General features: G+C 74.4%; 101 protein-coding genes and 1 pseudogene (1 of these 102 only partly in view). 25 read left to right on the top strand and 77 right to left on the bottom strand.

Translation table 11 applies throughout. The features are described 5' to 3' along the window. From ACFVFS_RS14035 to ACFVFS_RS14025, 3 genes are all read right to left on the bottom strand, one after another. On the bottom strand, positions 1-40 hold the start of the coding sequence (locus ACFVFS_RS14035) for a DUF3710 domain-containing protein (protein WP_380623660.1). 764 nt of this gene lie to the left of the window's left edge; the window shows 40 of its 804 coding nt (coding positions 1-40); it begins with the start codon at positions 38-40; its stop codon lies beyond the left edge, outside the window. 69 nt (positions 41-109) lie between these two features. Continuing rightward, complete coding sequence (gene dut / locus ACFVFS_RS14030) at positions 110-577, bottom strand: dUTP diphosphatase (RefSeq protein ID WP_380623658.1); 468 nt, start codon at positions 575-577, stop codon at positions 110-112. After that, the gene (locus tag ACFVFS_RS14025) at positions 574-1185 is read right to left on the bottom strand and encodes a PaaI family thioesterase (protein WP_380623656.1); all 612 of its coding nucleotides are present in this window, start codon (positions 1183-1185) and stop codon (positions 574-576) included. Before ACFVFS_RS14025 ends, dut begins: the two co-directional genes overlap by 4 nt. Positions 1186-1270: 85 nt before the next feature. Between ACFVFS_RS14025 and ACFVFS_RS14020 the strand changes: the two genes are divergently transcribed. Beyond that, a complete protein-coding gene (locus ACFVFS_RS14020) occupies positions 1271-1720 on the top strand; it encodes a DUF3093 domain-containing protein (RefSeq protein ID WP_380623654.1) in 450 nt (149 codons plus the stop codon). 238 nt (positions 1721-1958) lie between these two features. Here ACFVFS_RS14020 and ACFVFS_RS14015 read toward each other — a convergent pair whose 3' ends face one another. From ACFVFS_RS14015 to ACFVFS_RS14000, 4 genes are all read right to left on the bottom strand, one after another. After that, positions 1959-2258 (bottom strand): DUF4193 domain-containing protein, encoded by a 300-nt coding sequence (locus tag ACFVFS_RS14015; protein WP_327681335.1) that lies wholly within the window; start codon positions 2256-2258, stop codon positions 1959-1961. A gap of 454 nt (positions 2259-2712) precedes the next feature. Further along, entirely contained in the window at positions 2713-3693 is a 981-nt protein-coding gene (locus ACFVFS_RS14010; protein ID WP_380623652.1) for an acyl-ACP desaturase, read from the bottom strand. A 321-nt stretch (positions 3694-4014) separates the two neighbouring features. Continuing rightward, positions 4015-5325, bottom strand: coding sequence for a sensor histidine kinase (locus ACFVFS_RS14005; RefSeq protein WP_380623650.1), 1311 nt, complete (start codon positions 5323-5325; stop codon positions 4015-4017). A 93-nt stretch (positions 5326-5418) separates the two neighbouring features. Beyond that, positions 5419-6072: a response regulator transcription factor gene (locus ACFVFS_RS14000; RefSeq protein ID WP_148642660.1), complete on the bottom strand. Its 654-nt coding sequence runs from the start codon at positions 6070-6072 to the stop codon at positions 5419-5421. 457 nt (positions 6073-6529) lie between these two features. On the opposite strand from ACFVFS_RS14000, the gene ACFVFS_RS13995 reads away from it, so the two are divergent. Beyond that, on the top strand, positions 6530-6715 hold the full coding sequence (locus tag ACFVFS_RS13995) for a hypothetical protein (RefSeq protein ID WP_030301315.1): 186 nt from the start codon (positions 6530-6532) through the stop codon (positions 6713-6715). 171 nt (positions 6716-6886) lie between these two features. On the opposite strand, the gene ACFVFS_RS13990 is transcribed toward ACFVFS_RS13995, so the two are convergent. Both ACFVFS_RS13990 and ACFVFS_RS13985 read right to left on the bottom strand, forming a co-directional pair. Then, positions 6887-7690 carry an inositol monophosphatase family protein gene (locus ACFVFS_RS13990; protein ID WP_380623670.1) on the bottom strand — a complete coding sequence of 268 codons (804 nt, stop codon included), beginning with the start codon at positions 7688-7690 and terminating at the stop codon, positions 6887-6889. Between the two features lie 42 nt (positions 7691-7732). After that, positions 7733-8875, bottom strand: a complete 1143-nt coding sequence (locus tag ACFVFS_RS13985) for a ferrochelatase (protein ID WP_380623648.1) — start codon at positions 8873-8875, stop codon at positions 7733-7735. Positions 8876-9005: 130 nt separating this feature from the next. On the opposite strand from ACFVFS_RS13985, the gene ACFVFS_RS13980 reads away from it, so the two are divergent. Both ACFVFS_RS13980 and ACFVFS_RS13975 read left to right on the top strand, forming a co-directional pair. Then, positions 9006-10262, top strand: a complete 1257-nt coding sequence (locus ACFVFS_RS13980) for an MFS transporter (RefSeq protein ID WP_380623646.1) — start codon at positions 9006-9008, stop codon at positions 10260-10262. A 92-nt stretch (positions 10263-10354) separates the two neighbouring features. After that, positions 10355-11677: a D-arabinono-1,4-lactone oxidase gene (locus ACFVFS_RS13975; protein WP_380623644.1), complete on the top strand. Its 1323-nt coding sequence runs from the start codon at positions 10355-10357 to the stop codon at positions 11675-11677. An 8-nt stretch (positions 11678-11685) separates the two neighbouring features. Here the strand turns inward: ACFVFS_RS13975 and ACFVFS_RS13970 are convergent, their stop codons facing one another. Further along, a complete protein-coding gene (locus tag ACFVFS_RS13970) occupies positions 11686-12522 on the bottom strand; it encodes a hypothetical protein (RefSeq protein WP_380623642.1) in 837 nt (278 codons plus the stop codon). A gap of 580 nt (positions 12523-13102) precedes the next feature. Here ACFVFS_RS13970 and sepH point away from each other — a divergent pair. Further along, positions 13103-14179 carry a septation protein SepH gene (gene sepH, locus ACFVFS_RS13965; RefSeq protein WP_380623640.1) on the top strand — a complete coding sequence of 359 codons (1077 nt, stop codon included), beginning with the start codon at positions 13103-13105 and terminating at the stop codon, positions 14177-14179. 71 nt (positions 14180-14250) lie between these two features. On the opposite strand, the gene ACFVFS_RS13960 is transcribed toward sepH, so the two are convergent. Next, on the bottom strand, positions 14251-15111 hold the full coding sequence (locus ACFVFS_RS13960; protein WP_380623638.1) for a sulfurtransferase: 861 nt from the start codon (positions 15109-15111) through the stop codon (positions 14251-14253). 154 nt (positions 15112-15265) lie between these two features. Between ACFVFS_RS13960 and ACFVFS_RS13955 the strand changes: the two genes are divergently transcribed. Further along, positions 15266-16015: a VOC family protein gene (locus tag ACFVFS_RS13955; RefSeq protein WP_380623636.1), complete on the top strand. Its 750-nt coding sequence runs from the start codon at positions 15266-15268 to the stop codon at positions 16013-16015. 12 nt (positions 16016-16027) lie between these two features. Here ACFVFS_RS13955 and ACFVFS_RS13950 read toward each other — a convergent pair whose 3' ends face one another. From ACFVFS_RS13950 to ACFVFS_RS13935, 4 genes are all read right to left on the bottom strand, one after another. Continuing rightward, positions 16028-16684 carry a thymidine kinase gene (locus ACFVFS_RS13950; RefSeq protein WP_380623634.1) on the bottom strand — a complete coding sequence of 219 codons (657 nt, stop codon included), beginning with the start codon at positions 16682-16684 and terminating at the stop codon, positions 16028-16030. Between the two features lie 33 nt (positions 16685-16717). Then, the gene (locus tag ACFVFS_RS13945; protein WP_380623632.1) at positions 16718-17902 is read right to left on the bottom strand and encodes an alkaline phosphatase family protein; all 1185 of its coding nucleotides are present in this window, start codon (positions 17900-17902) and stop codon (positions 16718-16720) included. A 195-nt stretch (positions 17903-18097) separates the two neighbouring features. After that, positions 18098-18697 carry a DUF5998 family protein gene (locus tag ACFVFS_RS13940; RefSeq protein ID WP_376094019.1) on the bottom strand — a complete coding sequence of 200 codons (600 nt, stop codon included), beginning with the start codon at positions 18695-18697 and terminating at the stop codon, positions 18098-18100. 93 nt (positions 18698-18790) lie between these two features. Then, a complete protein-coding gene (locus ACFVFS_RS13935) occupies positions 18791-21619 on the bottom strand; it encodes a GNAT family N-acetyltransferase (protein ID WP_380623630.1) in 2829 nt (942 codons plus the stop codon). A gap of 230 nt (positions 21620-21849) precedes the next feature. On the opposite strand from ACFVFS_RS13935, the gene ACFVFS_RS13930 reads away from it, so the two are divergent. Next, positions 21850-22131 carry an HPr family phosphocarrier protein gene (locus ACFVFS_RS13930; RefSeq protein WP_380623628.1) on the top strand — a complete coding sequence of 94 codons (282 nt, stop codon included), beginning with the start codon at positions 21850-21852 and terminating at the stop codon, positions 22129-22131. Between the two features lie 73 nt (positions 22132-22204). On the opposite strand, the gene ACFVFS_RS13925 is transcribed toward ACFVFS_RS13930, so the two are convergent. The 11 genes from ACFVFS_RS13925 to ACFVFS_RS13875 all read right to left on the bottom strand — a co-directional run bounded on the left by ACFVFS_RS13925 (position 22205) and on the right by ACFVFS_RS13875 (position 35097). Next, complete coding sequence (locus tag ACFVFS_RS13925; protein ID WP_380623626.1) at positions 22205-24778, bottom strand: ABC transporter permease; 2574 nt, start codon at positions 24776-24778, stop codon at positions 22205-22207. Further along, complete coding sequence (locus tag ACFVFS_RS13920; RefSeq protein ID WP_380623668.1) at positions 24775-25527, bottom strand: ABC transporter ATP-binding protein; 753 nt, start codon at positions 25525-25527, stop codon at positions 24775-24777. Before ACFVFS_RS13920 ends, ACFVFS_RS13925 begins: the two co-directional genes overlap by 4 nt. Before the next feature lie 38 nt (positions 25528-25565). After that, positions 25566-25958 carry an SHOCT domain-containing protein gene (locus ACFVFS_RS13915; protein ID WP_380623624.1) on the bottom strand — a complete coding sequence of 131 codons (393 nt, stop codon included), beginning with the start codon at positions 25956-25958 and terminating at the stop codon, positions 25566-25568. Between the two features lie 265 nt (positions 25959-26223). Next, entirely contained in the window at positions 26224-26889 is a 666-nt protein-coding gene (locus tag ACFVFS_RS13910; protein WP_380623622.1) for a response regulator, read from the bottom strand. Next, positions 26886-28094, bottom strand: coding sequence for a sensor histidine kinase (locus ACFVFS_RS13905; RefSeq protein ID WP_380623620.1), 1209 nt, complete (start codon positions 28092-28094; stop codon positions 26886-26888). Before ACFVFS_RS13905 ends, ACFVFS_RS13910 begins: the two co-directional genes overlap by 4 nt. Before the next feature lie 13 nt (positions 28095-28107). Further along, entirely contained in the window at positions 28108-28779 is a 672-nt protein-coding gene (locus ACFVFS_RS13900; protein ID WP_380623618.1) for a DUF2269 domain-containing protein, read from the bottom strand. Positions 28780-29040: 261 nt separating this feature from the next. Then, positions 29041-29679 carry an NAD(P)-dependent oxidoreductase gene (locus ACFVFS_RS13895; protein WP_380623616.1) on the bottom strand — a complete coding sequence of 213 codons (639 nt, stop codon included), beginning with the start codon at positions 29677-29679 and terminating at the stop codon, positions 29041-29043. 107 nt (positions 29680-29786) lie between these two features. Beyond that, entirely contained in the window at positions 29787-30416 is a 630-nt protein-coding gene (locus tag ACFVFS_RS13890) for an NAD(P)-dependent oxidoreductase (protein ID WP_380623614.1), read from the bottom strand. Positions 30417-30493: 77 nt separating this feature from the next. Beyond that, a complete protein-coding gene (locus tag ACFVFS_RS13885; protein WP_380623612.1) occupies positions 30494-32125 on the bottom strand; it encodes a PQQ-binding-like beta-propeller repeat protein in 1632 nt (543 codons plus the stop codon). Positions 32126-32156: 31 nt separating this feature from the next. Further along, positions 32157-33131, bottom strand: a complete 975-nt coding sequence (locus tag ACFVFS_RS13880) for an NAD(P)-dependent oxidoreductase (protein WP_380623610.1) — start codon at positions 33129-33131, stop codon at positions 32157-32159. A 307-nt stretch (positions 33132-33438) separates the two neighbouring features. Next, entirely contained in the window at positions 33439-35097 is a 1659-nt protein-coding gene (locus tag ACFVFS_RS13875; RefSeq protein WP_380623608.1) for an MDR family MFS transporter, read from the bottom strand. Positions 35098-35316: 219 nt separating this feature from the next. On the opposite strand from ACFVFS_RS13875, the gene ACFVFS_RS13870 reads away from it, so the two are divergent. Together ACFVFS_RS13870 and ACFVFS_RS13865 are read left to right on the top strand one after the other, a co-directional pair. Then, positions 35317-36192: an SDR family NAD(P)-dependent oxidoreductase gene (locus ACFVFS_RS13870; protein WP_380623606.1), complete on the top strand. Its 876-nt coding sequence runs from the start codon at positions 35317-35319 to the stop codon at positions 36190-36192. Between the two features lie 66 nt (positions 36193-36258). Next, the gene (locus tag ACFVFS_RS13865) at positions 36259-37113 is read left to right on the top strand and encodes a GNAT family N-acetyltransferase (protein ID WP_380623604.1); all 855 of its coding nucleotides are present in this window, start codon (positions 36259-36261) and stop codon (positions 37111-37113) included. A 168-nt stretch (positions 37114-37281) separates the two neighbouring features. On the opposite strand, the gene ACFVFS_RS13860 is transcribed toward ACFVFS_RS13865, so the two are convergent. From ACFVFS_RS13860 to ACFVFS_RS13800, 13 genes are all read right to left on the bottom strand, one after another. Beyond that, a complete protein-coding gene (locus tag ACFVFS_RS13860; protein WP_380623602.1) occupies positions 37282-38331 on the bottom strand; it encodes a methyltransferase in 1050 nt (349 codons plus the stop codon). Between the two features lie 151 nt (positions 38332-38482). Continuing rightward, positions 38483-39661 carry an RCC1 domain-containing protein gene (locus ACFVFS_RS13855; RefSeq protein WP_380623600.1) on the bottom strand — a complete coding sequence of 393 codons (1179 nt, stop codon included), beginning with the start codon at positions 39659-39661 and terminating at the stop codon, positions 38483-38485. Between the two features lie 32 nt (positions 39662-39693). After that, a complete protein-coding gene (locus tag ACFVFS_RS13850) occupies positions 39694-40092 on the bottom strand; it encodes a nuclear transport factor 2 family protein (protein ID WP_355364953.1) in 399 nt (132 codons plus the stop codon). 60 nt (positions 40093-40152) lie between these two features. Continuing rightward, positions 40153-41580 (bottom strand): FAD-dependent oxidoreductase, encoded by a 1428-nt coding sequence (locus ACFVFS_RS13845; RefSeq protein ID WP_380623598.1) that lies wholly within the window; start codon positions 41578-41580, stop codon positions 40153-40155. Positions 41581-41584: 4 nt separating this feature from the next. Next, positions 41585-41950 carry an antibiotic biosynthesis monooxygenase family protein gene (locus tag ACFVFS_RS13840; RefSeq protein ID WP_380623596.1) on the bottom strand — a complete coding sequence of 122 codons (366 nt, stop codon included), beginning with the start codon at positions 41948-41950 and terminating at the stop codon, positions 41585-41587. Between the two features lie 34 nt (positions 41951-41984). Then, positions 41985-43220 (bottom strand): beta-ketoacyl synthase N-terminal-like domain-containing protein, encoded by a 1236-nt coding sequence (locus ACFVFS_RS13835; RefSeq protein ID WP_380623594.1) that lies wholly within the window; start codon positions 43218-43220, stop codon positions 41985-41987. Beyond that, a complete protein-coding gene (locus tag ACFVFS_RS13830; protein ID WP_380623592.1) occupies positions 43217-44503 on the bottom strand; it encodes a beta-ketoacyl-[acyl-carrier-protein] synthase family protein in 1287 nt (428 codons plus the stop codon). The genes ACFVFS_RS13835 and ACFVFS_RS13830 overlap by 4 nt, the downstream gene beginning before the upstream one ends. Further along, positions 44500-44928, bottom strand: coding sequence for a cupin domain-containing protein (locus ACFVFS_RS13825; RefSeq protein ID WP_380623590.1), 429 nt, complete (start codon positions 44926-44928; stop codon positions 44500-44502). Before ACFVFS_RS13825 ends, ACFVFS_RS13830 begins: the two co-directional genes overlap by 4 nt. Before the next feature lie 5 nt (positions 44929-44933). Next, positions 44934-45440, bottom strand: a complete 507-nt coding sequence (locus ACFVFS_RS13820; RefSeq protein ID WP_380623588.1) for an SRPBCC family protein — start codon at positions 45438-45440, stop codon at positions 44934-44936. 3 nt (positions 45441-45443) lie between these two features. After that, complete coding sequence (locus ACFVFS_RS13815; RefSeq protein WP_380623586.1) at positions 45444-45713, bottom strand: acyl carrier protein; 270 nt, start codon at positions 45711-45713, stop codon at positions 45444-45446. A 107-nt stretch (positions 45714-45820) separates the two neighbouring features. Continuing rightward, on the bottom strand, positions 45821-46153 hold the full coding sequence (locus ACFVFS_RS13810; protein ID WP_380623584.1) for a TcmI family type II polyketide cyclase: 333 nt from the start codon (positions 46151-46153) through the stop codon (positions 45821-45823). Positions 46154-46308: 155 nt separating this feature from the next. After that, entirely contained in the window at positions 46309-46764 is a 456-nt protein-coding gene (locus tag ACFVFS_RS13805) for an ester cyclase (RefSeq protein ID WP_350564805.1), read from the bottom strand. 85 nt (positions 46765-46849) lie between these two features. After that, positions 46850-47314, bottom strand: a complete 465-nt coding sequence (locus ACFVFS_RS13800; RefSeq protein WP_380623582.1) for a hypothetical protein — start codon at positions 47312-47314, stop codon at positions 46850-46852. Positions 47315-47716: 402 nt separating this feature from the next. Between ACFVFS_RS13800 and ACFVFS_RS13795 the strand changes: the two genes are divergently transcribed. The 4 genes from ACFVFS_RS13795 (at position 47717) to ACFVFS_RS13780 (ending at position 51097) form a co-directional block, all read left to right on the top strand. Beyond that, on the top strand, positions 47717-48769 hold the full coding sequence (locus ACFVFS_RS13795) for an amidohydrolase family protein (RefSeq protein ID WP_380623580.1): 1053 nt from the start codon (positions 47717-47719) through the stop codon (positions 48767-48769). Positions 48770-48830: 61 nt separating this feature from the next. After that, complete coding sequence (locus ACFVFS_RS13790; RefSeq protein ID WP_380623578.1) at positions 48831-49772, top strand: SDR family NAD(P)-dependent oxidoreductase; 942 nt, start codon at positions 48831-48833, stop codon at positions 49770-49772. 70 nt (positions 49773-49842) lie between these two features. Beyond that, a complete protein-coding gene (locus tag ACFVFS_RS13785; RefSeq protein WP_380623576.1) occupies positions 49843-50223 on the top strand; it encodes a SchA/CurD-like domain-containing protein in 381 nt (126 codons plus the stop codon). A 1-nt stretch (position 50224) separates the two neighbouring features. Continuing rightward, the gene (locus ACFVFS_RS13780; protein WP_380623574.1) at positions 50225-51097 is read left to right on the top strand and encodes an LLM class flavin-dependent oxidoreductase; all 873 of its coding nucleotides are present in this window, start codon (positions 50225-50227) and stop codon (positions 51095-51097) included. A gap of 144 nt (positions 51098-51241) precedes the next feature. On the opposite strand, the gene ACFVFS_RS13775 is transcribed toward ACFVFS_RS13780, so the two are convergent. The 4 genes from ACFVFS_RS13775 to ACFVFS_RS13760 all read right to left on the bottom strand — a co-directional run bounded on the left by ACFVFS_RS13775 (position 51242) and on the right by ACFVFS_RS13760 (position 54623). Further along, positions 51242-51877, bottom strand: coding sequence for a TetR/AcrR family transcriptional regulator (locus ACFVFS_RS13775; protein WP_380623572.1), 636 nt, complete (start codon positions 51875-51877; stop codon positions 51242-51244). 169 nt (positions 51878-52046) lie between these two features. Further along, positions 52047-52553 (bottom strand): quercetin 2,3-dioxygenase, encoded by a 507-nt coding sequence (locus ACFVFS_RS13770; protein WP_380623570.1) that lies wholly within the window; start codon positions 52551-52553, stop codon positions 52047-52049. 82 nt (positions 52554-52635) lie between these two features. Next, complete coding sequence (locus ACFVFS_RS13765) at positions 52636-53613, bottom strand: alpha-ketoacid dehydrogenase subunit beta (RefSeq protein ID WP_380623568.1); 978 nt, start codon at positions 53611-53613, stop codon at positions 52636-52638. 23 nt (positions 53614-53636) lie between these two features. Next, a complete protein-coding gene (locus ACFVFS_RS13760; RefSeq protein WP_380623566.1) occupies positions 53637-54623 on the bottom strand; it encodes a thiamine pyrophosphate-dependent dehydrogenase E1 component subunit alpha in 987 nt (328 codons plus the stop codon). Between the two features lie 362 nt (positions 54624-54985). Between ACFVFS_RS13760 and ACFVFS_RS13755 the strand changes: the two genes are divergently transcribed. Together ACFVFS_RS13755 and ACFVFS_RS13750 are read left to right on the top strand one after the other, a co-directional pair. Then, complete coding sequence (locus tag ACFVFS_RS13755) at positions 54986-55891, top strand: sensor histidine kinase (RefSeq protein WP_380623564.1); 906 nt, start codon at positions 54986-54988, stop codon at positions 55889-55891. A gap of 122 nt (positions 55892-56013) precedes the next feature. Then, positions 56014-56670: a response regulator gene (locus ACFVFS_RS13750; protein WP_380623562.1), complete on the top strand. Its 657-nt coding sequence runs from the start codon at positions 56014-56016 to the stop codon at positions 56668-56670. A 21-nt stretch (positions 56671-56691) separates the two neighbouring features. Here ACFVFS_RS13750 and ACFVFS_RS13745 read toward each other — a convergent pair whose 3' ends face one another. Both ACFVFS_RS13745 and ACFVFS_RS13740 read right to left on the bottom strand, forming a co-directional pair. Beyond that, the gene (locus tag ACFVFS_RS13745) at positions 56692-56961 is read right to left on the bottom strand and encodes a hypothetical protein (RefSeq protein ID WP_380623560.1); all 270 of its coding nucleotides are present in this window, start codon (positions 56959-56961) and stop codon (positions 56692-56694) included. Between the two features lie 73 nt (positions 56962-57034). Further along, the gene (locus ACFVFS_RS13740) at positions 57035-58120 is read right to left on the bottom strand and encodes a medium chain dehydrogenase/reductase family protein (RefSeq protein WP_380623558.1); all 1086 of its coding nucleotides are present in this window, start codon (positions 58118-58120) and stop codon (positions 57035-57037) included. 178 nt (positions 58121-58298) lie between these two features. Between ACFVFS_RS13740 and ACFVFS_RS13735 the strand changes: the two genes are divergently transcribed. Next, the gene (locus ACFVFS_RS13735) at positions 58299-58928 is read left to right on the top strand and encodes a TetR/AcrR family transcriptional regulator (protein WP_380623556.1); all 630 of its coding nucleotides are present in this window, start codon (positions 58299-58301) and stop codon (positions 58926-58928) included. Positions 58929-59251: 323 nt separating this feature from the next. Here the strand turns inward: ACFVFS_RS13735 and ACFVFS_RS13730 are convergent, their stop codons facing one another. After that, positions 59252-59965 carry a DUF4386 domain-containing protein gene (locus ACFVFS_RS13730; protein WP_380623555.1) on the bottom strand — a complete coding sequence of 238 codons (714 nt, stop codon included), beginning with the start codon at positions 59963-59965 and terminating at the stop codon, positions 59252-59254. A 128-nt stretch (positions 59966-60093) separates the two neighbouring features. Between ACFVFS_RS13730 and ACFVFS_RS13725 the strand changes: the two genes are divergently transcribed. Beyond that, positions 60094-60609 carry a MarR family winged helix-turn-helix transcriptional regulator gene (locus ACFVFS_RS13725; RefSeq protein ID WP_380623553.1) on the top strand — a complete coding sequence of 172 codons (516 nt, stop codon included), beginning with the start codon at positions 60094-60096 and terminating at the stop codon, positions 60607-60609. A gap of 93 nt (positions 60610-60702) precedes the next feature. Here ACFVFS_RS13725 and ACFVFS_RS13720 read toward each other — a convergent pair whose 3' ends face one another. The 3 genes from ACFVFS_RS13720 to ACFVFS_RS13710 form a co-directional block, all read right to left on the bottom strand. Continuing rightward, entirely contained in the window at positions 60703-61896 is a 1194-nt protein-coding gene (locus tag ACFVFS_RS13720; RefSeq protein WP_380623551.1) for an RtcB family protein, read from the bottom strand. Between the two features lie 338 nt (positions 61897-62234). Further along, positions 62235-63602: a M16 family metallopeptidase gene (locus tag ACFVFS_RS13715; RefSeq protein WP_380623666.1), complete on the bottom strand. Its 1368-nt coding sequence runs from the start codon at positions 63600-63602 to the stop codon at positions 62235-62237. A gap of 20 nt (positions 63603-63622) precedes the next feature. Beyond that, positions 63623-64978, bottom strand: a complete 1356-nt coding sequence (locus ACFVFS_RS13710) for a M16 family metallopeptidase (protein ID WP_380623549.1) — start codon at positions 64976-64978, stop codon at positions 63623-63625. A 261-nt stretch (positions 64979-65239) separates the two neighbouring features. Here ACFVFS_RS13710 and ACFVFS_RS13705 point away from each other — a divergent pair, with 261 nt between their 5' ends. The 3 genes from ACFVFS_RS13705 (at position 65240) to ACFVFS_RS13695 (ending at position 69296) form a co-directional block, all read left to right on the top strand. Further along, positions 65240-67690, top strand: a complete 2451-nt coding sequence (locus ACFVFS_RS13705) for a DNA topoisomerase (ATP-hydrolyzing) subunit A (protein ID WP_380623547.1) — start codon at positions 65240-65242, stop codon at positions 67688-67690. 92 nt (positions 67691-67782) lie between these two features. Further along, positions 67783-68364: a hypothetical protein gene (locus ACFVFS_RS13700; protein ID WP_380623545.1), complete on the top strand. Its 582-nt coding sequence runs from the start codon at positions 67783-67785 to the stop codon at positions 68362-68364. A gap of 23 nt (positions 68365-68387) precedes the next feature. Continuing rightward, positions 68388-69296, top strand: a complete 909-nt coding sequence (locus ACFVFS_RS13695; RefSeq protein WP_380623543.1) for a sucrase ferredoxin — start codon at positions 68388-68390, stop codon at positions 69294-69296. Positions 69297-69359: 63 nt separating this feature from the next. Here ACFVFS_RS13695 and ACFVFS_RS13690 read toward each other — a convergent pair whose 3' ends face one another. The 6 genes from ACFVFS_RS13690 to ACFVFS_RS13665 all read right to left on the bottom strand — a co-directional run bounded on the left by ACFVFS_RS13690 (position 69360) and on the right by ACFVFS_RS13665 (position 76407). Next, positions 69360-71108 carry a cation acetate symporter gene (locus tag ACFVFS_RS13690; protein WP_380623541.1) on the bottom strand — a complete coding sequence of 583 codons (1749 nt, stop codon included), beginning with the start codon at positions 71106-71108 and terminating at the stop codon, positions 69360-69362. Further along, the gene (locus ACFVFS_RS13685) at positions 71105-71626 is read right to left on the bottom strand and encodes a DUF485 domain-containing protein (protein WP_380623539.1); all 522 of its coding nucleotides are present in this window, start codon (positions 71624-71626) and stop codon (positions 71105-71107) included. The genes ACFVFS_RS13690 and ACFVFS_RS13685 overlap by 4 nt, the downstream gene beginning before the upstream one ends. A 123-nt stretch (positions 71627-71749) precedes the next feature. After that, positions 71750-72466 carry a response regulator gene (locus tag ACFVFS_RS13680; RefSeq protein ID WP_380623537.1) on the bottom strand — a complete coding sequence of 239 codons (717 nt, stop codon included), beginning with the start codon at positions 72464-72466 and terminating at the stop codon, positions 71750-71752. Then, complete coding sequence (locus ACFVFS_RS13675; protein ID WP_380623535.1) at positions 72463-73620, bottom strand: sensor histidine kinase; 1158 nt, start codon at positions 73618-73620, stop codon at positions 72463-72465. Before ACFVFS_RS13675 ends, ACFVFS_RS13680 begins: the two co-directional genes overlap by 4 nt. 30 nt (positions 73621-73650) lie before the next feature. Then, the gene (locus ACFVFS_RS13670; protein WP_380623533.1) at positions 73651-74136 is read right to left on the bottom strand and encodes a DUF1453 domain-containing protein; all 486 of its coding nucleotides are present in this window, start codon (positions 74134-74136) and stop codon (positions 73651-73653) included. 159 nt (positions 74137-74295) lie between these two features. Further along, on the bottom strand, positions 74296-76407 hold the full coding sequence (locus tag ACFVFS_RS13665) for a type IIA DNA topoisomerase subunit B (protein WP_380623531.1): 2112 nt from the start codon (positions 76405-76407) through the stop codon (positions 74296-74298). Between the two features lie 539 nt (positions 76408-76946). Between ACFVFS_RS13665 and ACFVFS_RS13660 the strand changes: the two genes are divergently transcribed. Then, positions 76947-77177, top strand: a complete 231-nt coding sequence (locus tag ACFVFS_RS13660) for a hypothetical protein (RefSeq protein WP_380623529.1) — start codon at positions 76947-76949, stop codon at positions 77175-77177. 189 nt (positions 77178-77366) lie between these two features. On the opposite strand, the gene ACFVFS_RS13655 is transcribed toward ACFVFS_RS13660, so the two are convergent. The 7 genes from ACFVFS_RS13655 to ACFVFS_RS13625 all read right to left on the bottom strand — a co-directional run bounded on the left by ACFVFS_RS13655 (position 77367) and on the right by ACFVFS_RS13625 (position 87562). Continuing rightward, the gene (locus ACFVFS_RS13655; RefSeq protein ID WP_380623664.1) at positions 77367-78203 is read right to left on the bottom strand and encodes a S1 family peptidase; all 837 of its coding nucleotides are present in this window, start codon (positions 78201-78203) and stop codon (positions 77367-77369) included. 325 nt (positions 78204-78528) lie between these two features. Beyond that, positions 78529-80178 carry an RNA polymerase sigma factor gene (locus tag ACFVFS_RS13650; protein WP_380623527.1) on the bottom strand — a complete coding sequence of 550 codons (1650 nt, stop codon included), beginning with the start codon at positions 80176-80178 and terminating at the stop codon, positions 78529-78531. Between the two features lie 522 nt (positions 80179-80700). Next, complete coding sequence (locus tag ACFVFS_RS13645) at positions 80701-81579, bottom strand: FadR/GntR family transcriptional regulator (protein ID WP_380623525.1); 879 nt, start codon at positions 81577-81579, stop codon at positions 80701-80703. Positions 81580-81741: 162 nt separating this feature from the next. Next, positions 81742-82647, bottom strand: coding sequence for a hypothetical protein (locus tag ACFVFS_RS13640; RefSeq protein WP_380623523.1), 906 nt, complete (start codon positions 82645-82647; stop codon positions 81742-81744). A 3-nt stretch (positions 82648-82650) separates the two neighbouring features. Beyond that, a complete protein-coding gene (locus tag ACFVFS_RS13635; protein WP_380623521.1) occupies positions 82651-84333 on the bottom strand; it encodes an ATP-binding cassette domain-containing protein in 1683 nt (560 codons plus the stop codon). Positions 84334-84538: 205 nt separating this feature from the next. Next, the gene (locus ACFVFS_RS13630) at positions 84539-85297 is read right to left on the bottom strand and encodes an NUDIX domain-containing protein (RefSeq protein ID WP_380623519.1); all 759 of its coding nucleotides are present in this window, start codon (positions 85295-85297) and stop codon (positions 84539-84541) included. Positions 85298-85441: 144 nt separating this feature from the next. After that, positions 85442-87562 carry a glycogen debranching N-terminal domain-containing protein gene (locus ACFVFS_RS13625; protein ID WP_380623662.1) on the bottom strand — a complete coding sequence of 707 codons (2121 nt, stop codon included), beginning with the start codon at positions 87560-87562 and terminating at the stop codon, positions 85442-85444. A gap of 588 nt (positions 87563-88150) precedes the next feature. Between ACFVFS_RS13625 and ACFVFS_RS13620 the strand changes: the two genes are divergently transcribed. Beyond that, entirely contained in the window at positions 88151-89467 is a 1317-nt protein-coding gene (locus ACFVFS_RS13620; RefSeq protein ID WP_380623517.1) for an alpha/beta fold hydrolase, read from the top strand. Positions 89468-89549: 82 nt separating this feature from the next. Here the strand turns inward: ACFVFS_RS13620 and ACFVFS_RS13615 are convergent, their stop codons facing one another. Further along, positions 89550-91193 (bottom strand): DUF4192 domain-containing protein, encoded by a 1644-nt coding sequence (locus ACFVFS_RS13615; protein ID WP_380623515.1) that lies wholly within the window; start codon positions 91191-91193, stop codon positions 89550-89552. Positions 91194-91396: 203 nt separating this feature from the next. Here ACFVFS_RS13615 and ACFVFS_RS13610 point away from each other — a divergent pair, with 203 nt between their 5' ends. Beyond that, positions 91397-93604: a RecQ family ATP-dependent DNA helicase gene (locus ACFVFS_RS13610; RefSeq protein WP_380623513.1), complete on the top strand. Its 2208-nt coding sequence runs from the start codon at positions 91397-91399 to the stop codon at positions 93602-93604. A gap of 385 nt (positions 93605-93989) precedes the next feature. Continuing rightward, complete coding sequence (locus tag ACFVFS_RS13605) at positions 93990-94682, top strand: hypothetical protein (protein WP_380623511.1); 693 nt, start codon at positions 93990-93992, stop codon at positions 94680-94682. A 251-nt stretch (positions 94683-94933) separates the two neighbouring features. Here the strand turns inward: ACFVFS_RS13605 and ACFVFS_RS13600 are convergent, their stop codons facing one another. From ACFVFS_RS13600 to ACFVFS_RS13590, 3 genes are all read right to left on the bottom strand, one after another. Beyond that, on the bottom strand, positions 94934-95647 hold the full coding sequence (locus ACFVFS_RS13600; RefSeq protein WP_380623509.1) for a hypothetical protein: 714 nt from the start codon (positions 95645-95647) through the stop codon (positions 94934-94936). A gap of 99 nt (positions 95648-95746) precedes the next feature. Further along, a complete protein-coding gene (locus ACFVFS_RS13595) occupies positions 95747-96457 on the bottom strand; it encodes a ribonuclease HII (RefSeq protein WP_380623507.1) in 711 nt (236 codons plus the stop codon). Positions 96458-96515: 58 nt separating this feature from the next. Beyond that, positions 96516-97058, bottom strand: a complete 543-nt coding sequence (locus tag ACFVFS_RS13590) for a TetR-like C-terminal domain-containing protein (RefSeq protein WP_380623505.1) — start codon at positions 97056-97058, stop codon at positions 96516-96518. A 322-nt stretch (positions 97059-97380) separates the two neighbouring features. Here ACFVFS_RS13590 and ACFVFS_RS13585 point away from each other — a divergent pair, with 322 nt between their 5' ends. Beyond that, positions 97381-98928 (top strand): MFS transporter, encoded by a 1548-nt coding sequence (locus tag ACFVFS_RS13585; RefSeq protein WP_380623503.1) that lies wholly within the window; start codon positions 97381-97383, stop codon positions 98926-98928. Positions 98929-99041: 113 nt separating this feature from the next. Here the strand turns inward: ACFVFS_RS13585 and ACFVFS_RS13580 are convergent, their stop codons facing one another. The 11 genes and pseudogenes from ACFVFS_RS13580 to ACFVFS_RS13530 all read right to left on the bottom strand — a co-directional run. Then, positions 99042-100787: a DUF4153 domain-containing protein gene (locus ACFVFS_RS13580; protein WP_380623501.1), complete on the bottom strand. Its 1746-nt coding sequence runs from the start codon at positions 100785-100787 to the stop codon at positions 99042-99044. A 229-nt stretch (positions 100788-101016) separates the two neighbouring features. Then, positions 101017-104211 carry an Ig-like domain-containing protein gene (locus ACFVFS_RS13575; RefSeq protein ID WP_380623500.1) on the bottom strand — a complete coding sequence of 1065 codons (3195 nt, stop codon included), beginning with the start codon at positions 104209-104211 and terminating at the stop codon, positions 101017-101019. A gap of 153 nt (positions 104212-104364) precedes the next feature. Continuing rightward, entirely contained in the window at positions 104365-105282 is a 918-nt protein-coding gene (locus ACFVFS_RS13570; protein WP_380623498.1) for a carbohydrate ABC transporter permease, read from the bottom strand. Next, positions 105279-106271 (bottom strand): carbohydrate ABC transporter permease, encoded by a 993-nt coding sequence (locus ACFVFS_RS13565; protein ID WP_380623496.1) that lies wholly within the window; start codon positions 106269-106271, stop codon positions 105279-105281. The genes ACFVFS_RS13570 and ACFVFS_RS13565 overlap by 4 nt, the downstream gene beginning before the upstream one ends. Positions 106272-106427: 156 nt before the next feature. Beyond that, entirely contained in the window at positions 106428-107846 is a 1419-nt protein-coding gene (locus ACFVFS_RS13560) for an ABC transporter substrate-binding protein (protein WP_380623494.1), read from the bottom strand. A 290-nt stretch (positions 107847-108136) separates the two neighbouring features. Continuing rightward, positions 108137-109351, bottom strand: a complete 1215-nt coding sequence (locus ACFVFS_RS13555; RefSeq protein ID WP_380623492.1) for a cytochrome P450 — start codon at positions 109349-109351, stop codon at positions 108137-108139. A gap of 113 nt (positions 109352-109464) precedes the next feature. Beyond that, a complete protein-coding gene (locus ACFVFS_RS13550; protein WP_380623490.1) occupies positions 109465-110709 on the bottom strand; it encodes a cytochrome P450 in 1245 nt (414 codons plus the stop codon). Continuing rightward, entirely contained in the window at positions 110706-111383 is a 678-nt protein-coding gene (locus tag ACFVFS_RS13545) for an ATP/GTP-binding protein (RefSeq protein WP_380623488.1), read from the bottom strand. Before ACFVFS_RS13545 ends, ACFVFS_RS13550 begins: the two co-directional genes overlap by 4 nt. Next, a complete protein-coding gene (locus ACFVFS_RS13540; RefSeq protein WP_380623486.1) occupies positions 111364-111753 on the bottom strand; it encodes a DUF742 domain-containing protein in 390 nt (129 codons plus the stop codon). The genes ACFVFS_RS13545 and ACFVFS_RS13540 overlap by 20 nt, the downstream gene beginning before the upstream one ends. Then, positions 111750-112190 carry a roadblock/LC7 domain-containing protein gene (locus tag ACFVFS_RS13535; RefSeq protein ID WP_380623484.1) on the bottom strand — a complete coding sequence of 147 codons (441 nt, stop codon included), beginning with the start codon at positions 112188-112190 and terminating at the stop codon, positions 111750-111752. Before ACFVFS_RS13535 ends, ACFVFS_RS13540 begins: the two co-directional genes overlap by 4 nt. Then, positions 112187-112395: pseudogene (locus tag ACFVFS_RS13530) on the bottom strand (hypothetical protein); the annotation flags it as partial. The pseudogene ACFVFS_RS13530 and the gene ACFVFS_RS13535, both read right to left, overlap by 4 nt.

The following is a 112395-nucleotide window of genomic DNA, read 5'->3' as shown; positions in this document are numbered from 1 at the left end:
GCTCGACAGCGTCCTCGCTCTTCTGGCGACGACGGAACACGGTCACTGTCCTTCCCGGTCCAAGACCGATGCGAATACCTGCTCGGCTTCCTGCGAGGCCGCGGGCAGCCTAGACCGCGGCGTGGCCGCCGGTCGACCCGAACCCGCCCTCGGCGCGTGCCGACCCCGGCAGCTCCGCCACCTCGTGGAAACGGGCCTTCTCGACCTGCTGGATCACCAGCTGGGCGATCCGGTCCCCTCGGCGGAAGCTGACGCCCTCGCGCGGGTCCAGATTGACGACGATCACCTTGATCTCTCCACGGTACCCGGCATCGACCGTCCCTGGGGCGTTCACCAGAGCAACACCGCAACGAGCTGCGAGTCCCGAGCGGGGGTGGACGAACGCGGCGTGGCCGTCGGGCAACGCGATGGCGATGCCGGTGGGCAGGACGGCCCGCTCGCCGGGGGCCAGCTCGGCGTCGACGGTGGTGCGCAGGTCGGCACCCGCGTCGCCGGGCTGCGCGTACGCGGGCAGCGGCAGCTCGGGGTCGATCCGCCGGATCAGGACGTCGACGGGCTCGCGGGGGGTGGTGCTCAAGGGTTCACCTCAAAGGCTCGGGCGCGCTTCATCAGGTCGGGGTCGTCGAGGACCTTCTCGATGTCCTCGGGTCGACCGTGCTTGGTGAAGTGTTCCAGCTTCACCTGGACGAAGAGTGCCTGCGCGCGCACCGCGACCGGGCCGTCGGGTCCACCGATCCGGGCCTCGGCGGCGCTGTAGACCTTCCGGCCGTGCACGCCGGTGACCCGGGCGCGCAGGTGCAGGGTGGAGCCGACCGGCACCGGGGAGAGGAAGTCGGTCTCCAGCCGGCCGGTGACGGCGGGAACGTGCAGCAGCCAGTTGAGCGTGCCCAGGATCTCGTCCATGGCGGTGGTCAGCAGGCCGCCGTGGGCCAGGCCGGGGCCGCCCTGGTGCTCGGGGCCGACGGTGAACTCGGCGGTGACGTCGAGGCCCTCGCCGGCCACCGCGTCGATCCGCAGGCCGCCGGGGTGCTGCGGGCCGCAGCCGAAGCAGTGCTCGTAGTGGGAGCCGAGCCGGGTGCCGGGGGCGGGCGCCTCGGGGGCGCGCGGCGGGAGGACGGCCTCCGGCGGCGGCGTGGTCGGGGTCGTGGGGGCGGTGGGCGCGGTGGGGGCTGTCGAACCGGTCACGCCGCCCCACCCTACCGAGCGGTAGCCACGCCCCGGACGGGGGTTGGGTCCGGTCGCCGGCGTCACGGCGCCCACAATGGAGGGCATGTACGACGAACGCCTCACCGTGCCGCGCTCCTGGTGGCTGTTCCCGGTCGTGATCGGCCTCACCCTCGCACTGATCCTGCTGCGCCTCAGCGCGGTGGGCGCGCTGGTCGGGCTGGTGGTCGGCATCGCCGCCGGCGCCGCCGCGATCAGCAGTTACGGCTCGGCCCGGATCCGGGTGGTCCAGGGCTCGCTGGTGGCCGGCCCGGCCCGGATCCCGGTGGACGCCCTGGGCGCCGCGCAGGCGCTCGGCCCGAAGGACGCCGCCGCCTGGCGGGGGCCGAAGGCCGACCCGCGGGCCTTCATGCTGCTGCGCAGCTACGTGCCGACCGCGCTGCGGGTCGAGGTGAGCGACCCGGCGGACCCGACGCCGTATCTCTACCTCTCGACCCGCTCGCCGATGAAGCTGGCGGAGGCCCTGGACGAGGCCCGGCGCGGCGCCCGGACCTGAGGCCGGCCCGGGGCGGCCCCGGGCCGGCCGGAAGACCACCAAACGGAGAGGGACGGTACCGCCGAGGCGGTACCGTCCCTCCGCGCTTCCGGGAAGCGCATTCCATCCGACCGTATGACTGGTGCGTCCGTCACGACGGACGCCGGAGCTGCCGTCCGGCCCCGCTGCCCGGGGCCGGAAGGGGCGTCGCACCGGTCTCGCGGACACCGCGAGGCCCGAGTCATGACCGCCCTGGTCCTCAGGCGCCGCAGTCCCGGCAGATCGGGTTGCCGTTCTTCTCGCTGTACAGCTGGCTGCGGTGGTGGACCAGGAAGCAGCTCATGCAGGTGAACTCGTCGGCCTGCCGCGGAAGCACCCGGACGGAGAGCTCCTCGTTCGAGAGGTCGGCGCCGGGGAGCTCCATGCCCTCGGCGGCCTCGAACTCGTCGACGTCGACCGAGCTGCCGCCCTTGTCGTTCCTGCGGGCCTTGAGCTCCTCGATGCTGTCCTCGTTGAGCTCGTCATCGGTCTTGCGTGGGGTGTCGTAGTCGGTAGCCATTTTTCGCTCTCCCCCTCCGGGTTGTGCGGTGTGTGCGGTATCTCCAGCGCACGTAACGCATGGGGGGTCGGTCTTGTGCCCGACCCGAGGCGGAGATTTTGCCTTACTTCAAGCCCCGTTACTCAATCGACACTCAGCCAGGGGTCCGTTGGGGTGATCCACTCGGGCGTTCGGGGCCTCACGCAGGGCCATCGCCGCGGCGTGCGAACGACCGAATGCTGGACACGCTCCGTGAGCGAAGGTCCTCGATGCGCCCGCCAATTCCCTTGCCCACCAGGGCCGGGAGCCAATCCTCCGATCATCCTCCGATCGCCGTCTCACTTACGGACGGCGATCGGAGGTGGAAACCGAACGATCACCCTCCGGCATCATCCGGTCCCGCGGAGCGACACGGTGTGAGCTTGGTCACGTTCGTCGCCACCCCGGGCAAACCGTGGAAAATCCGCCCAAGCCGCTACGCCTGCCGACGGGCCGCCCGGCGGGCCAGCAGCGCCGCCTGGCGCTCGTCGAACTTGGTCGCCTGGGCGTCCAGCCCGTCGAGGAAGACCCCGAGCTCCTGCTGGGCCGCCACCCCCTCCGGGCCGAGCCCCTGGATCTCCATGATCTTGAGGTGGCGCAGCACCGGCTGCAGCACGTCGTCGTGGTGGATCCGCAGGTTGTAGACGCCGCCGATGGCGATCTGGGCGGCGGCCCGCTCGAAGCCGGGGATGCCGTGGCCGGGCATCCGGAAGTTGGTGACCACCTCGGCGACGGCCCGCATGGCCTGGTCCGGGGCGATCTCCAGGGCGGCCTTCAGCAGGTTGCGGTAGAAGACCATGTGCAGGTTCTCGTCGTTGGCGATCTTCGCGAGCAGCTGGTCGGCCAGCGGGCAGCCGGCGGAGTGGCCGGTGTTGCGGTGCGCGATGCGGGTGGCGAGCTCCTGGAAGGCCACGTAGGCGACCGAGTGCAGCATGCTGTGCGCGTTGTCGGAGGTGAATCCGTCCGACATGTGGGCCATCCGGGCCCGCTCCAGCTCGTTCGGGTCGACGGCCCGGGTGGTGAGCAGGTAGTCGCGAATGGCTATGCCGTGCCGCCCCTCCTCCGCCGTCCAGCGGTGCACCCACTCCCCCCAGGCGCCGTCGCGGCCGAACATGGTCGCGATCTCGTGGTGGTAGCTGGGGAGGTTGTCCTCGGTGAGCAGGTTGACCACGAGCGAGACCCGGCCGAGCGGGGTCACCTTGGACTGCCCGAGCTCCCACGCCTCGCCGCCGAGCACGCCGTCGAAGTCGCGGCCCTGGCTCCACGGGACGAACTCGTGCGGCATCCACTCCTTGGCGACGGCGAGGTGCCGGTTGAGCTCCTTCTCGACGACCTCCTCCAGGGCCAGGATCAGCCGCGTGTCGGTCCAGGCGCTCGAACCGAGCGAGGTGCTGCGCTGCACGGGGGCGATGGTCACGGGGCTGGCTCCTGGGGGACGGTACGCGCGGGACGGGCGCGTTGGACGGGTTACGCCGGAGTCCGTTCGGACGGCACTTACGGTCGCGTAGGTTACGACACCGTAAGTTGCCCGGGGCGGAAATGACAAGCCGCCCCCGCCTGGCCTTATGTCGTCTTGACGGGCTCGGCGGGGGCGGCTGGGAACGGTCGGCGCACGGACGTTGCTCACCCGGACGGCGCAACGGCCCCGCCACGGCCCCGAGAAGGGCTGTGACGGGGCCGTGGGGGCCCTGGAAGGGCCCGTCCGCAGGGGAGGCGGGGCCGCGGTCTCCGCGGGGCCTCACCCGCCCGGGATGCGCACCCGCATGGTGAGGCCGCCGCCGGCGCGGGGGGTGGCCTCGATGGTGCCGTTGTGGGCCCGGACCACCGAGCGGACGATCGAGAGGCCGAGGCCGACCCCCTTGTCGCTGCGGGTCCGGTCGGCGCCCTTGACCCGGCGGAACGGCTCGAAGATGTGTTCCAGCTCGTAGCCGGGCACCACCGGGCCGGTGTTGGAGACCACCAGCTCGCCGCCGCCGGGCACCGGTGCGGTGGTGATCTCCACCCAGCCGTCCGGGGTGTTGTAGCGGACCGCGTTCTGCAGCAGGTTGAGCGCGATCCGCTCCAGCAGGACGCCGTTGCCGGAGACCGTCGCCGGGTGCAGCGAGGCGCGCAGGTCGACCTCGCGCTTGGCCGCCTCCGCCCTGGTCTGCTCCAGGGCCCGGGTGGCCACCTCGGAGAGCTCCACCGGGCGGCGGTCGGTCAGCTCGTTGTCGCTGCGGGCGAGCAGCAACAGGCCCTCGACGAGCTGCTCGCTGCGCTCGTTGGTGGCCAGCAGGGTCTTGCCGAGCTGCTGGAGGTCGGGCGAGGCCTGCGGATCGGAGAGCTGGACCTCCAGCAGGGTCCGGTTGATCGCCAGCGGGGTGCGCAGCTCGTGCGAGGCGTTGGCGACGAACCGGCGCTGGGAGTCGAAGGAGCGGTCGAGGCGCTCCAGCATGTCGTCGAAGGTGTCGGCCAGTTCCTTGAGCTCGTCGTCCGGGCCGTCGAGCTCGATCCGCCGGTGCAGGTCCGAGGAGGCCACCTCGCGGGCGGTGCGGGTGATCCGGCCGAGCGGGCGCAGCACCCGGCCGGCCATCGCGTAGCCGGCCGCGAAGGCGATCACGGCGAGGCAGACCAGCATGGTGAGCGACTTGCGCAGCAGCGTGTTGAGCGCGGTGTCGGACTTCGCGGTGTGGCTGTTGGCCAGGTACTGGTTGAACTGGTCGGTGCTCATCCAGACGCCGTTCACCCGGGCGCCGGTCGGCCCGAAGTCGAAGGGCGGCGGCTGGACGTCGCGCAGGGCCTGCTTGACGAAGACGTACATCAGCAGGAGCAGCACCACCCCGGCCATCAGGAACATCCCGCCGTAGAGCAGGGTGAGCCGGATCCGGATGGTGGGGCGGAACGGCAGCCAGGCGAGCATGCCGTCACCGGGCACGTAGGTGTCGTGCGAGGAGTGCAGGCGGGGGGCGCGCGGCGGGTGGGCCGGCTTGGGCGGTACGGGCCGGTTGGGCACGGCGCGCCCGCCGGTGGGCGCGCCGGAGGGCCCGCCGGCCGGGGGCGGGGTGGTCATGATGGTCCTCTCGGGGCGTCCGCCGGGGCGGGCGCGGGGTGGGGGCCGGGTTCCGTCGGAGCCGCGGGGTCCGCTCGGAACCGCGGCGTCCGGTCAGATCCGGTAGCCGGAACCCGGCACGGTGACGATCACCGGCGGGTCGCCGAGCTTGCGGCGCAGCGTCATCACGGTGACGCGCACGACGTTGGTGAACGGGTCGGTGTGCTCGTCCCAGGCCTTCTCCAGCAGCTGCTCGGCGGAGACGACGGCACCGCCGGCCCGCATCAGCACCTCCAGGACGGCGAACTCCTTGGGGGCGAGCTGGACGGGGCGGCCGTCGCGGATCACCTCGCGGCGGCCGGGGTCGAGCGAGATGCCGGCCCGCTCCAGGACGGGGGGCAGCGGGACGGTCGCGCGGCGGCCCAGGGCGCGCACCCGGGCGACGAGTTCGCTGAAGGCGAACGGCTTCGGAAGGTAGTCGTCCGCTCCGATCTCCAGGCCCTCGACCCGGTCGCTGATGTCGCCGGAGGCGGTCAGCATGATCACCCGGGTGGCCAGGCCCTGGTCGACGACACTGCGGCAGACGTCGTCACCGTGGACCAGCGGCAGGTCGCGGTCGAGCACGACCACGTCGTAGTCGTTGACCGCGATGCGCTGGAGCGCGGCCTCCCCGTCGTAGACCACGTCCACGGCCATCGCCTCGCGGCGCAGACCGGTGGCCACTGCCTCGGCGAGCAGCTGCTCGTCCTCGACGACGAGAACCCGCACGGTGGTTGTCCCTTCTTCAGGCCGGCCCGGGAAGCGGACGTACGGCTCCGACGCTGTCTCCATCCTGCCTGGTCCTGCGGTAAGGCAGCGATAAGCTGCCCCGGAGGAACGGCTGCCGCGGGGCGGCGCCGGGCGCGGGCGGCCCCCGTTCGTGGTGGAAGCAGTCCGGTTGGACTGTGACGCAGGCAACTTTCTGTCGCCGGGAGGTTTCCCGCCCTCCGGGGCGGGGAGGACATCCGCACACCCGCGATCCGGTTTCTGAGCCGATCGCACCCACCCGCCGTGCGTTCATCCGCGCCGGCCCTGGGGCTGGGGCGTCACCGGGAGAGCGGCCGAGGGCCGTCTCCGCGCCCGACCGGAGCTCTTCACCGCCCGGATCGGACGCTTCCGCTGGCCACCGTCACCCCGGGGCGGGGGGCGCACGACCGTGCACGTCCGACACAGTAAGGGGGCCCGTATGGACGCCTTCACCGCCGGAATCCTGCAGCGCATCGCCAATGCCGAGCAGGACCTGCACCGCGCGATCGAGGCCGGGGACGAGTTCCTCGCCGAGGTGGAACAGTCCGAGCTGGACGATCTGCGCCGTCTCGCCGCCGAGCACGGCGTGGACACGGTGCTGGAGCGCCACCGCACCGCCGCCTGATCCCCGCCGACCCGTCGCCGGACCTCCGGCACCAGCGGCCCTGTGGGGGCCGTGCGAAACCCAGGCCCTGGCATCCCCCGTGTGTCAGGGCTCTTCGTCGCCCGGAGACGACCCGGAGGGGCCCGCTTCCCGACCGCCGGTGCGGTCGGGAAGCGGGCCCTTCGGCGTTCCTCAGTCCGCCCAGGCGTTCAGGGCGGCCAGCCGCTCCTGGAGCGGCTCGTAGACGCCGGGGGCGGCGGCCACGGTCAGCTCGCCGTCCGCGCCCCGCCCGGGGCGGCCGCCGACCAGGGCGCCGGCCTCGGCCGCGATCAGGCAGCCGGCCGCCCGGTCCCAGGGCGCCAGGCCGCGCTCGTAGTAGCCGTCCAGCCGGCCGGCGGCGACGTCGCAGAGGTCCACCGCGGCGGCGCCGCCCCGGCGGATGTCGCGCACCTCGGGCATCAGCCCGAGCACCACCTCGGCCTGCCGGACCCGCACCTCGCGGACGTAGGCGAAGCCGGTGCCGATCAGGGCCTGGCCCCACGGCGGGGCCGGGCGGGTGGAGACCGGGCGGCCGTCCCGCCGGGCGCCGCGGCCGAGCACGGCGTGGAACAGCTCGCCGCGCGCCGGGGCGTACACGACACCGACCACCGCGCGCCCGTGCAGCTCGGCGGCCACGCTGACCGCCCAGGAGGGCAGGCCGTACAGGTAGTTGACCGTGCCGTCGAGCGGGTCGACGACCCAGCGCACCCCGCTGCCGCCGGACCGCTCGGCGCCCTCCTCGCCCAGGTAGCCGTCCTCGGGCCGACGGGCGGTGATCAGCTCCAGGACGAGCTTCTCGGAGGCCAGGTCCATCTCGGTCACCACGTCGACCGGGCTGCTCTTGGTGCCGGCCACCCCGAGGTCGGCCGGCCGGCCCTCCAGCAGCAGGGTGCCGGCCCGGCGGGCGGCGTCCAGGGCGACGTCGAGCAGCTCGTCGAGCAGGGCGGGATCGGGCACGGCGGGGCTGGACACGGGTTCTCCTCCGGAGGCGGAAACGGGTCAGCGCTCGGCGGCGGCCGGGCGGGGGGCGCGCGGGTTGGGGCAGCAGGCCACGGCGCAGACGTCGTGACCGGGGCCGAGCGCGCCCAGCGCGCAGCGGGTCACCGGCTCGCCGCGCTCGGCGGCGGCCCGCTCCAGGACGAGTTCGCGCACGGCGGCGGCGAACCGGGGGTCGGCGCCGACGGTCGCGGCCCGGGCGACCGGCAGGCCGAGCTCGGCGGCCTTGGCCACCGCCTCGGTGTCCAGGTCGTACTTCACCTCCATGTGGTCGGAGACGAAGCCGATCGGGACCATCACCACGGCCGGGGCGCCGTCGGCGTGCTGGGCCTCCAGGTGGTCGCAGATGTCGGGCTCCAGCCAGGGGGTGTGCGGGGCGCCGCTGCGGCTCTGGTAGACCAGCTCCCAGGGGCGGTCGGCGACCCCGGTGCGCTCGGCGACGGCGGCGGCGACCAGCCGGGCCACGTCCAGGTGCTGGGCGACGTAGGCGCCGCCGGGGCGGCCGCGGGCCGGGTCGTCGGGGGCGCCGGAGGTCTCGGCCATGGTGTCCGGGATCGAGTGGGTGGTGAACGCCAGCCGGGCACCGGCCCGGACCTCCTCGGGCAGCCGCTCCAGGGCCGCGGCGGTGGCGTCGATCACCGGCTCGACGAAGCCGGGGTGGTTGAAGAAGTGGCGCAGCTTGTCGACCCGCAGCTCCGGCAGGCCCTCGGCGGCCAGCGCGGCCAGCGCGTCGGCGAGGTTCTCCCGGTACTGGCGGCAGCCGGAGTAGCCGGCGTAGGCGCTGGTGGCCAGCACGGCGATCCGGCGGTGCCCGTCGGCGGCGATCCCGCGCAGGGTGTCGACCAGGTAGGGCGCCCAGTTCCGGTTGCCCCAGTACACCGGCAGGTCGAGGCCGTGCCCGGCGAAGTCCTCGCGCAGCGCGGCCAGCAGCGCCCGGTTCTGCCCGTTGATCGGGCTGACGCCGCCGAACAGGAAGTAGTGCTTGCCGACCTCCCGCAGCCGCTCCTTCGGGATGCCCCGGCCGTGGGTGACGTTCTCCAGGAACGGGACGACGTCCTCCGGGGCCTCGGGCCCGCCGAAGGAGAGCAGCAGCAGGGCGTCGTACGGAGCGGCCCCGGTGCGGGTGGTGTTGCGCGCGTCGGACATGGCACCGATCCTGCCACTGTGCACACGGCGGTCCGGGCCGGGGCCGCGCCCGGTGCCCGGAAAATACCGTTTGCCAAGGTTCGTAAGCTGTCTTCGCCAGCAACGTTCCTTACCCCCCTGCGGAGCCCCCGTGCTGTCCAGCTACCGCCAGATCTTCGCCGCCCCCGGCACCCTGGCCTTCTCGTCCACCGGGTTCATATCCCGGCTGCCGATCTCCATGACGGGGATCGGCATCGTCACGATGCTCTCCCAACTGCGCGGTTCCTTCGGCGTCGCCGGTCTGGTGTCGGCGACGATGGCGGTGTCCGCGGCGGTCCTGGGCCCCCAGGTCTCCCGGCTGGTCGACCGGCACGGGCAGCGCCGGATCGTCCTGCCGGCCACCGCGCTCACCGTGGCGGCCGCCGTCGGCCTGCTGCTGTGCGCCCGGTTCGAGGCCCCGGACTGGACGCTCTTCCTGTTCGCGGCCGGGATGGGCGTCATGCCGAGCACCGGCGCCATGGTGCGCGCCCGCTGGGCGCACCTGTACCGGGAGGAGGGGCCCAAGCTGCACACCGCCTACTCCTTCGAGGCGGTGGTCGACGAGGTCTGCTTCATCGTCGGCCCGATCCTCTCGGTGACGCTGGCCACCGCGGTCTTCCCGGAGGCGGGCGTGCTGCTCGCCGGCGTCTTCCTGGCGGTCGGCGTCGCCCTGTTCGCCGCCCAGCGCTCCACCGAGCCGCCGGTCCATCCGGCCGCCCGGCACGTCGGCGGCCCGGTGATCCGCAACCGGGGGCTCCAGGTGCTCATCCTGACCTTCGTGGCCACCGGCGCGATCTTCGGCTCGGTCGAGGTGGTCACCGTCGCCTACGCCAAGGCCCAGCACCACGACGCCGCCTCCGGCCTGATCCTGGCGCTCTGGGCGTTCGGCTCCTGCCTGGCCGGCGTCGTCTTCGGCACGCTCAAGCTGAAGGGGTCGATGGCGGTCCGCTTCCTCGGCGGCGTGGTGTTCATGGCGGTCAGCATGGTCCCGCTGCTGCTGGTCGCCGAGTCGGTGAACGGCGTCGGCGGACTGGCGGCGGTCGGCGGCGCGCTGCTGATCGCGGGCATCGCCATCTCCCCCACCCTGATCACCGCGATGGCCCTGGTCGAGCGGCTGGTCCCGGCCGCCCAGCTGACCGAGGGCATGACCTGGACCACCACCGGCCTCGCCCTCGGCGTCGCGGCCGGCTCCTCCGCCGGCGGCTGGGTGATCGACGCGGCCGGCGCCGCGGCGGGCTACTGGGTGCCGCTCACCGCCGGGGTCTTCGGCGTGCTGGCCGCGTTCGCCGGGCTCGGCCGGCTCCGGGCCGGACTGTCCGACGAGGAGGCCGCCCTGCCCCCGGTCGAAACCGTGGACCTGGAACGGTGACCTGACTTACCCTCCTCCCTACCCGCGGCCTACCCGCGGGTAGGGACCGAGGTGAGCCGACGCCGTTCGGCCACGGAGCAGGAGGCGCCGCAATGCCCCAGGCCAGTACCGCGACCCGCACCCGCTGGACCAACTGGGCGGGCAACCAGACCACCGTGCCCGCCCGGGTGGTCACCCCGGGCACGGCGGAGGAACTGGCCAAGGAGATCCTGCGGGCCGCCGACCAGGGCCGGACCGTCAAGGCGATCGGTTCCGGCCATTCCTTCACCGCGATCGCCTCCGCCGGGGACGGCGTGCTCGTCCGCCCGCACGCGCTGACCGCCCTGCGGGAGATCGACCGGGAGAACGGCACCGTCACCGTCGAGGCCGGGATGCCGCTGCACCGGCTCAACCGGCTGCTCGCCGCCGCGGGCCTCTCGCTCACCAACATGGGCGACATCGAGGTGCAGACGGTGGCCGGCGCCACCAGCACCGGCACCCACGGCACCGGCCGGGACTCCGGCTCGCTCGCCGCCCAGATCCGCGGCCTGGAGATCGTGCTCGCCGACGGCCGCGTCCGGCGCTGCTCCCCCACCGAGGACCCGCGGCTCTTCGCGGCCGCCCGGCTCGGCCTCGGCGCGCTCGGCGTGATCACCGCGCTCACCCTCGCCGTCGAGCCCGCCTTCCTGCTCACCGCGCACGAGCAGCCGATGGGCTTCGACGAGGTGCTGGACCGGCTGGACGACCTCACCGCCGTCAACGAGCACTTCGAGTTCTACTGGTTCCCGCACACCGACCGCTGCTCCACCAAGCGGAACAACCGCAGCCAGGGCCCGGCCGCGCCGCTGCCCCGGTTCAAGGAGTGGCTGGAGGACGACTTCCTCTCCAACACGGTCTGGGAGGGCGCCTGCCGGGTCGGCCGCCGCTTCCCCGGCTCGGTGCCGGCGATCGCCTCGCTCGCCAGCCGCGCCTGGTCGGACCGCAGCTACACCGACACCGCGTACAAGGTGTTCACCAGCCCCCGCAAGGTGCGCTTCATCGAGATGGAGTACGCCGTGCCGCGCGCGGCGGTCGGCGAGGTGCTGCGCGAGCTGCGGGCGATGGTCGAGCGGTCCGACTGGCGGATCAGCTTCCCGGTCGAGGTGCGGTTCGCGCCGGCCGACGAGGTCTGGCTCTCCACCGCGCACGGCCGGGACACCGCCTACATCGCCGTCCACCTCTACCGGGGCACCGCCGAGCAGGGGTACTTCACGGCGGTCGAGCGGCTGATGACCGAGCACGGGGGCCGCCCGCACTGGGGCAAGCTGCACACCCGGGACGCCGAGTACCTCGCCGGGGTCTACCCGCGCTTCGCGGACTTCACCGCGCTGCGCGACGAGCTGGACCCGGACCGGCGCTTCGGCAACGACTACCTGCGCCGGGTCCTGGGCGCCTGACCCCGGCCTCAGCCCTGGCCCTGGTCCGGTGCCGCGCCGGCCGGGGCCGCGGGCGGCTCGACCGCGGTGGTCGGGGCCGGGGGCCTCGGGGTCGCGGCGCCGGACGGCTTCGCGGAGCCGGCCCCGTCGCCGGCCGGGGCCGAGGGCTTGTCGGACGGCGGTGCGGACGGCTCTCCGGTGGGGGGCGCGGAGGGCGTCGTGGAGGGCGCGGTGCCCGAGCCCGCACCCGAACCCGCCGACGGGGAGGCCGAGGGCCCGCCGCCCTCCGCGCCCGGGCGGGTGTCGGGCGTCGGCCGCCCGGAGGCGCCGCCGTCCCTGCCGGCCGAGGGCGAGGGCACCGAGGCGGGACCGGAGGACGGCGCGTCACCCGGGGGGACGGTCGGCTTCCGGTCGACCCGGCCGCCGATCGAGGTGCCGGTGCCCGACTCGCCCCTGACCGTCGCCGACACCGGCTGCCCGGTCGCCAGCTCGAACGCGAGGATCGGCACCATCGCGAGGGTGAACACCAGCGCCGACACCGCCGTGAAGGACTTCCAGGTCCACCGGCGACGCGCCCGGACCACCTGCGGGGTGCTCCACTGCGCCGGGGCCTGCGGATCCCCGGCGGGCACCGGCTCCGGCACCTGCCGCAGCCCGTTCGCCAGCCGGCCCGGCCCGGCCGTCCGGTCCACGGCGCCGCGCAGCTGTTCGCCGGTGCGCTTGAAGAGGTGCTGGAACACCGCACCGCCGGTGGTCGCGCCGATGCTCACCACCGCCGCGCCGAGAATGGTGCCGTACACGCCGAGTTCGGACGCGAGCACCGCCCCCACCACGGTGGCCAGTGCACTGGCGGCGACCTGAGCCACACTCAGATCAATTCGCCTGCGACCTTCCTCCGATCCGTCCCGGTCGGGCTTCACCTGCGGCATCAACGTCCCTCGTGTCAGTACGACTGTCCTTCGAACAAGTCACTCCATCTTGCCCAAAGAAGGACACAAGGGTCGAAAATGCGGTTCTTCCCGGAAGATATATGTGAAGATGATCACCGTTCATCGGTCGATCCTCGGCCATTGGGGTCGCATGCTCTTGAGATTCCCGTGAATCGCGGGAGACTTGAGCGGCGAGCCGCCCCTTTGGATGCCACGAATGGAGTACTGTTCGTAAAGCCTGAGGCCCGGGTCGACTTGTCGACTGCCCATCAACCGGCAGCTCGACGAAGAGCTGTGGCGCAGGCACGCACGGCGACGCCCGTCCCGGATCGTCGCGTCACTGCGCGTGCGAGGACGGCCGGGACACCCAGGCGCGACGTCGACGGATGGCGTGGCAAAAAGGCAACCGTGCCACAGCGGCGTGGACGGGCGTAAGCCCGACACGCCGGGGAACTCAGCAAGGTTGTGGCCAGTCGCGAGCGGGCAGGCCACACTCAGTACGGGAGCAGCGACGCAGGTGACGTCGGCAGGCACCACCCGGGAGGTAACCGTGCCCGAACTGCGGGTTGTGGCCGTCAGCAACGACGGCACACGGCTGGTGCTCAAGGCTGCCGACAGCACGGAGTACACCCTTCCCATCGATGAGCGGCTGCGCGCCGCCATCCGTGGTGACCGTCCGCGCCTCGGCCAGATCGAGATCGAGGTCGAGAGCCACCTCCGCCCCCGTGACATCCAGGCGCGGATACGAGCCGGTGCCTCCGCCGAGGAGGTCGCGCAGGCCGCCGGCATCTCGGTCGACCGGGTCCGCCGCTTCGAGGGTCCGGTGCTGGCCGAGCGGGCCTTCATGGCCGAGCGGGCCCGCAAGACCGCGATCCGCCGGCACGGCGAGGCCCCCGGCCCGCAGCTGGGCGAGGCGGTGGCCGAGCGGCTGGCGCTGCGCGGCGCGGAGAAGGAGACCGAGCGCTGGGACTCCTGGCGGCGCGACGACGGCACCTGGGAGGTCATCCTCTCCTACCGGGCCGACGGCGAGGGCCGCAGCGCGTCGTGGACGTACGACCCGCCCCGGCGGCTGGTGCAGCCGAACGACGACGAGGCCCGTGCGCTGATCGGAGAAACGGTCGAGCGCGAGGAGGAGTCGGTCTTCCCGTTCATCCCGCGGATCGCCCGGCTCCCCCAGGACCGGCCGCCGCGGCCGATGATCGACCGGCCCTCGGCCGACCGGATCATGTCCGCCCGCGAGGTGCGGGAGTCCCGCGAGGCGACGGCCGAGTCCCGCGACTCGCTGACCAGCCTGCTGGACGTGGTGCCCGCCTTCCGCGGCGACCTCGCGGTCGGCGCCCCGCCGCCGGTCGAACCGGTCCCCGCCGAGGTGGCCGAGGAGGCGGAGGAGCCGGCGGCGGCCGCCCCGGCGGTCGGTGCGGGCTCGGCGTACGCGGACATCCTGATGCCGCGCGCGGTCGCGCCGCACCGGGAGCGGCTGGTCGGCACCACCGACCGGCAGGCCGAGGCGGACGGCGTCCGGCCCGGGCGCCGGGCCACCGTGCCGAGCTGGGACGAGATCGTCTTCGGCAGTCGGCGCAAGAAGCAGGAGTAGCAGGACGGATCGGTGTCGGGGGCGGACGGCGGCGGCCGCCCGCCCCCGAGCCGTCCGCCCCCGAGCCGTGCTCAGCCCGGCTGGTCGGTGACGGCGACCGGGCGGGCCCCGTCGCTGGACCACTCGCTCCAGGAGCCCGGGTAGAGGGTGGCGGGCAGGCCGGCGACCGCTAGCGCCAGGATCTGGTGCGCGGCCGTCACCCCGGAACCGCAGTAGACGGCGGTCTCCCGCTCGCCGGCGCCCAGCTCCCGGAACCGGGCGGCGAGTTCGGCGGCGGGCCGGAAGCGGCCGTCCGGGCCGACGTTCTCGGTGGTCGGCGCGGAGCGGGCGCCCGGGATGTGGCCGGCCCGCGGATCGATCGGCTCGGTCTCGCCCCGGTACCGCTCCCCCGCCCGGGCGTCCAGCAGCAGTGCCTCGCGGGCCCAGACCGCGGCGCCGTCCGCGTCGATCACCGGCAGCCGCCCCGGCACCGGCTTGAAGTCCCCGTCGCCGGCGGGCGGCGGCTCGGTGCTGACCGGCAGTCCGGCCTCCCGCCAGGCGGCGAACCCGCCGTCCAGCACCCGGACGTCGGGGTGGCCGGCCCAGCGCAGCAGCCACCAGGCGCGGGCGGCGGCCAGCGCGGTGGCGCCGTCGTAGACCACCACCGGGCGGTCGGCCGAGACGCCGAAGCGGCGCAGCGCGGCGCCGAACTCCTCCGGGTCGGGCAGCGGGTGGCGGCCGCCGCGGCCGGGCGGGCCGGCGGGGGCGGCGAGATCGGTGTCGAGGGAGACGAAGTGGGCGCCCGGCAGGTGGCCGGCGGTGTAGTCCTCGATCCCGGGCGGACCTCCGAGCTGCCAGCGCACGTCGAGCAGGACCGGCGGGCGCCCGGAGGCGAGCGCCTCGCTCAGCCCGGTCACCGACACCAGCGGGGAGTCATCGTGAGTGGTGGTCATGGCGGTCATTCTGGCGCAGTGCGACTGTCCGGTGCTCTTTGTGCGGTCTTTGCCGGACTTTCCGCGCGGCCCGAGGGTTCGGAGCGCGCCACGGTGGAAGCATCACCCTCACTGCGCCGTTTCGTGCGCCGTCCGCGCTCCGAGGAGACCTGTCATGTCCGCGCTGACACTCCGGCTCGCCCAGGGCACTCCGTGCTGGGTGAGTCTGATGACCGACGACCTGCCCGGCGCCCGGGCGTTCTACGGCCAACTGCTCGGCTGGACGTTCACCGCGGGCCCGACCCAGCTCGGCGCGTACGTGCGGGCCCGGATCGGCGAGGAGCCGGTGGCCGGGCTCGGGGTGTCCTCGGTGACCGGCTACCCGGTGCAGTGGACCACCTACTTCGCGGTGGACAGCGCGGACCGCTCGGCCCAGCTGGTGCGGGAGTGCGGGGGCACGGTCGCGGTCGGGCCGCTCCAGGCCGAGCGGGCCGGGCGGCTGGCGATCGCGGCGGACGTCTCCGGCGCGGTCTTCGGGCTCTGGCAGGGCGCGGAGCACCTCGGCCGGGAGGCCGGGCCGGAGCCCGGCGGGCCGGCCTGGGCGGAACTGCTCACCCCGGACCCGGACGGCGCGGCGGTCTTCTACCGCACGGTGCTCGGGGTGCCGGTGGCGGAGACCGAGGGCGGGTCGGCGCTGCTGGTCGGCGGACGGCCGGTGGCCGGGATCCGGCGCGACGCCGAGCTGCGCGGCCACCCGCCGCGCTGGCGCACCCACTTCGCCGTCACCGACGCGGAACTGACGGCACGCCGCGCGGTCGAGCTGGGCGGCCGGGTGCTGGTGGAGCCGCACCCGACGCCGCGCGGCCGCGCGGTCCGGCTGGCCGACCCGCGCGGTGGGCACTTCTCGGTGCTGGAACCGCTCTAGGGACTGCCGTTCCTAGGCCTGCTGGTCCTCGAAGGGGAGGACGTCCGGGGAGAGGACGGCGGCGCGGGCGGTGGCGGCGGTGAGGCGCCGGCGGTGGTGGCGGCGGCAGAGCACCTCGTAGCCGACCTCGTCCTCGCGGACCGAGATGTCGCCGATCACCACCTGCGCGCCCTCGACCACCATCACCCCGCCGACGGTGCGGGCGTTGTGGGTGGCCCGGGCGCCGCACCAGCAGAGCGCCTCGACCTGGAGCACCTCGACCCGGTCGGCGAGTTCGATCAGGCGCTGCGAGCCGGGGAAGAGCCGGGTGCGGAAGTCGGTGGTGATGCCGAAGGTGTAGACGTCGATGTCGAGCTCGTCGACGATCCGGGCGAGCTGGTCGATCTGGCCGGGGGTGAAGAACTGGGCCTCGTCGCAGATCAGGTAGTCGACCCGGCCGCCGGCCGAGAGCCGGTGCACCACATGGGCGTGGAAGTCGAAGTCGTCGCCCACCTCGACCGCGTCGGCGCGCAGACCGAGGCGGCTGGAGATGGTGGCCGCGCCCGCCCGGTCGTTGCGGGTGAGGATGATCCCCTGCCGGCCGCGGGCGGCGTGGTTGTGGTCCATCTGGAGCGCGAGGGTCGACTTCCCGCAGTCCATCGTGCCGGAGAAGAACACCAGTTCAGCCATGGGTGGTGCAAAGGCCTTTCACATCAAGGGGGTTCAGCGGCGGAATTCGAGCAGCGGCACGTACTGCTCGACCGGGGTCATCGAACCGTGCAGGCCGATCATCGCGGACTCGCCGGGCTCGTTGCGGGAGGCGGTGATGGCGATGTCGTCGCGGGCGGCGGCGACCACGTCGCCGATCCGGTGGTAGACCCGGTCGTCCACGGCGGGGCCGAACCAGCCGGCCCCGATCGCCTGGTCGCGGGTGGCCACCCACATCCGGTCGCCGAGCACCTCGCTCCACACCGCGTGGACGTCGGCGGCGGCGCCGGGGACGGCGTAGACGTGGCGGGCCCGGCCCTCGCCGCCGAGCAGGGCGACACCGGCGCCGAGCTCCCAGTCCTCGTCGAAGTCGATCCGGTCCTCGGGGGCGATGTCGATCATGCCGTGGTCGGCGGTGACGTACATCACCGAGCGCGGGGGGAGCTGCTCGGCGAGCCGGCGGGCCAGCCGGTCGACCGCGTCCAGGGTCATCCGCCACTCGTCGGAGTCCACGCCGAAGCGGTGGCCCGCGCCGTCCAGTTCGCTCACGTAGGTGTAGACCAGCGCGCGGTCGTGCTCGGCCAGCCAGGCGGCGGCCCGGTCCATCCGCTCCTCGCCGGTGGTGCGGCCGAGGAAGGTGCCGCCGGAGAGCGCCACCCGGGTCAGCGGGGTCTGGGCGAACAGGGGGGAGGAGACCTGGGCGGTGGCCACCCCGGCGGCGTCGACCCGCTCGAAGACGGTCGGGTACGGCTGCCAGGCGGCCGGGTCGGTGTGCGGCTGCCAGCGGAGCTGGTTCATCAGGTGGCCGGCGCCGGGCACCGCCACCGTGTAGCCGGCCAGGCCGTGCAGGCCCGGCGGGGTGCCGGTGCCGACCGAGGCCAGCGAGGTGGCGGTGGTGGACGGGAAGCCGGCGGTCAGCGGGCGGCCGGTGCCGCCGAGCGAGCCGGCCGTCAGCGAGGAGAGGAACGGCGCGTACTCGGGGTGGCGCAGCAGCAGTTCCCAGCCGAGGCCGTCGACGAGGAAGACCACCGCGCGGTCGGCGGGCGCCAGCGGCAGCGCCGCCTCGAAGCCGGGGACGCCGAGGCCGGCCGCCACCGAGGGCAGCAGGTCGCAGAGCGAGCCGGTGCCGTAGGGGGGCGCGGGCGCGGTGGCGGGGTCGAGGAGCTCGAAGGCGTCGTGGCCGTCGGGGGCGAAGGGCATGGTGGCGGGGGTGGCTTCCTGGCTGGCCGGTGCGGTCCGGGCGGACGGGGTGGCGTCCGGACGGCGCGGTTCGATGCGTGGCGGCGGAGCGTGACGGCGGTACGTGTCGGCGGGCGGTGGGGCGGGACTACGGCACGGGACGACGGCGCGGAGCGGTGGGGCGGGGCGGTGGGGCGGGACGGCGGTGGGTGCGGATCAGACCCGGGGGCCGTCGTTGACGGTCGCCTCGGACAGGGCGCGGGCGAAGACCAGGGCCTGGGCGACCGTCTCGGGGCCGTCGCCGGCCTCGCTGACCCGCAGCGACAGGTCGTCGGCGGTGGCGGAGCCGGTGTAGCCGTGGTCCGCCTCGCAGTTGGGGTCGGAGCAGCCGGCCGGTTCGAGGTCGAGGCGCTGGACGGCGCCCCAGCCGATGGTCAGCACCACCTCGCGGGGCAGGGTGCCCGGGGTGTAGGTCTCCGGGTTGGCGACCATCCGGCTCACCACGACGGAGTTGATCCGGTCCAGGCGGACGCTCTCGGTGGAGGTGGTGGCCAGCGGTACGGCGGGGCTGCTGGCGTCGCCGGTCTGCTCGTCGGTGTGGCTCACCACGAAGCGGGTCGGGGTCAGCACCAGCACGGTGACGTGCCGGCGGACCTCGTTGGCGTCGAAGGTGGTCTCCTGGTGCACCAGGTAGGAGCTGATCGGCTCGGGACCCACCGCGGACTCCACCGCCTCGGACACCAGGGCCGGGTAGTAGCCGCTGCGCTCGATCGCGGAACGCAGGTCCTGCGTGGTGGTGGTACCGGTCTTCGCCATAACTCCATCCTGGCATGGTCCGCCGACGAAGCGGGCGGCGCGGCGCCGAGCTTCGGACAACGGCGCCCGCGGTCCGGACGCAACCAAGGAAGGTTACAGCGTGCTCATGGCGCGCGGGCCCAGATCGCTGCGGACCGGCAGGGGTGCGATGCGGACGCGCGCCCCCAGGATCGCCAGTCCGTGCGGGGCCACGACCACCGGTTCGAGATCCACCGAGGCGACCTCCGGAAGGTCGTCGACCAGCCGGGACACCCGCAGCAGCAGCTCCTCCAGGGCGTCGGTGTCGACGGCCTCGGCACCGCGCCAGCCGAACAGCAGGGGTGCCGCCCTGACCTCGCGCACCAGCGAGGCGACGTCCTGGTCGGTGGCCGGAACCAGCCGGTGCGCGACGTCGCCGAGCAGTTCGGCGGGAGCGCCGGCCAGGCCGAAGGAGAGGATCGCGCCGACCGCCGGGTCGACGGTGGCGCCGATGACGGTGTCCACTCCGCGCGGGGCGAGCCGCTGGACCACCAGTTCGGCCTGGGCGGCACCGCCGAGCAGGGCGTCCAGCTCGTGGTGGGCGCGGCGCAGCCCGGGCTCGCCGGTCAGGTCCAGCCGGACGCTGCCGAGGTCGGGGCGGTGGCGCAGGTGGGGGGCGGTGGCCTTGAGCGCGACGGGGTAGCCGAGGGTGGCGGCGGCGCGCACCGCACTCTCCTCGTCGGGAGCGGGCAGGGCCGGCGAGACGTCCACGCCGTAGCGGGCGAGCAGGGCGGCGGCGTCGGCGTCGGGCAGGGTGATCCGGGCACCGCCGGGCTGGGTGCGGGCGGCGATCCCGGCGCGGGTGGAGAGCGCGGCCTCGACCAGGGCGCGGGCGCCGGCCTCGTCGATCCGGTCGAGTTCGGGGACCCGGGCGGTCTCCTCGGCGGCGGCCATCCGGCGGCGCCAGTCGGCGTAGTGGACGGCGTGGGCCAGCGCGCGTACGGCCCGTTCGGGCGCCGGGTAGGCGGGGATGCCGCCGGGGCGCAGCCGGCCGGGCAGGTCGGTGAGCGCCAGGTGGGCGAGGAGCAGCGGCTTGCCGGCGGCGCGGGCGCGCTCGCCGGCGTCGAGCAGCGCGGCGGCGATCTCCGGGTCGTCGGTGCCGAGGTCGGGGTCCTCGGGGCCGGTGGGCCTGACGTCCGCGGCCGGGCCCCAGAGCTGGTTGCCGATCGGCGGGATGGCGACGGCGATCACCGCGTCCACCGCGGGGTCGCCGAGCGCGGTGTCCAGGGCGATCCGGTAGTTCTCGCCGGTGGCGGCGGTGGTGAGGTCGACGGGGGTGCGCGGGCGCAGGCCGGCGGAGAGGCAGGCGTCGTGGGTGAGCAGGCCGAGGGAGTCGGAGTTGCCGATCACGGCGACCCGGTCGCCGGGCGGCAGCGGCTGGAGGGCGAGCAGTTCGCCGGTGTCGCACAGTTCGGTGATGGTCTCCACCCGGGTGACGCCGGCCTGTTCGAAGAGGGCGTCGACGGTGGCGTCCTTGAGGCCGGTGGCGGTGGCGGGGACGGCGTGGCCGGGCGGCAGGCTGCCGGTGTGGCGGGCGCCCTTGACCACGACGACCGGCTTGGCCTGGGCGAGCCGGCGGGCGATCCGGGTGAACTTGCGGGGGTTGCCGAAGGACTCCAGGTAGAGCAGGACGACGTCGGTGGCCGGGTCCTCGGCCCAGTACTGGAGGAAGTCGTTGCCGGAGACGTCGGCGCGGTTGCCGACCGAGGCGAAGGAGGAGATGCCGAGCCCTCGCCGGTGGGCGGCCTCCAGCAGGGCGACGCCGATCGCGCCGGACTGGCAGAAGACGCCGAAGCCGCCGCGCGCGGGCAGCACGGGGGCGAGCGAGGCGTTGAGCGGCCGCTCGGGGTCGGTGGAGATCAGGCCGAAGGCGTTGGGGCCGATCACCCGCATGCCGGCCGCGCGGGCCTGGCGGACCAGGGCGCGCTGGCGGTCGCGGCCCTCGGGGCCGGTCTCGGCGTAGCCGGCGGTGACCACGACCAGGCCCTGGACGCCGTGCGCTCCGCACTCGGCGACCGTCTCGGGGACGGCGGAGGCGGGGACGGCGATCACCGCGAGGTCGACCGGGCCGGGGATGTCGAGGATCGAGCGGTGCACCGGGACGCCGTCCAGCTCGGAGCCGGGCGGCGCGCTGCGGTTGACCGCGTACACCGGGCGGTCGTCGGCGGCGAAGCCGGTGAGCAGGTCGCGCAGCAGGGTCCGGCCGACGGTGTGCGGGCGGCGGGAGGCGCCGATCACCGCGACCGAGCGCGGGGTGAGCAGCCGCTGGACGGAGCGGGCCTCGGCGCGGTGCTCGCGGGCCCGCATGACGGCGAGCGAGGCGGCGGTGGGTTCGAGGTCGAACTCCAGGTGGACGACGCCGTCGGCGAAGCTGCGGCGCTGGACGTAGCCGGCGTCGGTGAAGACCTTCACCATCTTGCGGTTCTCCGGCAGCACCTCGGCCTGGAAGCGGCGGATGCCGCGCTCCTGGGCGACGGCGGCGATGTGCTCCAGCAGCGCGGAGGCGACGCCGCGGCCCTGGTGGGCGTCCTGGACCAGGAAGGCGACCTCGGCGTCGGTGCCGGTCTCGGAGGGGCGGCCGTCGTGGTCGATCCGGTCGTAGCGGACGGTGGCGATGAAGCGGTCGCGGACCACGACGGCGAGGCCGACCCGGTTGACGAAGTCGTGGTGGGTGAAGCGGCGGACGTCCTTGTCGGAGAGCCGGGGGTAGGGCGCGAAGAAGCGGAAGTACTTCGACTGGTCGGAGACCTGTTCGTAGAACTCGACCAGCCGGCCGGCGTCGGCGGGGGTGATCGGCCGGATCCGGGCCGTGCCGCCGTCGCGCAGGAGGATGTCGGCCTCCCAGTGCTGGGGGTACTCCGGCTCGTACTCCGGCTCGGATCGCACTACCGCAGAGTCGTCCACGACCGTCAGGTTATCCGGCGGCGAGCCGAATGGCGCCGGGCGTGCGTTCACGGCAGGGTGGACAGGGCCTCTGAACGGGGATTATTCGCTGTTTATGGCCCTGAAAGAAACAATCACAAGTCCTGAACGCGACGGCTCGACGGGGTCGCCTGCGTGCAACACTGGTCTAGACAACACGTCCGTACTCCCCCATCACGGCCGTGACCAGCTTTACCGGAAAGGCACGTCTCATGGCTGAGCGCCGCGTCACCATCGGTTGGGCCGAGGGCCTGCACGCCCGTCCCGCCTCCGTCTTCGTCAAGGCCGTCGCGGCCACCGGCGTGCCGATCACCATCACCAAGCCCGGCGGCAACCCGGTCAACGCCGGCTCCATGCTCGGCCTGCTCGCACTCGGCGCGCAGGGCGGCGAGGAGGTCGTGCTGGCCTCCGACGCCGAGGGCGCCGACCAGGCCCTGGACCGCCTGGCCAAGCTGGTCGCCGAGGGCCTGGACGAGCTGCCCGCCGCGGCCTGAGTCCGCACCGCGTCCGCCCGGAGCCCGGGCCCCGTTGGTCGGGGGGCCCGGGCTCCGGTGTGTCCGCGGCGGGTCAGCCGGCCGCGATCGCCCGCAGGATGTCCAGCCGGGCCGCCCGGCGGGCCGGCCGCAGCCCGGCCACCGCGCCCGCGACCAGCCCGGCCACCAGCACCACGGTGAGCTGCAGCGGCGGGACGGCGAAGCTGCCGGTCCCCTCGGTGTCGGCCGCCCGCACCAGCGCCCAGCCCAGGAACGAGCCCAGGCCCAGGCCGCCGACCGTGCCGAACATCGCCACCAGGACCGACTCCCAGCGCACCATCGCCCGCAGCTGGCCGCGGGTCTGGCCGACCGCGCGCAGCAGGCCCAGCTCCCTGGTCCGCTCGTGCACCGCGAGGGTCAGCGTGTTGGCGATCCCCAGCAGCGCGATCAGCACCGCGAGCGCCAGCAGCGCGTAGACCACCGAGAGCATGATGTCGACCACCGAGGCCGAGCTCTCGGCGTACTCCGCCCGGGTCTGCACGTCGGGGGCCCCGAACGGCTCCACCGCCTTCTGCACGGCCTCCTTGCCGGCCGACAGCGACACCCCGTCCTTGAGAGCGACCGCCACCAACGAGTCGGTGTCCTGGCCCTTGTGCGGGGCCCAGGCCTCCCGGGTGACCAGGTAGTCGCCGGCCAGCTCGCCGCCCTGGTAGAGCGCCTTCACGGTGAACGGCGACTCGGCGCCGTCGCTGAACCGCACCGGGACGGCGGTGCCCAGGTGCCAGCCCTGCTTCTCCGCCTCGCTCCGGGAGACCGCCAGGCCGTCGGTGCCCAGCTGGAGCGAACCGTCCACCCGGCCGAGGTCGACGATGCCGGCCAGCCGGGCCGGATCGGTGACGTCCAGGGTCCGGCCGTGGCCGTCCACCCGGGCCACCCCGCGGCCGAGGCCCACGCTGCCGCTCACCTCGGGCAGCGCGCCGACCGCGTCCGCCAGCCGGGGGCTCAGCCCGCCGCCCCGGAAGCCGCCGGTGGAGACCGCGAGGTCCCCGGCGAAGGTCCGGCTCACCGTGTCGTCCATGGTCGCCTTGACCGACGCGCCGAAGACCGTGAACAGCGAGACCACCGTGACACCGACCATCAGCGCACTGGCCGTGGCCGCCGTCCGCTTGGGGTTGCGGGCCGCGTTGCGCTCGGCCAGCACGCCCGGCATGCCGCGCAGCCGCGGCAGCGGGGCGCCCAGCAGCCGCACCACGAAGGTCGCGAACACCGGGCCGAGCACCACCACACCGAGCAGCGTCGTCACCGCCCCGCCCGCGGTCAGCCCGACCGACGGGCCGTCGGTCGCGCCGACCACCGTGCCGGCCACCCCGGCCGCCACCAGCAGCGCGCCGGTGATCCAGCGGATCCGGCCGGCCCGGCCGTCCGCCGCGCCGTCCACCGCCACCGCCCGCATCGCGGCCAGCGGAGCCGTCCGGCCCGCCCGCACCGCCGGGGCGACCGCCGAGGCGACCGCCGTGACCGTTCCGACCAGCAGCGGCAGCGCCACCGAGACCGCGCCGATCACCAGGCCGCCGGTCGGCAGGTTGAAGCCGATCACCTTGAACAGCGACTTCAGCCCCGCCGCCACCCCGATCCCGCCGAGCAGGCCGGCCACCGAGGCGGCCACACCGACCACCACCGCCTCCGCCAGGGTCGCCGCCAGCACCTGGCCGCGCGCCGCGCCCAGCGCCCGCAGCAGCGCGTTCTCCCTGGTCCGCTGGGCCACCACGATGGCGAAGGTGTTGTGGATGGTGAAGGTCGCCACCAGCAGGGCGATGCCCGCGAAGACCAGCAGCAGCGTGGTGAACATGGTCAGGAAGCGGCTGGACACCTGCTGGGTGGCCTCCTCGCTGACCTTCGTCCCGGTCACCGCCTCCAGCCCGGCCGGCAGCTTCGCCGACAGCGCCGCCACCAGCTCCTGCTGGGAGACGCCGCCCTCGGCGCGTAACTGGATCGAGGTGGCCTGGCCCTGCCCCTTCGGGGTCAGGTAGCGCTCGGCGTCCTCCAGGGTCAGCCCGGTCCAGGTGTTCTGGCCCATGCCGTCGGCCTTGGCGCCGAAGGTCGCGATGCCGACGATCGTCACCGGCACCGGGTCGGGGGCGCGCAGGACGGTCGTGTCACCGAGCTTCAGGTCGCCGGCCTTGGCCGCGCCCCGGTTGATCACCGCCTCGCCCGGCCGCTGCGGTGCCCGGCCCTCGGCCAGCCGGTACGGGTTGAGCCCGCTGTCCGGCTGCCAGTAGCCGGCCAGGGTGGGCGGGCCCTGGCCGCCCACCGCCTTGCCGTTCCGGCCGATCAGCTGGCCGGAGCCCTGGATCGCCGGCTCGGCGGCCGCCACCCCCGGAACCTCGCGCAGCCGGTCGGCCAGCGCCAGGTCCACCGGGGCCCGGACGCCGCCGAAGGTGTTCTCGGTGTCCATCACGTCGGCGCTGCGCACCACGGCGTCGGTGCCGCGGTTGGCGTCGGCGAACAGCGTGTCGAAGCTCCCGCGCAGGGTGTCGCCGAGCACCAGCGTGCCGGACAGGAAGGCCACCCCGAGCAGGATCGCGGTGAACGTCCCGGCCAGCCGCCGCTTGTGCGCGGCCAGCGAGCGAAGGCTGATCCGCAGGGTGGCGGTGGCGCTGCTGCTCATGACCGGACGCCTCCCCGCCCGGTCGCGGGGGCGTGGTCGAAGGCCTTCATCCGGTCCAGCACCCCGGCCGGGGTGGGCCGCTCCATCCGGTCCACCAGGCGGCCGTCGGCGAGGAAGAGCACCTCGTCCGCGTAGCCGGCGGCGGTCGGGTCGTGGGTGACCATCACCACCGTCTGGCCCATCTCGTCCACCGCGCGGCGCATCAGCTCCAGCACCTCGGCGCCGGTGCGGGAGTCCAGGTTGCCGGTCGGCTCGTCCGCGAAGACCACCTCGGGGCGGCCGGCCAGCGCCCGGGCCAGCGCGACCCGCTGCTGCTGGCCGCCGGAGAGCTCGCTCGGCCGGTGGTCGAGCCGCTCGCGCAGCCCGACCGCGTCGATCAGGGTCTCCACCCACTGCCGGTCCGCCTCGCCGCCGGCCAGGTCGACCGGCAGCGTGATGTTCTCCCGGGCGGTGAGCACCGGCACCAGGTTGAAGGACTGGAAGACGAAGCCGATCCGCTCCCGGCGCAGCAGGGTCAGCCGGCGGTCGCTGAGGTTCTCCAGCTCGGTGTCGCCGATCATCGCGGTGCCGGCGGTCAGCCGGTCCAGCCCGGCCGCGCAGTGCAGCAGGGTGGACTTGCCGGATCCGGACGGCCCCATGATCGCGGTGAGCCGGCCGGCCGGGAAGCCGACGGTCACGTGGTCCAGGGCGCGCACCTCGGTGCGGCCCACCCCGTAGACCTTGACCGCCTCGGTGACCCGGGCGGCCATCCGGTCCGTCCCGACCAGGTCGAGCACCGGGAAGGCGTTCACCTGGCACCGCCCTGGCCCGGCTTGGTGTCGTCCGGGCCCTGCAGGTGCTCGATCAGGGTGTCCCGGCGGGTGCGGTACTCCTCCTCGCCGATCTCACCGTCGGCGTACCGGCGGGCCAGGCTCGCCAGCGGGCCCTCGGGGCCGCCCGGCCAGCCGCCGCGCCAGCCCGGGCCGCCGCCGTTCCACGGACCGCCCCACTGGCCGGCCCACGGCGGGCCCCACGGCCCGCGCCGGCCCCAGCCGCGGCGGCGCAGCACGGTGAACAGGGTGATCAGGACGAGCAGCCAGAACAGCGGGAAGAGCAGGAACCACGGGCCCGGGCCGCCCCCGTTCCACGGGCCCCAGCCGTCCCGGCAGATCGTGTCGGCGAGCAGTGCGGTGCTCTGCATGTCATTCAACTCCTCGGTGAGCCCCGCGGGTTCGGACGGGGGCCTGGCGCCGGCCGCGGACCGTTCCCGAGGCCACCACGAGGGTCCCGCCGAGGAGGGGGCCGGCGCGTCCTCCGGGGAGCGGCACCGGGGGTACGACGCGGGGAGTACGGGCCGGGGGCGGCACTGCTCCGGGCCCCCGGCCCGGCGGGCGGGTCACGGCCGGCCGGGGCGGCGGGTCCCGGCCGGGGTCACGGCCGGCCGGGCCGGCGGGTCCCGGCCCGGGTCACAGCCAGCCGGGCCGGACCAGCCCGGACTCGTAGGCGAGGACGACCAGTTGGGCGCGGTCACGGACGCCGAGCTTCACCATCGCGCGGCTGACGTGCGTCTTCGCGGTGAGCGGGCTGACCACCAGGCGGCGGGCGATGTCGTCGTTGCTCAGGCCCATGCCGACCAGGGTGAGCACCTCGCGCTCCCGGTCGGTGAGCGCGGCGAGCAGCCGGCCGCTCGCGGCGGGCTCCCGGGAGCGGCTGGCGAACTCGTCCACCAGCCGGCGGGTCGCGCCCGGGGAGAGCAGCGAGTCGCCGACGGCGGCGACCCGCACGGCCCGCAGCAGGTCGGCCGGTTCGGTGTCCTTGGCCAGGAAGCCGGCCGCGCCCAGCCGCAGCGCCTCGAAGATGTACTCGTCCAGTTCGAAGGTGGTCAGCACGACCACCCGGACGCCGGCCGACTCGGGCCGGGCGCAGATCCGCCGGGTGGCCTCCAGGCCGTCGGTGCCGGGCATCCGGATGTCCATCAGCACGACGTCCGGGCGCAGTTCCTCCGCCAGCCGGACGGCCGCCTCGCCGTCGTCGGCCTCGCCGACCACCTCGATGTCGGGCTGGGCGTCGAGCAGCGCCCGGAAGCCCGCCCGGACCAGGACCTGGTCGTCCGCCAGCAGTACCCGGATCATCCCGACCGCTCCTTCTCGCTCGCCGTGCCCGACCCCGCCGGGTCGGGCAGCCAGGCCCGCACCCGGAAACCGCCGCCGTGCGGTCCGGCGGTCAGCTCCCCGGCGAAGGCCGCGGCCCGCTCGCGCATGCCGATCAGGCCGTTGCCGGAGCCGCCGCCCTCGCCGCCGGCGGCCGGGCCCGGGTCGTCCACCCGGAGCAGCAGCCCGTCCGGGGAGGACCAGTCCATCAGAACGGTGGCGGTGCGCGCCGCCGAATGGCGGATGACGTTGGTGAGCGCCTCCTGGACGATCCGGAAGGCGGCCAGCTCCACCTGGGCGGAGAGCGGCCGGGCCGGGCCGGTCGTCCCGACCGTGACGGCGAGCCCGGCGTGGCCGGCCTGGGTGACCAGCTCGGGCAGCCGGGCGAGGCCGGGGGCGGGGGTGCGCGGGGCCTGGCCGTCCGGGCCGCGCAGGGTCCCGAGCACCTGGCGGACCTCGCCCAGCGCTTCCTTGCTGGTCGCCTTGATGACCGTCAGCGCGGTGCGGACCTGCTCGGGGTGCTCGTCGATGAGTTCCAGGGCCACCCCGGCCTGGAGGTGGATCACCGAGATCGAGTGGGCCAGGATGTCGTGCAGTTCTCGGGCCATCCGCAGCCGCTCCTCGGCGGCCCGGTTCTCCTCCGCCTGCCGCCGGGCCAGCCGGCGCGCCGCCAGTTGCTCGCCGCGGGTGCGCATGATCTCGGCGCCGGCCAGGATCAGCAGCAACCAGGCCGCCGCCCCGGCCTCCTGCCACCAGTTGGGGCCGGGCCCGGGCGCGCGCTGCCAGTCGTGCGGCAGCAGGTGGGAGCTGGCCAGGTGGACCAGGTAGCCGACGCCGAGGGAGATCCAGGCCCACCGGCGGCGGCCGCGGGCGAGCGCGCCGTAGACGGCCACGCCGAGGCTGAAGAACACCGGGCCGTAGGGGTAGCCGGCCAGCAGGTAGCCGGCGGTGACGGCGGTGACGGCGGCCACCACCGGGCCCGGGTAGCGGTCGCGCAGCAGGAGCAGGGCCGGGCCGAGCAGCAGCAGGGCGTACCCGGCGGCGTCCAGCGCGGCGCGGTCCGGCTGCTGGTGGGCGGCGGCGGTGGAGCCGACCAGCTGGACCAGGGCGACCAGGAGCGCGGAGAACCGCGTCCAGGCCGGCCTGGTCCACGGCGGTCCGCCGTACGGGTCGTGATCGGTGCTCATGGACAGGGGAGGGTCACCGCCCCGGCGCCGCTGCGGGGCGGCCGGCGCGCGCGGCGCGGGCCTCGGCGGCGAGCCGCCGGCCGCGCGCGGTCATCCCCCAGGGCTTGACCACGGAGAGCACGGTGGCGAACAGGTAGATGGTCAGCGCCACCGAGGGCGCGATGACCAGGACGTGCGGGGCGCGGCCGTCGGGCGGGACGGTGCCGGCGGCGACCTGGCCGGCCGCGTCGTGGATGAAGGCGCGCAGCGCGAAGATCGACGCCAGGGTGGCGGCCAGGGTGAGCCAGAACTTGGTGGCGACCCACCGGTGGCGCAGCAGGCCCCAGGTGGTGCCGAGGGACAGCAGCACGCCGGAGAGCAGCGAGAGCAGGCTGACCGGGATCAGCAGCCAGTCGGCGAAGATCCGCTGGGCCAGGTAGGCGGCGCGGACGGTGTCGGGGTCGTCGGAGAAGCGGCCGGCGATGCCGAGGGCGAGCACGCCCGCGGTCAGGCCGAGCCAGCCGACCGAGCAGGCGACGTGCACGACCAGCCAGACCCGACGGGCGTGCCGGGGCAGTCGCAGGCGCCCGGCGCGGCCGGCCGGGGGCCCGTCGGGGGCCGTCGGGGCCGCGGACGGCTCGCCCGCGGCGGACCCGGACGGGGGCGCGGGGGTGTCGGCGGCGGGCGGACCGGGAGGTGTGGGCATCGGCTGTGCTCCGGAGGGCGAGGGGCGACGCGGGCCACGGGCCGGCGGCCACCGGGGTGGATGGTGTGCGGCCGCCGTCCCACGGCTTGGGTGATCCACGGGATCACTCCCCACTCTGCCCGGTCCGCGGGGGCCGGGCATCGCACCGCGGGAGTAGCCGGCCGTACCACCCGTTGAGTACGAACGGCGGCGGCGCGGCCACGGTCGGCGGGCGGGTCGGGGCGGGGCGGGGCGGCGGGTGGACGGTCGGTGGACGGGCGGTCAGTACGCGATCTCGACGACCGCGCGGCGGGCGTCCGGGTCGCCGAGCGCGCCCACCAGGTAGTGCGCGAGGTCGGCCCGGGATATCGACCAGGCCCCGGGCAGCCGCCGCCCGGCGGCCGTGCGGTAGCGGCCCCGGGCCCGGCCGCCGGTGAGCCGGGCGGCCCGGACCAGCGTCCAGTCCAGCCCGGTGTCGGCCAGCAGCAGCCGCTCCATCCGCGCCATGTCGGCGTACGGCCGGCGGAGCATCGGGTGCAGCACCCAGGAGGTGAGCGCACGCTGCAGCGGGGCGGCGCTCCAGGGCACCGGGCTCATGCTGGTGGTGGAGACGCAGAGCACCCGGGCCACCCCGGCCGCGTGCATGGCCTTGAGGATGTGGCCGGTGCCGGCCGAGTAGACGGTGGTGGCGGCCCGGCTGTAGCCGATGCCGAGTGCGGAGACCACCGCGTCCGCGCCCTCGACGGCGCGGGCCACCGCCTCCGGGTCGAGCACGTCGCCCTGCCGGATGGTGGTCGGCCGGGCGTCGACCAGGGCCAGCGGGTCGCGGGCGAAGGCGACGGTGGAGTGCCCGGCCGCGGCGGCCAGTTCCAGGAAGTGGCGGCCGGTGCCCCCGGTCGCGCCGAAGACGACGATGTTCACGGTGCGTTTCCCCCTCGATCGGTCCGCTCAGCGGCGGTGCCCCGCCGGCGCGCGGCCGGCCCGCGCCGCGGACGTGCCGCGGGCGGGCCGGCCTCCGCCGGGGGTCATCAGTTGGCCACCTCGACGCGCCGGCCGTAGGTGGCCGGGTCATCCAGATGAGTGACGATGTAGTCGGCGACGTTCGCCCGGGCGACGCGCGAGGCCTTGGGGATGTGACCGCCCACCACCGCCTGGTAGTTGGGCGTGGCCGGGCCGTCGGTCAGCATCGGCACCCGGACGATCGTCCAGTCCAGCGGGCTGGCCTCGACCTCGTCCTCCATCCGGCCGAGGTCGAGGTGGATGTTCCGGTAGACCCGGTCCACCACGAACTCGGCGACGAAGCGCTGCATCGCCGGCAGGTGCTTGGTCTCCAGGCCCGCCGAGGACATCGTGACCAGCCGGCGCACCCCGCCGGTCCGGGCGGCCGCGATGACGTTGCGCACGCCGTCGGAGAAGACCGTCGTGGTGGTGCGGCTGGTCACGCCCAGCGCCACCACGACGGCGTCCTTGCCCTCCAGCGGGGCGTTCAGCGAGGCGGCGTCGAACACGTCGCCGCGCACCTTGGTCAGCCGCTCGTGCTCGACCGCCAGCTTGGCCGGGTCGCGGAGCAGGGCGGTGACACCGTGCTTGTTCTCCAGGGCCTTCTCGACCAGCAGCCGACCGGTCCGGCCGGCCGCTCCCACCACGACGATCTCCATGACTTTCCTCCTTGCCGGGGCCGGCGGCAACTGTTCGCCGCCGGCCGTGAGTTGACCTTCTCTTGCGCCGACGGGTCCTACCGTAGGGAAAAGGCGAGCAGGGCGCCGCCCGAGGCGCTCGGGTACTGCGGGTAGTACGCCGCCTGGACGTAGAGCATGCCGTCGGCGACCACCGCGCCACCGCCGCCGGAGAGCGCGGTGCCGTGCGCCGGAACACCGTTGACCGTGGTGAAGTCGCGGACCGCGTCGTACTGCCAGAGCACCGCGCCGGTGCTCGCCGAGAAGACCCGCATCTTGCCGTCCGCGCCGCCCTCGTAGACCAGGCCGCGGCTGGTGCTCACCGCGGGGGTGAAGGCGCGCTGGCAGAGCTCCGGGTTGGCGGCCGCGCCGCCCCACTGGCAGCCGTCGGCCGGGCTCTCGGTCTGCCAGAGGGTCGCGCCGGTCGCCGGGTCGAGCGCGTACAGGGTGCCGGGGTTGGCGAACCAGGTGGCGAGGTAGAGCCGGGTGCCGTCGTAGCTGGTGCCCCACTGGATGCCCGAGCTGCCGCCCTTGGTGTTGGGGTCGGCGACCACCGCGCGCTCCCACACCTTGGCGCCGGTCAGCGCGTCGTAGACGTGGTAGACGCCGTTCTTCTGGCCGATGCCGATCACCCGGCGGTGGCCGATGCTGAAGACGTTGGCGCTGGCGCCGAAGTCCCAGTCGTGGTCGGTGCCGTCGGCCTTGCTGGGGCAGTAGGCGTCGGCGCCGGGGATGCCGCAGGCGACGGTGAAGGTGTCCGGGAAGACCTCCTGGGAATGCCAGCGCACGTCACCGGTGGCGGCGTCCAGGGCGAGCACCGAGTCGGTGTCGCCGGCCGCTCCGGAGTAGTTCTGGCCGGTGCCGACGTAGATGGTGCCGCTCTCCCGGTCGACCACCGGCGAGCTCCAGACGGCGACGCCGGAGGGCTCGTAGCGGGCGGCGCCGTTCGGCCAGCTGCCGACCTGCTGCGGCTCGGGGGTGGTCCAGTGCCGCCAGGTCAGCCGGCCGGAGGCCGCGTTGACGGCGACGACCGAGCCGCGGAAGGTGCAGCAGGGGTAGGTCAGGTCGAAGGTCGCGCCGGACTCCCTGCTGGAGACGCCGACGTAGACCTGGCCGTTGTGGACCAGCGGCGAGCTGGTGATCTGGGCCTGCGGGTGCTGGTCGAGCTTCAGCGACCAGCGCAGCGCACCGGTCCAGCGGTTGAGCGCGTAGAGGTAGCCGCGGTTGTCACCGAAGTAGACCGTGTTGCCCTCGACGGCCGGGCTGCTGCGCACCGGGTCGGGGCTGGTGGCCGAGTGGGCGCCGGCCACCGGGGCGACGTCGAAGGTCCAGCGGGTCGCGCCGGTCCGGGCATCCAGGGCGTGGAAGGTGCCCTCGACGCCGCCGACGTACAGGGTGCCGTCCACCACGGCGGGCTGACTGCCCAGGAAGACGCCCGGGACCTTCTCGTGGCCGAAGGCCCACTTCAGGTCGAGGCCGCCGACGGTCGCCGGGGTGATCCGGTACTCCTGGCCGTTGAACCGGCTGCCGGCCGGGTCGGCCTGCCAGCTGGTCCAGTTGCCGGAGCGCGGGCGGGCCTCGGTGTCCTCGGCGCCCGCGCCGTTGGTGGCGACGAGCAGCACGAGGGAGGTCAGCAGGGCCACCAGCCCGGTGCCGAAGCCGGCTATCCGGGGCCGTCTGGGATGGGACACGTGGATCAACTCCTCGATGAGGGCGAACGGTTCACGTACGGTCCGGGGTGCCGGCCAGGCCGGCGGCGGCCTCCGCGTGGGAGAGCACGGCGGCGCAGTCCAGTTCGCCGAGGCCCGCCTCGGCGGCGGCGACGAGGGTGTCGTGGGTGGCGTCGCAGACCGGGGTGGCGACGCCCAGGCGGCCCGCCTCGGCGGTGGCCAGCCGGAGGTCCTTGCGCATGAGGTCGAGCCGGAACTGCGGCTCGCCGTAGGCCCGGCGGCGCATCACACCGGCCTTGTAGCGCATCACCGGCGAGCTGAAGCCGCTCTCGCTGATCATCGACAGGGCGAGCTCGCGGTCGATGCCGGCCCGCTGGGCCAGCGTCACGGACTCGGCGAGCACCTGCATCTCGACGCCCATCAGCACGTTGAGCATGACCTTGGCGGTGGCGCCGAGACCGCTCGGGCCGAGGTGGCGGATCTCCTTGGCGAGCGGTTCCAGCACGGTGCTCAGCCGCTCGAAGGCCTCGGCGGATCCGCCGACCATGAAGCGCAGTTCGCCGTCCTTGGCGTGCTGGCCGTTGCCGATGATGCAGGCGTCCACGGAGCTGCGGCCGCGGCCCGCGACCCGCTCGGCCACCGAGCGGGCGAAGTCCGGGGAGACGGTGCTGGTGTCCATCACGATGCCGTGCGCGGGCAGGGCCTCCAGCACCCCGTCGGCGCCGAACAGCTGCTCCTCGACGGCCGCCTCGGAGGCGAGGCTGAGCAGCACCACGTCCACCCGCGCGGCCAGTTCGGCCGGGGTGGCGGCGACCTCCGCGCCGCGGGCGGCGAACGGCGCGGTGCGCTCGGGGGTGCGGTTGTGGACCACGATCCGGTGGCCCCGGTCGAGCAGCCGGGAGGCCATCCCGCCGCCCATCACGCCGAGACCGATGACACCGGTCCTGGTCGCCGGGGGTATGCCGGGGGCGGCGGCGGGCGGGAGGTCCCGGGAGAGTGCACGCCGCTGGCTGGGTACGTCGGCCATGGAGTCGACCCGCTTCCTGGTGGGCTGGTCGCGCCGGGGATCCCGGCGCTCGGAGTGCGGCGGGGAAGGCCGTGCCAGACACCCCGCCCCACCGCGGCCGGGGTGCCGACTACCCGTCCAGCCTAGCGGGTGAACACTCACTCCGCGATGGCTTCCGGCGTCCGTTTCGAGCCGCATCAACAGCTGATGTTCCGTCAATTCGCCTTCCGGACAGCCTCCTCCCCCACCGCCGGGGGTAACGATGGGGGAGGAGGAGCTGCGGGGACGGGCACCGGTCCGGACGACCGGCGCGGTCCGGCGGGGGTCGTCAGCCGGCCGCGGTCTCCGGCCGGCCGCCGGCCGCGGAGCCGGGCTGGGCACCCGGGCCGCCCTGCTGCTGGCCGGCCTGGCCCGCCGGAGCGCCCTGGCCCTGCCACTGGCCGCCGCCGGGGCCACCCTGGCCCTGGTGCCGGCCGCCACCGGGACCGCCCTGGCCACCGGGGCCCTTGCCGCCGGGCGCGCCCATCGGCGCCCGCATCGGCCGCTCCTGGAGGAAGACCACCACCAGGGCGCCGATCAGCGCGATGACCATGCCGATCAGGTAGACCGTGTGCAGCGACTCGGCCAGCGCGGCGGAGACCCCGTCGCGCACCGGCGGCGCCTGCGCCCGGACCTTGGCCGGAGCGGTCAGCAGACCGTCCGTGCCGAGCCGCGCCAGGGCGTCGGCCGGCACCTTCTTGGGCAGCCAGTCGCGCAGCTGCGAGTTGAGGATGGCGCCGAAGATGGTGACACCCATGGCGCCGCCGAGCGAGCGGAAGAAGTTCGCCGCCGCGGTCGCCACGCCCAGCTGCCGCATCTCGACGGAGTTCTGCACCGCCACGATGAGCACCTGGGTGACCAGGCCGAAGCCGATGCCGAAGACCGCCAGGAAGACGCCGGCGGAGACCTCTGAGGAGTCCGCCTTGAGCGTCGACATCAGGTAGAGGCCGACCGCCATGACCAGCAGGCCGACGATCGGGAAGATCTTGTACTTGCCGGTCTTCTCGACGACCTTGCCGGAGAGCGTCAGGCTGGCCACGGTGGCGAGCATCATCGGGACCAGCAACAGGCCGGACTCGGTGGCGCTGTCACCGTTGGCGACCTGGAGGAAGAGCGGGGTGTAGACGGTCGCCACGAAGAGCGAGACCGAGGTGAGGAAGAGGCCGAGGGTGGCCACCAGGACGACCGGGTCCTTGAACAGCGCCAGCGGGACGACCGGCTCGGCGGCCCGCTTCTCCTGCCGGACGAAGGCGGCGAGCAGCACCGCGGCGAGCACCAGCAGGCCGATGATCTGCACCGAGCCCCAGGAGTACTGGTCGCCGGCCCAGACCGAGACCAGCAGCACCGAGACGATGGCACCGCTGAGCAGCGCCGAGCCCAGGTAGTCCAGCTGCTTCTGCTGCTTGTTGACCGGCAGCTTCAGCACCGAGCTGACGATCAGCAGCGCGACCACGCCGATCGGCAGGTTGATGTAGAAGATCCACGGCCAGGACAGGTGGTCGACGAAGGCGCCGCCGATCAGCGGGCCGACCACGCCGGCGAGCACGAAGCAGGACTGCGCATAGCCCTGCCACTTGCCGCGCTCGCGCGGCGGCACCAGCTCCGCGATGAGGGCCATCGCCAGCGCCATCAGACCGCCCGCGCCGAGCCCCTGGAGGGTGCGGAAGCCGATCAGCTGGCCGATGTTGCCGGAGATCCCGGACAGCGCGGAGCCGAGCAGGAAGATCGTGATGGCCGACTGGAACATCAGCTTGCGGCCGTAGAGGTCGCCCAGCTTGCCCCAGAGCGGCGTGGCCGCGGTGGCGGCCAGCATGTAGGCGGTGACGACCCAGGACAGGTGGGTCACGCCGCCGAGGTCACCGGCGATGGTCGGCAGGGCCGTCGCCACGATCGTCTGGTCCAGAGCCGCCAGGAACATGGCGAGCACCAGTGCGGCGAAGATCGTCAAGAAGGTTTTGCGTGGCACTTCCGGGGCGGGTGCAGCGTACGGGGCGCTCATGGGGTACTCCTCGAGGAGGCGCTCGCCGACTCGGAGTCCTTGCTCCGAGCTTGAATTCGTATAGACTATACAATCAAAATTAGCCGTCAAGAGCCAACGTCAAGGGTGGCCGCCGGCCGCCCGGAGGGGCAGCTAACGATGAGTCAACTCCAGGGGAAGATCGCTCTCGTGACCGGTTCTACCTCGGGCATCGGGGCGGCCGCAGCCGCCGCCCTGGCCGCCGCGGGGGCGCACGTGGTGGTCTCCGGCCGCCGCGCCGAGCTGGGCAACGCCGTCGTGGAGCGGATCCGCGAGAAGGGCGGACAGGCGGAGTTCATCGCCGCCGACGTCACCGTCGAGGATGACGTCGCCCGTCTGGTGGGTACCACGGTCGAGCGACACGGCCGGCTGGACATCGCCTTCAACAACGCGGGCGGCGGCGGGGCGTTCGGCCCGCTCGACCGGGTCCCGGCCGAGGACTTCGCCCAGGTGATCGCCGTCAACCTGATCGGCACCTACCACTCGCTCAAGCATGAGATCGCCGCCATGCGGGCGAACGGCGGCGGCAGCATCATCAACAACGCCTCCACCGCCGGCGTCCAGGGCACCGCCTTCGGCCTGGGCGCGTACACCGCGGCCAAGCACGGGGTGGTCGGCCTGACCCGGGCCACCGCGCTGGAGGCCGGCCCGGCCGGCATCCGGGTGAACGCCCTGATCACCGGGCCGGTGGACACCGAGGACTTCCGTCGGCGGGTCGGCGGCCAGCCGGGCGCACTGGAGCGGGCCGGGGCGGCCACCGCGCTGGGGCGGATCGCCACCGAGGAGGAGGTCGCCCACGCGGTGGTCTTCCTCGGGAGCGACGCGGCCGGCTTCGTCACCGGCTCGCTGTTCGGGCTGGAGGGCGGCATGACGGCCGGCGTCACGGCCGGGGCGATGGGCCGTCCGGGCGGCGGCGCCCCGGGCCAGGGCGGGCCGGGTGCGGGCGGTCCCGGCCGTCCGGGCGCCGGCGGTCCGGGCGCTCCGGGGCAGGGCGCTCCGGGCGCGGGCCGGCCCGGCGCGAGCTGACCGGAACACGGTCCCGGCCGGGCGCGCGCCATTGCCAGCGACCCACCCCCGGGATACTTTTTCGGCATGCTCGTAAAAACCACGAGAAACACCGAAGAGTTCGTCTCGGAAACCGGTGAGTGGATTGCCGGCAACCCCGTCGAGAATTCCATCCTGCTGACGATGATGGCGGGGGCGAAGTTCCGCCCGCCGACCGCCCCGCCGATCACCTGGAGCCGGGTCGAGGACCCGGACTCCGGTGCGGCGCCGGTGGTCGGCGCGGCGGCCTTCACCGCGCCGCACCTGGTCGTGCTGAGCGGGATGCCGGCCGCCGCGGCGGCCGCCCTCGGCGCCGAACTGGGCGCCGGACCGGACCTCCTGCCCGGCGTGATCGGGCCGGACGCGGCGGCCGCGGCGTTCGCCGCGGCCTGGTCCGAGGCCACCGGCAGGCCGGCCCGCCCGGACCGCCGCGAGCAGGTGCTCAGGCTGGACGGCGCACCGCTGCCGCTCGGCCGCCCGGCGCCGTCCGGGCGGACCAGGGCAGCCGCGGCCGACGAGTCCGAGCTGTTCACCGACTGGTGCCTGGCGGCCGCACACGGCGCCGGGCTCAGCCGGGAGACCGCCGCACGGTCGGTCCAGGGGCAGATCGCCGGCGGTCTGCTACGGGTCTGGGAGGACGACGGCCGCGCCGTCGCCATCCTCGGCCGGACCGCCACCGTCGCCGGCGTCGTCCGGTACAACCCGATGTACGTCCGGCCCGAGATCCGCCGGGGCGGCTACGGCCGGGCGCTGCTCGCCGAGGTGCTGGCCGAGGTGCACGGCGGCGAGCGGCCGCCGGTCGGCCTGGCCGTCACCGCCGGGGGGAACAGCGCCATTCGGAGCCTCTTCGAGTCGTTCGGGTTCCGGCCGTCCGGCGGCCTCGCGGAATTCCGCTTCGACTGACCGGCGCCACCCGGTGGGAATTCCCCGGGGGCCGCCCGGGGAAAATCCGAAAGGGCCCGGATCCATGAGGGATCCGGGCCCTTTTCCGCGCTTCTCCGGAATTCCGCCGGGGCGGTTCCGGAGCGGTTCCGGGGCGGTTCCGGAGCGGAATCCCGGAACCGGCCGCGCTCAGTCCAGCGGGTCGGGGTCCGGCACGGCCTCCAGCAGCGAGAAGGCCGTCCCGGTCGGCACCACCCGGTTCAGCCGGAAGCCCCCGCGCCGGAAGACCTCGGCGAACTGCGCCTCGGTGCGCACCTCGCCGCTCATGGTGACCAGCATGACCAGGTCGAAGTTCTTCACGAACCGCGGCACGCCCTCGCGGTGCACCAGCTCGGCCGCGACGAAGCGGGCGCCCGGCGAGGCCTCGCGGCACCGGCGCAGCAGCCGGACGAGCGCCTCGTCCGGCCAGGAGTGCCAGACCTGCTTGGTGACGTAGGCGCCGATCCCCGCCGGGACCCCGGCGAAGAAGTCCACCGGCTGGAACTCCAGCCGGCCCTGCTCGGCCAGCTTGGCGACGTCCGGCTGGGTCCGGGCCTGCTCGATCACGCTCGGCAGGTCGGCCAGCACACCGCGGCCGACCGCCTCGTAGGCGTTCAGGATCGCGGCCAGGTAGGTGCCCTGCCCGCCGCCGAGGTCGCAGACCGTGCCGGCCTCGGCGAACGCGGGGTACGCGGAGACCAGGGCGTCGGAGAGCGCGTCGGTGAAGTCGGTCATCGCCTGGTTGAAGGTCGCGGCGGCGGCCGGGTTGCGCTGCAGCCAGGGCCAGAGCGCGGTGCCGTGCACCTTCTCGAAGCCGGGCTTGCCGGTTTCCAGGCTGTGGTCCAGTGCGCCCCAGGAGGACCAGAGCCACTCGGCGCCGACCATCCGGGCCATCGCGTCCATCGACCCGGGCACGCCGGGGCGGAGCAGCTCGGACAGCTCGGTGTTGGCGAAGACGCCGGGCTCGGCCTCCTCGAAGACGCCGTCCTCGGCGAGCAGCGCGAGCACCTTGGCCAGCGGCCCCGCGGCCACCCCGGCGCGCTCGGCGAGCTCGGCGGCCGGCAGCGGGCCCTCGGTGAGCAGCTCGGCGATCCCGAACTCGGCGGCCAGGGCCAGGCAGCGCGGGGTGGACGGGAACATCAGTTCGGAGAGGAACACCGCGCCGGCCGAGGCAGGGGCGGTCTGGGGAACGGCGGTCATGGGGTGAGGCCTCCCTGCGGGGACCGGGCCGGGGGCGGACGGCGCCCCGGGCCCGAGCGGTCAGCGGTCATGGGTGGGCGGGCCGGACGGGCCCGCGCCGGGCGGCCCTGGACGGGCCGGGGCCGCCCGGCGTTTCGCACGGGGCCGGGCCTCAGCCCAGCAGGGCGAAGCCGAAGCCGCCGCCCGGGTTGGCCATGAACTTGTTGGTCGGCGGGATCTCGCCGCCGGCCGCGACGCCCACCGCCGGACCGGCCAGCGCGATCCGGGTCGGGGTCGGGACGATCTGGACCTGCCCGGCGGCCAGCTGGCCCCAGTTGTTCCAGCCCCAGCCCCGCACCGAGCCGTCGGCCAGCAGCGCCAGCGCGTGCCCGCCGTTGCCGGGGGCCGCGTCGGTGCCGCCGCCACCCGCCGCGATCGCCTTGACGCCGCTCAGGCCGGGCACCGGGACCGGCACCGCGCGGTCGGCGGTGGTGCCGTCGCCGAGCTGGCCGCCGTCGTTGAGGCCCCAGGCCCAGACGGTGCCGTCGGCCAGCAGCGCCACCGTGTGGTGGTAGGCGCCGACCAGCTGGGAGACCGCGTGCAGGCCGGTGAGCTTCTGCGGGGCGGCGCGGTCGACGGTGGTGCCGTCGCCGAGCTGGCCGCGGTCGTTGAAGCCCCAGACCGAGGCGGTGCCGTCGGCGTGCACGACCAGGCTGTGGCCGCCGCCGGCGCTCATCCGGACGACCGGCTCCAGGCCCTCGACCACGGCCGGGCGCGGCCGGCAGTCGAAGGAGGCGGTCATGTAGGAGCGGACGATCCGGCCCTCGCGGGTCGAGCCGGGGCCGTCGCCGAGCTGGCCGCGGTCGTCGCGGCCCCAGGACCAGACGGTGCCGTCGGCCTTGAGCGCCAGGTTGTGGGCGCCGCCGACCACCAGGTCGACGATGTCCTCCAGGCCCTCGACCCGGACCGGGACGGGCTGCACGCCGAAGTTGGCCTCGCCGAGCGCGCAGAAGAAGCCGGCGCCCCAGGCCCAGACGGTGCCGTCCTCCAGCAGGGCGGCGCTGTGGCCGCCGCCGGCGCCGGCCGTGCGGACCCGGCCGGGCAGGCCGACGGTGCGCACCGGGGTCGCCTGGTTCTCGGTGGAGCCGTCGCCGAGCTGGCCGAAGGCGTTGCGGCCGAAGCCCCAGAGCTCGCCGCCCCCGGTGACGGCCAGCGCGTGGCCGCTGCCGGCCGCCACCCGGACGACGTTCTCCAGGCCCTTGATCTCCTGCGTGGTGCTCCGGCTGACGGTGCCGCCGTCGCCGAGCTGGCCGTTGGTGTTGTCACCCCAACTGCTGATGATGCCTGCCATGGTGATGCGACCTCTCAATCGTCGGGGGGCGGTCAGGCCCAGAACCGGTCGACGGCGTACTGGTCCTCGGGGTAGGTCCAGAACTCGGCGATCAGGCCGTCCTGGATGCGCGCCACGTTGACGAAGGGCATCTCCAGGCTCCTGCCCTCACGCTCGTAGCGGGTGAACACGGTGGCGAAGGCGAACGAGTCGCTGGCGCCGATCTCGTGGATCTCCATCTGGATGCGGCCCTGGCAGATCTCGAACATCCGGCCGGCGAAGGCCAGGGCGGACTCGATGCCCTCGTGCGCGCCGGACAGCTCGCTGGTGCCCGGGTAGTAGTGCACGCAGTCCTTGGTCCAGTAGCTGGCCGCCTTCTGCACGTCGCCCACGGTGAACGCGGCGTAGACCGCTTCCATGAGCTTGGCGTTCGGGTGGTCGACGACCTTCATGACTCTCCTCCTGTGGCTGATGCGGGGCGGGCGGTGCGGTGAAGGTGTTCTGATGGATCGTCAGACGGCGGCGCGGCGGACGATGTCGACCAGGGTGGCCCGGTCCGGGGCGGGGAACGGCGGCGGCGAGCCCGCGACCGCCTGCTTGACCCGCAGCCGGATCTCCTCGTCCTCGTACAGGCCGGCCGGGTTGTCGAGCGACATCATGGTGCGGACCAGCCGGCGCCAGACCACCTCGTCGGTGGCGGCCGCCTCGGCGACCGTGCCGAAGGTGAGCACGTCCGGCGGCAGTGGCGGCAGCTGCTGGCCGGCCACCGTGGCCCGCCAGAGCCGGGCGCGGCCCGCGTCGTTGCGGACGGCGTCCTCGAACCACGGGCGGAAGGTCCGCCCGGCCAGGCCGGCCGCCAGCGCGGCCTGCTCGGCGTCCGGCTCCGGGTGCTCGCGCACCAGGTCGGCCAGTCCGAGCACGTGCGCGAGGGCCAGCGAGACGCCGCGGCCGAACGCGGGGTTGGTGGTGCAGACCGCGTCGGCGACCGGCAGGAAGCCGGGCACCGGCTGCACGTCCTGGCCGTACAGCTTCAGCGAGTTGTCCAGGCCGCCCATCGCGTGCACCGGCGAGATCGGCACGGAGGCCTCCGGTGCCACCCAGGGGGCGAGCAGCGGGGTGGCCCGGACCACCGCGGTGAAGACGTCCTCGGCGCGCATCCGCTTCAGCTCGGCGTCGTCCGGCAGGATGCCGAAGGAGATGGCGAAGGTGTTGTTGTCGCCGAGGAACATCACGCCGGTGTAGTGGTCCCACAGCCCGCCGGCGCCGAAGCCGCGGTTGAGCGGGCCCACCGGGCGCGGGCCGAGCGCCCGGTAGTAGCGGGTGTAGTAGGTGATGTCGGCACTGTGCGCGACCAGTTCGGGCTCGGCCAGGCCGTGCTCGCGCAGCCACTCGTGGCCCTGCGAGCGGCGGCCGGAGGCGTCGATCACCAGGTCGGCCCCGACGGTGCGGCCGTCCTTGGTGACCACGCCGGTCACCCGAGCCGGGCCGCGGTCGGCCACGGTCAGGCCGCGCACCGTCTCGCCCCGGCGGAAGGAGATGCCCGGCTTGCGCAGCGCCTCCCGACGGAGGATCAGCTCGAAGGTGGTCCGCCGGCAGCCGAGCATGCGCAGCTCGGCGTCCTGCGGGTGCGGCGTCCTGTCGGCCAGGGTCGGCGGCATGGCCCTGCCCAGCTCGATCTCCCGGGCGCCGGCCGCGACCAGCGCCCGGTGGACGGACGGCAGCCGGTCGCGCAGCAGGTTGGTGCCGAGCGAGCCGAACGCGTGCGAGTGGTGCAGCTGCGGCACGGTCGGCCGCCGCCAGTCGCCGTGCGCGTCGTCGACGGTGTCCGGCGCCTCGTCGGCGTCCCGTTCCAGCACCGTGACGTCGTGCCCCAGGTCGGCGAACGCCAGCGCGGCCACCAGGCCGGCGACGCTGCCGCCGATGATCACTGTCCGTGTCATGACCTCACCCCGCGGTGGTAGGAGTGGAAAGGCCCGCCCGCGGGGTGTCCCGCGAGGTCTCGGCCTTGATGTGGAAGCGGATGGACCTGGCGTCGCTGAAGCACTCGCGCATCGGGCGCACCAGGTCCCGGTGCTCCTCGGTCCGCTCCCAGGCGACGAAGTCCTCCAGCGAGCGCCACTCGCTGGTGATCAGCCACTGCTCCGGGTCGGTGGAGGACTGGCAGACCTGGTCGCGCAGGTGCCCGGGGACGCCCCCGGCGACCAGGTGGCGGATCTGCTCGTACGCCGTGAGGAAGTCCTCCCGGCGCTCCTCCTTGACGGTGATGAGGAAGAGCACGCGGCCCTGCGCCGCGCCCTCGTCGACCGGCATGGCGGTCTCCTTCCGGGTCGGTGGGTGGTCGGGGTCAGGCACGGGCGCGCAGCAGGACGGCGCTGTTGAAGCCGTCGAAGCCGCGGGCGCCGATCAGCGCGGTGCGCACCTCGGCGGCCTGCTCCTCGCGGACGAAGGGCAGGGCGCAGCCGTCCGCCGGACGGGCCGGGCCCGCCGAGGGCGGAATCAGGCCGTAGTCCATGGCGAGCACGGCGGTGGCCGCGTCCAGGGCGCTGCCGCCCTGGTAGAGCCGGCCGGTGAGCGGCTTCTGGGTGGTGACGGCGGCCGGACCGGCCGGGCCGAACACCGCGCGCAGCGCCTCGGCCTCGGTGCGGTCGTAGCCGGGCACGCCCACCGCGTCGGGGAAGGCGACGTCGACGTCCCCGGGGGTGAGGCCGGCCCGTTCGACCGCGGCGCCGAGCGCCCGGGCGTACTGGCGCACCGAGCCGGTGGCGGTCCGGCCGGCGGCGACGGCGTCCTGGGTGGCGGCCCAGCCGGCGATCTCGGCGCGGATCCGGGCGCCGCGGGCGAGCGCGTGCTCCAGGTCCTCGACGACGAACACCGCGCCGCCCTCACCGGGCACGTAGCCGCCGGCCCGCTCGTCGAACGGCAGGTAGGCGGCCGCCGGGTCGGTGCCGGTGTACAGCCGACCGCTGCGCTGCTGGCAGGCGAGCGCGTACGGGCCGAGCGGCGCCTCCGTGCCGCCGGCGAGCACCACGTCGGCGCCCCGGCGGACCAGCCGGGCGGCGTGCGCCAGGGAGTCCAGGCCGCCGGCGCCCTCCGAGACGAGGACGCTGGACGGGCCCTTGGCCTGGTGCCGGATGGCCAGCTGTCCGACGGTCGCGGCGTAGAACCAGGCGATGGACTGGTAGGCGCCGACGGTCCGCGAGGTGTCCGGCTGCCAGAGCCGCTGGAGCTCGCGCTGGCCGAACTGGTTGCCGCCGGAGGAGCTGGCCAGGGCCACCGAGAGCTTGTACGGCTCGACCGTGGAGGGGTCCAGCTCGGCCTCGCCGAGGGCCAGTTCGGCCGCCGCGTAGGCGAGGTGGGTCCACCGGTCGGTCTGCACCTGGAGCCGGCGCTCGACGTACCGGTTGACGTCGAAGTCGGGGACCTCCCCGGCCAGCGTGGTCTCGTACGGGCCGGCGTCGAAGAGCGTGATCGGGCCGATCCGGCTCTCACCGCCGCAGACCGTCTTCCAGTGCGCCTCGCTGCCGATGCCGCTCGGCGCGACCACGCCGATGCCGGTGATGACGGCGCGCCGTGTGCTCATCGGCCCCTCCCCAGCTTGGCGAAGAGCATCGCGGACTGGAAGCCGCCGAAGCCGCTGCCCACCGAGAGCGCCGCCCCCACCGTCACCTCGCGGGCGGTGTTGGGGGTGTAGTCGAGGTCGCACTCCGGGTCGCGGTTCTGCCAGTTGGCGGTCGGCGGGACGATCCCGCGCTCGACGGCCAGCGCGCAGGCGGCCATCTCGATCGCGCCGATCGCGCCCAGCGAGTGGCCGACCATCGACTTGATCGAGCTGATCGGCACCCCGTAGGCGGCGTGGCCGAGCGAGCGTTTGAAGGCGCCGGTCTCGTGCCGGTCGTTCTGCCGGGTGCCGGAGCCGTGGGCGCTGATGTAGCCGAGGTCCTCGGGGTTGAGCCGGGACTGCCGCAGGGTCTCGGTGATCGCCTCGGACATCTCCAGGCCGTCCGGGCGCAGACCGGTCATGTGGAAGGCGTTGCCGCGGTTGGCGTAGCCGACCACCTCGCAGTAGATCCGGGCGCCGCGCCGGCGGGCGTGCTCCAGCTCCTCCAGGACGAGCACCGCGCAGCCCTCGCCGAGCACGAAGCCGTGCCGGTCCCGGTCGAACGGCCGGGAGGCGTGCTCCGGGTCGTCGTTGTCCGGGGTGGTGGCCTTGATGGCGTCGAAGGAGGCGACGGTGACCGGGGAGATCGGCGAGTCCGAGGCCCCGGTGATCATCACCTCGGCCTCGCCGTCCACCAGCAGCTGGTAGGCGTGGCCGATGGCGTCGATGCCGGAGGTGCAGCCGGTGGAGACGACCACCGCCGGGCCGTGCGCCCCGTGCCGGACCGCCACGTCGGCGGCCAGGCTGCTGGGGATCAGGCCCTGGTAGAGGAACGGGCTGGTGACGTCCGGGTCGACCAGCCAGTTGCGGCCGGAGTCGCTGGCGACGACGAACTCGTCCTCCAGGACGATGGTGCCGCCGACCGCCGAGCCGAGCACCACGCCGGTGTGGTCCCGGGTGCGCTCGTCGAGCTCAAGACCGGCGTCCAGCACCGCCTCCTGGGAGGCGGCGAGCGCGAACTGCACGTAGCGGTCGGCGCGGCGCAGCTCCAGCGGGGTGAGCCCGGCGGCGGCGCCGTCGAAGTCGGCCTCGGCGGCGATCTGCGAGCGGAACGCCGAGGGGTCGAAGGCGGAGATCCGGCGGGTCGCGGTGCGGCCCGAGGTGATGAGGTCCCAGAAGGTCTCCCGGGTGGTGCCGCCGGGCGCCACCACGCCGATCCCGGTGACCACCACCCGGCGGCCGCCCGCGGCGGGGAACGCGGTCATCGCTCCCCCAGCACGATGTGGGCGTCCGCCGTCGTCCCCGGGCCGTCCTCGGTGTCGACGTGGCCGAGCTCGGGGGACGGCGCCAGCGGGCCGAGGTGGAAGACCGCGAAGGCCTCCTCGGAGCCGGTGTTGCGCAGCCGGTGCCGGACGTCCTTGGGGATGACCAGGCCCTGGCCGGCGAACAGCTCGAAGGGCTTGTCGTCGAGGTCGAGGGTCAGCTCGCCGCGGACGAGGAGCAGGAACTCCTCGCTGAACGGGTGGTAGTGCTCGCTGATCCGCTCGCCCGGCTGGAGCCGGGCGATCCCCATGAAGCCGGAGGTCGAGCCGACGGTGCCGGGCGAGAGCACCGCGCGGGTCTCGCCGCCGCGCTTGCGGTTGGCGGGGACGTCGTCGACGGCGATGATGCGGATGTTCCTGGCGGCCACGGCGCTCACTCCTTCTCGGCGGTGCTGGGGTCGGCGGTACTGGAACCGGCGCTGCTGGAACCGGCGGCGAGGGCCTCGACCTTGGCCTTGATGACCTCCAGCTGAACGGGCGAGTTGGTGTTCAGCCGGTCGGTCATGCCCCGGTCGTCGACCGGGGCGGTGGGCTTCATCGCGAAGTCCTGGATCCAGGTCATCCGGGTGCCGCCACCGGGCAGCTCCTCGTAGCGCCAGTGGATCTGCATGTAGGCGAACGGGCCGGTCTCCACCCGGTGGGCGTGGACGGTGCGGTCGGCGGCGTTGACGGTGCGCTCGCTGACCCAGCTCCAGATCCGGCCCTCCTCGTCCGGGTGCATGGTGAGCCGGAACCGGACGGTCTCGCCGCGCCGCTCGACGATCTCGGCGGAGGCGTACTCGGTGAACAGCTCCGGCCAGCCGGCGACGTCGTTGGTGACGTCCCAGACGAGCTTGAGCGGGGCCTGGATGACGATGCTGTTCTCGGTGTGCCCGGCCATCGCTCAGCCCACCGCCCCGGCGGTCTGAAGCCCGGCGACGATCTGGTCCACGCTGAGCGCGACGGCGCCGTCCGGGACCTTCAGGCCGTAGCGGTCGGCGATCACCGCCTCCAGCTCCAGCACGGCCAGCGAGTCGAGGCCGAGCTCCTCCAGGGGGACGTGCCGGGAGCCCTCGAAGACGTCCGGCGCCGCGCCGGCGCTGGTGATGAGGACGCTCTCGATCTCCTCCGCGGTGACGACGGTGGTCGTCCCGCCGGCCTGGTGGTCGGTCATGGTGCTGCCTCTTTTCTCCGGTGTAGGGACTGCTCCTGGGCCGCCCGGCCGGCCGGGGTGAACGGACCCCGGGTCGGCCGGCGCGGCACCGCCGGCGGAGGGCGGGCTCAGCGACCGCCGGTGCCGGGCTCCCAGGTGTAGAAGCACCGGGCGACCGCGTCCTGCGGCGAGCGCCAGGTGGGCAGGTAGGGGGAGATGAACGGGGTGAGCCGTTCGCTGACCCGGCCGAACTCCGGGTGCCGGCGGGCGGCCTCGACCGCCTCCGGGCCGGGGTCGTCGGTCTCCAGCAGGTGGACGTAGGCGTCGCCGAGCAGGTACAGCGAGCGGTGGGTGACGCCGGCGAGCCGGGGCAGTTCGGTCTCGTCCGACTCGCCGAAGACGCGGGCGACGTCGACCTCCGCGCCGGGCACCATCCGGGCGATGATCAGGGTGCGGTGCATGCGGACTCCCCTCGGGCTGGTTCGGGTGGGTGTGCTGCTCCGTGCGGCTCCGTGCTCCGCGCGCACCGCCGCGGACGCGGTGCCGCGGGCGCGGTGGCGCCGGCTCAGCGCTGCGGGCGGCTCAGTGCTGCGAGCCGTTCAGTGCTGCGAGCCGTTCAGTGCTGCGGGCGGCCGACCGGCTGGATGGCGCCGATGTCGAGCAGGATCCGGGGCACGTTGTCGCCGATCCAGGACTCGACGACCCGGCCGTCGACGACCCGGTGGCACGACATCTCGTGCACGGTCACCGGCTTGCCGGTGGGCGGGATGTCGAACAGCCGCCCCTGGTGGGTGCCGCGGGTGGTGAACCGGGCGTAGACGCGGTCGCCGTCGCCCGCCACGTCCTCGACGGTCACGTGGACGTCCGGGAAGGCGTTGCGCCACAGCAGCACGGCCTGGCGGAAGGAGTCCGGGCCGGGCGGCATCGGGGGCAGGCCGGGGGCGTGCACCACGTAGTCCTCGGCGAAGCGGTCGCCGATGGCGGAGAGGTCGCCGTCGTTGAAGGCCCGCTCGGTCAGGTCGCGGATGAGGGCCTTGTTGGCCTCCACCGCACTCTCGGTGGACGAGGTCATGACAGTCCTTTGCTCGGCGGACGGCCCGGCCGGCGCGCGGCCGGAAGCGGGTCCGGGGAGGAACGAAGGGGAGGTGCGGCGCAGGTCAGAGCAGCGAGGCGAGCACGAAGCAGGCCGCGGCGCCGATCGCGCCCATGGTCCGGGTCTCGTGCGCCAGGTGCCAGCGGCGGCGCTTGCCGCGCCACGCGGCGTCGCTGTCGCGGTACGGGCTCCAGCGCTCGATCTGGCGCCAGATCGGACGGTTGACACCCTCGGAGGCGACCGCGACGGTCGCCATGCCGACGGTGCCGGCCGCGTACAGCACCTTGGCCACCTTGTTCTCCGACCGGACGGCCTTGGTCGCGCCGACGGCGGCGGTGGCCAGGCCGTTCCAGAACGCGATCGGGTGGAACACGTGCATGTCGATGAGCTGGCAGGTGTTGACGTACCGGTCGTAGGGCAGGGAGTTCAGCATCGGCAGGATCGAGGTCTTCATGATCCACAGCGTGCCGAGCTGAAGGCTGGACGACGTCACCAGCCAGGTGTCCGTGTTGTCCTTCATGTCCTTCATATCGATTCCTCGAATCGATCGGGGATCGCGGGACGTCCGCCGGTGCGGCGGACCGGGGCGGGGTCGCCCGCGTCGGAAGAGCGGGACCCCGGGGACCGGGGCATCTCGGCCCCCGGAGCGCCCCGCCGACTCATCCTTGCCGCCGGGCGGTCCCAGTGTCAGGAGGCATCCGTCTCCACCGGACTGGGACGTCGCCCGGGCCCCCACGGACCGCGTCCCGGCCGTTCCGGGCCGTTCGCCCAGCCCGTTCGTTGCACCAACCAGGCACTCCCCGGGCCATGTTGACGCACCCGCCGACGGCACCCTACGGTGCGAGCGGGCACTCACTCACAGAGTGTCCGAGGCCCGCGACCACCCCGCCGCGCCGACCGGCCGGCGGCCGTCCCAGGAGGTGCCGAGCCGATGACGATCGATGTGCACGGCCACATCACGTCGCCCGAACTCTTCCGCCGCTTCCCCATGCCGCCGAGCCTCGCCGACGTCGACGGCATGGTGGAGCTCAAGGCGGCGGCCGGGATCACCACGTCCCTGGTCGGCAGTCCCGTCGGCGCGGGCACCATGGTGCGCACGCCCGGCCTGGACAACTACCGCCAGCCGCTGGACACCCTCGAACGCTTCCACGACTGGCTCGGCGAGCAGGTCCGCGCCCGGCCCGCCGCACTGCGCGGCTACGTCTACACCAACCCGCTCGGCTCCGACGCCGAACTCGCCGCCGCCGCCAAGCGGTTGGAGCAGGACGAGTTCGTCGGGCTGATGGTCAACTCCAGCATCGCCGGACGGTTCCTGGACACCCCACGGGCCGACGCCTTCTTCGCGATGGCCGCGCAGTACCGCACCCCGGTGATGCTGCACCCGCCGGCCGAACCGGCCGGGGCCGGGGAGCTGGACGACCTGCGGCTGGTCGAGCAGATCGCCCGGCCGTGCGACGTCACGCTCGGCACGGCGGCGGTGCTGTTCGCCGGGTGGCTGGAGAAGTACCCGGAGCTGCGGATCGTCGCCCCGGTCTGCGGCGGCGGGCTGCCGCTGCTGCTGGAGCGGCTGGAGCTGGCCCGGCGGATGCCGGCCACCTTCGGGCGGCCGGGCGGCGCCCCCGGGGGTCCCCCCGGCGGGCCTCCGCCGGAGGCCCGCGGGCCCGGTGCGGCCGGACCCGGCGGACCCGGCGGACCGGGGACGGCCGGGCCGGGCGTCCCCGCCGTCCCTCCGCTCGCCGAGGCGCTGCGCCGGGTGTACGTCGACACCGCGACCCCGAGCCTGCGCGCCGTGGCCGCCGCCGTCGACGCCTTCGGGGCCGGCAACGTCCTGTTCGGCACCGACTCCCCGCCGATGAGCGCGCCGCTGGACGCCTCGCTGGCCCGGCTGAACGGCCTCGGCCTGGACGCCGCCACCGTCGCGCGGATCCGGCACGGCAACGCCGCCGGGCTGTTCGGCCTGACCGCCGCGCCCGCTGCGGCCTGATCCTTCCCGACCGACCCGTCAGGACCTCGCATTCACCGACACGCGACAGGGAGGTGCTGCCATGACGGCAGCCGGACCGACCCAACCGCCCGGCCCGCCCGGCGGACGCCCGGGCGGCGGACCGCCCCCGGGGTTCGCCGGACCGCCGCAGGGCCCAGGCGGGCCGCCCCCCGGAACCGGCGGACCGCCCGGCGCCGCCGCCCCGCCCCGACCGGCGCCCGAACGCGTCCCGGCCGAACGGGAGTTCCTCGGCAGCCGGGTCCTGCTGGTCGGCGGCTACGGCAGCATCGGCGCCGCCGTCGCCGAGGACCTCGCCGCCCAGGGCGCCAGGGTCGCCGTCGCCGGCCGCTCGCTGAAGAAGGCCGAGGAGACCGCCGAACGGCTGGCCCCGCTCGCCGCCCGCGGCGGCACGGTCGCGCCGTACGCCGTGGACGTCGCCGACCGCGCCGACGTCGAGCGGCTGGTGGGCGCGGTGACGGCCGACTGGGGCGGTGTCGACGTCCTGGTGAACTGCGCCAGCGCGCTGGTCACCGTCGGCGCCGAGACCATCTCCGAGGAGGACTGGCGCACCATCGTCGACACCAACCTGCTGGGCGCCTTCTGGCTCTCCCAGTCGGTCGGCCGGGCGATGATCGCGGCCGGCGGCGGCCGGATCGTCCACCTCTCCTCGGTGCGCGGCAAGTTCGGCGCCCGGCGCGGCTTCAGCGCCTACGGCGCCAGCAAGGCCGGCCTGGACCTGCTGGTCAAGCAGCTGGCCGCGGAATGGGGCCGGCACGGGATCGCGGTGAACGCGGTCGCCCCCGGCTTCGTGCGCACCGACTTCGTCCAGGAGAGCGCGGGCAACCCCGAGTTCATGCGGATGGTGCTCGGCCGGATCCCGCTGGGCCGCACCGCCGAGCTGCACGAGGTGGCGGACGCCGTCACCTTCCTCGCCTCGCCGCGGGCCGGCTTCATCTCCGGCCAGGTGCTGTACGTGGACGGCGGCGTCACCGCCAGCCAGTGACGGCACCCGCCCCCGCGCCCTCCCACCCACCGACGGGCCGAGCCCGGCCCCGAACCGTCAGGAGACCACCATGAGCACGTGGCACGCGCTGTACTACCCGCTGCTGCCGGGCAGCGAGGACATCGTCAAGGAGCTGTTCCGCAAGAGCGGCCGCCCGGACTTCGACGTCAGGACGCCCGACGGCACCGTGGTCGGCAAGCTCCTCGGCACCCAGGCCTTCGTGGGCAAGGAGCTGGCCGTCCGGGTCATCGAGATCGAGGGCCCGCTGCCGCTGGTGGCCGCGCACATGAGCCAGCAGCCCGCCGTCCGCGCGTTCGAGCAGGAGCTGGAGAAGCACCTCGCCGTTCCGCGCGACATGACCAGCCGGGAGGGCGCGCAGGCCTTCTTCCGGCTGGCCTCGATGGAGAACGTGCTCTCCCGCCGCCACGACCAGCCGATCGAGGGTGAGTGAGATGAAGGTCGGAATCGGACTGCCGACCTCGCTGGCCGGCGCGGGCGGCGCCGACGTGGTCGCCTGGGCCCGCCTCGCCGAGCAGGCCGGGTTCTCCACGCTCGGCACCATCGACCGCCTGGTGCACACCAGTTGGGAGCCGCTCACCACGCTGGCCGCGGCCGCCGCGGTGACCGACCGGATCGGCCTGGCGACCAGCATCCTCATCTCGCCGCTGCGCAGCAACACCGCGCTGCTGGCCAAGCAGGCAGCCACCGTGGACCGGCTCTCCGGCGGCCGGCTGACCCTCGGCCTGGCGGTCGGATCGCGCCAGGACGACTTCGAGGTCGGCCGGGTCGAGAAGACCGGCCGGGGCGCCCGGACCGGTACCCAGGTGGTCGAGCTGCGCCGGCACTGGGCCGACGCGCAGTCCGGCCGGGAGCCGGCGGTCGGCCCGGCCCCGGTCCGGCCGGACGGGCCGGAGCTGATCCTCGGCGGGCACTCGCCGGCCGCGCTGCGACGGGCCGCCCGGCTGGCCGACGGCTGGATCGGCGGCGGCACCGGACCGGTGATGTTCGCCCAGGCCGCCCAGGCGCTGCGCGAGCAGTGGGCGGCCGAGGGCCGGACGGGGGCCCCGCGGCTGGTGGCGCTGGCGTACTTCGCGCTCGGTGCGGAGGGCGGCAAGCACACCGAGGCCTACCTGCGGTCCTACTACCGGGACGCCGGGCCGTTCGTCGACCACATCCTGCGCGGCGCGGCCGACAACCCGGGCAAGCTGCGCGGGCTGGTCGGCACGTACACCGAGGCGGGCTGCGACGAGCTGCTGCTGATGCCGTGCGCCGGGGACCTCGGCCAGGTCGCGGCGGCGGCCCAGGCCCTGGGGCTCCACGGCTGAACCGCGGCGGGACACCGGTGGGGCGGACGGCTTCGAGCCGTCCGCCCCTCCTGCCGCCGCCCGGCGGCCCGCCCGCGGGCACAGTCGAAGGCCCGCCGCCCGGTACTGCTCACCGGGCGGCGGGCCGGTCCTCGCGGCGCCGCCTCAGCGGGCCTTGGTGCGGCTCCTGGCCGGCGCCGCCGGCCGCTCGGCGGGGGCCAGCGTCCGCCAGAGCTGCCGGACGAAGGCCTCGGCCTCGCGCAGCGCCTCCGAGTCGCCCGCCGGGGCGGCGAACACGCCCCCGTAAGCGGCCAGGTAGCAGGCGCCGAGCAGGAGTTGGGCCGCCGCCACCGGGTCGGCGTCCCGGCTGACCAGATCGGCCCGCTGGGCCCGCCGCAGGTAGTCGGCCAGCAGTTCGGCGGCCCGGTGCGGCCCCGCGTTGTTGGCCCGCATCCACTCGCGGTGGCGGTCGAGCAGCTTGGGCTCGGCGAACACCGACAGCAGCATCGGCATCGACTCGCGGTAGAAGGCGAGCGCCTCCTCGGCCACCTGCTGCAGGGCCGCCCGCACCTCGCCCTCGCTGGTGACCTCCTCCGGCAGCGCCCGCAGCACCGGCAGCAGGCCGGGCAGCCGCTCGGCGAGGACGGCCAGGAAGACGTCCTCCTTGCTGCGGAAGTGCCGGTAGATGGTGCCCTCGGAACAGCCCGCCACCTCGGCGATCTCCTTGGTGGTGCAGCGGGCCAGGCCGAGGTCCCTGATCACCCGCTCGGCGGCGTCGACGATCTGCTCGCGCATACTCATGAAGGCTCCGAGGGAAGGGGGCGGCCGGCTCCGGACCGGGCCGCGGCTGCGGAGGGGTACCCGAAGGATAGCGTGCAGGTGAGTGCCCGCTCACAGGTTCGGACCAGCACGCCGGCCCCGCCGCCCGCGGAGGGCGGCGGGGCCGGCCGAAGAAGCGGCGGCGGCACGGTCAGCGCGGCGGCCCGGCGGGCCCGCCCGGCCCGGGCGGCGGTCCGACCAGCCGCACGCCGAGCGGCTCCAGCGCGCCGAGCAGGCGGGCGAAGTCCGGCGGCCCCTGGAGCGGCGGCGGCAGCTCCAGGCGGGTGGCCGGCTCCCCGGTCTGGAAGAACCACTCCTCGAACCCGGCCGGGGTGCCCAGCACCAGGAAGCGGGTCCCCTCGGTCTCCACCCGGTACTGGTGGGCGATGCCGCGCGGGGCGAAGACGGTCGCCCCCGGGCCGACCTTGTGCTCGTCGTCGCCGATCCGCAGCACCATCTCACCCTCCTGGACGATGAAGAACTCGTCCTCGCGGGTGTGCAGGTGGACCGGCGAGGCGTAGCCCGCCGGGGAGAGCTGCTCGGCGAGCCAGAACTGCCCGTTGGTCTCGGCGCCGGTCGCCTTGAACTTGAGCAGCGCGCCCACGTGCCAGATGGCGCGCCCCTCGTCGGGCTGCTTCACGAACGGTTGGGACGTCACGCGGTTCCTCCTCGGTCGGCCGGCCCGCACCCGGGCCCGGCAGCACTGCGGTACGGAAACTGTTCGGTCGTCGAAGCGGCGCTCAGGCCGCGCTCCGGACCAGCCCGGTGGCGCGCACGGCGGCCACCACCTGGTCCGGCCCGGGGGCGAAGGCGTCCTCCAGCTCGGGGCTGAACGGCACCGGCGCGTGCGGCCCGGTGACCATCCTGACCGGACCGCGCAGCGCCGTGAAGCGGTCCTGCGCGACCTGGGCGGCGATGTCGGTGGCCAGGCTGCAGCGCGGGTGGGCCTCGTCCACCACGACCAGCCGCCCGGTGCGCTCCACGCTGCCGTAGATGGTCGAGGTGTCCAGCGGGGACAGCGTCCGCGGGTCGATCACCTCGATCTGCACGCCCTCGGCGGCGAGTTGCTCGGCGGCGGCGAGCGCGACCGAGACCATCCGGCCGATCGCGACCACCGTGCAGTCCGTCCCGGGCCGGACCACCTTGGCCGAGCCGAACGGGATCGCGTACGGCTCCTCGGGGACGCCGCCCGGCACGAAGTAGAGCATCTTGTGCTCCAGGAACAGCACCGGGTCGTCGTCCACCAGGGCCTGCGCCATCAGCCCCTTGGCGTCGTACGCGGTGGACGGCGCGACCACCTTGAGGCCGGGCAGGTGGACGAAGAGCGGGTGCAGCGCCTGCGAGTGCTGGGCGCCGCGGCGCAGGCCGGTGCCCCACATCGCGCGCAGCACCAGCGGCACCGATATCCGGCCGCCGGCCATGTACCGCAGCTTGGCGGCCTGGTTGGCGATCTGGTCGAAGCAGACGGTGGCGAAGTCGACGAAGAGCAGGTCGACCACCGGGCGCAGGCCGGTCGCGGCGGCGCCGACCGCGGCGCCGACGAAGGCGGCCTCGGTGATCGGCATGTCGAGCACGCGGTCCGGGAATTCGAGGTGCAGGCCCTTGGTCGGGCCCCAGGCGTTGGTGCTGTCCTCGCCCATGAGGACCACCGAGCGGTCGAAGCGCATCTGCTGGGTCAGCGCCTCGCCGATCGCCTGCTGGTACGTGATGGTGCGCACGTGGATCCCTCCTCCGGGGCGGGTCAGCGGGTGTAGACGTGGTCGAGCAGGCTGCGCGGGTCGGCCGTGAACGGTTCGGCGGCGGCCGCGACGGCCGCGTCGACGAGCGCGGTGGCGTCCCGGTCGATCCGGTCGAGCTCGAAGGCGGCGGGACCGGCCACGGTGCCGTCGGCGATCCGGGAGCGGAGCAGCAGCAGCGGGTCGGACTCGGTGCGCAGCCGCTCCGGGTCGGCGCCCGGGCGGTAGGACTGGTCGTCCCACAGCTCCATGTGGCCGTGGAAGCGCTCGGCCCGGAACTCCAGCACGGTCGGGCCCTCGCCGGCCCGGGCGCGGCGCACCGCCTCGGCGGTGGCGGCGTGCACGGCGAGCACGTCGTAGCCGTCGACCACCTCGCCGGGGATCCCGAAGCCGGCCGCGCGCTGGGCCATGTCGGTGCCGGAGAAGTGCCGGTCCGCGGGGGTGGCCTGGGCGTAGCCGTTGTTCTCGACGGCGAAGACGACCGGCAGGTCGAGCATCCGGGCCAGCACCAGGCTCTCCAGCACCGCGCCCTGGTTGGCTCCGCCGTCGCCGGTGAAGGCCACCGCGACCTGGCCGGTGCCCTGCTGACGGGCCGTCAGGGCAGCGCCGCAGGCGAGCGGGACGCCTCCGCCGGCCAGGCCGTTGGCGCCGAGCATGCCGCGGTCGAAGTCCGCGATGTGCATCGAGCCGCCCTTGCCGCCGCAGATCCCGTCGGGCCGGCCGTGCAGTTCCTTCATCATCGCCTCGACGTCGCAGCCCTTGGCGATCGCGTGGCCGTGGCCGCGGTGGGTGCTGGCGAGGTAGTCGTCCGGGGCGAGGGCCGCGCAGACGCCCGCGGCGACGGCCTCCTGCCCGCTGTAGAGGTGGACCGCGCCGGGGAGGCTCTTCGCGAGGCCGTGCAGACGGTCCTCGAAGGCCCGGATCACGCTCATCGTCCGGTAGATCTCTGCGATCTGATCGAGCGTCAGATCAGTGGTGCGGGATGTGCCCATGGGGTCGCCTCCTCGGCTCTCCGGGGGACGCCGGCGGGGCGCCGCGCGCCTCGTTCGCCGGTCGTGCTCGTGGCCCGACTCCATGAGGGTAAGTGCTCACTCACATGGGTGCAACCAAGTGTCCGAATCCGTCGCACCCCCCTCCCCGGCCCGACTCGCCCACCCTTGCGCCCTGTGCAACGGCGCGCCTAAGGTCTTGTCCCGGGTGGATTGGGATCACGGCATTGTTAGGCGCGACGAACCGAAAGTCCGGGGTTCGTTGTGCCGATTTTCGGACATGCCTGAGGAATTCCATTTCCCCGCGCCAGGAAACGCCCGTGCACAGTGGGTCAGACGCGAGCGACGGGGGGATCTCAGGAACCATGCTGGACCAGATACTCAAACCCTCCGGCAGGGGTGACCGAAGACCGACCACCCTGGCCCCGGGAAGTGCTGCAGCACTCACTACGCGCGGCGAACGGAACACCTCCGACCGGATCGGCCGACTGGTGAGCGTCCTGCTCGGACTCGTCACCGGACTCGGGGCGGCCGGTCTGCCGCCGTCCCAGCCCCGCCGGCCGGCCCCCGCCGCGACCGCCCCGGTGGCCGCCGATCTGGAGTCCGGCTGTCCGGACGCCGCCGCCAGGCTCGACGAACGACGCCGCCTCCGCCGGGAGTTGCACGACTCGCTGGCTCCCCGGCTGGCCGCCCTGCACATGCGGATGGAGCTGGCAGGCCTCAACCTGAACTGCGACGCCGACCAGGCGCCGGCCCTGCTGGCACAGGCCCGGGAGGACGTCAGCACCGCCATCGCCGACGTCCGCCAGGTGATCAGGGACCTCGACCGCTCCGGACCGCCGGCCGTCGAGTCCACCGGGACGCTGCGCCAGTTCCTGGACCGCCAGGTCCGCGCCTTCGAGGAGGCCGGGGCCGGCCGGCTGCGCTTCGTCACGGAGCTGCCGACCGTCATGGACGATTTCCCGGCCGAGGTCCAGACGGAATTGAAGAAAATCTCCGGCGAGGCCGTCGCCAATGTCGCCCGGCACGCCCGGGCTTCGGTCTGCCGGATCTTCGCGTCGGTCGGCAGGGGCGGCCTCGACCTGTCGATCGAGGATGACGGGATCGGCATTTCGGCGGACGCCGTCCGCGGAATCGGACTTCCGTCGATGTGCGTCCGCACCAAGGAACTCGGCGGTGATTTCTCGGTGGCGTCCCGGACCCCGCACGGCACCGCGGTCCGGATCCGGCTGCCGCACTCGGCGCTGATCGACGGCACCGGCCTCGCCTGATCCCCGCCCGGCCCCCTCCTCCCCGGCCCAGGGCCGTCGCGGAGTCCGTGCCCGACCGACCCGCGTCCACACCCGGATTCCCGCTCGTCTCCCGCGCTCCCTCACCCTCCCCTAGGAGCCCCATGGACCCGGTCGTGCCCCGAAACCTGCGCATCCTGGTCGTCGACGACCACGAGCTGTTCCGGGCGGGTTTACGCCAACTCCTTGACCGGATCGACTCGCTGACGGTGGTCGGCGAGGCGTCCAGCGGGGCGGACGTGCTCTCCGCCGTCGAGCGGCTCGCACCCGACGTCGTCCTGATGGACATCGGCATGCCCGGCACCGACGGCATCGAGGCGACCCGCACCCTGCTGGCCCGCCACCCCAGGGTGGCGGTGGTGATGCTGACCGCCGACGACAACGACGACTCCATCGTCGCGGCGGTCCGGGCCGGCGCCCGGGGCTACCTGGTCAAGGGCGCCGGCCTGGACGACGTCCGCCGCGCGATCACCGCGGTCAGCCAGGGCGGGGCGCTGTTCGGCCCGGAGGCCGCCGCCCGCCTGCTCGCGCAGGTCCGCCGGCCGACCCCCGAGCGCGAGCCGTTCCCCGACCTCACCCCCCGGGAGATGGCGGTGCTCACCATGCTCGCGGACGGCCGCAACAACGCGTACATCGCCAACGAGTTCGGGCTCTCGATGAAGACGGTGCGCAACTACCTCTCCCGGATCTTCAGCAAGCTCCAGGTCGCGGACCGCGCCGAGGCGGCCGTCCGGGCCCGGCGGGCCGGCCTCGGCAGCTGAGCCGGCCGACCCCGGGCCCGGTCAGCGCTCCAGCAGGCGCCCCCACAGCTCCTCCTCGCACCGGGTCAGCGGCGCGGGGTGCGCTCCGGCCCGTTCCGGGTGCCACTCCGGCACCCCCGGCGGGGGCAGCACGTCCTCCGGCCTCCGCGCCCCCGGCAGGGCGGAGGGCGAGGTGAGCGCCCCCATCGCCAGTCCGAGCCAGATCAGTCCGTCCGCCAGGTAGCGGCCGGTCCGCCGCGCCCACCGGCGCAGCAGGAGACGACGGTGGGCACGGCGCAGGGCGGTTCGCATCGGACGGCCTCCGGCGGGACGGCAGCGGGGGGAAGCGGTGCTACGGCCATCCTGCGGACCGGCCGTCCCACCGTCATGGGTCGGGAATCCCCAACACGCTGGGAACCTTTCCTGCCCCGTCCCCGGTCACGGTGCCGCGCCCCGGGAACGGAGGCGCGGCGGCCGGGACGAGCACGATCTTCCCGGTGACGGCCGCGCTCTCCATCGCCCGGTGCGCGTCCGCCGCCCGGTCCAGCGGCATGGTGCGGCCCACCCGGGGGTTGACCTGCCCCTGCTGCAGCAGCTCCAGCACGGTCGCGAGGTCCTGCTGGTAGGCGGCCGGGTGGGACTTCTCCAGGCTCCAGGCGTTGTAGAACAGGGTCCGCTTCCCGTCCGGGATGAGCTTGGGCAGCACGATGCCGCCCAGGAACCCCTGGGCGCCGGTCAGCAGGTCCCGCTGGTCGGTCCCGCGCAGCGCGGCGTTCTGGCCGAAGCCGACCATCACGCCGCCGCGCCGCACCGCCTGGTACGAGCGCAGGAAGTGCGGTCCGCCGACCGGGTCGAAGACCGCGTCCACCGCGCCGCCCGGCAGTCCGCGCACCACCCGCAGGAAGTCCTCGGCCCGGTCGATCGGGTGCCCGCCGAGCGCGCGCACCTGCTCGGCCCGGGCGGCGGAGCAGGTGCCGTACACGGTGACCCCGGCGAGCGCGGCCAGCTCCAGGAAGGCGGTGCCGACCCCGCCGGACGCGCCGTGCACCAGCACCGTCCCGCCGCGCCGGACCTCGGCCACCCGGTGCAGCATCTGCTGGGCGATGAAGTAGTTGAGCGCGAGCGCCGAGGCCTCGACCGGGTCGACCCCGTCGGGCAGCGGGACCAGGCGGTTGGCGGCGACGAGCGCGTACTCCGCGTATCCGCCGCTGCGCACCAGGGCGACGACCCGCCGGCCCGGTTCGGGGGCCCTGGTGCCCGGTCCGACCTGGTCCACCACCCCCACCAGGTCGTATCCGGGAGTGAACGGGCGCTTGGGCCCGCCGGGGATGACGCCGGCACGGAGCAGAATGTCACCGTAGGAGACTCCGGCGGCGAGCACCCTGACCCGGACCTGGCCCACGGCCGGGGCGGGGAGTTCGTCGCTGGACAGCCGCAGGACCTCGGCTCCGCCGAGCCTCGGCACACTCACATGGCGATACCTCATCGTGGCCTCCGCAGTGGAGAGATGTCGTGTGTGGGAGTGGCGCCGGTCCTCCACGGGTCCGGGGCGCGGTCCGTACCGGACCGGTTCCCTGCCCCCGTATTTTTATATAGACTGAGTGTACAATGAATGTCATAGCACCCGCCTCAGGAGACGTCAACAGCCCATGAGCCCACGCCAGTACCGAGCCGGCCAACGCCAGGTTGCCGCCGAACAGACCCGCACCCGCATTCTGGAGGCGGCCTGTGAGCTGCTCACCGGGGAGAAGGGCCCGGCCTCGTTCAGCATGGACGCCGTCGCCAAGACCGCCGGGGTGGCGCGGATGACCGTCTACTACCAGTTCGACTCGAAGACCGGCCTGCTGGAGGCGCTCTTCGACGACCTGGCCCAGCGCGGCGGAATGGCCGGGATGCCCGCGGCGTTCATGGCGCCCAGCGGCCGGGAGGCGCTCTCCGCCGTCCTGGACGTCCTCACCGGCTTCTACGCCTCCGGTCGGATCGCCCTGCGACGGCTGCGCGGCCTGGGCATCCTCGACCCGGAGCTCGACACCGCGCTGCAGAGCCGGGGCGAGCGGCGGCGCGGGGGCCTCAAGGTGGTGCTCGGCCGGCTGCTCGACGACCGCGGCGCGGAGGTCGGCGAGGCCGGGCTCGACGAACTGGTGGAGCTGCTCTTCATGCTGACCAGCTTCGAGACCTTCGACCTGCTGGCCGGGCCGGACGGCGACAGCGGGACGGTGGCCCGCCGGATCGAGGAGCTGATTCTCGCCGTTCTCGACCGCCGCCTCCCGGCGGCCTGACGGCCGGGCGCCTCCCGCGCGCACCGGGCCCCGTCACCCGTCCCGCGCACCCGCGCCCCGACACACCCGCGGCCGACGGCCGGCGACCCCCCTCCGGTCGCCGTACGACGGCCGGCGGCGCGGCGGCCTTCCTCCCCAGGACACCGCCGCGCCGCCTTCCCTTTTCCTCACGAGCCCATCGGCCCGCTCGGTCGCGACCGGTCCGCCGCGCCTCCCGGCGCCGCGCCCCGTCGCTCTCCCCCGGCCGGGACGGCCGCACCCCGGAGCACCACCAACGGGGGCCGGGGCCGTCACCGCACCGGAGCAGTCACGATGGGCCGGCCTCAGGCCGGCTCCGCCTCCGACTCGTAGGAGGCGGTGCGGCGCGGACGCTGCTTCGGCAGGATCACGCTGGCCGCGATCAGCCAGATCAGACCGCCGAAGCGGGCGATCGGCAGGAAGAACCCGAGGCTGGTGGAGAGCAGCGCCAGGGTGCCGAGCACGCCGATCCCGGCGAGCACCAGGCCGGCCCAGGCGAAGCCCTTCGGCCCGAAGCCGAGCAGCAGCATCGGCACCGCCACCCCGGCCAGCATCACCGCGAACGGGACGACGTGCCCCGGGCCGCCGGAGGCGAAGGTGAGGTCAGCCAGCGAACGGGCCAGCGGCGCGTCGCCGAGGTCCCCGGCGCGGGAGGCGGCCCAGACGGTGAGCCCGCACAGCGCCATGGACGCGGCGGCGAGCACCCCGGAGACCAGCGCGATGCCGGGGCCGGGGGCGACCACGCCGAGCCGGCGCAGCCGCTCGTAGACGACGGCGGCCCAGACCGCGAGCGGCAGCGAGGCACCGAACTGCAGCGTCCCGGCGACCTTCGCGGCGGTCGCGTGGTCCTTGTAGTAGGCGAGCGTGTCGGCCGCCGAGTCGGTGGGCAGCGGGGTCTGCCGGGCCAGCACGATGGACACCACCATCAGTGCCGCGAACGCCACGGCGGGCAGCAGCAAGGGGGGCCCTGACTGCGAACGCCGGGCGGAGGCGGCCGGCACCGCTGATGTCGTGGTCATGGGGCGCTCCAGTCGAGAACGGGTCGTTGGGCAGGGCGCCGCGCGGCACGGATCGGCGCCGACGCCGGTAGTTCCAGATCCAGAATAGTTCACCCGAGGACATCATTGTCCACTGCTATCGTGTTTCCATGACCGAAGCTCCCGACCCCGCACCGATCCCGCACACGGGCCCGCAGGGATCCCAGGTCGCCTTCCTCCTCTCCCAGCTGGGCGAACACGCGAGCCAGGCCTTCGCCCGGCGGGTCGCCGAACTGGACCTCACCCCGGCCCAGGCCGGTCTGCTCCGGTCGGTCGCGCTGGCTCCCGGCCAGCACCAGCAGGAGCTCGCCCGACGGCTCGGCATGTCCCCCAGCCGCTTCGTGGCCTTCGTCGACGCCATCGAGGAGCGCGGCCTGGTGGAGCGCCGGCGCAACCCCAAGGACCGCCGCTTCCAGGACCTCTACCTCGCACCCAAGGGCGAGGAGGCGATGCGCGGGCTGGCCGAGGCGGCGCTCGCCCACGAGGAGGCCATCTGCGCGGGGCTCGACCCGCAGGAACGTATCGCCCTGGGAGAACTGCTGCGCCGGGTCGCCGAGGCCCAGCAGCTCACCGCCGGGGTGCACCCCGGCTACCGGCGGCTCAACCCCCGGCGGGACGGCGCCTGAGCACACCGGAGCACGTCTGAGCACGTCCGAGCACGTCCGAGCCCCCGGCCGGACGGCCGGGGGCTCGGTGACGGGACGACGGGCGGGGCGGGCTCAGCCCTTGACGCAGACCACCTGCTTCAGGTGCGCGACGACCTCCACCAGGTCCCGCTGCTGCTCGATCACCTTCTCGATCGGCTTGTACGCGCCGGGGATCTCGTCCACCACACCGGCGTCCTTGCGGCACTCCACGCCCTTGGTCTGCTCGACCAGGTCGTGCGTGGTGAACCGCTTCTTCGCCGCGTTGCGGCTCATCTTCCGGCCGGCGCCGTGCGAGGCCGAGTTGAACGACGCCTCGTTGCCCAGCCCGCGGACGATGTACGACCCGGTGCCCATCGACCCCGGGATGATCCCGTGGTCCCCGGCCCCGGCCCGGATCGCGCCCTTGCGGGTCACCAGCAGGTCGACGCCGTCGTAGCGCTCCTCGGACACGTAGTTGTGGTGGCAGCTGATCACCTCGTCGAAGCCGACCTTCGCCCGCGGGAACTCGCGCCGGACGACGTCCTGGAACAGCGCCATCATCAGCGCCCGGTTGCGCTTGGCGTACTCCTGCGCCCAGAAGAGGTCCTGCCGGTACGCGGCCATCTGCGGGGTGTCCGCGACGAACACCGCGAGGTCGCGGTCGATCAGTCCCTGATTGTGCGGCAGCGACTGGGCCACGCCCATGTGGTGCTCCGCCAGCTCCTTGCCGATGTTGCGCGAGCCGGAGTGCAGCATCAGCCAGACCGCGCCGGTGTCGTCGACGCAGACCTCGATGAAGTGGTTGCCGCCGCCGAGCGTCGCCATCTGCTGGGCCGCCCGCTCGCGGCGCCACTTCACCTCGGGCGCGACCGCGTCGAAGCGCCGCCAGAAGTCGTCCCAGCCACCGGCCGGGACGCCGTGCAGCCGGCCGGGCTCGACCGGGTCGCTGTGCAGGCCCCGGCCGACCGGGATGGCCTGCTCGATCCGCGAGCGCAGCCGCGACAGGTCGTCCGGCAGGTCCTTCGCGGTGAGCGAGGTCTTCACCGCGCTCATCCCGCAGCCGATGTCCACGCCGACCGCCGCCGGGCAGACGGCGCCGCGCATCGCGATCACCGAGCCCACCGTCGCCCCCTTGCCCAGGTGGACGTCGGGCATCACGGCGAGCCCGTGCAGCCAGGGCAGCGAGCTGATGTTGCGCAGCTGCTGCATCGCCTGGCCCTCGACGGCGGCCGGGTCGGTCCACATCCGGATCGGAACCCGGACGCCGGGTACCTCGGTGTACGACATGGTTCAACGACCTCCAAGGTCGGATGGTTCAAGCCTAGGCGGGGCGTGCGCCCGCGGGGGATGCCGCGCGAAGGGACCCGGCGCGGCGCGGGGATGTCAGGGGTCGGCGGCGCTCAGGCGGCCAAGGGGCATCGGGAGGACGGTCTCGGGGAGCTCTGCCGAGTTCGCTCGACCCGCATGGTGACCGCCTCCTCTCCGGGTGTGCACCGGTTGCCGGGGGATATCTACCCACGCACCGCGCGGCGTCCGCAAGGGAATTAGCACCGGGAACGCCGGGGAACGCCGAAGGGCCCGGCGGGGCGTCGGAACGCTCCACCGGGCCCCTCGGGGCCTGCGGGTCAGGCGCTGATCACTGTCACCTCGCCGATGCCCAGCTCCCGCACCCGGTCCGCGAACGCCGCGGCGTCGCCGACCAGGACGGTCACCAGCCGGTCCGGCGGGAAGGCCTTGACCACGGCCTCGGTGGCGGCGGCGGTCGGCAGCTCGGCCAGCTGCCGGTAGACCTCGGCCTGGAAGTCGTCGGCCAGGTGCTGCTCGACCTGGTCGGCCAGGGTGCCGGCCACCGAGCCCGCCGTCTCGTACTTCAGCGGCGCGACGCCGACCAGGAACTGCACCGCCTCGGCGCGCTCCGCGTCGGTGAGCCCCTCGGCGGCCAGCGTGCGCAGGATGGTCCAGGTGTCGGCCAGCGCCGGGGCGGTGGAGGCGGTGTCCACCGAGCCGCTGATCGCCAGCAGCGAGCGCCCGCTGCCGTCGGCGGCCGAGCGCAGCGGCTGGGCGAAGGCCCGCACGCCGTAGGTGTAGCCCTTCTCCTCGCGCAGCACCCGGTCCAGCCGGGAGGTGAGAGTGCCGCCCAGGCAGTAGGTGCCGAGGATCTGCGCGGCCCAGGCCGGGTCGTGCCGGTCCGGACCGATCCGGCCGATCAGCAGCTGGGTCTGCACCGAGCCGGGCCGGTCGACGATGATCACCCGGCCGGTGTCGTCGGCGGTCACCGGCGCGTGCGCGGCCGGCTCGGCCGGGGAGCCCTTCCAGGCGCCCAGGGTGGACTCCAGCAGGGCCGGCAGGTCGGTGCCGGTGAGGTCGCCGACCACGACCACGGTGGTGGTCGCGGGCCGCACGTGCGCCTCGTAGAACGCCCGGACGGCGGCCCGGTCGATCGTCTTGACCGTCTCGGCGGTGCCCGCCCGCGGGCGCGACAGCCGGTCGGCGCCGTCGAACAGCTCGGCGTAGAGCGCCTTGGCGGCCCGCCGGGCCGGGTTGGCCTGCTCGTGCACGATCTCGTCCAGCCGGTTGGCGACCAGCCGCTCGATCTCGTCCTCCGGCAGCGCCGGGCTGCCCAGCGCGGCGGCCAGCAGGTCCAGGCCGCGGGCCAGCCGGGAGGCCGGGACCTCCAGCGAGACCCGGATGCACGGGTGGTCCGCGTGCGCGTCCAGGGTCGCGCCGGCCCGCTCCAGCTCGGCCGCGAACTCCTCGGCGGTCAGCGTGTCGGTGCCCTCGCTGAACGCCCGGGCCAGGATCGAGGCGACGCCGTCCACGCCCTCGGGCTCCGCCGCCAGCGGCGCGTCGAGCAGCACGTCGACGGCCACCAGCTGCTGCCCGGGGCGGTGGCAGTGCAGCACCGTGATGCCGTTGCCGAGCGCGGCGCGCTCCGGCGCCGGGAACGCCCACGGGGTGGGGGTGCCGGGCTGGGGCTGGGGGTGGAAGGTCATGGCGGGAACGTACTCGGTGCTCATACGGCGGCGCCCTCCTCGTCGGTCTCGGCGGTGGCAGCGGTGTCGTCGGCGGTGTCCTCGGCCGGTGTCGGCTCGTACACCAGCACCGCCCGGTTCTGCGGGTGCAGCCGCGCCGCGGCGATCTCCCGCACCTCCTCGGCGGTGACGTCGAGGACCTTGGGCAGGGCGTCGTTCAGCAGCTTCGGGTCGCCGAACAGCACGGCGAAGCGGCACAGCTCGTCGGCGCGGCCGGCCACCGTGGTGAGCCGGTCCAGCCACTCGCGCTCGATCTGCGCCTGGGCGCGCTCCAGCTCGGCCGGGGTCGGACCCTCGGCCGCGAACCGGGCCAGCTCCTCGTCGACGGCCGCCTCGATCTGCTCGACGGTGGCGTCGCCCGAGGTCTTGACGTCCAGCCAGCCCAGGCTCGGCGCACCGGACAGCCGCAGCAGACCGAAGCCGGCCGCGACGGCGGTGCGGTCCCGGCGGACCAGCCGGTTGTAGAGCCGGCTCGACTCGCCGCTGCCGAGGATGGTCAGCGCCAGGTCGGCGGCGTCCGCCTCGCGGGTGCCGTCGTGCGGCAGCCGGTAGGCGGCCATCAGCGCGCGGGACGGCACGTCCTCGCGGATCAGCTCGCGCAGCTCCCGGCCGATCGCCTCCGGCAGGCTGCCGTCGCGCGGCGGCTGCTTGCCGTCGTGCGCGGGGATGCTGCCGAAGTACTTCTCCACCCAGGCGACGGTCTGCTCCGGGTCGATGTCGCCGACCACCGAGAGCACCGCGTTGTTCGGCGCGTAGTAGGTCCGGAAGAACGCCCGGGCGTCCTCCAGGGTCGCCGCGTCCAGGTCGGCCATCGAGCCGATCGGGGTGTGGTGGTACGGGTGGCCGTCCGGGAAGGACAGCGCGGTCAGCTTCTCGAACGCGGTGCCGTAGGGCACGTTGTCGTACCGCTGGCGGCGCTCGTTCTTCACCACGTCGCGCTGGTTCTCCATCGACGTCTCGTCGAGGGCCGCCAGCAGCGAGCCCATCCGGTCCGCCTCCAGCCAGAGCGCGAGCTCCAACTGGTGGGCCGGCATGGTCTCGAAGTAGTTGGTGCGCTCGAAGCTGGTGGTGCCGTTGAGCGAGCCGCCGGCGCCCTGGACGAGCTCGAAGTGCCCGTTGTTGGAGACGTTGGCGGAGCCCTGGAACATCAGGTGCTCGAACAGGTGGGCCAGCCCGGTGCGGCCCTTCACCTCGTGCCGGGAGCCGACGTCGTACCAGAGGCAGACCGCGGCCACCGGGGTCAGGTGGTCCTCGGAGAGGACGACGCGCAGGCCGTTGGCCAGGCGGTGCTCGGTGATGGCGATGCCTCGCTGGGAGGCGGGGGCCGGGTTGGCCATGCGCTCGGGTCCTTCCCGTCGTCGAAGTCGGGGTTCGTGTGGCGTCCCCCATTGTGGTGCAACGCGCGAACGCCATGGATGTGTCCGCGCGGACAGGGCGTTCGCCAGGGGCGGAAGAGGGGCGCTGGCCGGGTCTGTCGGCGGGAGGGTCCACAATGGGGGCGCCGAGCCCTGTTGACAGACCCGCCGACAGCCCCGGCCACAACCGCGCCGACGAGACGTGGACGAGACGCAAGCGAGACGTAAGGGAGCCCCGCCGCGATGGCCCGCCGCAGTTCGCAGACCCCGCCCCCCGGAGACTTCGAGGAGCGCATCCTCGACGTCGACGTCGTGGACGAGATGCAGGGCTCGTTCCTCGAGTACGCCTACTCGGTGATCTACTCCCGGGCCCTCCCGGACGCCCGGGACGGCCTCAAGCCGGTGCACCGCCGCATCCTGTACCAGGCCAACGAGATGGGCCTGCGCCCGGAGCGCGGCCACGTCAAGTGCGCCCGCCTGGTCGGCGAGGTGATGGGCCGGCTGCACCCGCACGGCGACGCCTCCATCTACGACTCGGTCGTCCGGATGGCCCAGCCGTTCTCGATGCGGCTGCCGCTGATCGACGGCCACGGCAACTTCGGCTCGCTCGGCAACGACGACCCGCCGGCCGCGATGCGCTACACCGAGTCCCGGCTCACCGCCGCCTCGATGGCCATGGTCGAGTCGATCCACGAGGAGACCGTCGACTTCGGGCCCAACTACGACGGCAGCGAGCAGGAGCCGCTCGCGCTCCCGGCCGCCTTCCCCAACCTGCTGGTCAACGGCGCCACCGGGATCGCCGTCGGCATGGCCACCAACATGCCGCCGCACAACCTCTCCGAGGTCGTCGCCGCCGCCCGGCATCTGATCAAGCACCCGAACGCCGACCTCGACACCCTCATGCGGTTCGTGCCCGGCCCGGACCTGCCCACCGGCGGACGGATCGTCGGCCTCTCCGGCATCCGGGACGCCTACGAGTCCGGCCGCGGCACCTTCAAGATCCGCGCCACCACGACCATCGAGGCGGTCACCGCCCGCCGCAAGGGCATCGTGGTCACCGAGCTGCCGTACAACGTCGGCCCGGAGAAGGTCATCTCCAAGATCAAGGACCTCGTCAACGCGAAGAAGCTCCAGGGCATCGCGGACGTCAAGGACCTCACCGACCGCGAGCACGGGCTGCGCCTGGTCATCGAGGTCAAGAACGGCTTCGTGCCCGAGGCCCTGCTGGAGCAGCTCTACAAGCTGACGCCGATGGAGGAGACCTTCGGCATCAACAACGTGGCCCTGGTCGACGGCCAGCCGCTCACCCTCGGCCTCAAGGAGCTGCTGGAGGTCTACGTCGACCACCGCTTCCAGGTGGTCCGCCGGCGCAGCGACTTCCGCCGCCGCAAGCGCCAGGAGCGGCTGCACCTGGTCGAGGGCCTGCTGGTCGCGCTGGTCGACATCGACGAGGTCATCGCGATCATCCGGTCGAGCGACAACGCCGCCCAGGCCAAGGAGCGGCTGATCGAGCGCTTCTCGCTGTCCGAGACGCAGACCGCGTACATCCTCGACACCCCGCTGCGCCGGCTCACCCGCTTCGACCGGGTCGAGCTGGAGCAGGAGCAGGCCAAGCTGACCTCCGAGATCGCCGACCTGACCGAGATCCTGGAGTCGGACAGCAAGCTGCGCAGCGTGGTCTCCGGCGAACTCGGCGCCGTCGCCAAGCAGTTCGGCACCGAGCGGCGCACCGTCCTGCTGGAGGCCGGCGCCGCGCCGACCGCCTCGCTGGCCGTCCCGCTGGAGGTCGCCGACGACCCGTGCCGGGTGCTGCTCTCCTCCACCGGACTGCTCGCCCGCACCGCCGACGGCGAGCCGTTCGAGCTCTCCGAGAAGCGCGCCAGGCACGACGTGATCGTCTCCGCGGTGCCGACCACCGCCCGCGCCGACGTCGGCGTGGTCACCTCGGCCGGCCGGGTCCTGCGACTGCCCGTCATCGACCTGCCGGCACTGCCGCCCACCCCCTCGCCGACGCTGGCCGGCGGCGCCGCCGCCACCGAGTTCCTCCGGCTGGAGGCCGACGAGCGGGTCCTCGCGCTGACCACCCTGGACGAGTCCTCCCCCGGCCTGGCGCTGGGCACCGCGCAGGGTGTGGTCAAGCGGGTGGTCCCCGAATGGCCCGCCAACAAGGACGAGTTCGAGGTGATCGCACTCAAGGACGGCGACGAGGTGGTCGGCGCGGTCGAGCTGCGCACCGGCGAGGAGGACCTCGTCTTCATCAGCTCCGACGCCCAACTGCTGCGCTACCCCGCCGGACAGGTCCGCCCGCAGGGCCGCCCGGCCGGCGGCATGGCCGGCATCAAGCTCGCGGACGGCGCCCGGGTGCTCTCCTTCACCGCCGTCGACCCGGCCGTCGACGCGGTGGTGGTCTCGGTGGCCGGCGCCGCCGGCACCCTCACCGGCGAGGCCCAGTCCAGCTGGAAGGTCACCCCCTTCGAGCAGTACCCGCGCAAGGGCCGCGCCACCGGCGGCGTCCGCTGCCAGCGCTTCCTGCGCGGCGAGGACGCCCTCGCCTTCGCCTGGGCCGGCCCGGCCCCCGCCCGCGCCGCCACCGCCAAGGGCGTCCCGGTCGACCTCCCCGAGCGCGACCCCCGCCGCGACGGCTCCGGCACCCCGGTCACCACCCCCGTCACCACCGTCGCCGGCCCCGCCTGACCCGCATCCCACCCCGCAGGGCGCCGAACCCCGTTCGGCACCCTGCGGCATTCCCCCCAACCGGATCGCTCTCCCCAACTTCCCCGCATCGCATGATTGTTCGCCGCCTCCTCGCCACCGGACCGCTGCTGCTCCTGCTCCGTTCCTGGCGGCGGAGCGGGGTCCGGGCCCAGCCCGCCGCCTATCCGGCCCTCCTCGTCGAGGCCCGCCGGCACGGCGTACCCGTCCCAGCGCCCCCGAGCCGGCCGGACACCCGCAACCGGCTCCGGAACCCGCACTGGCCCGCCGGACACCCGGCTCCGGCCCCACCCGACCCCGAAGGCCGGACCACCGTGACGGACACCCTCCAGAGTGAGGCCACCGTGACCGAGCTGGAACTGCCCGCCGGGCCGGCGGTGGCGGTGATCGACGCGGTCTCCACCCCCGTCGGCGGGACGGCCCTCGCCACCTCGGTCGTCCAGGTCCATCTGCCGCTCCCCGACGAGTCCCGGCTGCTCTCGCTGGAGCTGAGCACGCCGTGCGCCGAGGACTGGGAGCTGTACTCGGAGGTCTTCGCGGGGATCGTCCGCAGTGTCCACCTGGAGTTCGCCGACCTCCCGCTCTCGGACCCGGGGGCAGCCGTACCCGTGCCGGCCGCCGATGTCGAGGCGAGGGTACGGGCCGCCTTCGGCTGAGAGGGAAGGGTAGCCTTACCGGGGTGAGCACCTGTGCGACGCTGTCGCGTGAACTGTCGGAGCCGCTGGCCGCCACCGCCGCGACCGCGAGCACCTGGCTACTGGTGGAGCAGAACGGGCCGTGGGGCGCCAAGGCGCTCGGCGAGAGCCACCTGGACCCGGCGGTCGGGCGGGCGCTGGATGCCGCGGCCGCCGGCACCGGTGTGCGGGTGGCGCTCATCCGCCGGCCCGGGCGGCACGCGGACTGCCTGCCGACGCCCCGGCACGAGGTGATCGTGGCGCACACCGTCCCGGCGCCCGGCCGCGGCTGGGTGCGCCGCCACGAGGTGGCGGACCCGGCGGAGCTGCTCGCCCTCGACTTCACGGCCCTGGGCGGCGGCGACCACGGCGGCCTCGGCGCACCGCACGTCGGCGGCCCGATCGCCCTGGTGTGCACCAACGGCCGCCGGGACCGCTGCTGCGCCCTGCTCGGCCGCCCGCTCGCCGCCGACCTGGTCGCCGCCGGCCACAGCGAGGTGTGGGAGGTGACCCACCTGGGCGGCCACCGCTTCTCCCCCACCATGCTGGTGCTGCCGTACGGCTACGCCTACGGCCGGCTGACCGCCGAGACCGCCAAGGAGGTGCTGGCGGCGACGGCGTCCGGCCACATGGTGCCGGAGTGGTCGCGCGGCTGCTCCGGCTGGGACCGCCCCGGCCAGGCGGCCGACCAGGCGGTGCGGCTGGCCGGTGGTGGGACCAGGGCCGACGCGTTGACCGTGGATTCGCGACCGGACGGCGCGGGCCGCTGGCGGGTCGAGGTCCGGCACGAGGACGGCCGGGCCTGGGAGGTCGAGGTGGCCGAGGGGATCAGCGAGCCGGCCCGCCCGGAGAGTTGCGGCAAGGCCGCAGCCACCCCGTCCCGGATGGAGGTCACCGCCCTCCGGGAGCTGTGACCCGCCACGACGTGCGACGACCCCCGGCGGGTACCCGCCGGGGGTCGTTCGCTGCTCAGCCGCTCAGACCGCTCCGGCCCCGGTCAGCGAGCGGACCTCCAGCTCGGCGTACCGGTCCGGGTCGGCCGGCTCGGGCGAGGTGAGGGTGCCGATCCAGCCGGCCAGGAAGCCGAGCGGGATGGAGACGATGCCCGGGTTCTCCAGCGGGAACCAGTGGAAGTCCATCCCCGGGAACAGCGCCACCTTGGTGCCGGAGACCACCGGCGAGAAGGTCACCAGCACCACGGCCGGGATCAGCCCGCCGTACACCGACCAGACCGCGCCGCGGGCTGTGAACCGCCGCCAGAACAGGCTGTAGAGCAGCACCGGCAGGTTGGCGGAGGCGGCGACGGCGAAGGCCAGGCCGACCAGGAAGGCGACGTTCAGCTGCTGGGCGAAGAGGCTCAGCACGATCGCCACCGCGCCGATCCCGACCGCCGCGATCCGCGCGACCAGGACCTCGTCGCGCTCGGCCGCCGCCGGCGCGCTGTCCGCCTCCGCCGCGGCCCGGGCGTCCGCCGCACCGTGCGACCGCCGGGAGGCCGGCACCGCGGCCCGCCGGCCGCGCAGACCCCGACCGCCCCGGGATCCCCGGTCGCCGCGCGGCCGCCCGCGCCAGGCGCCCGCCCAGATGTCGTGGGCGAACGCCGCCGAGGAGGCCAGGGTGAGCCCGGCGACCACCGCGAGGATGGTGGCGAAGGCGATCGCCGAGATCAGCGCGAACAGCACCACCCCGCCGGTCGAGCCGTTGCCGCCGCCGAGCACCAGGGCGAGCAGCGGAACGGCGGTGTTGCCCGCCGAGTTGGCCTGCCGCACCTCGGCCGAGCCGATCAGCGCGGTGGCGCCGAGGCCCAGCGCGATGGCCATCAGGTAGAAGCCGCCGACCAGCCCGATCGCCCACATCGTCGAGCGCCGGGCGGCCCGCGCGGTGGGCACGGTGTAGAAGCGGGACAGGATGTGCGGCAGGCCGGCGGTGCCCAGCACCAGGGCCAGGCCCAGGCTGAAGAAGTCCAGCCGGCTGGTGAAGCTCTTGCCGTACTTCAGCCCGGGCTCCAGGTAGCGCTGCCCGGCGCCGCTGTGCTGGGCCGCCTGCCGCATCAGCTCGGCGACGTCCCCGTGGAAGCGGACCACCAGCAGCACGGTCAGCACCACCGAGCCGGCCACCAGCAGGAACGCCTTGACGATCTGGATCCAGGTGGTGGCCCGCATCCCGCCGATCGTGACGTAGACGATCATCAGACCGCCCACCGCCACGATGGTCCAGGTCCGGGCCTGGGCGCTGTTGGTGCCGAGCAGCAGCGCGACCAGACTGCCCGCGCCGACCATCTGGGCGACCAGGTAGAACAGCGTGACGACCACGCTGGCGCCACCGGCCGCCGCCCTGACCTTGCGGCGGCGCAGGCGCAGCGCCAGCACGTCGGCCAGGGTGTACCGGCCGGCGTTGCGGACCAGTTCGGCGACCAGCATCAGCACCACCAGCCAGGCGACCAGGAAGCCGATGCTGTAGAGCACGCCGTCGTAGCCGTACAGCGCGATCAGCCCGGCGACGCCGAGGAAGGAGGCGGCCGAGAGGTAGTCGCCGGAGAGGGCGAACCCGTTCTGCAGGGGCGTGAAGTCGCGGCCGCCGGCGTAGAAGTCCTCGGCGGCGCTGCCGCGGCGGCCGGCCCAGAAGGTGATCGCCAGGGTGACCAGGACGACGACCGCGAAGAGCACCACGGCCAGGCCGTGGTGGTCCCCGGTGGGGGCGACGGGGGGCGGGGTGGCGGCCCTCATCGCAGCTGGTCCTGGGTGTCCCAGCGCAGCGACAGGGCGGCCCGGTCGCGCTTGGTGCGGGCGTTGCGGGCGTAGAGCCAGGCCAGCAGGAAGGTGGTGGCGAACTGCAGCAGGCCGAGCAGCCAGGCCACGTTCACCGGGCCGGCGACCGGGCGGCGCATCAGCGCGGGGGCCGCCGCCTGGGCGGCCACGTAGAACAGGTACCAGGCCAGGAAGACGCCGCTGACCGGGAAGACGAACGTCCGGTAGCTGTGGCGGATGCGCTGGAAGGCCGCGCTCCGCTGGACGGCCCGGTACACCTCGATGCTGCTGTCGGTCGCGGGCACGGGCTCCGGCCCCGGCACGAACTGCCGTCCCGGCACGGGCACGAACTCCGCCGCCGGTCCGGGCACGAACTCCGTCGGCGCCACGGGCGCGGGCACCGGCACCTGCCCCGCCCCCGGTGCGGGCAGGGGCGCCGTCGCCCACCAGTCCAGTTGTCCTCCCGGCTCGGGGTTTCTCGTCTGCTGTTGTGGCACGGCTGCTCCTGGGCCGGGGGGTTGTGACGCGAACCATGATGGAGGCGCCGGAACCCCCCAAACCCCCGTCGCAGATACGTTCACTCGATGAGGTGATCGATGATCCGACAGACACTCATCCGACTACTGCGGCGACCCGGTGATTCCGTGTCGGAAGGCGTACGCGACCGCTTGCGCCCGGTCCCGCACGCCGGTCTTGGCGAACAGGTTGTTGATGTGGGTCTTCACGGTGGCCGGGCTGACGTACAGCCGCCGGGCGATCTCGGGGTTGGAGAGCCCCTGCGCGATCAGCCCCAGCACCTCGGCCTCCCGCGCGGTCAGCCCGTCCGGGGGCTCCTGCGCCGCGGGCCCCGCAGCCGGCCCCGCAACCGGTCCCGCGACCACCGGGACCGGCGCGGCGGGCGCGTCCCCCGCCAGCCGCTCCAGCAGCCTCAGCTGCACCTGCGGCGAGAGCCCCGCCGCCCCCGACCGGACGTCCGCGATCGCCCGGGCGATCTCCTCGGCGCCCGCGTCCTTGGTGAGGTAGCCGCGCGCCCCGGCCCTCAGCGCGGGGAACAGCGAGTCGTCGTCGGCGTAGGTGGTGAGCACCACGACCTCGGTCCCCGGGTGCCCGGCGCGGATCCGCCGGGTCGCCTCGACCCCGTCGCAGCGCGGCATCCGCAGGTCCATCAGCACCACGTCCGGCCGGTGCCGGGCGACCAGCGCGACGGCCTCCTCGCCGTCCGCCGCCGAGCCGACCACCTCGATCCCGGGCAGCAGCCCGAGCAGCATCACGATGCCCTCGCGGACCACCGTCTGGTCGTCCGCGACCAGCACCCTGGTGGCCGCCGGTCCCGTCATGCCGGCACCCTCAGCACCACGCGCCACCCTCCCTCGTGGGGGCCCGCCAGCAGGGTGCCGCCGAGCAGTTCCGCGCGTTCGCGCATCCCCAGCAGACCGTACCCGCCGCCGCTGGCCGACAGTCCGCCGGGCGCTTCGGCCCGTCCGGCCCGCTGGTCCCGCACCTCCAGCTCCACGTCGCGCGGCAGATAGCGCAGCTCGACCGTGCAGCGCGCGCCGGGGGCGTGCTTGCGCACATTGGTCAGCGCTTCCTGCGCCGTGCGCCGGACGGCGAGCCCCGCCTCGGCGGCCAGCGGGCGCGGTGTCCCGACCACCGCGAACCCCGCGCGTTCCACCCCGGTCAGCTCCACCAGGTACTCGCCGACCGGGGTGAACTCGCCGCGCAGCGCGGACAGCGCCTGCCGGGTCTCGGCCAGCCCGTCCTGCGCCATCCGCCGGGCGGCCACCACCCGCTCGCGGATCCGCTCCCGGTCGGTGCCGGCGTCCAGCATCAGCCGGGCCGCCTCCAGGTGGACCAGCTGGGCGGAGAGGCTGTGCGCCAGCACGTCGTGGATCTCCCGGGCGATCCTGGCCCGTTCGGCGAGCGCGGCGCTCTCCGCCTCGGCGGCCCGGGCGGCCCGTTCCTGGTCGAGCAGCCGGCGCGCGGTGCCGCGTGCCTCGATGTCCAGCCGCAGCAGGTAGCCGAGCAGCAGCAGGCCGCCGACGGTCGCCGTGATGCTCAGCCAGCTCGCCCAGCTCACCGCGGCGTACGAGCCGAGCGAGGCGCCGGCCGCGATCAGCGCGGGCGCGGGCGGCAGCCGGATCACCGCGGTCACCGCCAGTCCGTACCAGAGCACGTCGGAGAGCAGGTAGGCCTGCCCCCAGTCGGCCAGCCAGGCGGCCGCGAAGACCGCGCCGGCCAGCAGGTACGAGCGCGTCGCCCACTGCTCCCAGCTGGCGTGCAGGTAGCCGGCCGCGAGGGCGACGGCCGCGCCCAGCCCGACCACCACGACGACCACCGCCCAGCCGGCGTACCTGCCGCCGGTGAGCGTCCCCCAGCAGACGCTGACCAGGACGACGAGCCGGCCGAGCACGGTGAGGACCCGCCGCGGCCGGCTCTCGGCGTCGTGCCGCAGCCCCTCACGGGACGGCCAGCGGGTCCAGTAGCCGACCAAACGTTCCTCCTGGTGAACTCACGACGGCGGTCAGCACGGCACGGCGGCCGGACCCGGGGGCTCCAGCGCCCGCGCCCTCCAGTTCACCACGAGCGTCCTGACCAGCAGCAGGACCGCCAGCCCGAGCAGCAGGGCGCTGCTCGACTGGCGCAGGTGCAGGACCTCCCCGATCCCGAACAGGCCGAACCTGATCGCGATCAGCCCGCCCCAGGCGGCCAGCGTCGCCGCGGTGCCCCGGACCCAGAGCGCCCCGTCCGCCTCCCGCCAGATCCGGACGGTCCAGCCCCAGACCGAACCCGCCGCGAGCACCGCGAGCAGCCCCGAGCCGACCAGGACCGCGGACCACGCGGTGTCCCGGCGGTCGAGCAGCTGCGGGTCCCGCAGCGCGACCGCTCCGAGGACCACCGGCAGCACCCAGAAGCGGCGTTCGGCTTCCAGCCGTCGGGCACGCATCTGACGCTGGAGGACCAGTGCCGTCACCACGACCACCAGAGCGACGTTGAGCTGGGCAGACATGATGCTTTTCTCCGTCCGGGAAGGGCTTCGGGCCGACCTCTCCGACGGTACGGATCCGGTGCCCCGGGCTGATCGGCTCCGGGGTGGACGACGGGTGGACGCACGTGCGCGAGGGCCCTCCACCCGCGGGTGGAGGGCCCTCGCACGAACGGGCGGTGCTCAGGCGTCGATGCGCGAGCGGTCCAGGGTGGCCGCCGAGTCCACGATGAACTCCTTGCGCGGCGCCACGTCGTTGCCCATCAGCAGGTCGAAGACCTTCTCGGCCTGCTCCAGGTCGCCCAGGTTGATCCGGCGCAGCGTGCGGTGGCGCGGGTCCATGGTGGTCTCGGCCAGCTGGTCGGCGTCCATCTCGCCCAGACCCTTGTACCGCTGGACCGGGTCCTTCCAGCGCAGGCCCTTGCGCTGGAACTCCAGCAGCGTGGAGCGCAGCTCGGCGTCCGAGTACGTGTAGTGGTACTTCTCCTGCCCCCGCTTGGGGTTGGTGAGCTCGATCCGGTGCAGCGGCGGCACGGCGGCGAAGACCCGGCCCTGCTCGACCATCGGCCGCATGTAGCGCTGAAACAGCGTCAGCAGCAGACAGCGGATGTGCGAGCCGTCGACATCGGCGTCGGCCATGAAGATGACCCGGCCGTAGCGGGCCTGGTCGATGTCGAAGGTGCGGCCCGAACCGGCCCCTATCACCTGGATGATGGCCGCGCACTCGGCGTTCTTGAGCATGTCGCTCACGGACGCCTTCTGCACGTTGAGGATCTTGCCGCGGATCGGCAGCAGGGCCTGGAACTCGGAGTTGCGGGCCAGTTTGGCGGTGCCGAGCGCGGAGTCGCCCTCGACGATGAAGAGTTCGCTGCGGTCGACGTCGTCGCTGCGGCAGTCGGCCAGCTTGGCCGGCAGCGAGCTGGTCTCCAGCGCGGTCTTCCGGCGCTGGGCCTCCTTGTGCTGGCGGGCGGCGACCCGGGTGCGGGCGGCGGCCACGACCTTCTCCAGCACCGCCCGGGCCTGGACCTTCTCGTCCTTCTTTCCGGAGGTCAGGAAGGCCTTGAGCTCCTTGGCGACGACGGCCGCGACGATCCGGTTGGCCGCCGAGGTGCCGAGCACCTCCTTGGTCTGGCCCTCGAACTGCGGCTCGGCGAGCCGGACGGTGACCACCGCGGTGAGGCCCTCGGTGGCGTCGTCCTTGGTGATGTCGTCCTCGGCGACGCGCAGCACCTTGGCGCTGCGCAGCGCCTCGTTGACGGTCTTGGCCAGCGAGCGCTCGAAGCCGGTGACGTGGGTTCCGCCCTTGGGGGTGGCGATGATGTTGACGAAGGAGCGGAGCGTGGTGTCGTACCCGGCGCCCCAGCGCAGCGCGATGTCCACCCCGAGGTGCCGGGTGACCTCGGTCGGCGTCATGTGGCCGAGGTCGTCCAGGACCGGCACGGTCTCCTTGAAGGTGCCCTCGCCGTGCAGCCGCAGCACGTCGCAGATCGGCTTGTCGGGCGCCAGGAACTCGCAGAACTCGGTGATGCCGCCGTCGAAGCGGAAGGTGCTCTCGTCGACCTTCTCGCTCTCGGTGAGCCGCTCGTCACGCACCACGATGGTCAGGCCGGGCACCAGGAAGGCGGTCTGCCGGGCCCGGGCGTGCAGGTTCTCCAGGGAGAGCCGGGCGTCCTTGAGGAAGATCTGCCGGTCGGCCCAGTACCGGATCCGGGTGCCGGTGCGGGTCTTGGGCACCTTGCGGGCCTTGGTCAGGCCGTTGGCCGGCTCGAACGGGGCGTCCGGGCTGGTCTCGGTGAAGATGCCGGGGGTGCCCCGGCGGAAGCTGATCGCGTGGGTGTGGCCGCCGCGGTCGACCTCGACGTCCAGCCGGGCGGAGAGCGCGTTGACGACGGAGGCACCGACGCCGTGCAGACCGCCGGAGGCCGCGTAGGAGCCGCCGCCGAACTTGCCGCCGGCGTGCAGCTTGGTCATCACGACCTCGACGCCGGACAGCCCGGTCTTCGGCTCGACGTCCACCGGGATCCCGCGGCCGTTGTCGCGGACCTCGACCGAGGAGTCCTCGTGCAGCACGACCTCGATCCGGTCGCAGTAGCCGCCCAGCGCCTCGTCGACGGAGTTGTCGATGATCTCCCAGAGGCAGTGCATGAGGCCCCGGCTGTCGGTCGAGCCGATGTACATGCCGGGGCGCTTGCGGACCGCCTCCAGGCCCTCCAGGACGAGCAGGTGCCGAGCGGTGTAGTTGGAACCGTCGTCGCCGGCCAGCAGAGCGGACGGCACGGTCGTTTCGGCACTCACGCGGCACTCTCCTCGGTCAAGTTCTGTCTCATCGGTCACATCCGGACACGTCCGGACCGCCCGCCAGTGCAGCACACCGCACCGACAGCCGTTTCCCCTCCGTGTGCGCACCCCTCCGCTGGGTGCACAGCACGGCGGGCCGGTCCCGCGCAGCTTGTACGCGCTCCGCGAACAAGGGTCGTGCCGGATCGGGGACGCCGGGGCTCCATCTCCTCCCGGTACCACCGCTCCTGGCGGATCGTGGGACCGGTCGCAGGCTCCGGAACTGCCGTTATGCAGGCTACCGGGGCCCAGGACGGGGCTTATGCTCCAACCCAGCAGAGGATTATGCTACGCGGACTCTTACATCCGGTTCCGATCGGGCGTTCGAGCGACGGGCGGATCCTGGGATTCGGTACGCATGAACCACCGGCCCCCGGGGCACGTCCTCATCAACACAGCAGAATCCTCAGAGAAGAAAAGCCACGAGCGGGAACGTTTTCGGCCTGGTTGGATGTTGACCCTGGTACGACAGCTCGTCGAGCTAGAGAAGAGGCGACGTGACTACTGTTCTGACACCTGCGAGCCCGCTCACCGCGGCTGACCGCTGCGACCGCTGCGGCGCCCAGGCCTACCTGCGCGTCGTACTCGCCAGCGGCGGAGAGCTGCTCTTCTGCGCCCACCACGGCCGGAAGTTCGAGCCCGAGCTCAAGAAGATCGCCGTGGAGATACAGGACGAGAGCGGCCGCCTGGGCAGCACGTCCGCCACGGCCAACGACGACGAGCGCTGATCACGGCGCCCCACAGGAACCAGCGTCGAGCTGTGTGTCCGGTCGCGCACCGCGCGTGACCGAGTGAGCCGGGTGACCACCCCTTCGGGGGCCGGTCGCCCGGCTTCGTCGTTCCCGGATCGACTCCGACCGACTCCGACCGCCCCTGCCGGCCGCCGCCCGAACGGTCAACACCGGGTGCCCGTCCGGTTACAGGACGGCGCGCACCGCGCCGGCGACCGAGGAGATCCGGGTGTAGACGCCCGGGTGGGCGGCCTCCGCGCAGCCGGTCCCCCAGGAGACCAGCCCGGCCAGCCGGCCGGCGACCACCAGCGGGCCCCCGCTGTCCCCCTGGCAGGCGTCCCTGCCGCCCCGCTGCTCGCCCGCGCACACCATGCCCCGGGCGTCGAACCGCCCGTCCGGGCCGCCCGGGTAGGCCTGCGCGCAGGCCTGGTCGGGCACGATCGGCACGTCCACACCGCGCAGCGAGGGCGAGTAGTCGCCGTGGCCGGTGGTGTCACCCCAGCCGTACACCTGCGCCCTGGTCCCGGGCCGGTACGACTCCGTCTCGCCCTGGCCGACCAGATCGATCAGCGGCCGGCCCGGCTGCGACTCGCTCAGGGTGACCACCGCCACGTCGTTCATGTTGGTGGTGAAGGAGTAGTCGGGGTGGACCCAGACGCCGCGCACCGCCACCTCCTGGCCGGCCGAGCCCCTCAGGTCGTCCCGGCCGACCACCACCCGCAGGCCGGGCCGGTCCACCTGCCGCCCGGTGGACTCGTCGTAGAAGCAGTGCGCCGCGGTGACCACCTTGGTCGGGGTGACCAGCGCTCCCCCGCAGAACTGCCCCGAGCGGCCGGAGCCGAACTGCTGGCGGCTGGACAGCGCGACCACCCACGGATGGTCGCCCGTGCTCACCGCCTCGCCACCGACGATCCGGCCCTGCGGCCGGGCCTGGGCGGCCGGGGCGGCCGGACCGAGGACGAGCAGCGGCGCGGGCAGTGCGGCCAGCAGCGCCAGCGCGGCGGCCCGGCGCCGCCGGGACACCCGGCCCGCGGGATCGGGTGCGCCGGACCCGGCGGGCGCGTCGACGGGGGCGACGGCGGGCGCGGGGATCGGCAGGTCGGCGCGGTCCGGACGGTCCGGGGTGGGCGACACCGTGTCTCCAGGTGGCTCGGCAGCAGGCAACCGGCACAGCGTAGGTGACCGGATACGGTCCGCGACCGCTCGCCGCCGCACCGCCACCCGGACGAGGGACAACGGCCACCCGGACGCTGACACCCACCCGCCCCGAACAGCCGGAAGGCCCGGAGCGCGGGGCTCCGGGCCTTCCGGTCGGCACCGGTGACCGGTACCGGTGGTCGGACGGTGATCAGTCCAGGTAGTCGCGCAGCACCTGGGAGCGCGACGGGTGACGCAGCTTGGACATGGTCTTCGACTCGATCTGGCGGATGCGCTCACGGGTGACCCCGTACACCTTGCCGATCTCGTCCAGCGTCTTCGGCTGACCGTCCGTCAGGCCGAAGCGCATCGAGACCACGCCCGCCTCGCGCTCGGACAGGGTGTCCAGCACCGAGTGCAGCTGCTCCTGGAGCAGGGTGAAGGAGACCGCGTCGGCCGGGACGACCGCCTCGGAGTCCTCGATGAGGTCACCGAACTCGCTGTCGCCGTCCTCGCCCAGCGGGGTGTGCAGCGAGATGGGCTCGCGACCGTACTTCTGGACCTCGATGACCTTCTCGGGGGTCATGTCGAGTTCCTTGGCCAGCTCCTCCGGAGTGGGCTCGCGGCCCAGGTCCTGGAGCATCTGGCGCTGGACGCGGGCCAGCTTGTTGATGACCTCGACCATGTGCACCGGGATACGGATGGTGCGGGCCTGGTCGGCCATCGCGCGGGTGATCGCCTGGCGGATCCACCAGGTCGCGTAGGTGGAGAACTTGTAGCCCTTGGTGTAGTCGAACTTCTCGACCGCACGGATCAGACCGAGGTTGCCCTCCTGGATGAGGTCCAGGAAGAGCATGCCGCGACCGGTGTAGCGCTTGGCCAGCGAGACCACCAGGCGGAGGTTGGCCTCCAGCAGGTGGTTCTTGGCGCGGCGGCCGTCCTCGGCGATGATCTCCAGCTCGCGCTTGAGCTTGGGGGCGAGCTTGTCGGCGGCCGAGAGCTTGTCCTCGGCGAACAGGCCGGCCTCGATCCGCTTGGCGAGCTCGACCTCCTGCTCGGCGTTGAGCAGCGGGACCTTGCCGATCTGCTTCAGGTAGTCCTTGACCGGGTCGGCGGTGGCACCGGCGACCGCCACCTGCTGGGCCGGAGCGTCGTCCTCGTCGTCGTCGGAGAGGACGAAGCCCTCCGACTCCTCCTCCGGAGCGTCGCCCTCGGTACCGGGCTTGTCGCCCGGCAGGGCCACCTCCTCCAGCAGCTCCTCCTCGCCGAGCAGCTCCTCGTCGCCCTTGGCCGTCTTGCCGGCGGCGGTCTTCTTGGCGGCGGTCTTCTTGGCCGGCGCGGCGGTCTTCTTGGCGGCGGCCTTCTTGGCCGGCGCGGCCTTCTTCGCCGGGGCCGACTTCGCCTCGGCGACGGACGGGGCCGACTCGGCGGTGATCTCGGCGGACACCGTGCTGACCGGCGCGGCGGCGGCCGCGACCGCCGGGGTGGAGATGGTCGCACCGGGCGCGATGCGCACGGGCGGCTTGGTCGGGGCCGACGGAGCGGCCGGGGTCCGGGTGGTGACCGCCTTGGTCGCCGTGCGCTTGGCGGGGCTCTTGGCAGCAACGCTCTTGCGCTTGGCGCCGGCCGGTTCGGCCGCGCTGACCATGAGGTCCACCCCCTCCTCAATCAGCACCTGGTTGAGGCTGCGCATGACGTTCTTCCACTTGGTGACCGGGATCTGGTCCGCCTCGAACGCCTGGCGCACGTCGTCACCGGCGATCTGCCCCTGGGCCTTGCCCCGCTCGATGAGCGCCAGCAGAGCCGCGGACTCGGCGATCTCGGGGGGAAGCGAACGGGATGTGCTGGCCGACACGAACAACCTCTCGGACGATGAGTGGACTCGAACCCGTACCGGCCGCCCGAGCGGGCGGGGAAGGAGATCGCGCGTCGGGCACGCGGTGTCGATTCCGACCGACTCGGGCTTGAGGACTGGGTTTGCAGGACGGCAGCAGCGCCGCAGACCAACACAGCATTCTGACATGTTGGGGTATTCCGGAGCTGCTTCCGCTCAGGACACATCGCTGCTACTCGTCAAGTGTTACGCATGGCCTTCGTGTCGCGGGTCACACCGGATGGCGGCCGCGGCCCGGGGCCGGCTTACATCATCCCCCACCCGCGACGGAATCGTTCCCCATGGACACGACACTCAATGCTCGGGGAGCGTCCCCGGGCACGCGTGCGGAGGCCCCCCGGCTGCACCGTAACGGCAGCCGGAGGGCCGGGGTCGCGGAGGGAGCGGCGGGAAGCCGCGGGACGGTCGCGGTCGGACGGATCATGACGGGGCGGTCCGTGAACGGGTCGCGGGGCGGGGGTTGCGGCGCCCGGTCGCCGAACGGTCCGCTCAGTGCTCCCGGGGCGCCGGGACGGAGGGCTCGATCTCGGGGTGGACGGTGAGCAGCGCCCGCATCGCGGTCTCGGCGGCGGTGCCGTCACCGGTGCCGAGCGCGTCCACCAGCCGGGCGTGCAGCCCGACCGAGGGCTCCGAGGGCCGCTCGCAGGAGGTGGCCGGACCGCCGGACACCTGGAGCGCGCAGGCGACGATCCCGGAGAGGTGCTCCAGCATCCGGTTGCCCGCCAGCTGCAGGACCAGGCCGTGCAGCTCGGCGTCGGCGCGGGCGTAGGTGGCGAGGTCCGCCTGGGCGCAGGCGTGCCCCATGATCTCGACCAGCTCGGCCAGCCGCTGCTGGACGTCCTCCCGGCCGTGGCCGGAGGCCAGCCGGGAGGCCAGCGGCTCGATCGCCCAGCGGAGCTCGAACAGCTCCCGGCGCTGTTCGTCGCGCTGCGGGCCGAAGGCGCGCCACTCGATGATGTCCGGGTCGAGCAGGTTCCAGTCGCTGACCGGACGGACCCGGGTGCCGACGTTGGGCCGGGCGCTGACCAGGCCCTTGGCCTCCAGCACCCGCAGCGACTCGCGGACGACGGTGCGGGAGACCTCGAACCGCTGGCCGATCTCCTCGGGGACGAGCGGCCGGTCGGCGCCGAGGTCGCCGGAGACGATCATCTGGCCGAGCTGCTGGACGAGCTGGCCGTGCAGGCCGCGGCCACGGCTGCTGGTGGTCTTGCGGCCGACCCGGGCGAGGTCCGACTCGGCGCCCTCCCAACGGGGCGCCGGCGGGGTGGGCCGGTCGGCGTAGGAGAAGCGGTCCAGGTCGGCGGGGCCGGGGATGGCCCCGTCGGCGGAGCGGGCGGGGGTCATGGTGGGGTGCGCAAGGGTGTTCACAGCTCCTTTGTCGGCGATCGGCGGGCGCAGCTTGAGAATTCTCGTGAAAAGCACACGAAAGGGTGATCGACCGTGACTGGATAATTGACTTCTTATCAGGGCGAAGCTCGCATTGCGGTCACCCTTGGTCGATCTTGACGAACCGCCCCGACGGGCCGCGGTTCACAGCGCCCGGCGCCTGACCTGCACCGCCAGGGTGACCAGCAGCAACACGAGGGCCGGGACCGCCACCGCGGCCAGCAGCGCCGGATCGGAGAGCACCGAGCCGCTCTCCGCAACCCGGCGGCCCCCGCCGTACACCCATCCGTACGCCCACTCGATCCCGGAGTGGAACGGCAGCAGCTCCGCCGCCCGGGGCGGCCAGGCCGTCCCGGTCCGCCGCAGCACCAGCGCCACCCCGGACTCCAGCAGCGGCGGCAGCGCGCAGAGCAGCAGCACCCCGGCCGCCGTGCTCCGGGTCAGCGCGGCCGCCAGCACCCCGGTCCAGCCCGCCACGACCACCAGCAGGACGAACGCCAGCAGCGCGGCCGGCGCCCCGTGCCCGGCCCCCAGGGCCAGCGGCGCCGGCACCCCCGGCAGCTCGCCGAACCCACCCGCGCCGGCCGCGGCCAGTACCCGCGCGACCCGGTCCGACAGCGCGGCCGGGTCGGCGGCGGCCGCGACCGTCACCCCGGCCGGGAGCGCGAGGTGCACGGTCGCCGCGTCGACCAGCAGCGTCACCAGGGCCAGCGGCGCCGCGATCGCACCGGTCACCAGCAGCTTGCCCGCCAGCAGCCGGACCCGGCGCGGATAGCCCACCTGCGAGGCCGGCAGCCCCGGGTGCCGCACCTCCTGCCCGTACGACAGCGCGCCCAGCAGTCCGGCGCCCAGCGCCGCGAAGGGCAGCGGCAGCAGGGGCACCGCCGCCGTCAGCAGCCGCACCGCCGCCGCACCGCCGAGCTCCCCGTCGGACGTCCGGGCCGCCAGCAGACCGGCGACCACGGCGTCGCAGAGCAGGACCAGGCCGAGCAGCAGCCAGGTCGAACGCAGGCCGCGCACCCGGCGCAGCTCGTAGGCCAGAACTCGCACGCTTCACTCGCTCCGAAGGTCAGAGGTCACGGGAACGGCGACGCCGCCCCGGTCCGCCCCCGGGTGCTCGGCGGCCTGCCGCTCGACGCCGGCGTGCTCGGGGGCGGGGTGCTCGGGGGCGGGGTGCACGACACGGCCCAGGCGGATGGTGTCGTCGGCCCTCGGCTCCGCTTCCCCGCCGGGGCGGCCGTCCACCGGGCGGGAGAGGCCGCTCAGCCCGTCCCGGAAGAGCCGGTCCACGGCGACGGTCGGCGAGGGCTCCTCGTCCTCCTGCTGTTTCCCGACTCCGACACCGCCGACTCCGGCTCCGACTCCGACTCCGGCCCCGTTCTCGGCGCTCCCGTGCCTCCCCCCGGCCGGTGGCCGGGTCCGCCCGCCTCCGGTGGCCGGGCGCCGGGGGACCGCCCGGATCCCGCTTCGGGCGGTGAGCGCGGACAGCGCGGTCGCGGCCGAGAGACCGGCGACCGCCGCGACCGGGAGGGCGAGGGTCGGCGCGGGGCCCCGGTCCCGGTCGGCGGCGGGCGCCGTGTCCGGTGCGGCGGCGTCCGGGACGGTCCTCTCCGGTGCCGTCCCGTCCGGGGCCGGCTTCCCCGTCGCCGGCCGGTCGTCCGCCGGCGACCGTTGGGCCACCGCCATCGCCATCGTCTGTTCGGCCGAGGCCGGTGCGGTCGCCCGCTCCGGCGGCCGCTCCTTCGCGGCGGCCCCCGCCGCCCGGCTCCCCGAGGGGCGGGCCGAGCCGGGGCCGGCCTGCACCCGGAGGTGGCCGGACCGCCCGGAGCCGGCCGGCAGGGCGGCCCGCGGGGCGGGCTGCTCGACCGCCCGGTCGGCGAGTTCGTGCAGCAGGATGCCGTGCCGGTAGGCGAGTTCGCCGATCTCGGTCCGCCCGATCCCGGCCACCGCGAGCCCGGCCCCGCCGTCCCGGCGGACCTGTGCGCCGTGGCCCGTCAGCAGGTCCGCGAGCCGGGCCATCTGCGGGCCCCGGACGGCGACCTCGGGGCTGATCCGGGTGCGCCGGAACTCCGCCACCGGTTGGTCGGCCGCCATCCGGCCCTCGTCCAGGGTGATCACCCGGTCGGCGAACCGCGCGGCCTCCTGCGGGGAGCGGGTGGTGGCCAGCACCGTGCCGCCGGCGGCGCCGAAGGAGCGCAGGAAGGAGTGGAACCACTCCACGTTGCGCGGGGAGAGCCCCTCGGTGGGCGCGTCCAGCAGCAGGGTGCCGGGCTCGCCGAGCAGTGCGGCGGCGAGGGCGAGCCGCCGGTGCATCCCGGGCGAGAAGGTGCGCAGGCGCTGGTCGGCGACGGCCGCCAGCCGGATCTGTTCGAGGAGTTCGTCGGCCCGCCGGACCGGCACCCCGACGGCCGCGGCCAGCATCCGGAGGTGGCCCCGGGCCTTCCGGTCGGGGTGGCCGGCGTGGTCCGCGGCGCCGCTCGTGCCGCCCGGTCCGGCCAGGACCACGCCGACCTCGTGCTCGGGCCGCCGCAGCCGGCGGTAGGTGCGGCCGGCGAACAGGGTGACGCCCCGGCCCCGTTCGAGTTCCACCATCAGCCGCAGCGCGGTCGACTTGCCCGCCCCCTCGGGGCCGAGCAGCGCCGTCACCGTGCCCGGGCGGGCCTCGAAGGTCAGATCCAGCACCGCCGGTGGGGCTCCCCGGCGGTAGACCTTGGTCAGTCCGGTGATCTGGATCATCGCTGGCTGCTCCCATGCCCTCGGCCGACCTGGTCCGCACGGCGCAGGGTCGCCTCCGCACGGTTCCGCGCCAGCACATTAGGGGTCCGCACCGGCGATTCCGGGCATTGCGGGAGCGGCACGGGCGCACCGCCCGCACACCTCACCCGATCAGGGGACAATCCGATCCTGCGACCGAGACGTCAGGACCACCCGCCGCGGCGGCTCAGGACTCCGGGCGCAGCATCGGCGGGTTGAGCACATTGGCGCCGCCGGAGGTGAACAGCTGCGCCGGGCGCCCGCCCTGACGGGTCGTCGTTCCGCCCGAGGGCAGCAGGAAGCCCGGGGTGCCGGTCACCTTGCGGTGGAAGTTCCGCGGGTCGAGGACCACGCCCCAGACCGCCTCGTAGACCCGGCGCAGCTCGCCGACGGTGAACTCGGGCGAGCAGAAGGCCGTCGCGAGGGAGGAGTACTCGATCTTGGAGCGGGCCCGCTCCACCCCGTCCGCCAGGATCAGCCCGTGGTCGAAGGCGAGCGGGACGCCGTCGACCTGGTCGGGGCCGAGGAGTTCGGTGACCGGGGCCCAGCGGGCGCTGCTGGCGTCGCCGCCGGCGCGCGGGGTCGGCAGATCGGGCGCGAGGACCAGGTAGGCCACGCTGACCACCCGCATCCGGGGGTCGCGCTGGGGGTGGCCGTAGGTGGCGAGCTGTTCCAGGTGGGCACCGGCGGTGCCGGGCGCGGCCGCGTCGTGGCCGGGGGCGGAGTAGGCGCGCAGGCCGGTCTCCTCGGCGAGCTCCCGCGAGGCGGCCTCGGCCAGTCCCTCGTCGGGGCGCACGAATCCCCCGGGGAGCGCCCAGTAGCCCTGGTAGGGCGGCTCGCCACGGCGGACCAGCAGGGCGCAGAGCGCGTGCTCGCGCACCGTCAGCACGACCAGGTCGACCGTGACTGCGAACGGGGGGAAGGCCGACGGGTCATAACGCGACATGGCGACGATCATAGTCGTCTCTCTGACGATAAGCACAGGCCCGCGTACGGGCCGTGCTGCGGCGGCCCCTGCCGCCGTCCGCCCCGCGCGCGGGCGCCGCGGGCGGAGACGGCAGCGGGGGCGGCGGCGGAGGCGGAGGCGGCGTCAGCGGGCCACCAACTGGAGTTCGGCGGACGCCTCCTCGACCATCGCCACGCCGATCCGGCTGACCCGCACCGAGAACGGCTCACCGGCCACCCGCAGCCCCGTCAGTTCCAGTTCCCCGAGCGGCGCCGTGCTGGCCGGGCGGACCAGCACCCGCCCGCCGGGGACGTCCGGCCGGACCCCGGCGAGCGCGAACACCGCGTGCGCGGCCCCGGCGGCCGAGACCGCCGCCGGCCGGCAGGCCCCCGGATGCGGCACCGGCGGACTGCCGGGCGTCCACTGCTCCCCCGCGTACATCTCGGGCAGCCGGCCCTCGAAGTGGGCGGCGGCGCCGAGCAGGCCCTCCAGCAGGGCCCCGGCCTCGTTCTCGTAGCCGGCCTCCGCGAGCCCGGCGACGGCGAGGGCGGTCTCGTGCACCCGCACCGCCCCGCTGCGGTGGCCCAGCGGGTTGAACCGGGGCGACTTGGCGCTGAGGGTGCGCAGCCCCCAGCCGCTGTCGAGTTCGGGCGCGGCCAGCCGCTGGGCGAGCAGCCTGGTCTGCTCGCGCTCCAGCAGGCTCTCGTGCCGGCCGCCGTCGGCGGCGAGGCCGGGGTCGAGGAGGTGGACCAGCGAGGCGGCGACGGCGGGCAGCGGCCGCCCTCCCGGGGCGAGCCCGGCCGCGGGACGGCCGCCGGAGAGGTCGTCCACCCAGAACCGTTCGCGGAACCGGCCGCGCAGGGCGGCCGCCCAGTCGCGCCACTCCTCCGCGCCGGGCCGGCCGAAGGCGTCCAGGAGGTCGGCGCCGTGCAGGGCGGCCCGGTGCGCCTGGGCCTGCACCTCGGCGCGGGCCGGCACCGGCTGGGCCGACCGCTCCTCGACCGGACGGCTCAGGTCGGTCACGAAGCCGTCCACCAGGCCGTCGCGCAGCGCTCCGAGCGCCCGCTCGGCGGCCGGGAGGAGTTCGGCGGCCTCCGCCCGGGGCAGGCCCCAGCGCCAGGCCTCGGCCAGCACGGTGACGAACAGCAGGGTCGCCTCGGTGGCGGTGCAGGTCGGCGGAAGCTCGGGACCGCCGTGCCGCAGCGCGCCGGGGAGCAGCCCCTCGGTGCGGTGGGGCCCCTGGCCGGGGGCGCCGGCCGGCTGCTGACGGCGGGCCAGGGCGCGCAGGGTGCCGGCGGCGAGCCGGGTGCCGAGCGGCAGGGTCAGCCGGGCCGCCCAGAGCGCGTCGGCCGGGGCGAGGCCGAACCGCCAGGGCGCACCGGAGGCCAGGTAGAGGTCGGTGGGCCGGTCGGGGTCCGCGAACAGCAGTCCGCCGAGGGCGTCGAGGGAGCGCGACACCACCAGACCCGCGCGCGTGTCGTCGCAGCGCACCTCGGGTTCGGCCCACGGGAGCGGGACCCCGGTGCCGCGGCCGCCCGGCGGACGCGGGGCGGGCACGGTGCTCTCCAGCACGGCCCGCAGCTCGACCGACCAGCGCGCGCCCGGCTGGACCTCCAGGTCCCAGCGCAGCACACCGGCTCCGGCCAGCACGGCGTGCGGCGAGGGCTGGGCGCTGACCGCGGCGCTGTGGGTCGGCCCCGCCCAGCGCAGCCCGGCGGACTGCACCTGGCCGGGCAGGTCCGGTGGCCGGTGGCCGGTGGCGATCTCGCCGACCGGGCCGAGGTCGGTGCCGAGCGCGATCTCCAGCGGCAGCCGGACCGGACGGCTGCCGGCGTTGCGCACCGTGACGGTCTCGACGCCGTCGGCGTGGCGCAGCCGCTCGACGGTGAGCGCCGGGTCCGGGTCGAGGTCGCCGGGGACGCGGACGGCGCCCAGGAAGCGGGCCTGCGCCGCCGAGGTCAGGGTGCCCTGGAGCGGAAGCGGCTCGACGCCACCGAGGCGCAGCTCCATCCGGGCCACCACCCGGACGCCGGAGCGGTAGAAGCCGTGCAGACCGTGCCCGCGCAGCTGGCCGTCGGGGCCCGAGGCGGCCATCGCGGGCGCGTTCACGCAGAGCACCGCGTGGTGGGTGGCGGCCGGCTGCGGGCGCGGCGGCGCGGGCCGGGACGGGCCGCCGGGGCCGGCCGGCTGGGCCTGCTCCGGCCGACCGGCCGGTCTCGGCGCGCCGACCACGCTCTCGGCGGGCGTGGCCTGTGGCGGCCTCATCGCGGTCACCGGACTCTCCTCCCCTCGGCGGTCCGGTGGCCGGTCAGGGCCGTGGGCCGCGAGCATGTTCGATCGCGTGCGTGCTGGTACCGGTCCGGCGGACGCCCCGCCGACCGCTGTGCCGTGTCTGGCCGTACCCGGTGCCGGGCCGTGCCAAGCGGTGCCGGGTACCGAACCGGTACCGGCCCCGCGCCGTGCGTTCCCGGGCGTGGTCGCGCCCGGCCGTCCGCGTGCCGTCCGCGCCGTACCGTCCGGCGCGCCTCCCGGGCCCCGCGGCCCGCCCGCACCGGGGCCCCGTCCCCCGCGGCGCGGCCGGCGCCCGGGCACAAGCCCCCGGGGGTGAACGCCGCAGACCGGTGGCAGGTCACGCCCACCGGGCGGCCGTGGTCCGGTTCCCGCCCGAACCGCTGCCGCCGCCGGGCCACCGTGCCCGGAGGCACGGGCCGCCGGGTGGGCGGTCGCGGGCGGTGGCCGCCGGGGCGGCCCCGGGCCGCGGCCAGGATACGGTGCGGGGGTCGCGGCCCCGCCACCGGCAACCCCGTCCGGGGCCGATGCGACGGCTGTGACCAGCAGAGACCGAGGAGTTGTATGTCCACCGCCAGCCGGCTGCCCGGGATTGCCTTCACCGACCACGTCTTCCAGGTACCGCTCGACCACGCCGCCCCGCAGGGCGAGCAGATCGAGGTGTACGCCCGCGAGGTGGTCGCCTCGGGCCGCCGCGAGGACACCGGCCTGCCCTGGCTGCTGTTCCTCCAGGGCGGCCCGGGCGGCAAGGCCGGCCGTCCGCTGGGCCGGGACGGCTGGCTGGAGCGCGCGCTCGACGACTACCGGGTGCTCCTGCTCGACCAGCGCGGCACCGGGCGGTCCACGCCCGCCACCCGGCAGACGCTGGCGCGGCGGGGCGGCGCCAAGGAGCAGGCCGACTACCTGGCGCACTTCCGGGCCGATGCGATCGTGCGGGACGCCGAGCTGATCCGCCGCCGGCTGCTCGGCGACGACCGCCGGTGGAGCGTGCTCGGTCAGAGCTTCGGCGGCTTCTGCACCCTCACATACCTCTCCGTCGCTCCCGAGGGACTGGACCAGGCCTTCATCACCGGCGGCCTGGCCGGGCTGCGCAGCTCCGCCGACGACGTCTACCGCGCCGCCTACCCGCGCGTCGTCCGCAAGAACGAGGACCACTACGCGCGCTTCCCGCAGGACGTCGAGGCGGTGCGGCGGATCGCCGCGCACCTGGCCGACGCCCCCGCCGTCCTGCCCGACGGCGGGCGGCTCACCGTCGAGGCGTTCCAGGCGCTCGGGCTGCTGCTCGGCGGCGGCAGCGGCTCCGGGACCCTCCACTACCTGCTGGAGGAGGCCTGGGTGGAGGGTGCGGTCGGCCCCGAGCTCTCCGACACCTTCCTCGCCGGCGCCCAGGCGCAGCTCTCCTTCGCGCAGGGCCCGCTCTACGCCGTCCTGCACGAGTCGATCTACGGCCAGCGCTCGGTGGACCCGGCCGGCACCGGCTGGTCCGCCGCGCGCGTCCGCGCGGAGTTCCCGGAGTTCGACGCCCGGGCCGCGCTGGAGTCGGACGCGCCGGTGCTGTTCACCGGGGAGATGATCTACCCCTGGATGTTCGACACCGACCCGGCGCTGCGCCCGCTGAAGGGGACGGCGGAGCTGCTCGCCGCCCGCACCGACTGGCCCGACCTCTACGACCCCGCCCGGCTGGCGGCGAACGAGGTGCCGGTCGTGGCAGCGGTCTACCACGACGACATGTACGTCGACACCGCCCACTCGCTGGAGACCGCGCGGTCCGTGCGGGGGCTGCGGACCTGGATCACCAACGAGTGGGAGCACGACGGCCTGCGGGTCAGCGGGGGCAAGGTGCTCGACCGCCTGATCGCGATGGCGCGCGGCGAGGCGTAGCGCGCCGCCGAGGCCGGCACCGCCACCGGCCGCGGCGGGCGGGCGGGGCGGACCCGTCCCGCCCACCGCGACCGCCGGGACGTCAGCGGCCATGGCGTTCCGCCCCCGCGCCGCGCGCGCCCCGGAACCGGCCCCACCGGCAGCCGCCCGCCGGGGAGGGCGACGGCCGGGGGACCGGGCGGGCGATCCGTGTCGCGCGCGGGCCGCGCGGCCGCTCCGGCGGCCGGCACCCCGCCGTCGGCCCGGTGACCGCGCGGGTACCGGCCGCCCTGCACCGCACCCGCGCGGTGCGGGCCCCGGTGCTCCCACCGCCGCCGGCGGCACCCGTACCGCTCCGCCCGGGCGGCGCCCCGGACGGGCGGTCGGGGCCCGCCTCCTCCTCGGAGGCCCGCCCCGCCCCGGCCCCGCCGGTCGCCGCGCCCTCCGCCTCCGCCGCCCCCGTGACCGGACGGCCGCGCCGCCGACGGCCCCGACGACGAGCCGTCCCGGGAACGCCCCCACCGGCGGCGGGGACCGGCGGGGGCGGCGCCGACGGCGGCCCGGCCTCCGCCGACTCGCCTTCGGCCGACGCCTCGGCCGACGCCCGCTCCCGCTCCTCCCGCCCGGTCCGGCGGCGGCGCTCCTCCTCCACGCTCGCCAGCAGCGTGTCCGGCGCGAAGCCGCCGTTCAGGGACTCGTACAGCAGCTGCGCCAGCAGGTAGGAGGGGTGGTGGCGGAGCGTGTGGCCGAGCACCACCCGCGCGGTGGCGTCGTCCCCCGCGACCCACGAGGCCCAGGCCAGCAGGGTGAGCGGCGGCGCGGCGCAGCTCTCGTAGGGCGCCACGCAGCGGGTGGCCAGGAACCGCCAGAGCCGTTGGACGGACGCGAGCTCGTCCGGTCTGGCGTACTCGGCCGCGCGGTCCCGGATGATCCGGTCCTGGAGCGCCAGCAGTAGCCGCGCCGCCCGGTCGTCGTCGAGCGCCGTGGCCCCGGCCATGAACTCGGCGACCGCCGCGTCGAGCAGTTCCTCGTGCCCCCGCCGGTCGATCGACGGCCGCCGCCCCGGCGCGGGCCGGGCCCCGGCCCGGGCCAGCGCGCTCCGCACGGCCTCCGCCGCCGGCGGGCCGACCGGGGCCAGCCCGGCCAGGATCTCCCGGCGGCTGCCGCGCGGCGCCAGGCCGGCCACGGTCGCCGCCACCGCGACCGGACCGGGACCGGGCGTCCGCCGGATCGGGTGCCCCGCCGGATCGCAGCACCCCTGCCGCGTGCAGAGGAAGGACGACCAGCGGCCCGCCGAGACGCACAGCGACTCCTTGACCCGCACCCCGCGGCCCTCGAAGGCCTGCTGCAACCGCTCCGCGAGCGGGCGCAGCCGCTCCGCCACCGGCGGGCCGTGCCGCCCGCCGGCCCCGGCCCGGCGGGATCCTGGCAGAGGTAGAGGAGGACCTGGACCGGTCTGCGGGCCTGCCGCTCGGAGAGCCCGACGAGGAGGGCGGCCGTCTCCTCGGCGGCGGCCGGCCACTCCTCGGCCGACTCGGGGATGTCCAGCCGGATCACCCCGCCCTGGTGCAGGCCGGGCGGCTGGAGGCCGACCGCGACGATGCTGTCGTCGGGGAAGAAGCCGAGCAGGTAGGGCAGCACCTCGGCCATGTCGGCCGGGCCCCGCATGGTGATCGGACGGCCGTCGGGGCCGTCGCCGAAGGGAAGAGCGATGCGCGTGTCGGTCATGGCCCGAAGGCTGCCGCATTTCTCCGGACCCTCCGGAAACCTCCTCCGAACCTGTGGACAAACCCGGCCTGTGAATAACTCCTCCCTCGAACGGCGTATCGCCGAGCCACTCTCCCGGGGGAAAAACGGCTGCCGTTCAGCAGAAGAACGGATGAAACGCCTCCCCGCTCCGCCCGCTCCCCGACCGCCGCCGTTCGCCCCGTGTCGGTTCCTCGGGGTTACATGGGGGCCATGCAGCAGCCGAAGACCCACACCACCGCCACCGCCGCCGACCGCGCCGAGGTCCGGGCGCGGGCCGAGGCCGTCCTGCGCGAGCTGGCCGGCCCCGGCGCCACCCTCCGCGAGGACCAGTGGACGGCCATCGAGGCCCTGGTCGTCGACCACCGCCGGGCCCTGGTGGTGCAGCGCACCGGCTGGGGCAAGTCCGCCGTCTACTTCATCGCCACCGCGCTGCTGCGGGCACGCGGCGCCGGTCCGACCGTGATCGTCTCCCCGCTGCTCGCCCTGATGCGCAACCAGGTGGACTCGGCGGCCCGGGCCGGCATCCGCGCCCGCACCATCAACTCCGCCAACACCGACGAGTGGGACGCCGTCCAGGCCGAGGTCACCGCCGGGGAGGTGGACGTCCTGCTGGTCAGCCCCGAGCGGCTGAACAACCCGGACTTCCGCGACCACGTGCTCCCCAAGCTCGCCGCCTCCACCGGCCTGCTGGTGGTCGACGAGGCCCACTGCATCTCCGACTGGGGCCACGACTTCCGCCCCGACTACCGCCGGCTGCGCACCATGCTCGCCGAGCTCCAGCCGGGCGTCCCGGTACTGGCCACCACCGCCACGGCCAACTCCCGGGTCACCGCGGACGTCGCCGAGCAGCTGGGCACCGGCGCGGGCGACGAGCACGCGCTCGTGCTGCGCGGCCCGCTCGACCGCGAGAGCCTCACCCTCGGCGTGCTGACCCTGCCCGACCCGGCGCACCGGCTGGCCTGGCTCGCCGACCACCTCGACCGGCTGCCCGGCTCCGGCATCGTGTACACCCTCACGGTCGCCGCCGCCGACGAGGTGACGGCCTTCCTGCGCGAACGCGGCTTCACGGTGGCCTCCTACTCGGGCCGCACCGAGGACGCCGAGCGCCGCACCGCCGAGGCCGACCTGCTGGCCAACCGGGTCAAGGCGCTGGTCGCCACCTCCGCGCTCGGCATGGGCTTCGACAAGCCGGACCTCGGCTTCGTCGTCCACCTGGGCTCCCCCAGCTCCCCGATCGCCTACTACCAGCAGGTCGGCCGGGCCGGGCGCGGGGTCGACCGGGCCGAGGTGCTGCTGCTGCCCGGCCGCGAGGACGAGGCGATCTGGCGCTACTTCGCCTCGCTCGCCTTCCCGCCCGAGGAGCAGGTCCGGCGGACCATCGACGCGCTCGCCGAGGCCGGCCGGCCGCTCTCCACCGCCGCGCTGGAGCCGCGGGTGGACCTGCGCCGCACCCGGCTGGAGACCATGCTCAAGGTCCTCGACGTGGACGGCGCCGTGCGGCGGGTCAAGGGCGGCTGGACGGCCACCGGCCGGAGCTGGGAGTACGACGGCGCCCGCTACGCCAAGGTGGCCGCCTCCCGGGAGGCCGAGCAGCGGGCGATGCGCGAGTACGCGGCGGCCACCGGCTGCCGGATGGAGTTCCTGCGCCGCCAGCTGGACGACGAGCAGGCGGCGCCATGCGGCCGGTGCGACAACTGCGCCGGGCCGCTGCACGGGCCGGAGGTCTCGCCGGAGGCCCTGGAGGCCGCCCGGGCCGCGCTCGGCCGCCCGGGCGTCGGCTTCGAGCCGCGCCGGCTCTGGCCCACCGGCATGGACGCGCTGGGCGTCCCGCTCAAGGGCCGCATCCCGGCCGGCGAGCAGGCCGAGACGGGCCGGGCGCTCGGTCGGCTCTCCGACATCGGCTGGGGCACCCGGCTGCGCGCGCTGCTCAACGACCAGGCCCCGGACGGGCCGGTCCCCGGCGAGGCGGTGGACGCCCTGGTCACCGTGCTGGCCGACTGGGCGCGCGGGCCGGGCGGCTGGGCGGGCCCGGCCGCGGCCGACGGCGCCCGGCTGGAGCGGCCGGTCGGCGTGGTGACGATGGCCTCCGCCAGCCGGCCCCGACTGGTCGGCAGCCTCGGTGCCAGGATCGCCGAGATCGGGCGGCTGCCGCTGCTCGGGCGGATCGAGTACGCGACCGGGCAGCCGCCGCACGGCTCGCGCAGCAACAGCGCCCAGCGGCTGAACTCGGTGGCGGGCGCGCTGGTCCTGCCGCCGGAGACGGCCTCGGCGGTGGCGGCCGCCGGCGGGCCGGTGCTGCTGGTCGACGACCTGGTGGACTCCGGGTGGACGGTCACCGTGGCCGCCCGGCTGCTGCGCCGTGCCGGAGCGGGCGCGGTGCTGCCGCTGGTGCTGGGGGTCCAGGGCTGACCGCCGTCCCGCGTCGACGGGACCGCTTCACCGGAATGGAGCAATTCACGGGCACCGGGCCGTCTCCGCACCGGCCGGAACCGTCGAACGGGCGGGCGGGGAGATCACGGGAGTTCGCCGCGGGAAGGAGGAACAACGGTGTTCGTGAGGCTTCACAGTGCCCTCCGGTCCGGCCGGATCACGGTCCGACGGTGTACGGACCGGTTCCGGGCGACCGTGGAATATATCCGGCAGAACGTTGGCTTTCGGGCGGCGTTCATCATTTCATCGTTGCCGCTCCACCCCATCTGCCCTGAGAATTGGACCGTACCCGGAGCCTGGTCCTTTGGATCGTGCCTCTGGCGTACGCAGGCACCCGCGAGCCCGTGGGTCGGGAAGGAGGGTCGTGATCAGCGGAATCGACCGAGGTCAGTATCCCCTCGCCCGGAGTTCGGCCCCCAGACGGGTGCTCGATCTGGAGGCCTGGACGGCCTCCGGGATCCCGCTGCTCCGCGATCCGCGCGAATTCGTCCTGGAGCTGCACCAGCGCCATCTGCCCCAGCCCGGCACGGTGGTGGTCGCCGTCCTGGACCCGCTGCACCGGGTGACCGCCTCGGCCTCGTTCACCCCCTGGCCGCACGACACGGACGGCTGGCAGCACCGCAACGCGGTCCTCACCCACCTGCGCCAGGTCACCCCGCACGACCTGCGGCTGCCCACCGCGAAGCGGACCGCCGTCCTGCTGCGCTGCCGCGAGGGCGCGACCGGCTGGACGGAGCAGGACGGCGCCTGGATGTGGGCCCTGCGGGACGCGGCCGGCCTGCACGGGCTGCGCTGCGGGGCGTACGTCGCGCTGACCCCGGCCGGCTGGCAGATCCTCGGCGACGGGCGGAGCGGACGGAATCCGCACGCGGGGTCGTGGTCGGAGGGGCCGCTCCACACCGTGACGGAGCTGCCGCCGCGGACGACGCAGCCCGCCCCGCGCGGCCAGCGGCCGCAGCGCGCCGAGCGGTCGCCGCGGTCCCGCCAGTCCGAGCGCCCGTGGGGACCCGCCCGGGTCACCGCGATCGAACCGGCCCGGCGCACCGGCACCCGCTGACCGTCCGTCCACCCGCTCGCGGTCCGCGGCGGCCCGCGACGGGTACCCGCGCCCCGCCGCGCCCCCGGCCTCCCCGAACACCGGCGCCCCCCCCGGAGACGCCGAGGCCCGGCACCAGGAGAGGCACCGGGCCAGTCGCGCTCGCCGGATCCGGTCAGATCCGGTCAGGTCGGGTCGGTTCGGGTCGGTTCGGGTCGGCTCCGGCCCCTTCAGGTCCGGTGACTCCAGGACTCGCGGGTCCGCCGTGGGTCTCAGGCGGGAAGCCTGCGGGGGGTGCGGGCGCCGGCGGCCGCGCGCGACCCGCCGACGGTGGCCGGGTCGGCTCCGCCGCAGACCACCAGCAGCGCCTCGGCGTGCTGCAGCGCCTTGGCGTACGCCGCGGCGGCGCGGTCGGCCGGGCCGCCGTTGACGGCCAGCACGACCACCGGGCGGCGGACCGGGCGGGTCAGTCCGGCGTCGGCGTAGAACACGTCGCCACCCTCGGCGAGCTGCGCCCAGTAGCGCTCCTCGCCGAAGGAGAGCTCGTGCTGCTGCCAGGGGTGCGCCGAGCCGACCGTCAGCACCAGGATGGCGCCGGGGTCGCGGCCGGCGTCCAGCAGCAGGTCGACGGTCTCGTCCGCGCGGTCCAGCGCCTCCGCCTCGGCGGCGGGGACGTGCCGGACCTCGACCGGCGCCGGGCGGGGCGCGGGTCGCGGAGGGCTGGGCTTGGGGGTCGGGTTCGGGCGCGGCGAAGGCCCCGGACGGTCCGCCCGCGCGGCCGCCGCACGCGGTGCCGCCGGCCGCGGCGGTGCGGGGCGGGGGCCCGGCACCGGGGCCGGCGCGGCACCGGCGGACGGCGGTACGGCGGTGGTCGCGCCGCCGGCGGCCGGCGTGCGGAGGGCTTGTGCGTCCGACTCGCGGGGGCTGGGAACGCCGGGGCCCGGGAGGCTCTCGCTGATCTCCGGCTCCTCGGGGAAGACAGGCATACCCGGATATCTATCAAATGCCGGTCGGACGCGCACGGGCGCCCCACCCATTGGGACCGCGAGCCCGGCGGACCACCTCGGGAGTTTCCAGACGTACCGTCAGAAACCGAGTGCGAGCTGTTCGCCGACGGACTCCTCGGAGCCCGGTCCGCCGGGCCCGGAAACCGTCCGGACCCGCTTCAGGTGGCGCCACTCGGGCAGCCCGTCGAGATAGGACCAGGAAAGGCGGTGGTGCTCGGTCGGCCCGAACTCCTCCAGCGCCGCCCGGTGGACCGGGGACGGGTAGCCGGCGTTGTCGGCGAAGCCGAACTCGGGGTGCGCCTCGCCGAGGTCGGCCATGAGGCCGTCGCGGTGGACCTTGGCGAGCACCGAGGCGGCGGACACGCAGATGCACGACTGGTCGCCCTTGATCACCGTCCGCACCCGCCAGGGGCCGCCGAGGTAGTCGTGCTTGCCGTCGAGGATCACGGCGTCCGGCTCCACCGGGAGCGCCTCCAGGGCCCGGACCGCGGCCAGCCGCAGCGCGGCGGTCATCCCGAGCTCGTCGCACTCCTGCGCCGAGGCGTGGCCGAGCGCGTACGCGGTGACCCAGTCGGCGAGCACGGGCGCGAGCGCCCGGCGACGGAGTCCGGTGAGCAGCTTGGAGTCGGTCAGCCCTTCCGGGGCCCGGCGCAGGCCGGTGACGGCCGCCCCCACGGTGACCGGCCCGGCCCAGGCTCCGCGCCCGACCTCGTCGAGGCCGACGACGACCTTGGCGCCGGCGCGGCGCAGCGAGCGCTCGACGGAGTGCGTCGGCGGGACGATGGGCATGGCGGGGTCCGTTCAGCTGGTCGGACTCCAGCCTATGCCACCCGCCCGCGCACCCCGCTCACGGCCGGATCAAGGGCACCAGCACCTCGTCGACCAGCTGGTCGACGAACTCGGGGCCGACCTGGCGGCCGCAGACCTTGATCCGGTACAGCAGCATCGCCGGCGCGACGTCGGCGACCACCGGGCTGGCGGCGTCCGGGCGGACGTCACCGCGCTCGGCGCCCCGGCGCAGGATGTCCAGGATCACGCCCTTGGTCGGCTCCAGCATCCGCTGGGCCAGGAAGTCCTTGAACAGCTCCGCCTGCTCGTGGTCCAGCTCGGCCATCACCGCGCTCATCGCACCGCCCGCCCGGGAGCGCGAGACGGAGACGAAACTCTCGACGAGGTAGTGCAGTTCCGCCCGGGCGGACCCGAGGGCCGGGGTGTCGGTGGGGCGTGGCAGAGTGGCGTCCAGGGCGTCGATGACCAGTTCCACCTTGGACGCCCAGCGCCGGTACAGCGCGGCCTTCCCGGTCCGCGCGGCGGCGGCGACCCCTTCCATCGTCAGCCGCGCGAATCCGCCGGAGGTGAGCTGATCGAGCGTCGCTTCGAAGATCGCCACCTCCAGTTCCTTCCCCCGCCGCCGGGCCGGCCGCCCCAGGGCCGCGGCAACGACCTGCACGGGGCAGGAGGCCCGCGCGGGCTCGGGAGCCGACTGTCCCGTCTGCCCCGCCGGAGGGCGCGCCGAGCGGTCCGCCGCCTGCCGCCGCACCAACTGATCCATCGTCACCAACCCTAAGGAACGCTTGCGTTCATAAACTATTCAGCGCTATTGTCCACACTAGTGAACGATACCGTTCCTTCATAGCCCGCGGGACGCCGCGGGCCGCGCCGGACCTCCGGGTCCGCGACATCAGAAGCAGTAGCCAGCAGGGGGCATCAACTTGGCTATCTCCGACACGCTCAGCAAGAACTCTCCACCGCGAGGGAGAACCAGCGGCCGCAAGGGCATCACCCTGGCCGTCATCGCGGCCTCGCAGTTGATGGTGGTGCTCGACGCCACCATCGTGAACATCGCCCTGCCGCAGATCAGGGACGCGCTCGACTTCTCCACCACCAACCTGTCGTGGGTGATCAACGCCTACACGCTGACCTTCGGCGGCCTGCTGCTGCTCGGCGGGCGCGCGGGCGACATCCTCGGCCGGCGCCGGGTGTTCATCGCCGGCACGCTGCTGTTCGGCCTGGCCTCGCTGCTCGGCGGCTTCGCGCAGGACGGCGGCATGCTGCTGGCCGCCCGCGCGCTCCAGGGCATCGGCGGGGCGATCTGCTCCCCGACGGCCTTCGCCCTGATCGCCACCAACTTCGACGAGGGCCCCGAACGCAACCGGGCCTTCGGCGTGTTCTCCGCGGTGGCCGGTTCGGGCGCCGCGATCGGCCTGCTGGCCGGCGGCGTGCTCACCGAGTACCTCGACTGGCGCTGGGTGTTCTTCGTCAACGTGCCGATCGCCGTGCTGATCGCCGTCGCCGCGCCGCGCTACATCGCCGAGTCGGAGCGCCACCCGGGCCGCTTCGACCTGCCCGGCGCCCTGACCTCGACGCTCGGCCTGGTCGGCCTGGTCTACGGCTTCATCCGCGCCGCCTCGGACGGCTGGTCGGACGGGCTCACGCTCGGCTCCTTCGCCGCCGGTCTGATCCTGCTGGCCGCGTTCGTGGTCATCGAGACCCGGACCGAGCAGCCGATCACCCCGCTGAAGCTGTTCGCCGACCGGAACCGCACCGGCGGACTGGTGATGATGCTCTGCGTGGCCGCCGCCATGTTCGGCATCTTCTTCTACATCACCCTGTTCGTGCAGGGACCGCTCGACTACAGCCCGCTCAAGGCCGGCTTCGCGTTCATGCCGATCAGCGCGGCCATCATCGTGGCCGCCCAGCTGGCCTCCAGCCTGCAGGCCAAGTACGGCCCGAAGCCGTTCATGGCGGGCGGCGCGCTGCTGGTCACCATCGGGCTCTCCTGGCTGACCTTCATGGACGCGGACAGCGGCTACGTGGACGGCATCCTCGGCCCGACGGTGGTCTTCGGCTTCGGCATGGGCCTGATCTTCGTCCCGGTGATGCTGCTCTCCGTCGCCGGCGTCTCCGGCCAGGAGACCGGCGCCGCCTCCGGCCTGCTCAACTCCATGCAGCAGATCGGCGGTTCGCTCGGCCTGTCGATCCTGACCACGGTGTTCGCGCACTACGCGACCAGCGAGGCCAAGGTGCAGCTGCCCGGCTTCATGGCCACGGCCACGCCGGAGCAGAAGGCCTGGCTGATGGAGAAGCAGGAGTTCCCCAAGGGAACCACCGCGGCCAACGAGGTGCTCGCCCAGGGCATTTCGCACGGCTTCATCGTGGGTGCCGTGATGGCGGCCATCGCCTTCGTGGTCGCCGCCGTCGTGGTCAAGGCCAAGGCCGCCGACCTGCCGAAGGACACCGCCGGCGTCGCGATGCACTGACCGGCCGCCCTCCCGGGGGAGACGGACCGGACAGGCCGGGGGCCGGTCGGGAGCAGCACGCTCCCGACCGGCCCCCGGCCGTCCCCCGCCATGCGCACCGTCCCCGGCCGGGCTCAGTCCCCGAGGTCGTAGCCGTGCCGGAGCCCGACCCGGTCGCAGGCGTACTCCGTGCCCACCAGGCGGTCGTCCGCCGGGCGCTCGGCGAGGATGTCCCGGGCCCGCGCCCCGGCCAGGCTGGTGGCGTACCAGGGGGTGGGGCCGGCCTGGGCCAGGTCGGAGGACACGATGTTCAGCGCGCAGGTGCGGTAGTCGCCCGGCAGCCGGTCCAGGGCCGGGACGGCGTCCGCCGAGAGGCTGCGGACGTTGCGCAGGTCGATCTGCCCGGTCCGCTCGAAGCGGGCCACGTTCTGCTCCGCGACCAGCGCGTCCGGCCCGATCAGCCCGTACACCGCGGCGGCCAGCGCCGCGCTGAGCACCACCGCCCGCGGCAGCCAGTCGGCCGACGGGGTCAGCCCCGACGCGATCAGCAGCAGGAAGACCACCCCCAGCCACAGTTCGACGGCCAGGACCCAGAGCCGCAGCACGGTCAGGCCGGACGCGTCCACGTAGAACCACATCCGCCCGAGCGCCGAGGCCACCACGACCAGGGTGAGCAGGCAGAGCGCCCCCAGCAGCAGCCGGGCGAGCCGGCGGTCGGCCTCCGTCCCGCGCGGCGCCCAGCGCTTGGCGACCGCGACGACCACCAGGGTCAGCACGGTGACCACGAGCAGCTGCCAGAAGCCCTGCCGGGCGTACTCGGAGCGGCTCATCCCGGTGCGCTCCAGCACCGACTCCCCGCCGCCGAGCACCACCACCGCCTGCACCACCGCGAAGGCGCCGAACATCAGGTTCAGCGCGCCCAGCGGCAGCGCCCACTCCATCCGGCCCCGGGCACGGCCCGGCCGGACCGGCGTGCGGTCCCAGCGGCGCGGGCCGGCCGCGATGTGGGCGAAGCCCAGCGCGGTCGCCAGACCGAGCACGAACAGGGCGGCCCGGAAGGGGAACTCACCGAGGTCCAGGCGTGGCACCAGGCTCCCGAGGACATCGGCCATCGCCGCGTCGGCGCTGGCGAACAGGGCGCCGAACACGGCCAGCAGCACGGCGGCCACCGCGACGCCCTTGAGCACCGGCACCACCCGGTCGCGGCCGACCGCGCCGGGGCCGCGCAGGCCCTTCCGGGCCCAGCCCAGGGCCGGCACGAGCTGCCAGAGCAGGCCCGGCAGTGCGAGCAGGACACCGCTCCAGCGCCGCCCGCCGTGCAGCGCGAGCGAGGCCAGACCGACGGCCCAGACCGTGCTCAGCACCACCGGCCAGCCGGCCTCGTAGAGCGCCGGAACGGCGAGCAGGGCCAGCGCGAGCGCGCTCCACACCGCGGTCCAGACGCGCAGCCGGCGGCCGGCGGTGCGGGCGGCGACGCCCGCACCGACGACGGTGAGCGCCGCGCAGAGCAGGAGGTTGACGCCGAGGCCGTCCGCCAGGAGCCAGGACGTGAGCGCGCCGGTCAGCACCGCCGCGAGCACCGTCCGGCCGGTGGCCGGGGCCTTGCGGTCCGGGTCACTGAGCCGCAGCCACGCGAAGGGCTGCGGCACGGGCACCCCGGGCACCCGGTACGGCCCGGCGGCGGCACCCGCGGCGGGTCCGTACCCGGGCCCGTAGCCGGGCCCGGCCCCGTAGCCCGGCGCCGGACCGAAACCCGGCGTGCCCCCGGGGCCGACGCCACCGGACCCGCCGGCCCCGCCCCCGGCCCCGCCCCCGGCCCCGGCCCCGGCGGCGCCGCCGGGCGGCACTCCGTCCGCCGCGGGCGTGCTGAATCCGGACATGGCTTCCCCCTCGATGGTCGGGTGGACGTGCGGAACCGCCCTCCGGGCGGTCCGCCGACAGGCACGCGGAACCACACCGGTGAAGGCACCGGGCACCACGGCCGAAGCCGACTGTAGACCATTCTGAACAAGTTCAAAAATGCCGGACCCGGCTCTGTCACACCCCTGTGACAGAGCCGGGTCCGGCGCCCCGGCGCGCTCCTGGGCGCCGGTCGATACCGCTCCGCGGTCAGTACGTCCCGTACAGCGAGTACCGGAACGCGTCCTTCACCGCGGGCCCGAAGTCCGCCGGCCACGTCCCGAACGGCACCACCGTGTTGCTGTACGCGCCCTGCCCGGTGGCCCCCGTCGAGTAGTGCATGTTGTTGACCGTGGAGCTCGCCCCGTTGCTGTTGTAGACGAACCAGTACGAGGTGCCGGCGCTCAGCGTGAGGTCCACCGGCAGCGAGTTCCAGGCGTTGGCGGTCAGCGTGCCGGTCCCCGTCCTGGCGACCAGCGTCCCCGGCGAGCCGCCCGCGTCGGTGTAGACGGCCAGCTGGTACTGGTTGTCGGGCGCCGCGCTGACCGGGCCGACGTGCACGCTCAGCGCCGTGAGCGCCACCGGAGCGGCGCCGGTCGTCACCCGGCTGCCGTTCAGGTGGTTGGAGTCGGTGTCGTCGATCAGCGAGCCCACCGCCGGGTTCCCGATCGTCCGCGGCTCCGCTCCCCCGGTGGTGAACGAGAACGTGTACGGCGCCGCCAGCGCGTTCCCCGCGAGGTCCCGGACGCCCTGCACGGTCGCGGTGTACCCGGTGGTCAGTGCCAGCGGCGCGGCCGGGGTGAACACCACGCCGGCCGCCGCCGCGTCGTAGCCGACCGTCCCCGCGACGGCCGCGCCGCCCGCCGCGGGCCGCAGGGTGGCGGACCCGCCGGTCACGCTCGCCGGATCCAGCGGCTCGCCGAAGGAGAACCGCACCGCCGTGCCCGGCGCCACGCCGTTCGCACCGGCCGCCGGGGTGGTGCCGAGCACCGTCGGCGCGGTGTCGTCGTGGCCGTAGTCGGCCGCGTACGAGCCCACCGCGCCGTCGAAGAACGCGTACGCCACGCCCTTGACCGTCTCGACCCGGTACGGCACCTGGCGGCCCCCGGAGGTGATGCCGGTGAGGGTGCCCGCGGCCGCGTCGAACGGCAGCATGGCGCGCAGCCCGGTGGCCCCGCCGGTGATGTCGAAGGTCAGCGAGCCCCCGCCCGGGGCGCTCGGGTGCCACGCCAGCTTGCCGAACGCCGAGCCGTTGCGCCCGTCCAGCCAGGTGAGCATCTGCCGGCCGGACACCACCGGCACGCCCCGCGCCTTGGCGGCGGCGACGACCGCGTCCGAGGCGGCGGAGGCGGCGAAGTCGGTGTGGAGGTTGGCGGTCAGCGCCGCGTAGTAGCCCTGGGCGCCGTACGCGGCGTCGAGCAGGGTGGTGACGGTCCCCGGGTACGACTGCCCGGACTCGTCCGTGAGCTGGGTGGTCGCCTGGTACTCGTCGATCACGCTGCCGTCGGTGTCGGCGAAGCGCATGATCTGGGCCGTGCCGTTGAAGTAGCCGGGCCGGTCCTGGGTGAAGCTCGAGGGGTAGAAGTAGTAGTCGGTGTCCAGCCGGATCCCGTTGGCCAGCTTGGTCTTCGCCTGCGTCGCCCAGTCGTCCCACTCCACGCAGTGCGTCCGGCTGCTGGACGGGTTCGGCAGGTTCGGGTACTTGGCGCGCCAGGCGGCCAACTGGTCGCGGTAGTAGCCCTGCAGGGCCGAGGTGCTGCCCCAGGGCCGGCAGCCGGTGGTGACGTGCACCCCGATCTCGAAGCCCTGGTCGCTGTACGCCTTGGCCTGGGCCGGGGTGAGCGGGTCGTCCGTGTAGACGTACGAGGAGCCGCGGACGCACTCCCAGTTGGCGACCGAGCAGCCGGGCGGGCTCTGCGCGAGGTAGCCGTCCCAGCGGCCGGCCGTGCCGCCGACGCCGTGGTCGTCGCCGGTCATCACCACGACGGCCTTGACGTCGCGCGGGAAGTACCAGAGCCGGGGCAGCGGCTTGTCGGTGGACGCGAGCTGGGTGAGCAGGTTGGCGAGCAGCCGCTGCTGCTCGTCGGCGATCGGGATCAGCGCCTTGTCCAGGTCGTTCCAGTCCGGCTGGCCGCCCGTACCGAAGAACATCTCGCTGGCCTCGTAGCCGTCGACGCCGTCACGCTGCTGGCCGGCCCAGGCGGGGTTGCCCTGACGGGTCAGCACCACCGACTTGGCCAGGTCGTAGCTGAACGCGGCGGCCCGGCCGGCTCCGGCCGCCCGCAGGGTGACCGCCGGGTTGGCGGTCGCGCTCGCCGCGTCGGCGTACAGGGTGGCGACGGCGGTGGCCCCGCTCAGCGCGTAGAGGTCGGCGGCGCCGTGGTAGCCCATGGTGTCGCCGGTGATCCCGGCGCCGGGCGCGGCGGCGGTGTTCACCTTGAGGTAGGCGTCGGCGCGGGTGCCGGCCGTCGGGGTGAGCCCGAACAGCGGCGCGAGCTGTTTGTCCGGCCGCATCGCCACCAGCTGTCCGCCGCCGTTGGTCCAGGTGCTGAACAGGCTCGCCTGGGCCGCGGTGAGCGGCGTCTCGCCGAGCAGCACCACGTCGGCGGAGGCCAGCACGGCACTGGTCACGGCGGAGACGTCGATCTGGCGGTAGGCGTTCAGGCCCTCCGCCTTGAGGATCTCCGCCAGGTAGCGGGTGTACGGGTTGGCCTGGCTGGTGACCAGCAGGATCGGGCCCTCGGCACCCGGACCGACCCCCGGCGCCGGGGTCGGCGGGGCCATCTCGGCGGTGTAGGAGGCGTAGATCGAGAAGCTGGTGGAGCCGGTGCTGACCGGGCCCACGGTGGACGGCCAGCTGCCGAACGGCTGGCCGCCGTTGCCGTAGGCGCTGGTGCCGCCCGGGCCGTAGCGCAGGTTGTTGGCGGACGGGCCGGAGCCGTTGGTGTTGTAGGCCAGCCAGTAGGGGGTGTTGGCCGCCAGGGCGGCGGTCACCGGGACGCTGTTCCAGCCCGGCCCGGTGAGCGTCGCGGTGGCGCTGCTCGCCAGCAGGGCGCCCGGGCTGCCGTCGTTGTCCTGGTAGACCGCCGTCTGGAAGCGGTTGTTGGGCGCGGCGTCCACGCTGTCCACGTACACCGAGATGCTGCTGACCGTGCCGCCGGACGAACCGGTCACATAGCGCGAGGCGTTGAGGTAGTGCGAGTCCGCGGTGTCGACGGACGCGCCGACCCCGGTCGTGCCCAGCGTCGCCGTGGCGGCCGCCGCCGGGGCCGCGCCCGGTCCGGAGGCCAGCGCCGCCGCCGTGGCGAGCGCCGCCAGCAGGCCCACGGCCCGCCGCCACCAGGCTCCTTCACCGCTCCGGTCGCCACCCGCGCGTGCGCGTGCGCCGGTACCCGCGTCCGCCATGACCGCCCCCCTGTGTCACCTCGCCCGACTCCCCTTAACGGTGTACCGGTTGCCCGTCGGCCGTGTCCACGAAATCACCACATTCGCCATCGAACGGCGTGAACCCTGACGTCCCCTCGGGCCAAGCCCCACCGGGTCCTGGGCGGATCGGGGTCACCCCTTGACCGACCCGGCCAGCAGACCGCGGACGAAGTACCGCTGGAGCGCGAAGAAGACCCCCAGCGGGATCACGATCGACAGGAACGCCCCCGCCGTGAGCAGTTCCCACCGCCCGCCGAAGGAGCCGGACAGCTGCGCCAGCCGGACCGTCATCGGCGCCACCTCCGGTGTGCCGCCGGCGAAGGTGAGCGCCACCAGCAGGTCGTTCCAGACCCAGAGGAACTGGAAGATGGCGAACGAGGCCAGCGCGGGGGTGCAGAGCGGCAGCACGATGGAGCGGAAGATCTTGAAGTGCGAGGCGCCGTCCACCACCGCCGCCTCCATGAGGTCGCGGGGCAGCTGGGCGATGAAATTGTGCAGCAGGAAGATCGCCAGCGGCAGCGCGAACATGGTGTGCGCCAGCCAGACCGGCGCGTAGGTGCCCTTGAGGTCCAGGGCCGGCAGCAGGGTCAGCGAGCCCAGGTGCGCCCCGCCGGAGAACAGCTGGAGCAGCGGGAGCAGCGCCATCTGCAGCGGCACCACCTGGAGCGCGAACACCACGAAGAACAGCGCGTCGTTGCCCTTGAACCGCACCCAGGCCAGCGCGTACGCCGCCATCGCCGCCAGCACCAGCGGGAAGAGGGTGGCCGGCACGCTGATCGCCAGCGAGTTCACCAGGAACGGCATCAGACCGGTGGAGACGCCGGAGCCCCCCTCGAACAGCACCGTGTGGTAGTTGTCCAGGCCGAGGTCCGGATGGAGCAGGGCGTTCCACCAGCCGTCGGTGGTGACGTCCTGCTTGGGGCGCAGCGAGGTGACCAGCAGCCCGACGGTGGGCACGGTCCACAGCACCGTCACCGCGATCACGAACACCGAGGCGAGCGGGGAGGAGAAGGCCTTCCGGACGGCTTTGCCGTCGTGCCGTACGCTCATCGGACCGCACGCTCCTTGCGCAGCTGGATGATGTTGTAGGCCACCAGTGGCAGCACGGCGAGGAAGAGGATCACCGCCAGCGCGCTGCCCCGCCCGGTGTTGAACTGGACGAAGGACTGCGAGTACATCTCGTTGGCCAGCACCTGGGTGCCGAAGTTGCCTCCGGTCATGGTGCGGACGATGTCGAAGGCCTTCAGCGTGGTGATCATCACCGTGGTCAGCACCACCACCACCGTGGTGCGGATCATCGGCACCGTGACGTACCAGAACAGCCGCACCCCCTGGGCGCCGTCCAGCCGGGCCGCCTCGGTGACGTCGTCCGGTATCGCCTTGATGGCCGCCGAGAGGACGACCATCGCGAAGCCGGTCTGCACCCACACCATGACGGCCATCAGCAGGAAGGTGTTGAGCGGTTGGGAGAGCATCCAGTTCGGCGGATCGTCCCAGCCGAGCGCGATCGCCACCTGGCTGAGCAGGCCGATCTGCTGCTGCGAGGGGTCGCGGGCCTCGTAGACGAACTTGAAGATGATCGAGGCGCCGACCAGCGAGATCGCCATCGGCATGAAGATCAGCGACTTGTAGACGGCCTGGCCCCGCATCCGGTCCACCAGCAGGGCCAGTACGAGGCCGAGCCCGGTGGCCGACAGCGGGGCGACCACCAGCCAGAGCAGGGTGTTGACCAGCACGTCGCGCACCGAGTCGTTGGTGAACGCCCAGCCGAAGTTCTCGCCGCCGACGAAGCGGCTGCTGTCGTCGCTGTAGAAGCTCAGGTAGACCGTGCGGACCAGCGGCGCGACCAGGCCGACCAGCAGCAGCACCAGTGCGGGGCCGAGCAGGACCACGACGGCCAGCGGGCGGGCGATCCGGCCGGAGGCGCGTCCGGCGACCAGGAAGACCAGCAACAGGATGCCGAGGAAGCCGGCGATCGCTCCGAAGCTGTTGCCGAACTTGACCATCGCGTCGCCCCAGGCGCCGGCGGAGAGGGACATGGCGGGACGTCCTTTCCCATCGGAGGGCGGAACGGGGAGGTGCGGCCGAGGACCCGGCGGAGGGCGAAACACCGGGGACCGGGTCACGGAGGGGGCGGGCGGTGCGGGTGGGTGGCCCCGCACCGCCCTTCGGCAGGTGGTCCGCGCCGCGCGCCGCTACTGCGGCCAGGCGGCGTCGATGTCCGCGGCGGTCTTCTGGATCGACTGCCCCTCGGCGAACCAGGCGGTGAGCGACTTCCACTCCTGCCCGGCGCCGACCGCGGCCGGCATGAGGTCCGATCCGTCGAACCGGAACGTCGCCGACGGGTCGGTGAGCGCGTCGGCGGAGAGTCTGTCGATCGGATCGGTGTACAGGCTCTTGTCCACGCCCTGGTTGGCCGAAACCCAGCCGGTCGCGGTCCGCACCCGGCTGCTCGCCCAGTCGGAGCTGGACAGGTAGTTCTGCACCGCCTGCACCTCGGGCCGGGACGCGAACGCGGCGAGGAACTCCCCGCCGCCCTCGACCGGGTTGGGCACCGACGGGTCCACCGCCGGGAGGCGGAAGGCGGCGATGTCGCCCTCCGGTCCGATCCTGGTGTCCTTCGGCCACTGCGCCTTGTAGAAGGAGGCCTGCTGGAGCATGAAGCACTTGCCGGTGAGGATCGGGGCGCCCGCGTCCTGGAAGGTCGTGGTGGCGATCGACTTCACGTCGCCGTAGCCGCCGTTGACCCAGGCCGGGTTCTGCATCCAGTCGGCGACCGTCTTCATCGCCGCGGTGATCTTCGGGTCGGAGAACCTCACCTGGTGGCCCACCCACTGGTCGTACACCTCACCGCCGTACGTCCCGAGGACCACCTCCTCCAGCCAGTCGGTGGCCGGCCAGCCGGTGGCCGTACCGGAGGCGATGCCGCCGCACCAGGGCTTTCCGGCGCCCGCCTTGGCGATCGTGTCGCTGAGCGCCATCAGCTCGGCCCAGGTCCGGGGGACGCTGTAGCCGGCCTGCTTGAACGCCTTCGGCGAGTACCAGACCAGGGACTTCATGTTGGCGCTCATCGGCGCGGCGTAGAAGGTGCCGTTGACCGAGCCGTAGGCCTTCCAGACCGGGCTCCACTTCTCCTGGTTGGCCACCGTCTGCGCCGGCGGCTTGACCACCTTGCCGCTCTTGACCATCTGCGCCAGCAGGCCGGGCTGCGGGATGATCGCGAAGTCCGGGGCGTTGCCGCCGCCCACGCGCACCGGCAACTGGGACTCGAAGTCGTTGCTGCCCTCGTAACTGATCCTGATGCCGGTGCACTTGCTGAAGTCCGCCCAGGACTTCTCCAGGTTGTCCGACTCGGGGCTGAGGATCGAGGCGAAGACCGTCACGGTCCTGCCCGCGTGCCCGGCGTACGGCTGGTACGCGGCGCACTCACCGGACAGGGTCTGACCGTCGCCCGACCCTCCCGAACTTCCTGAACTGTCCGAGCTGTTGGAACAGGCCGCGGTCAGCGCCGCGGCGGCCAGCAGGGCCACCGCGGCGAGCGGGCGGCGCCTGCGCCGGGGCACGGCGGGCAGCGGTTGCGCGATCGTGGACGGCACGGTCGGGGTGGGAGTCAATGCGGTCCTCCTCGCCGGAGCGCGAACGCTCGGCTGTACGACGGAACGACATTGCGCTGTACCGGAGTTCGACGTTCGACATGGACGCGGCGGCCGGCCGATCTGAAGACGGTAACGCAGCGGCCACGTGCCGCCAAGGTCCGAACGCGCCCTTCACTCCCGTGTGCCCCAGTTGTGACCCCGGACGCCGTTCGGCCCCGCCCGGGAGGGACCGGGCGGGGCCGAAGCGGGGCCGAAGCGGGGTTGAGCCGGGCCGAGCTGGACCTAACGATGAAAGAAGAAACGTTTCTTCATCGGAACAACCGGACCGGAAGCTCCTTCAGCGCGTTCACCACCAGCGATCCGCTCGGCCGCAGGTCCTCGTCCGGCACCGCGAGCGACAGCTCCGGGAACCGCTCGAACAGCGCCGGCAGCGCGATCCCCGCCTCCAGCCGGGCCAGCGGCGAGCCGGGGCAGACGTGCGGGCCGTGGCCGAAGGACAGGTGCCGGATCGGATCCCGGGTCAGGTCGAACACCTCGGCGGTCACCCCGTGCTGCGCCGGGTCCCGCCCGATCGCGTTGTACGAGACCAGCACCGGCTCGCCCGCGGGGATCACGGTGTCGCCCACCGGCACGTCCTCCGCCGCGAACCGGAACAGGAAGTTGCTGGTCGGCGGCGTCCAGCGGAGCGACTCCTCCACCACCGCGTCCCAGCCGACCTTCCCCTCCCGCACCAGCGCCAGCTGGTCGGGGTGGGAGAGCAGCGCCCGCACCGCGTTGCCGATGAGGTTCACCGTGGTCTCGTGGCCCGCCGCGATGATCACCCGCAGGGTGGCGGCCGCCTCCTCGTCGGTCAGCGCCCCGCCCTCGGTGTCGGCCAGCAGCAGCACGCTCGCCAGGTCGTCGCCGGGAGCCGCGCGGCGCTGCGCCACCACGCCGTTGACGAAGGCGTTCAGCCCGGCGATGGTCGCCTGGATGCCCTCCGGGTTCGGCCGGGCCCCGAAGAACCGCTCGTAGAGGTCCCGCAGCCGGCCGTGCTCCGACTCCGGGACGCCCAGCAGCGAGCAGATCACCGTCATCGGCAGCGGGAAGGCGAAGGCGGACTTCAGGTCCACCACCGGCTCCCCCGCCGCCAGGGTGTCCAGCAGGTCGCGGGTGATCTCCTCGACCCGCGGGCGCATCAGCTCCACCTGGCGCGGGGTGAACGCGTGCGCCACCAGGGCGCGCAGCCGGCGGTGCGCGGCGCCGTCGGTGGTCACCATGCTCGGACCCGGCACCGCCAGGCCGATCAGCGGCCAGGTCCCCGGCACCTCGCCGCGCCGGTACGCCGCCCAGTGCCGGGCGTCCTTCACCAGCCGGACGTCGGTCAGCAGCTCACGGGCGGCCGCGTGCTGCGTCACCGCCCAGGCGGCGACGCCGCCGGGCAGCTCCACCGGCACCACCGGGCCGGCGGCGCGCAGCAGCGCGCCCTCGGCGGCGTTGTCGCGCGCCAGCGGATCGAGGGCGATCGGGGCGGGGGCGGTCATCGGGTAGGTCCTCTCCTTCGGTTCGGGTCCAGAGGGTCCGGCGGGTCCGGCGGGTCCGGCGGGTCCCGGGGTCGTGCCGTCGTGCCGTCATGGCGTCGTGCCGCGCTCGCGCGTCAGCCCGCGTACCCCGGGGTGAACGACACCGGCAGCGCCACCAGCCCGCGCACCCAGGCCGACGGCCGCCACACCAGGGCGTGCTCGGCCACCGCCAGCCGCAGGTCCGGCAGCCGGTCCAGCAGCACCTCGACCGCGGTCGTCGCGATCACCTCGGCCGCCTCCTGCGCCGGGAACGGGCAGCCGTGCTCGCCGTACGAGTAGCTCAGGTACGCCCGGTTGCCCTCGGCCGGCCGGCCGTCCGGCCGCCGCACCGACGGGTCCGCGTTGGCACCGGCGAAGCCCAGCAGCAGCATGTCCCCTGCGGCGATCCGCTGCCCGCCGAGCAGGGTGTCGCGGACCGCCCAGCGGCCGGCGAAGATCTGCGTCGGGGTGTCCTCCCAGAGCGCCTCGTTCAGCGCCTGGCTGATGCTGCGCCGCCCGCCGGACAGCGAGGCCGCGAACCGCTCGTCGGTGAGCATCAGCCGCAGCGCGTTGGAGACCCAGTACGAGCAGGGCTGGTGGCCGGCGATCAGCAGCACCCGCAGGTCGCGCATGACCTCCTCGTGGGTCAGGCCCGCCGGGTGCGCCAGCATCCGCGAGGCGATGTCGTCGCCCGGGCGGGCGGCCTTCTCCTCGACCAGCTCCAGCATCACCGCGAGCAGCCGCTGCGCACCGGCCGGCGCGTCCGCACCGCCGTCCAGCATGGTCAGCAGGCTCTCGATGAGCACCGGCGCCTGCGCCTCGCTCAGCCCGAGCACCCGGCAGAGCACCAGCAGCGGCAGCCGGTGCGCGTACTCGGCGACCAGGTCCGCCTCACCGCGCCCGGCGAACTCGTCGATCAGCCGGTCGGCCAGCTCCTCGCAGTGCTTGCGCAGCTCGTACGGGTCGCCGGCGGCCAGCGCGTCGGTGACCGCCCGCGAGCGCCGGACGTGCTCCTCGCCCTCGGCGTAGAGGATCGACGGCACCGGGGCCATCATCGGCTTCAGCGGCCAGTCCTCGGGGATCGCCGACCAGCCCGTCCAGCGGGTGGAGTCCCGGCCGAACAGCTGCGGCTGCCCGGTCACCAGCTGGAGCTCGCGGTAGCCGATCACCAGCCAGGCCGGCACCCCGCCGGCCAGCTCGACCGGCGCCACCGGGCCGTGCGCGGTCCGCATCTCGCGGTAGACCTGCGAGGGGTCGGTCTGGAAGCGCGGCCCGTACAGCGGGACGGCACCGGCGTGCGCCGGGCAGCCCGGCGGCGGGGTGGCGGCGGGCTCGGTCACGGGGTGCTCTCCTCAAGGACGTCGGGGACGGGGACGGCGGCGCCGGCGGCGGGGGTGCCCGCCGCCTCGGCCTCGACCCGGGCGGTCAGGTGGCGGACCAGCTCGATCAGCACCTGCTTGCCGGACGCCCGGTCCCGGGCGTCGCAGTCCACCAGCGGTACGCCGGGCGGCAGGTCGAGCGCCTCGCGGACCTGCTCCAGGGTGTGGGTCGGCTCGCCGAAGTTGTTGCGGGCGACGATGAACGGGGTGCCGTGGTGCTCCAGCCGGTCGATGGCGTACCAGGAGTCCTCCAGCCGCCGGGTGTCCACCAGCACGACCGCGCCCAGGGCGCCGCTGAACAGCCGGTCCCAGAGGAACCAGAACCGCTCCTGCCCGGGCGCGCCGAACAGGTACAGCACCTGGCGGGCGGAGAGCGTGATCCGGCCGAAGTCGAAGGCGACCGTGGTCGAGCGCTTGCCCCAGGCGCCGGTGGGGTCGTCGATCCCCTCACCGGCCTTGGTCATGATCTCCTCGGTGTTCAGCGGACGGATCTCGCTGACCGCGCCGACCAGGGTGGTCTTGCCCACGCCGAAACCGCCGACCACGACGATCTTCAGCGCGTTGTCGGCGGTGCGGCGCAGCGGCGTCCGTCCGCTCGGACGCACGTCCCGGTCCTCAGAGCTGTTGGAGTCCATGCAGTACCTGCTTCAGCGTGTCGAGATCGGGCAGCCGGGCCTTGGTCGGCGCGAACCGGGGATGGCGGGCGGTGACCGCCCCGGTCTCCAGCAGATCGCCGAGGAGGATCTTCACCACCGACACCGGCAGCGCCAGCTCCGCGGCGACCTCCACGACGGCGGTCGGCGCCTCGCACATCCGCAGGATGCGCGCGTGCTCCGACTGCATGCCCGGGGCCGGCTCCCGCTCGGCGACGATCAGCGTGACCAGGTCGAACGCGTTCTCCGGGGCCCGGCTGCGGCCCCTGGTGATGGTGTACAGGCGGTCCGGGTCGTCGTCCCGGCCCGGCATCACCGGCCGCCCGTCGGTGCTCCCCCCGCCCCCGCTCATGCCCGGGCGCTCCCGTCGGCCGCCGGGGCGTCCCCGGCGTCCTCCCGGGCCGGGGCGCTGAGGTGGACGCCGATCTGCTCGATCAGCCCGTGCATGTTGTGGCCGACCACGCCCACGTCGGCGTCCTCGTCGGTGACCACGGCGAGGTGGGCGCCCTCGCCGGCCGCCACGATGCACAGCACGCCGCCGTGGAACTCGGTCATCGACTGCCGGACCCCGCCGGTGCCGTCGCCGAACTCGATGGACGCGCCGTGCGCCAGGCTCTGCAGGCCGGAGGCGATGGCGGCGAGCTGGTCGGCCCGGTCGTTGCCGAGGCCGGAGGTGTGGCAGAGCTTGAGGCCGTCGGCGGAGAGCACCAGGGCGTGCCGGGTGCCGGGGGTGCTGGTCAGCAGGTTTTCCAACAGCCAGTCGAGGTCGCGGTCGGTGGCACTGCTCATCGGGTGTCCTTCTCGGTGACGGGGGAAACGTCGGACGCGGGGCCGGCGGCGGACCGGGTGCCCGGGGTGTCGCCGGCCGGTGCCGGATCCTCGCCCGGTGCCGGGTCCGCGGCCGGCAGGGCGGCCCGGCGGAAGGCGCCGAACCGGGCGGCGGCACCCGCCGCGTCGGGGCGGGCGGACCGCTCGGCCGGGGCGGCCCCGGGCG

This window comes from Kitasatospora sp. NPDC057692 (assembly GCF_042799475.1).
GTDB lineage: Bacteria > Actinomycetota > Actinomycetes > Streptomycetales > Streptomycetaceae > Kitasatospora.
The sequence above is the reverse complement of the archived record's forward strand: the minus strand, read 5'-3'. Positions and strand labels throughout refer to the sequence as shown.

What these genes read in the sequence shown, in the direction of transcription:
- ACFVFS_RS13575 (WP_380623500.1), bottom strand. Translation starts at nt 104,211, where the DNA reads ATGGCGGACGCGGGTACCGGCGCACGCGCACGCGCGGGTGGCGACCGG.
- ACFVFS_RS14020 (WP_380623654.1), top strand. Translation starts at nt 1,271, where the DNA reads ATGTACGACGAACGCCTCACCGTGCCGCGCTCCTGGTGGCTGTTCCCG.
- ACFVFS_RS13930 (WP_380623628.1), top strand. Translation starts at nt 21,850, where the DNA reads ATGGCTGAGCGCCGCGTCACCATCGGTTGGGCCGAGGGCCTGCACGCC.
- ACFVFS_RS13785 (WP_380623576.1), top strand. Translation starts at nt 49,843, where the DNA reads ATGAGCACGTGGCACGCGCTGTACTACCCGCTGCTGCCGGGCAGCGAG.
- ACFVFS_RS13780 (WP_380623574.1), top strand. Translation starts at nt 50,225, where the DNA reads ATGAAGGTCGGAATCGGACTGCCGACCTCGCTGGCCGGCGCGGGCGGC.
- ACFVFS_RS13790 (WP_380623578.1), top strand. Translation starts at nt 48,831, where the DNA reads ATGACGGCAGCCGGACCGACCCAACCGCCCGGCCCGCCCGGCGGACGC.
- ACFVFS_RS13610 (WP_380623513.1), top strand. Translation starts at nt 91,397, where the DNA reads ATGGGGGCCATGCAGCAGCCGAAGACCCACACCACCGCCACCGCCGCC.
- ACFVFS_RS13905 (WP_380623620.1), bottom strand. Translation starts at nt 28,094, where the DNA reads ATGAGCACCGATCACGACCCGTACGGCGGACCGCCGTGGACCAGGCCG.
- ACFVFS_RS13595 (WP_380623507.1), bottom strand. Translation starts at nt 96,457, where the DNA reads ATGCCCATCGTCCCGCCGACGCACTCCGTCGAGCGCTCGCTGCGCCGC.
- ACFVFS_RS13755 (WP_380623564.1), top strand. Translation starts at nt 54,986, where the DNA reads ATGCTGGACCAGATACTCAAACCCTCCGGCAGGGGTGACCGAAGACCG.
- ACFVFS_RS13735 (WP_380623556.1), top strand. Translation starts at nt 58,299, where the DNA reads ATGAGCCCACGCCAGTACCGAGCCGGCCAACGCCAGGTTGCCGCCGAA.
- ACFVFS_RS13900 (WP_380623618.1), bottom strand. Translation starts at nt 28,779, where the DNA reads ATGCCCACACCTCCCGGTCCGCCCGCCGCCGACACCCCCGCGCCCCCG.
- ACFVFS_RS14005 (WP_380623650.1), bottom strand. Translation starts at nt 5,325, where the DNA reads ATGACCACCCCGCCCCCGGCCGGCGGGCCCTCCGGCGCGCCCACCGGC.
- ACFVFS_RS13540 (WP_380623486.1), bottom strand. Translation starts at nt 111,753, where the DNA reads ATGAGCGGGGGCGGGGGGAGCACCGACGGGCGGCCGGTGATGCCGGGC.
- ACFVFS_RS13925 (WP_380623626.1), bottom strand. Translation starts at nt 24,778, where the DNA reads ATGAGCAGCAGCGCCACCGCCACCCTGCGGATCAGCCTTCGCTCGCTG.
- ACFVFS_RS13795 (WP_380623580.1), top strand. Translation starts at nt 47,717, where the DNA reads ATGACGATCGATGTGCACGGCCACATCACGTCGCCCGAACTCTTCCGC.
- ACFVFS_RS13985 (WP_380623648.1), bottom strand. Translation starts at nt 8,875, where the DNA reads ATGTCCGACGCGCGCAACACCACCCGCACCGGGGCCGCTCCGTACGAC.
- ACFVFS_RS13570 (WP_380623498.1), bottom strand. Translation starts at nt 105,282, where the DNA reads ATGAGCGTACGGCACGACGGCAAAGCCGTCCGGAAGGCCTTCTCCTCC.
- ACFVFS_RS13805 (WP_350564805.1), bottom strand. Translation starts at nt 46,764, where the DNA reads ATGACCTCGTCCACCGAGAGTGCGGTGGAGGCCAACAAGGCCCTCATC.
- ACFVFS_RS13670 (WP_380623533.1), bottom strand. Translation starts at nt 74,136, where the DNA reads ATGTCTGCCCAGCTCAACGTCGCTCTGGTGGTCGTGGTGACGGCACTG.
- ACFVFS_RS14015 (WP_327681335.1), bottom strand. Translation starts at nt 2,258, where the DNA reads ATGGCTACCGACTACGACACCCCACGCAAGACCGATGACGAGCTCAAC.
- ACFVFS_RS13955 (WP_380623636.1), top strand. Translation starts at nt 15,266, where the DNA reads ATGTCCGCGCTGACACTCCGGCTCGCCCAGGGCACTCCGTGCTGGGTG.
- ACFVFS_RS13600 (WP_380623509.1), bottom strand. Translation starts at nt 95,647, where the DNA reads ATGCCTGTCTTCCCCGAGGAGCCGGAGATCAGCGAGAGCCTCCCGGGC.
- ACFVFS_RS13860 (WP_380623602.1), bottom strand. Translation starts at nt 38,331, where the DNA reads ATGACCGCCGTTCCCCAGACCGCCCCTGCCTCGGCCGGCGCGGTGTTC.
- ACFVFS_RS13815 (WP_380623586.1), bottom strand. Translation starts at nt 45,713, where the DNA reads ATGACCGACCACCAGGCCGGCGGGACGACCACCGTCGTCACCGCGGAG.
- ACFVFS_RS13845 (WP_380623598.1), bottom strand. Translation starts at nt 41,580, where the DNA reads ATGACACGGACAGTGATCATCGGCGGCAGCGTCGCCGGCCTGGTGGCC.
- ACFVFS_RS13975 (WP_380623644.1), top strand. Translation starts at nt 10,355, where the DNA reads ATGCCCCAGGCCAGTACCGCGACCCGCACCCGCTGGACCAACTGGGCG.
- ACFVFS_RS13810 (WP_380623584.1), bottom strand. Translation starts at nt 46,153, where the DNA reads ATGCACCGCACCCTGATCATCGCCCGGATGGTGCCCGGCGCGGAGGTC.
- ACFVFS_RS13535 (WP_380623484.1), bottom strand. Translation starts at nt 112,190, where the DNA reads ATGAGCAGTGCCACCGACCGCGACCTCGACTGGCTGTTGGAAAACCTG.
- ACFVFS_RS13620 (WP_380623517.1), top strand. Translation starts at nt 88,151, where the DNA reads ATGTCCACCGCCAGCCGGCTGCCCGGGATTGCCTTCACCGACCACGTC.
- ACFVFS_RS13715 (WP_380623666.1), bottom strand. Translation starts at nt 63,602, where the DNA reads ATGACCTTCCACCCCCAGCCCCAGCCCGGCACCCCCACCCCGTGGGCG.
- ACFVFS_RS13775 (WP_380623572.1), bottom strand. Translation starts at nt 51,877, where the DNA reads ATGAGTATGCGCGAGCAGATCGTCGACGCCGCCGAGCGGGTGATCAGG.
- ACFVFS_RS13890 (WP_380623614.1), bottom strand. Translation starts at nt 30,416, where the DNA reads ATGGAGATCGTCGTGGTGGGAGCGGCCGGCCGGACCGGTCGGCTGCTG.
- ACFVFS_RS13750 (WP_380623562.1), top strand. Translation starts at nt 56,014, where the DNA reads ATGGACCCGGTCGTGCCCCGAAACCTGCGCATCCTGGTCGTCGACGAC.
- ACFVFS_RS13555 (WP_380623492.1), bottom strand. Translation starts at nt 109,351, where the DNA reads ATGACCGCCCCCGCCCCGATCGCCCTCGATCCGCTGGCGCGCGACAAC.
- ACFVFS_RS13580 (WP_380623501.1), bottom strand. Translation starts at nt 100,787, where the DNA reads ATGTCCGGATTCAGCACGCCCGCGGCGGACGGAGTGCCGCCCGGCGGC.
- ACFVFS_RS13800 (WP_380623582.1), bottom strand. Translation starts at nt 47,314, where the DNA reads ATGAAGGACATGAAGGACAACACGGACACCTGGCTGGTGACGTCGTCC.
- ACFVFS_RS13840 (WP_380623596.1), bottom strand. Translation starts at nt 41,950, where the DNA reads ATGCCGGTCGACGAGGGCGCGGCGCAGGGCCGCGTGCTCTTCCTCATC.
- ACFVFS_RS13565 (WP_380623496.1), bottom strand. Translation starts at nt 106,271, where the DNA reads ATGTCCCTCTCCGCCGGCGCCTGGGGCGACGCGATGGTCAAGTTCGGC.
- ACFVFS_RS13830 (WP_380623592.1), bottom strand. Translation starts at nt 44,503, where the DNA reads ATGACCGCGTTCCCCGCCGCGGGCGGCCGCCGGGTGGTGGTCACCGGG.
- ACFVFS_RS13545 (WP_380623488.1), bottom strand. Translation starts at nt 111,383, where the DNA reads ATGGACTCCAACAGCTCTGAGGACCGGGACGTGCGTCCGAGCGGACGG.
- ACFVFS_RS13725 (WP_380623553.1), top strand. Translation starts at nt 60,094, where the DNA reads ATGACCGAAGCTCCCGACCCCGCACCGATCCCGCACACGGGCCCGCAG.
- ACFVFS_RS13835 (WP_380623594.1), bottom strand. Translation starts at nt 43,220, where the DNA reads ATGAGCACACGGCGCGCCGTCATCACCGGCATCGGCGTGGTCGCGCCG.
- ACFVFS_RS13960 (WP_380623638.1), bottom strand. Translation starts at nt 15,111, where the DNA reads ATGACCACCACTCACGATGACTCCCCGCTGGTGTCGGTGACCGGGCTG.
- ACFVFS_RS13850 (WP_355364953.1), bottom strand. Translation starts at nt 40,092, where the DNA reads ATGAAGGTCGTCGACCACCCGAACGCCAAGCTCATGGAAGCGGTCTAC.
- ACFVFS_RS13855 (WP_380623600.1), bottom strand. Translation starts at nt 39,661, where the DNA reads ATGGCAGGCATCATCAGCAGTTGGGGTGACAACACCAACGGCCAGCTC.
- ACFVFS_RS13630 (WP_380623519.1), bottom strand. Translation starts at nt 85,297, where the DNA reads ATGTCGCGTTATGACCCGTCGGCCTTCCCCCCGTTCGCAGTCACGGTC.
- ACFVFS_RS13635 (WP_380623521.1), bottom strand. Translation starts at nt 84,333, where the DNA reads ATGATCCAGATCACCGGACTGACCAAGGTCTACCGCCGGGGAGCCCCA.
- ACFVFS_RS13760 (WP_380623566.1), bottom strand. Translation starts at nt 54,623, where the DNA reads ATGGGCACATCCCGCACCACTGATCTGACGCTCGATCAGATCGCAGAG.
- ACFVFS_RS13950 (WP_380623634.1), bottom strand. Translation starts at nt 16,684, where the DNA reads ATGGCTGAACTGGTGTTCTTCTCCGGCACGATGGACTGCGGGAAGTCG.
- ACFVFS_RS13690 (WP_380623541.1), bottom strand. Translation starts at nt 71,108, where the DNA reads ATGAGGGCCGCCACCCCGCCCCCCGTCGCCCCCACCGGGGACCACCAC.
- ACFVFS_RS13995 (WP_030301315.1), top strand. Translation starts at nt 6,530, where the DNA reads ATGGACGCCTTCACCGCCGGAATCCTGCAGCGCATCGCCAATGCCGAG.
- ACFVFS_RS13910 (WP_380623622.1), bottom strand. Translation starts at nt 26,889, where the DNA reads ATGATCCGGGTACTGCTGGCGGACGACCAGGTCCTGGTCCGGGCGGGC.
- ACFVFS_RS13700 (WP_380623545.1), top strand. Translation starts at nt 67,783, where the DNA reads ATGATTGTTCGCCGCCTCCTCGCCACCGGACCGCTGCTGCTCCTGCTC.
- ACFVFS_RS13680 (WP_380623537.1), bottom strand. Translation starts at nt 72,466, where the DNA reads ATGACGGGACCGGCGGCCACCAGGGTGCTGGTCGCGGACGACCAGACG.
- ACFVFS_RS13615 (WP_380623515.1), bottom strand. Translation starts at nt 91,193, where the DNA reads ATGCGGCAGCCTTCGGGCCATGACCGACACGCGCATCGCTCTTCCCTT.
- ACFVFS_RS13745 (WP_380623560.1), bottom strand. Translation starts at nt 56,961, where the DNA reads ATGCGAACCGCCCTGCGCCGTGCCCACCGTCGTCTCCTGCTGCGCCGG.
- ACFVFS_RS13945 (WP_380623632.1), bottom strand. Translation starts at nt 17,902, where the DNA reads ATGCCCTTCGCCCCCGACGGCCACGACGCCTTCGAGCTCCTCGACCCC.
- ACFVFS_RS13915 (WP_380623624.1), bottom strand. Translation starts at nt 25,958, where the DNA reads ATGCAGAGCACCGCACTGCTCGCCGACACGATCTGCCGGGACGGCTGG.
- ACFVFS_RS13705 (WP_380623547.1), top strand. Translation starts at nt 65,240, where the DNA reads ATGGCCCGCCGCAGTTCGCAGACCCCGCCCCCCGGAGACTTCGAGGAG.
- ACFVFS_RS13940 (WP_376094019.1), bottom strand. Translation starts at nt 18,697, where the DNA reads ATGGCGAAGACCGGTACCACCACCACGCAGGACCTGCGTTCCGCGATC.
- ACFVFS_RS13710 (WP_380623549.1), bottom strand. Translation starts at nt 64,978, where the DNA reads ATGGCCAACCCGGCCCCCGCCTCCCAGCGAGGCATCGCCATCACCGAG.
- ACFVFS_RS13820 (WP_380623588.1), bottom strand. Translation starts at nt 45,440, where the DNA reads ATGGCCGGGCACACCGAGAACAGCATCGTCATCCAGGCCCCGCTCAAG.
- ACFVFS_RS13720 (WP_380623551.1), bottom strand. Translation starts at nt 61,896, where the DNA reads ATGTCGTACACCGAGGTACCCGGCGTCCGGGTTCCGATCCGGATGTGG.
- ACFVFS_RS13730 (WP_380623555.1), bottom strand. Translation starts at nt 59,965, where the DNA reads ATGACCACGACATCAGCGGTGCCGGCCGCCTCCGCCCGGCGTTCGCAG.
- ACFVFS_RS13920 (WP_380623668.1), bottom strand. Translation starts at nt 25,527, where the DNA reads ATGGCCGCCCGGGTCACCGAGGCGGTCAAGGTCTACGGGGTGGGCCGC.
- ACFVFS_RS13865 (WP_380623604.1), top strand. Translation starts at nt 36,259, where the DNA reads ATGCTCGTAAAAACCACGAGAAACACCGAAGAGTTCGTCTCGGAAACC.
- ACFVFS_RS13625 (WP_380623662.1), bottom strand. Translation starts at nt 87,562, where the DNA reads ATGAGGCCGCCACAGGCCACGCCCGCCGAGAGCGTGGTCGGCGCGCCG.
- ACFVFS_RS13880 (WP_380623610.1), bottom strand. Translation starts at nt 33,131, where the DNA reads ATGGCCGACGTACCCAGCCAGCGGCGTGCACTCTCCCGGGACCTCCCG.